Source organism: Mesorhizobium sp. 131-3-5 (assembly GCF_016756575.1).
GTDB lineage: Bacteria > Pseudomonadota > Alphaproteobacteria > Rhizobiales > Rhizobiaceae > Mesorhizobium > Mesorhizobium jarvisii.
Map to the genome: position 1 here is coordinate 1 of NZ_AP023254.1, position 114,439 is coordinate 114,439.

A 114,439-nucleotide genomic window follows, 5' to 3' on the forward strand; every position below is an offset into this window, starting at 1 on the left:
AGGTACTAGAAAGACAAGGAACTCGATCATGCAGAGCGGCATCGAAAGGGAGCTTACGGGCGACCTCCCATTTCCTGGAACTTTGATCGGAGCAAACGAGATGGCGGTCTCCAGCGACGCGGAACAGAAGTTCGACCGGGTCAAGGCCCAGTTGAAGGCGCGTCTGGGAGCTGAAGTCTATTCGAGCTGGTTCGGCCGCATGAAGGTCGCGGAAGCGTCCAAGGGCATTGTCCGCATCTCGGTCCCCACCGCGTTCCTGCGCTCGTGGATCAATGGCCATTATCTCGACCTGATCTCCGAACTGTGGAAGCAGGAGGATGCCGATCTCCTCAAGATCGAGATCGTGGTGCGCACGGCCACCCGTCAGGGGCGCAGCCATGTCGAACCGGAATTGGCGCCGGCGCGCAAGATGACACGACAGACGCAGACGGCGCTGGCCGCCGGCACCGTAAGCCCCGGCAGGGTGGAACGCCCCCCCGTGCCGCGCCCGGGTGCGGCGGTCGAGAGCGAGTTCCGCCACAATGTGCTGGGGTCGCCGCTTGATCCGCGCTACACGTTCGGCTCCTTCATCGAGGGGCCGTCGAACCGGGTGGCCTTCGCCGCCGCCAAGGCCGTGGCGGAATCGCAGTCGAGCGCCGTGCGCTTCAATCCGCTTTTCCTGCATGCGACCGTCGGGCTCGGCAAGACCCACCTGCTGCAGGCCATCGCGGCGGAATCGCTGAAGCAGAACCCGAAGTCCCGCGTCGTCTATCTCACCGCGGAATATTTCATGTGGCGCTTCGCCACGGCGATCCGCGACAACAACGCGCTGACGCTCAAGGAGCAGCTGCGCGACATCGACCTCCTGATCATCGACGACATGCAGTTCCTGCAGGGCAAGTCGATCCAGCATGAATTCTGCCATTTGATCAACATGCTGCTCGACAGCGCCAAGCAGGTCGTTGTCGCTGCCGACCGGCCGCCGTCGGAGCTGGAATCGCTAGAGCCGCGCGTCCGCTCGCGCCTCAATGGCGGCGTCGCGCTTGAAATGTCGGCGCCCGATTTCGCCATGCGCCTCGGCATGCTCAAACTGCGCCTGGCCACGGCCAGGATCGACGACGCATCGCTCGACATTTCCGAAGAGATCCTCAATCACGTCGCCCGCACCGTGACCGGCAGCGGACGCGAACTGGAGGGCGCGTTCAATCAACTGCTGTTCCGGCAGTCGTTCGAGCCGCAGATCACCATCGACCGCATCGATGAGATCCTCGGCCACATCTATCGCACCGGCGAGCCGAAGCGGGTTCGCATCGAGGATATCCAGCGCATCGTGGCGCGCCACTACAATGTGTCGAAGACCGAATTGCTGTCCAATAGGCGCACGCGCACCATCGTCAAGCCGCGGCAGGTCGCGATGTACCTGTCGAAGGTGATGACACCGCGTTCCCTGCCCGAGATCGGACGGCGCTTCGGCGGCCGCGACCACACCACGGTGCTGCACGCCGTGCGCAAGATCGAGGACCTTTCCGGCAACGACAACACGCTGGCACAGGAACTCGAGCTGCTGCGACGGCTGATCAACGACCAGGCCTGACCGTTCAGGACAGGCAAGCCGGAACTGCGCTGGAATTCAACAGCTTACCTGCCCGGCGGTGAGCCCGGAATGGGCTCGCGGCATCGGCTGGCGACGATCCGGATTCCGGATTCAGCATACCGACTGACGGTCTTCGCGGCGTTTATCCCCAGAAAGCCCGCGCAGCCGGCCCGAACCGGTGTCGCGGGCTTGCCTTTGCTGGCTTTTTCCTGTCAGTTTACGCAGATTCTGAGCCTGTTCAGACCTTTCGCGGGGCGCCGCCAGCCGGAGACCCGCTCATCCTTTCAAGCGAGCCTGTTTCGTCATGCGTGTTATCCTGGAACGGTCAAATCTCCTGAAGTCGCTCAACCACGTCCACCGTGTGGTCGAACGGCGCAACACGATACCGATCCTGTCCAATGTGCTGCTCAGCGCCGAAGGCGCCAGCCTGGAAATGAAGGCCACCGACCTCGACCTGGAGGTGACGGAAGCAACCCCAGCCAAGGTGGAGCGTGGCGGGGCGACGACGGTTCCCGCGCATCTGCTCTACGACATCGTGCGCAAGCTCTCGGACGGCGCCGAGGTGATGCTGAAGACGGACGAGGACGGCAACGCCATGACGGTGACGTCGGGCCGCTCGAGCTTCCGCCTGCAGTGTCTGCCGCAATCCGATTTCCCCGAACTTTCGGCCGGATCCTTCTCGCATATCTTCCGGCTCGACTCGGTTGCCCTGAAGGGGCTGATCGAGAAGACGCAGTTCGCCATTTCCACCGAGGAGACGCGCTATTATCTCAACGGCATCTACCTGCACACGCATGAAGTCGGCGGCAAGCTGAAGCTGCGCTCGGTGGCGACCGACGGCCACCGCCTGGCGCGCGCCGAAATCGACGCGCCGGCGGGTTCCGAAGGCATGCCGGGCATCATCATTCCGCGCAAGACGGTGAGCGAGCTGCAGAAACTGGTCGACGATCCGGATGTCGCCGTGACCACCGAACTGTCCGATACCAAGATCCGCTTCACCATCGGCAGCGTGGTCCTGACCTCGAAGCTGATCGACGGCACCTTCCCCGATTATCAGCGGGTCATTCCGACGGGCAACGACAAGAAGCTGATCCTCGACCGCCAGAGCTTTGCCGCCGCGGTCGATCGCGTCTCGACCATTTCCTCCGAACGCGGCCGCGCGGTGAAGCTTTCGATCAGCGAAGGCCAGGTGACGCTTGCGGTCAACAACCCGGATTCCGGCAGCGCCACCGAGGAACTGGCGGCCGATTACTCGTCCGACCCGATCGAGATCGGCTTCAACGCCAAATATCTGCTTGATGTCGCCGCCCAGTTGACCGGCACGGAAGCCAAATTCATGCTGGCCGATGCCGGTTCGCCGACCCTGATCCACGACATGGCCGACGAGACCGCGCTTTACGTGCTGATGCCGATGCGGGTGTAGCCTGCGGGTCATCGATCCGACTCAGCAATGGTTGCGGCACTCTACAGGCGGATAGCGGTTGCCGGCACAGACGCATATAAGTAAGCTTACACTTACTAATTTCCGCAACTATGCGGCGCTTGCGATCGATCTCGCCCCGGGCGCCGTCGTGTTTTCCGGCGACAATGGCGCCGGCAAAACCAACCTGCTCGAAGCTATTTCCCTTCTGACGCCCGGGCGTGGCCTGCGCCGTGCCCCTTACGCCGATGTCGCGCGCGAAGGCGGCGACGGCGGCTTTGCGCTGCATGCCCGGCTCGACGGGCCCGACGGCCAGGTCGAGATCGGCACGGGCATTTCGGTTGGCGAAGGCGAGGGTGGCAGGCGGGTTCGCATCAACGGCGCGACCGCCCGATCGGCCGAAGACATGCTGGAATGGCTGCGCGTGGTTTGGCTGACGCCGGCCATGGATGCGCTGTTCACCGGCCCGGCCGCGGATCGCCGGCGCTTTCTCGACCGGCTGGTGCTGGCGATCGATCCCGGCCACGGCCAGCGTGCGCTCGACTACGAAAAGGCGATGCGGAGCCGTAATCGCCTACTTACGGACGGATCTCGGGATGATCGCTGGTTCGAGGCGATCGAGACGCAGATGGCCGAAACGGGCGTCGCTATTGCGGCGGCGCGCGCCGAACTGGTGCGCTTGCTCGCCGCCATGATCGACAGGCTGCCCGACACAGGGCCTTTCCCTCAGGCCGATATCAGCCTTTCAGGCGATCTGGAAGCCAAGGTTTCGAGCGCGCCGGCGGTCGATGTCGAGGAGCGGTTCCGCCGGGCGCTCGCCGGCGGACGTGATCGCGATCGTGCCGCGGGACGAACGCTGGAAGGCCCGCACCGTTCCGATCTTCTGGTGCGGCACCGGCCCAAGGCGATGCCGGCCGAGCTCTGTTCGACCGGCGAGCAGAAGGCCTTGCTGGTCGGCATCGTGCTCTCGCACGCACGGCTAACCGGCGAGATGTCCGGTATGACGCCGATTCTGCTGCTGGATGAGATCGCAGCACACCTCGACGGCGGGCGGCGGGCGGCACTGTTCTCGATCCTCGAGGAGTTGAACTGCCAGGCCTTCATGACGGGAACCGATGCCGCGCTGTTTTCCAGCCTCAAGGGGCGCGCACAGTTCCTGACGGTCGACCATGGCACGGTTGGGCCAACCGAAGACGCCTGACAAGGTTTTTCGGCCGCTGTATTGTCCTGACATGACCACCACGCTCACCGCCGACGAGATCGAACGCTATGCCCGCCACATCGTGCTGCCGGAGGTCGGCGGTGCGGGCCAACAGAAGCTCAAGCAGGCGCGCGTACTGGTGATAGGCGCCGGCGGGCTGGGCGCGCCGGTGCTCGAATACCTTGCGGCGGCCGGCGTCGGCACGCTCGGCATTGTCGACGACGACACCGTGTCGCTCTCCAATTTGCAGCGTCAGGTCATCCACGACACCGATACGGTCGGCAAGCTGAAAACCGACAGCGCCAGGGCGGCAATCGCCCGCATCAATCCCAACACCGCGGTCGAGACGCACACGTTCAGGCTGAGCGCGGACAACGCCCCTGCCCTCGTTGCCCGATATGACATAGTGGTCGACGGTTCCGACAACTTCGAGACCCGTTATACGGTGGCCGACGCCTGTGCGAGCGCGCGTAAACCCCTGGTGCATGCCGCCGTTGGCCGCTTCGACGGCTCGGTGACGGTGCTGAAGCCTTTCGGGGTCGGCAAGGATGGCAAGCCTAACCCGGGCTATCGCGATCTCTTTCCCGAAGCGCCACCGCCCGGCCTGGTGCCCTCCTGCGCCGAGGCCGGGGTGCTTGGTGCGCTGACCGGCGTCGTCGGCACGCTGCAGGCGATGGAGGCCATCAAGCTGATCACCGGCATTGGCGAGCCGCTGGTCGGCCGGCTGCTGCTCTACGATGCGCTCGCCGCGCGCTTTGAGACGATCCGCTACGGCAGACGCTGATCTTGGAGCGGACCATGCCCCTGACAATCGACCGCATTCCGGCCGATTTCGGCCGCTGGGACGAGGTGCTTGCCTTGATCATGCATGCCTTCGCCTTCATGGACGGCGTCATCGACCCGCCGTCCTCGGCTCACCTGCTCACCGTCGATACACTGCGCGACAAGGCCTTGCGCGAGACCGGTTTCGTGGCTCTTGATGACGACAGGATCGTCGGCTGCGTCTTTGCCCAGGAAAGGGCTGACGGTCTTTATGTCGGCAAGCTCGCCGTCGCCCCGGACTGCCAGAGGCGAGGCATCGGCCGGCGGCTGATGCAGGCGGTCGAACGTCTCGCGCTCGACCGCGGCAAGGCGGCGCTGGAGTTGCAGACGCGCATCGAACTCACCGCCAATCACGCCGCCTTTGCCCGCCTCGGCTTTCACGAGACCGGGCGGACGGCGCATGAGGGCTACGCCAGGCCGACCTCTATCACCATGCGCAAGGCTCTTTCGTAAGCCTTGGCTTCCATTTGAAGAACGAACCAGGAGCGCGCCGCCGCGATACCGTCAGGTTCTGAGCGGCAGCACGCGGTCCGGCGGGCGGTGACCGTCAACGAAGGCGCGGATGTTGATGATGACCTTCTCGCCCATGTCGATGCGGCCCTCGAGCGTCGCCGAACCCATATGCGGCAAAAGCACGACCTTGTGCCGGGCGGCGAGCTTGAGCAGCTTGGCATTGAGCGCCGGCTCGTGCTCGTAGACGTCGAGGCCGGCGCCGGCGATCTTGCCGTCCTGAATCAGCTTGACCAGCGCTTCCTCGTCGATGATGTCGCCACGCGCGGTGTTGACGACATAGGCCGTGGGCTGCAGCAGGGCCAGGCGCCGTGCCGACAAAAGATGGAAGGTCGCGGGCGTCGACGGACAATTGACGGAGATGATGTCCATGCGGGCCAGCATCTGGTCGAGGCTCTCCCAATAGGTCGCCTCCAGCCCGTCCTCGACCGCCGGCAAAACGCGATGGCGGTTGTGATAGTGGATGGAAAGGCCGAAAGCCTTGGCCCGGCGCGCGACGGCCGTGCCGATGCGGCCCATGCCGACAATGCCCAGCCGCTTGCCCCAGATGCGCCGGCCAAGCATCCAGGTCGGCGACCAGCCGGCCCATTTCTTGTCGCCGGTGAGCACATTGGCGCCCTCCGCGAGCCGGCGCGGCACCGCCAGCATCAGCGCCATTGTCATGTCGGCGGTATCTTCGGTCAGCACATTGGGCGTGTTTGTGACGGTGATGCCCCTCTTGGCGGCCGCAGCCACGTCGATCTTGTCGACGCCGTTGCCGAAATTGGCGATCAGCTTGAGGTTGTCGCCGGCCTGGGCGATCAGCGCCGCGTCAATCTGGTCGGTCACCGTCGGCACCAGCACGTCGGCTTCCTTGACCGCGGCGACCAGCTCCGGCTGCGTCATCGGCCTGTCCTCGACATTCAGCCTGGCGTCGAACAGCTCGCGCATGCGGGTCTCGACCGGGTCGGGCAGCTTTCGCGTGATGACCACGAGAGGCTTCTTTTTGCCTACCATTGTTTCCCTCGTTGAGACCTCTTTAACCAAGACCGGCGAAACTGAAAGCCGGTCGCGGTAGCCGATTTACCCATGTAACAAGCGGTGCCGCCGAAGACAAAGAAAAAGGGGCGCCAAGGCCACCAGGCCGGCGCCGAAAGGAACGAAAGTGTCTGGTTTCGCGTCGCTTCGCCTGGCCCTCAGCGCAGCATTTCTCGGCGCTCTCCTCTATCCCCCGCTTGCCGCGGCGCAGAGCGCGGCCGCGCCCGCCCAGAGCGCCGTCACGCTCGGGCCGAGCGGCCTGCCGCTGCCGCGATTCGTCAGCCTGAAGTCCGGCCGCGTCAATTCGCGCGTCGGCCCCGGCGCCAACTACTCGGTCGACTGGATGTATATGAAGGCCGGCCTGCCGATGGAGGTCGTCCAGGAATTCGACACGTGGCGCCGCGTGCGCGATGCGGATGGCTCGGAGGGCTGGATCAATCAGTCGCTGCTGTCAGGCCGGCGCACGGCGATCATCGCGCCCTGGCAGCGCGGCAAGGGCGCCCAGATCAACCTTATGAAAAGCCCCGACAAGGATGCCCGTGTGGTGGCGATCGTCGAGCCGGGCGTCATGGGCACGATTAAGTCCTGCGACGGCCAGTGGTGCGAAATGACGCTCGACGGCCACACCGGCTGGCTCGCCCAGGCGGCGGTCTGGGGCGCCTATCCCGGCGAGCGGGTCAAGGACTGAGGCCGTCCCGCTTGCGCCCGATGGGGCCAAGGTGGGTGTCCTGAAAACCGGTTGACAGTTTCAGGCCGTAGCCCAGTGCACGGTCGATGGCGATGTGGGCGATCCAGATCAGTGCGACCGCGCTCGCGACCGCATGACCGGACAGGGACCCGACGAGCAGCAGCAGCACCGGTACGATGAGGATGTGCAAGGCGTTGTAGGCGGTGGCGCCGATGCGCGGCCCGCCGAGATAGCCGAACATTGACAGGTCCGGCGCCAGGATGAGCAATCCGAAGAGCCACCAGGAAACGCCTGACCAAGCGTAGAAGACGATCGCAACGGCCGCCACGACAGCCCATTCGAGCCGGATTATCAGCTCGAGGGGTTTCATCCCGGACAGATTATTCTGGCCGGACACATCATTCCCGGCCGGGCCGATCGTTCTGGCCTCACCGGTCATTCCTGGCGCTTGGGGCGCAGCCTCACCACGATGTCGACATTGGCGATTTCCATGCCCTCGGGCGGATCCGGCAGGTTGGTGACCGTCACCGGACCATTGGCGATGTCGAAAATCCGGTTTTCGCCTTCGATGTAGAAATGATGGTGGTCGGAGGTGTTGGTGTCGAAATAGGTCTTGGCGCCCTCGACGGCGAGGATGCGCAGCAGACCCGCCTGGGTGAACTGGTGGAGCGCGTTGTAGACCGTGGCCAGCGACACCGGCACGCCGGCGGCCAGCGCCTCCTCGTGCAGTTCCTCGGCCGAGAGATGGCGATCGCCCTTGGCGAAAAGCAGGTCGGCCAGCGCAATGCGCTGCCGCGTCGGCCTCAGGCCGGCTTCACGTACCCGCTTGTCCACAGCGACATTTTCCTTCCGGCAGCCCCGGTCCATCTGGTCTTCCAAGCCAACAGTCCCGCTTCAAGACACGCCCAGAATGGCAAAAAAATGAATGTCTGCCGAAACCGGACCCCTGTTGACATATATTCTGTCGTCCGAATGCGATCAATAGCGCGCATTGACCCGAGCAGACTGGCGGGTTAAGCGCAAACGCCGGTTTCCGGCCTGAAACAGATTGTGTTAGGACACCAACGACAAGGGCGCGCTACCGCCCGGACGATATGGGGACGAGATTGATGGCGGGTAAATCCAGCTACGACTACGAAGAATTGCTGGCCTGCGCCCGCGGCGAGCTGTTCGGAGAGGGCAATGCCCAGCTGCCCTACCCGCCGATGCTGATGTTCGATCGTATCACCGAGATCAGCGAGACCGGCGGTGCCTTCGACAAGGGCTTCATCCGTGCGGAGTTCGACATCAAACCGGACCTGTGGTTCTTCGCCTGCCATTTCATCGGCAATCCGATCATGCCAGGATGCCTCGGCCTGGACGCCTTGTGGCAGTTGACCGGCTTCTATCTTGGCTGGCTCGGCGAACCCGGCAAGGGAATGGCGCTGTCGACCGGTGAGGTCAAGTTCAAGGGCATGGTCACGCCATCGGTCAAGAAGGTCGAGTATGGCGTGGATTTCAAGCGTGTCATGCGCGGCCGGTTGGTGCTGGGCATCGCCGATGGCTGGATGAAGGCGGATGGCGAGCCCATATATGCGGCGACGGACCTGAAGGTCGGTCTGTCCAAGCAGTCGGCGGTCGCTTGACCGCACCCTTGGCCGACCCACTGGCCAGCATCCCTGGAAGGAGTTGCGAATGAGACGTGTCGTAGTCACAGGCCTCGGCATCGTGTCGTCGATCGGCAACAATGCCAACGAGGTGCAGACCTCGCTGCATGACGCCAGATCCGGCATCAGCTTTTCCGATTCCTTTGCCGAGCACGGCTTCCGCTGCCAGGTCTGGGGCGCACCGACACTCGACCCCTCGGCCATGATCGATCGCCGCGCGATGCGCTTCCTGAGCCAAGGTGCTGCCTGGAACCACGTCGCCATGGACCAGGCGATCGCCGATGCGGGCCTCGGCGAAAGCGACATCACCAATGAGCGCACCGGCATCGTCATGGGCTCGGGCGGCCCCTCCACCCGCACCATCGTCGAGGCGGCCGAAACCACGCTGAAGAACGGCAGCCCCAAGCGCATCGGCCCCTTCGCGGTGCCGAAGGCGATGTCGTCGACCGCGTCGGCAACGCTGGCCACCTGGTTCAAAATCCACGGCGTCAACTATTCGATCTCGTCGGCCTGCTCGACCTCGGCGCATTGCATCGGCAATGGCTACGAGCTGATCCAATGGGGCAAGCAGGACATGGTCTTTGCCGGCGGCCACGAGGATCTCGACTGGACGATGTCGGACCTGTTCGACGCCATGGGCGCCATGTCGTCCAAGTTCAATGACAGGGCCTCGGCCGCGTCCCGCGCCTATGACGTCAATCGCGACGGCTTCGTCATCGCCGGCGGCGCCGGCGTGCTGGTGCTTGAGGAGCTTGAGCATGCCAAGGCGCGCGGCGCCAAGATCTACGCCGAGATCGTCGGCTACGGCGCGACCTCGGACGGCTACGACATGGTGGCACCCTCTGGCGAAGGCGCGGTCCGCTGCATGCGCCAGGCGCTGGCGACGGTCTCCACGCCCGTCGACTACATCAACACCCACGGCACCTCGACGCCGGTGGGAGATTCCAAGGAAATGGGCGCCATCCGCGAAGTCTTCGGCGAAAAGATGCCGTTCATCACCTCGACAAAGTCGCTGACCGGCCATTCGCTGGGCGCGGCCGGCGTTCAGGAGTCCATCTATTCGATCCTGATGATGCAAGGCGGCTTCATCGGCGAAAGCGCCCATATCGAAACCCTCGACCCCGAATTCGAGGGCATGCCGATCGTGCGCAAGCGCATCGACAACGCCAAGATCGACACCGTCCTGTCAAATTCCTTCGGTTTCGGTGGCACCAACGCAACGCTCGTTTTCCAGCGCTATTCCGCATAAGGCCAGCGGTTTTCTAAGGGGATTGCCTGCCATGGACGGATTGATGAAGGGCAAGCGCGGGCTTGTCATGGGTGTTGCCAACGATCATTCGATCGCCTGGGGCATCGCCAAGAAATTGTCCGAACATGGGGCGGAGCTCGCCTTCACCTACCAGGGCGAGGCCTTCGGCCGCCGGGTCAAGCCGCTCGCCGACAAGCTCGGCGCCTCACTGGTCGTTCCCTGCGATGTCGAGGACAGCGCTTCGGTCGCCGCCACGTTCGAAACGCTCGGCAAGGAATGGGGCGGACTGGACTTCGTCGTCCACGCCATCGGCTTTTCCGACAAGAATGAGTTGAAGGGGCTCTACGCCGACACCAGCCGGGACAATTTCGTCCGCACCATGGTGATTTCCTGCTACTCCTTCACCGAAGTGGCCCGCAACGCGGCGGCACTGATGACCGAAGGCGGCTCGATGATCACGCTGACCTATGCCGGTTCGGTCCGCGTCATGCCGAACTACAATGTCATGGGCGTCGCCAAGGCCGGCCTCGAGGCCAGCGTGCGCTACCTTGCCAACGACTACGGTCCGCGTGGCATCCGGGTGAACGGCATCTCGGCGGGCCCGGTGCGCACGCTCGCCGGCGCCGGCATTTCGGACGCCCGTCACATGTTCTCCTACCAGCAGCGCAACTCGCCGTTGCGCCGCACGGTGACCATAGACGAGGTCGGCGGCTCCGCGCTTTATTTGCTGTCCGACCTCGCATCGGGCGTCACCGGCGAAATCCACTATGTCGATTCCGGCTATCACATCGTCTCGATGCCGACGCTCGACGAGTTGAAGCAGACGGATGGCTAACTGGCCGTAAAGAATCAAGGCGCCAAGCTATGGGCAACCGTTTTGGAAAAATGGCTCTTTTCCAGTAAAGAAAATAATCTTCTCCAGTAAAATTGGATACATTCGCGGAAACTCATTTTAAGTAGATTTCCGCTATAGAGTCCCGCAATCTGGGGACCTTTGAATGACTGCCGTCAGCAACCCGAAGCGAACACCGGTGTTCCGACTGCTCACGATAGCGAGTTCGGGCATTGGCAGTTTTGTCCTCGGCATCTGGGGCTTGAAGCACGGCCTCGGCGACGGGTTTGCCGGCATATCGATGGACATGATGGTCGCGATCATGGCTGCGCTCTGCGCGCTGGCGGCGTCGGTGGCGGCCATGTCGTTCTTCGCCGGCGTCGATGAATCGGCCGATTTCGTCTTCAACGAAACCCATTTCGACAAGTTGACCGGACTGCTGGCGCGCCCGGCGATGGTCGGCAAGATCGCCGAGGCGGCATGCGCGACAAGCCGGACCGGAGAACCGGTGTTCCTGATCGACATCGACATCGACCGGTTCAAGCAGATCAACGACGCGATCGGCTATATGCAGGGCGACGAGTTGATCCGCGCCTTCACCAAGCGGCTGCAGGCCTGCGTGCCCGCACGCGCCCTGGTCGGGCGTATCGGCGCCGGCGAGTTCGCGGTGCTGCTTGCGGATCATCAGATCCAGGGAACGATGGAAAGCATGGTCGAAAGGCTCATCGACGAAATGATGGAGCCCTATGAGCTGAGCACCCATCAGCAGTCGGTGAGCCTGTCGGTGGGTATCGTGGCCATGCCCAAGGATGGCGTCGATCCGGTCCTTATCCTGCGCCGCTCCAACCTGGCGCTGCAGAATGCGCGCGCCGGCGGGGTCGGCAACTGGTCAGTGTTCGACAGCGAGATGGGGCGTGTCGCCGATCATCGTCAATGGGTCGAATCCGAACTGCACACCGCTTTCGAGCGCGGAGACTTCGACCTCCACTATCAGCCGCAGCTCGACCTGCCGACCGGCCGCATCATCGGCTACGAGGCGCTGATCCGCTGGAACCATCCCGAACGTGGCATGATCCCGCCCATGGAGTTCATCCAAATCGCCGAGGAAACCGGGATGATCAACCCGATCGGCGAATGGGTTCTGCGCAAGGCCTGCAGCGACGCCCGCCATCTGCCGGACGACTGTTTCGTCGCCGTCAACATCTCGCCGGTTCAGTTCATGACCAAGGACTTCGTCGGCATCGTGCGCGACACCATGCGGGCCACCGGCATCAAGCCGTCGCGGCTTGAGCTGGAAGTCACCGAGACGGCGATGATGCAGGACCGCGACCGCGCGGCCGCCATCCTGAAAGAGCTTGCCGAAATGGGCATCTCGGTTGCCGTCGACGATTTCGGCACCGGCTATTCCAACCTCAGCTACCTCATCGACTTCTCATTCGGCAAGCTAAAGATCGACCGTTCCTTCGTCAGCCGCATCGATACCGATTCCAGCTCCGGCGCTGTCGTCTCGACCATCGTCGGGCTTTCGCGCGCGCTCGGCGTCAGCATCATCGCCGAAGGCGTCGAGACCGAGAGCCAGGCGACGCTGTTGCGGGCCGCCGGCTGCGAGGTGGTGCAGGGTTACCTGTTCGGCCGTCCGGCGCCACTCAAGTTCAGGCTTGGCGACGAGCACGCCACCGACGAGGTCCGGCGCGTCGCCAACCTGCATTAAGCAAGTCAGCGCCGGGCGGAAAACACCTTGAACATGCCATCGCGGGCAAGCTCCGCGTGACTGGCAAAGGCAGCCGACAGCACGGGCTCGTAGGGAAGCTGGCGGTTGGCGACCATGAACAGCCTGCCACCGGGCTTCAACGCCTTGGCCGCCGCGCGGATCATGCCGGCACCGATCTCCGGCTCGGCCGCACGGCTGCGGTGGAAGGGCGGGTTCATGGCGATGACGTCATACCGGCGCTCGACAGGCTCGGCGAGCAGATCGGTCCAGAAGAAGCCCTGCGCCACTGTGTTGGCGAGGTTGCCCTTGGCCGCCTCCAGCGCATCGAAATCGGCCTCATAGAGATCGAGGCCCGACAGGCCTGACGAGCGGGCAGCCATCTCAGCCGCGACATACCCCCAGCCGGCGCAGAAATCGGCCGCATTGCCGCGCAGGTCACCGGGCAAATTGTCGACCAGCAGTTTCGAACCCGCATCGACGCGATCGAAAGAGAACATACCGGGTGCGGTGTGGAACCGCTCCTCGATCAGCAAAGCGCGATTGGCGGCGCGAAGCGTGGCTGCGGCCTGCATATCCACCGGGCGGCGCAGCCAGAAGGCGATGCCGTGATATTTCGGCATATGGCCGTGGAGCGGCACGAGCTCGTCGACGCGCTTGCGCAGGCTGGCAATGCCGTCGTCCTTGCCGCCGGCGACGACGACAAGTCCGCCTGGCACCACGCGCTCGAGGGCATCGGCGACACGCAATTCGTTCTGGCCGCGGTGACGGCCCGCGAGCACCAGCGCGGCATCAAACCCGTCCCCCTCGGTTTGCGGCGTGACGGCAAAGCCGGCCGGCTGCAATGCACGGAAATACGGCCGGAAGCCCTGCACGAGATGCAGCGTGGCCTCGAAACCTGACGGCACGCGCAGGCCGGGCTCGGCGCCGAGGAAGAGGATGCGTTCGCCCTTTCGCGGCAAGGAGAGAGCCTCGGCCTCGAACGGATGGAAAAGCGTCTTCAGAGCTTCAGCGGCCATAGAAGTGCTCCCAGAGTCTTGCGCAATTCCCAAGGGAAAGCGCCTCATACTTTCCTGAAACTGCTCCAAACGAAAACGGGCGCGACATAAGCCGCGCCCGCTTCGATTTTTCTGTCAGAGCGCTCAGGCGGCGTCTTCTTCGCCTTCGGCCTTCTTGTCGCGCACGATTTCCTTGCCTGTGGCCTGGTCGACGACCTTCATGGACAGGCGGACCTTGCCGCGTTCGTCGAAGCCCATCAGCTTGACCCAGACCTTGTCGCCTTCCTTGACGACGTCCGAGGTCTTGGCGACCCGCTCATTGGCGAGCTGCGAGATGTGGACGAGGCCGTCACGCGGACCGAAGAAGTTGACGAAGGCGCCGAAGTCGGCGGTCTTGACGACCGTGCCTTCGTAGATCTCGCCGACTTCCGGCTCGGCGACGATGGTGTGGATCCACTTCTTCGCCGCCTCGATCTCCTTGGCGTTCGAGGAAGCGATCTTCACCGTGCCGTCGTCCTCGATGTTGATCTTAGCGCCGGTCTTCTCAACGATCTCGCGGATGACCTTGCCGCCCGAACCGATGACGTCGCGGATCTTGTCGGTCGGGATATGCATGACCTCGATGCGCGGCGCGAACTCGCCGAGTTCGGGGCGGGCGCCGGTCAGGGCATGCGCCATTTCGCCGAGGATATGCTGGCGGCCGTCCTTGGCCTGATCCAGCGCGATCTTCATGATCTCCTCGGTGATGCCCTCGATCTTGATGTCCATCTGCAGCGAGGTGATGCCGTTGGCGGTGCCGGCGACCTTGAAGTCCATATCGCCGAGGTGATCCTCGTCGCCCAGGATGTCGGAGAGCACGGCGAAGCGCTCACCTTCCTTGATCAGGCCCATGGCGATACCGGCAACGGGCTTGGCCAGCGGCACGCCGGCATCCATCAGCGCCAGCGAGGTGCCGCAGACGGTGGCCATCGAGGACGAGCCGTTGGACTCGGTGATCTCCGAGACGACGCGCAGCGTGTAGGGGAACTGGTCAGCGCTCGGCAGCATCGGACGGATGGCACGCCAGGCGAGCTTGCCGTGGCCAATTTCGCGGCGGCCCGGCGAACCCATGCGGCCGGTCTCACCGACGGAATAGGGAGGGAAGTTGTAGTGAAGGAGGAACTTCTCCTTGTACATGCCGGTCAGCGAATCGACATACTGCTCGTCTTCGCCGGTGCCGAGCGTGGCAACGACCAGCGCCTGGGTCTCGCCGCGCGTGAACAGGGCCGAACCATGGGTGCGCGGCAGGACGCCGACTTCCGAAACGATCTTGCGGACCGTCTTCAGGTCGCGGCCGTCGATGCGCGAGCCGGTGTCGAGGATGTTCCAGCGCACGACCTTGGCCTGGAGTTCCTTGAACACCGAGCCGATCTGCTCGGAGGTGTACTTGGCCTCTTCGCCTTCGGCCGGAGCAAAGGCTGCCTTGACCTTCGCCTTGACGGCGTCGACGGCGGCATAGCGCTGCTGCTTGTCGGTGATCTTGTAGGCATTGCTGAGCTCGTCGCCGACGATCTTCAGCATCTCGCCTTCAAGCGCGGAATAGTCCGGCGCGGTGAAGTCGCGCGGCTCCTTGGCGGCGACTTCGGCCAGCTTGATGATGGCGTCGATGACCGGCTGGAAGCCCTTGTGGCCGAACATGACAGCGCCGAGCATCAGCTCTTCGCCAAGTTCCTTAGCTTCCGACTCAACCATCAGCACGGCGTCGGCAGTGCCGGCGACGACGAGGTCGAGCTTGGATTCCTGCATTTCGTCGATGTGCGGGTTGAGGACGTATTCGCCGTTGATGTAGCCGACGCGCGCGCCGCCGACCGGGCCCATGAAGGGAACGCCCGACAAGGTCAGGGCGGCCGAGGTGGCGACGATCGACAGGATGTCCGGATCATTTTCGAGGTCGTGCTGGACGACGGTGACGACGATCTGCGTGTCGTTCTTGTAGCCGTCGGCGAAGAGCGGACGGATCGGGCGGTCGATGAGGCGCGAAACCAGCGTTTCCTTTTCGCTCGGACGGCCTTCCCGCTTGAAATAGCCGCCCGGGATCTTGCCGGCGGCATAGGTCTTTTCCTGGTAGTTGACGGTCAGCGGAAAGAAATCGAGGCCGGGCTTGGGCTCCTTCATCGAAACGACGGTGGCCAGAACCTTGGTCTCGCCGTAGGTGGCGAGCACGGCGCCGTCAGCCTGACGGGCGATCTTGCCGGTTTCGAGGATGAGCGGGCGACCGCCCCATTCGATTTCCACTTTGTGCTGATTGAACATGTCTTGTCCTTTGTATGAGGAAGGGCCGCGCCGTTTCAGCGTGCGCGGGTGCCCTTTCCCCTGGCTTCCTTTCTCGGGCAGCCACGGGCAAGACAACGGGAGGCTCGGGTCTGTCGGCACGGTGGCCATACGAGCGTCCTGCAATCCTGCCCCATGACCGTCCATGGGTGGCTCCGAGTGGCCCTCTGCGCGCTCGAAGCCGGATATGGCCAATCGATCGACCGGCCCGCGCACGACCCCGGTTTACGGAACACGTCATGCGCAATTCAGCTTTTCGGAGCGTCCGTCCGGCATCCCGATGGGGTGCGCGGCGCTCCAGTCCTGCATTCGAGATCGGATTGGCCCCGGTGCTCGAATGCGCGACCGGCGGACTCCTTGAGGGAGCCCGCCGGTCAATTCGTCAACGGCGCAGACCGAGCTTCTCGATCAGTGTCTGATAGCGCGCGTCGTCCTTGCGCTTGAGGTAATCAAGCAGGCTGCGGCGCTGGGACACGAGAGCGAGCAGACCACGGCGGGAATGGTTATCCTTCTTGTGGTCCTTGAAATGGTCGGTCAAGTTCTTGATGCGCTCGGAAAGGATGGCCACCTGGACTTCCGGAGAACCGGTATCGCCCTTGGCGGTCGCGAATTCACCCATCAATTCCTTCTTGCGCTCGGCAGTAATCGACATCGTGTTTTTCCTTATCTGTTTGAGGAAACGGGTCGCCCTCAGCCGGGATGTCGTCCAGCAGGGGCCGGTGCAGGCAAAGCGTCGTGGCGCTATGCTGCGGCGCGTATAGTGCAATTCCCGGCAAAACACCAGCCCAATTCACCAAGCCGGCTTTTCAGCCCCAAATGCCAAGTTTTATCGCCGTCAGAGCCATTTCTTCCATTTGAAGAAGGCAATCAAGCCGACCGCGACAAGCAGCATGAAGACGAGTGCCGCCGGATAACCATAGTAAGACCGCAGCTCCGGCATGTTCCATGGCGAGGTATCGGGACTGAAATTCATGCCCCAGACGCCGACCAGGAAGGTGAGCGGCATAAAGATGACCGAGACGATGGTGAGATAGCTGATGACGTCGTTGGTGCGCGCCTGGCTCAGCGACAGGTGCATCTCGATCAGCCCGGTCAGCATGTCGCGCTGGGTCTCGACCAGTTCGATCAGCCTGAGTGAGTGGTCGAGCGTGTCATTGAGGAAGACCTTGGTCTCGGCTCTGACATAGGGCACGTCGTTGCGGATCAGCGTCGCCAGCGCATCGCGCATCGGCCACAGCACGCCCTTCAGCACATTGGCGTCGCGCCGCAATTCGTGCAGCTGCCGCATCTGATGCTTGTGCGTGGAATGCAGCATCTCATCCTCGATGCCGTCGACCAGGTCGCCGGCCGCCTCGATCGGCGGGAAATAGCTGTCGACGATGGCGTCGATCAGCGCGTAGGCCAGATAGTCGGCGCCGCGTGTGCGCAAGCGGTTGGGCGCCGAACTCTCGATGCGCTTGCGCACCGGGTCGAACGGATCGCCCTCACGCTCTTGGAAAGTGACGACGAAGTTCTCGCCGACGAAGAGGGCGATCTGTTCGTAGCGATGGGCTGTGACATCGTCGATCATGCGCACGACGACGAAGGCATGGTCCTCGAAGAAGTCGACCTTGGGCCGCTGGCCGGTGTTGACGACATCCTCCAGCGCCAGCGGATGCAGGCTGAAGATGCGGCCGATCTCCTCGATCAGCGGGATGTTGGCGAGGCCGGTGCAGTCGAGCCAGATCACCGGCCATTTGTGGCAATTGGCCTCGACATCGTCGATGCTGGCATTGTCGATAGTCTTGAACTTCTGCGGCGAGATCAGGGTCAGCCGCAATTCGGAGCGTCGCGCCGCCGGATCGGCGATCAGCGTGCCCGGCGAAGCGCCGACGGGCGGCCGCCGCGTCTTCACCGGCGCCCGCTTCTTCACCGCATCGGCCTTTGCCATCTGCCCCTCGATCGTAGAATCGACGTGAAGTTAGACGAGAGCCGTCACCCGGCAAAGACCCGCTTGGGCTTGAACATGCCTTGTTCGATCGCGCCGATGGCCACCAGCTTGCCGCGAGCCGTCGCACAGGCTTCCTCGGCCTCGACAGGCGCATCGCGGCCGCGAATGATGACCGGATTGCCGAGGCGGATCTTGGTCGCCGCATCGTCGCTGATGGCGATCTGCGGCAGGCAGTCGAGAGCCGCCGACGTGTCGACCAGAAGCGCGTCGATCGCGCTGAAGTCTACCGGCACGTCAATCGCATCGGCGTCGTCGGCAGGCTCCGGCTTGTCCTCGCCTTGCGCACCGAAACGGGCCGCTTCCAGTTCGGCGATGGTGACGAAATCCTCGGATGTGAACGGCTCGACCTCGACTCGGCGCAAATCGCTGATATGGCCGAAGCAGCCAAGGTCGCGGCCCATGTCACGGGCCAGCGAGCGCACATAGGTGCCCTTGCCGCATTCGACCTCGAAAACGGTGTGGTCCGCGTGGTGTTCGATGACGTCGAGGCGGCCGATCTCGATCTCGCGCGCGGGGATGTCGACAGTCTCGCCTTCGCGGGCGAGGTCGTAGGCGCGTTCGCCTGCGATCTTGATGGCCGAGAATTGCGGCGGCGTCTGCATGATGACGCCGGTGTATTTCGGCAGCAGCGCCTTGACCTCTACTTCCGCCGGACGGAGGTCTGAACTCTTCGTCACCGGCCCTTCAAGATCATCGGTCGAGCGCTCCTGCCCCCAGGCGACGGTGAAGCGGTAAATCTTGGCGCCGTCCTGCACGTAGGGAACGGTCTTGGTGGCCTCACCGAGCGCGATCGGCAGCATGCCGGAAGCCAGCGGATCGAGCGTGCCGGCATGGCCGGCCTTTTCCGCCTGGAACAGCCATTTGATCTTCGACACGGCCTCGGTCGAGCCCATGCCTACCGGCTTGTCCAGCACCACCCAGCCGGAGACCGGCCGGCCCTTCTTCTTGCCGCGGCGCCCCATTATTCGCTGTCCCTGTCGTCTTTAGCCCTGTCGTCTTTGGCCCTGTCGTCTTTGGTCTTGTCGTCGTCCGCATCGAGATCGCGTGCCACTTCAGGCGACTTCAGCAGATCATTGATCCTGGCGAAATTGTCGAAGGAAGTGTCGAGCTTGAAGCGGAACTCCGGCATGAACTTCATCTGCCGCAGAGCGCCGGAGACACGGCCACGGACGAATTTCGCATGCTTGTTCAACGCCTCGACAACAGCGTCGGTGTCCTTGGCGCCAAGCGGCGAAACGAAGGCGGTGGCAACCCTCAGGTCAGGCGACATGCGCACTTCCGAGACCGACACAACGGTATTTTCGATCAGCGGATCGATGATCTCGCCGCGCTGCAACGTTTCGGAGAGCGCGTGGCGCACCTGTTCGGCAACGCGCAGCATACGCTGGGACGGGCTGGATGTGGTTGGACGGGGCATTTTTTCTCAATCCTGAAAGCGTGAGGCACGGGATGGGACCGTGCCGCATGTCTCACATGTCAACGCATCAGCCCGAAATCGAATTCGGTTTCGAAAAGCACGATGCGCAATTTCACAATAAACTCCGGGCGGCGGTCTTTCGACCACCGCCCGGCATGGACAAGTCACGCGAACTCAGAGCGTCCGGGTCACCATCTCGACGCGGAAGCACTCGATGACGTCGCCGACGCGCATGTCCTCGTAGTTCTGGAAGGCCATGCCGCACTCCTGGCCGCCGGGGACTTCCGAAACCTCGTCCTTGAAGCGCTTGAGCGTCTTCAGCGTGCCTTCGTGGATGACGACGTTGTCGCGGATCAGGCGCACGCCCGCGCCACGCTCGACCTTGCCTTCGGTGACACGGCAGCCGGCGATCTTGCCGACCTTGGTGATGTCGAAGATCTCGAGGATCTCGGCATTGCCGATGAAGGTCTCGCGACGCTCCGGCGACAGCAGGCCCGACAAAGCCGCTTTCACATCATCCACGAGGTTGTAGATGATCGAGTAGTAGCGGATTTCGATGCCCGCGGCGGCTGCCGCGGCACGTGCCTGTACGTTGGCACGGACGTTGAAGCCGATGATTGCCGCACCAGACGTTTCCGCCAGCGAGACGTCGCTTTCGGTGATGGCGCCGGCTCCGGCATGGACGATGCGCGCACGCACCTCGTCGGTGCCGAGCTTGTCCAACGCGGCGTTGATCGCCTCGATCGAGCCCTGCACGTCGCCCTTGATGACCAACGGGAATTCCTTCAACCCGCTCGTCTGCAACTGCGACATCATCTGTTCGAGCGAGCCGCGCTGGCCGGCATGCTTGGCCACCGCCTTCTCACGCGCCAGGCGCTGGCGATACTCGGTGATCTCGCGGGCGCGGGCCTCATTGTTGACCACGGCGAAGCGGTCGCCGGCCAACGGAGTACCCTGAAGGCCGAGCACCTCGACCGGCATCGCCGGCGGCGCTTCCTTGATCTGCTCGCCGCGATCGTTGACCAAAGCGCGTACGCGGCCCCATTCGTTGCCGGCGACGAGGATGTCGCCCGGCATCAAGGTGCCGGTCTGCACCAGCACGGTGGCGACGGGGCCACGGCCCTTGTCGAGCTGCGCTTCGATGACGACACCCTCGGCGGTACGGTCCGGATTGGCCTTCAGGTCGAGGATTTCGGCTTGCAGCAGGATCGCCTCGAGCAGCTTGTCGAGATTGGTGCCCTTGGTCGCCGACACTTCGACGTCAAGCACTTCACCGCCCATCGATTCGACGAAGACCTCATGGCGCAGCAGTTCGGAGCGCACCTTCTGCGGATCGGCGTCATGCTTATCGATCTTGTTGATGGCCACGATGATCGGAACGCCGGCCGCCTTGGCATGACTGATCGATTCGATCGTCTGCGGCATCACGCTGTCGTCGGCCGCCACCACCAGGATAGCGATGTCGGTGGCCTGGGCGCCGCGAGCACGCATCGCCGTGAAGGCGGCGTGGCCGGGCGTATCGATGAAGGTGATCTTCTGACCGTTCTTCTCGACCTGATAGGCCCCGATATGCTGGGTGATGCCGCCGGCCTCGCCGGAGACGACATTGGCGTTGCGGATGGCATCGAGCAGCGAGGTCTTGCCGTGGTCGACGTGGCCCATGATGGTCACGACCGGCGGACGCGGCACCAGATCCTCGGCGTTGTCGGCGATGTTGAACAGGCCTTCCTCGATGTCGGATTCGGCAACGCGGCGGACCGTGTGGCCGAATTCGGTGGCGACCAACTCGGCCGTGTCGGCGTCGATGACGTCGCCCGGCTTCAGGATCTGGCCCTGCTTCATGAAGAACTTGACGACATCGACCGCACGTTCGGACATGCGCTGCGCCAGTTCCTGGATGGTGATGGTCTCGGGCAGGATCACTTCGCGCATGACTTTCTCGCGCGGCTCATTGTGCATCGCGCGCTTGAACTTCTCCTGGCGGCGACGCATCGACGACAGCGAACGGGCCCGCGCATCCTCATCGGAAAGCGCGGAATTCAGAGTCAGCTTGCCACGGCGACGGTCTTCCTCGCCCTTGGTCGGCTTGGCCGGACGCGCCACTTCGGGCGTGACCAGGCGACGCACCGGGGCGCCGACGCCAGCCCGCTTCGGCTTGACCTCTTCCTCTTCGTCGGCCGTTGCCAGCTCCGCGGCCAGCGGCGCGCGGCGGCGGGCCTCTTCCTCGGCGCGGCGGCGCGATTCGGCCTCGGCCTGCAGCCGTGCCTCTTCCTCGGCCTGGCGGCGCGCGGATTCCTCGCGCTCGCGCTTGCGGCGCTCTTCGTCCTCGGCCCGGCGCTTGGCTTCCTCGGCGGCGCGCTGACGGTCTTCGACCTCGCGGACCTTGGACCCTTCCAGCGCTCTGCGGCGGGCTTCCATTTCGCTGCGCGACAGTTCGTTCAGCACCATGCCGCTGCGCTCGACCGGAGCCGGCGGGGGAGGCGGAGGCGCAGCCTTCGGCGCTTCCTGCACGACAGCGGCCGCGGCGACGGGCGGCTTCGGCGTGAAGACGGGCACAGGGGCAGCGGCAACCGGCTCCGGCTTGTCGCCGGGCAGGGAGAATTTGCGCTTCTTGGTCTCGACCACGACCGACTTGGTACGGCCATGCGAGAAGTTCTGGCGCACGGTGCCCTGTTCCATGCCGGGGCGCTTCAGCGTCAAGGTCTTCTTAGGTGTAACACTCAACGTCTTGTCGTCGCCCGATTTCGTATCGCTCATTCCATATCCTCTGCGGCCTCATCTTCGTCAGCAACGGCCGCAAGCATTGCCAGATCGTCCGGGGTACCGCCCCGATACCGGTCGAGCGCAACCATGCGCTTCTGGACCGCCTTACCCGCGTCTCCCGCGAGAACGGCAGCATGTATCACATTTGTACCCCCCAATGCCAAGCTCAACTCGGCCTCGGAGAAAAGTTTGTAGGCAAGTATGGAAGGGCCGCCAATATGGACGGTCGCCCGCCGCGCCTGGCTGATCTTGCGTACGCCATCGTCCGATGCTTCGGTCGCGTGGAGCACGAAAAGCGCCAGCCCGCCGCGCACGGCACTCTCAACCTTGGTGGCGCCAAGAGAAATCGCGCCTGCCTTGCGGGCGAGACCCAGCATGCCCAGAGCGGATCTGGAAAGCAGCCCATCGACCATGCCGCCAAGATCCGGCGGCACAACCACCTGTGCCTTGAAGGCGCGGGCAAAAAGGTTCTTGGCCGCCGCCTTCTCGATATGTAGGCGGTCGGCGCTCACCCAGCAACCGCGGCCGGGCAGATTTCTCTTGAGATCGGGAACGACGGCCGAATCCGGACCGACGACGAACCGGATCAGTTCATCCGGTTCGGCCTGCTTGCGGGTAACGATGCAGGTGCGATCGTTCATCTCGTCCAAGGGCGGGTTGTGTGCGATGCGGTTTCACCTCACGCACCAACGGCTTCGTCAGCCGATGCTTCTTCGGCCGCAAGCTCGTCTTCGGAAATCCAGCCGGCCTTGAGACGGGCATTGAGCACCATCTGTTCGGCATCGGCGCGCGAAACACCGTGATTGGCCAGCACGCCCGGATAGACCTTGGTCTCGCCGTCCTTGCGTTCCTTCCAACCGGTCAGGTCGTCGGCGGCATAGCCGGCGAAATCCTCGATCGTCTTCACGCCATCCTCGCCGAGCGTCACCATCATGGCGGTGGTGATGCCGGGAATTTCGCGCAGTTCGTCCTTGACGCCCAGCGCCTTGCGCTTCTCGTCATGCTCGGCCTCGATCTTTTCGAGGTACTCGCGGGCACGGGTCTGGATTTCGGAAGCGGTGTCGTCGTCGAAGCCGTCGATCGAGGCGATTTCGCCGGCGTCGACATAGGCGACTTCCTCGACGCTGGTGAAGCCTTCGGAGGCCAGCACCTGGCCGACCATCTCGTCGACATCGAGGGCTTCCATGAACAGCGCCGAGCGCTCGACGAATTCCTTCTGGCGGCGCTCGGATTCCTCGGCTTCCGTCAGGATGTCGATATCCCAGCCGGTGAGCTGCGAGGCGAGACGCACGTTCTGGCCGCGACGGCCGATGGCCAGCGACAGCTGATCGTCGGGAACCACCACCTCGATGCGCTCGGCGTCCTCGTCGAGCACGACCTTGGCGACTTCCGCCGGCTGCAGCGCGTTGACGATGAAGGAGGCGGCCGAGGGCGACCACGGAATGATGTCGATCTTCTCGCCCTGCAATTCGCCGACGACGGCCTGGACGCGGCTGCCGCGCATACCGACGCAGGCGCCGACCGGATCGATCGAACTGTCACGCGAGATGACGGCGATCTTGGCGCGCGAGCCCGGGTCACGGGCGACCGACTTGATCTCGATGATGCCGTCATAGATTTCCGGCACTTCCATGGTGAACAGCTTGGCCATGAACTGCGGATGCGTACGCGACAGGAAGATCTGCGGGCCGCGCTGCTCGCGGCGCACGTCGTAGACATAGGCGCGGACGCGGTCGCCATATTTGTAGTTTTCGCGCGGAATCAGCTCATCGCGGCGGATGATCGCCTCGCCACGGCCGAGATCGACGATGACATTGCCATATTCGACACGCTTGACGGTGCCGTTGACGATCTCGCCGATGCGGTCCTTGTATTCGTCATACTGGCGGTCGCGCTCGGCCTCGCGCACTTTCTGGACGATGACCTGCTTGGCCGACTGCGCGGCGATGCGGCCGAAATCCATTGGCGGCAGCTGTTCGGCGATGAAGTCGCCGAGCTGCGCGTCGGGATTGCGCTCGCGAGCCGAGGAAATGGCGATCTGGGTGGCGTAGTCGTCGACCTTTTCGACCACTTCCATCAGCCGCTGCAGCTTCATCTCGCCGGTGTTCGGGTTGATGTCGGCGCGGATGTTGGTCTCCTGGCCGTAACGCGAACGCGCCGCCTTCTGGATCGCATCGGCCATGGCGGCGATGACGATCGACTTGTCGATCGACTTTTCACGCGCGACCGCATCGGCAATCTGCAGCAGTTCAAGTCTGTTGGCGCTTACTACCATGTTTTTTCTCCCGAGCCTGTTTGCCGGACCTTTGGGGCCGGCAGCTCAATCAACTTTCCTGTTCGTGTTCTTCCGTGGCGTCCGTCTCAGCACCCTCGGGCACGTCGTCATCCGGTTCGCCGCGGCGTTTCTTGGCTTCCTTGCGCGCCCTGTTGTCCTTCGACAACGCATCGCGAATGAGGTCGTCGGTCAGGATCAGCCGGGTTTCGGCAATGGCGTCGTAAGGCACGCGCACTGTCGGTTCCTCGCCATAGGCCGCCTTGTCGCGCTCGATCAGCACGTCGTTCTCACCGGCCTCGGCGATCTTGCCCTTGAATCGCTTGCGATCCGCGACGATGACCGATGTTTCCATCTTTACCAGATGACCGGTCCAGGTCACGAAATCCGATTTGCGCACCAACGGCCGGTCGATGCCGGGCGAAGAGACTTCGAGATGATAGGCCTTTTCGATCGGATCATCGACATCGAGCGCCGGTGACACCGCGCGGCTGACCTCTTCGCAATCCTCGACGGTCATGGTGCCGTCCTCGCGTTCGGCCATGATCTGCAGCGTCAGCCCGTTCTGGCCGGACAGATGCACCCGCACGAGGCGAAAGCCGATGCCGCGCAGCACCGGCTGGACGATCAGCGCAATGCGCGCATCAATGCCGCTTTCGCGGATGATGCGGTCGTCACCTTCGCTTGCCGTTGCAGTCATCAAGTACCTGTCGTTTCGAACCTATCGGCAGGTAATAAAAAAGAGCGGGACCGGGTGGACCCACTCTTCGTCATACCGACCAAGAATTTGACGCTGATATAAACGAACATGGCCGGTGTTTCAAGCCCGCCGTGCCGAACCGGCAAAAGGGTCGACAGCGTCAGCATTGCTCCAGGCGCATGGCCACCATGCGCCAATCCCCCTGTGACATCCGGAGGGGCGCTCTTATTTATTAGCCACGACACGAACAGAAGCGGCGCGCGGTGGCGCGCGAAAGGACAAGATCATGAGCAATCGCAGACTATTTTCCGCCCTGGGCGACCTCTTCACCGCATTCGGCGGCGCGGTTGCCGCGTCGCGCGCCGTGGAAGCCGGCCGCAAGCCGCGCGCCGACGACTTGCGCAAGCTCGGCATGGATCCGGCCATCTTCAACAGAATCGGCCGTTTCTGAAAATCTGGCGAGGGGGCGCGCGCCTATTTCCTGACAAAGGTCAGATAGGCAGGCCGCCGGCCTTCGCGAACGGCCTTCGCCTCGTAACGCGTGCCAGGCCAGCCCTCATAGGGACGATGCCAGTCGGCGGCTTCGGCCGCCTGCCATGCGAAGGCGCCATGCGCCCGGCAATGCAGCAAGGTCCAGTTTACATAGGTATCGATATCGGACGCGAAGCGGAATTTTGAGCCCGGTTTCAAGACGCGCGCGAAACGCTCGAGATTGACCGGACTGACGAAACGCCGCTTCCAGTGCTTCTTCTTCGGCCATGGATCGGGATAGAGAAGATCGATGCCGTCGAGCGAGGCCGGCGGCAGCCAGTCGAGCAGCCGGGTGGCGTCATCGTCATGGACCCGCAAATTGGCCAGCGGCCTTGCCCGCACCGCCATCATCATCTTGGCCATGCCGTTGACGAAGGGCTCGACGCCGATGAAGCCCGTTGTCGGCGCCTCGATGGCGCGGTGCAGAAGATGCTCGCCGCCGCCAAAGCCGATCTCGAGCCGGACGGCCGAAACTTCAGTTTCAAACAGAGTGCGCAGATCCGACGGCGCATCAGCCATCAGATCGAGCCGATAGGCATCAAGCCCGCTTTCCAGGGCCGCCGCCTGCTGCGGACGGACGGGCTTGCCGCGTCGACGACCGAAAAAGGCTTCGGTCGTACGGCTTGGCCTGTCTTGCGGGCTCATCTGGCGGTGCTGGGTCTGTCGCAGCTTCAGGCCGCGACAGCATCCTTGAGCGCCTTGGCGAGATCGGTCTTTTCCCAGGAAAAAGATCCGTCGCGGCCGGCCTTGCGGCCGAAATGGCCGTAGGACGACGTCTTGGCATAGATCGGCTTGTTAAGGTCGAGGTGACGGCGGATGCCCGACGGCGACAGGTCCATCACGGTGCGCAGCGCGTCCTCGAGCTTTGCCTCGTCGACCTTGCCGGTGCCGTGCAGGTCGACATAGACCGACAGAGGCTGGGCGACGCCGATGGCGTAGGAAAGCTGGATGGTGCAACGGTCGGCAAGCTTCGCCGCCACGACATTCTTGGCCAGATAGCGCGCCGCATAGGCTGCCGACCGGTCGACCTTGGTGGTGTCCTTGCCCGAGAAGGCGCCGCCGCCATGTGGTGCCGCGCCGCCATAAGTGTCGACGATGATCTTGCGGCCGGTGAGGCCAGCGTCACCGTCCGGGCCGCCGATGACGAACTTGCCGGTCGGATTGATATACCACATGCAATCGTCGGCGATCTTGAGATCACCAAGCGCCTCGCGGATGTAGGGTTCGACAACCTTGCGGACCTTCTTGGAGTCCCATGTCGCGTCGAGATGCTGGGTCGACAGCACGATCTGGGTTGCCTCGGCGGCCTTGCCGTCGACGTAGCGGACGGTGACCTGACTCTTGGCGTCCGGGCCGAGCTTGCCGGCCTCGCCGTTGTTTTGGTGGCGGGCGGCGGCCAGCAGTTCGAGGATCTTGTGGCTGTAGTAGATCGGCGCCGGCATCAGGTCCGGCGTCTCGCGGCAGGCATAGCCGAACATGATGCCCTGATCGCCCGCACCTTCCTCGCCCTGGCGGTCGGCGGCGTTGTCGACGCCCTGGCCGATGTCTGGCGACTGGCCATGCAGGAGAACCTCGATCTTGGCCGTCTTCCAGTGGAAGCCGGCCTGCTCGTAGCCGATCTCGCGGATCGCCTTGCGGGCGACTGATTTGAATTTTGCCGGATTCACCACCGGGTGGCCCGCGGCGTCCTTGAGGATGTTGCCAGCCTTGTCCTTTTTCAGCAGCGTCTCGGGGACGCGCACTTCGCCGGCGATGACGACGCGGTTGGTGGTGGCGAGCGTCTCGCAGGCGACACGGACCTTCCATGGGTCCATGCCGGTCTTCTTGGCCTCACGGTAGACCAGATCGACAATCTCGTCGGAGATCCGGTCGCAGACTTTGTCGGGATGGCCCTCGGCAACGGATTCCGAGGTAAAGAAGTAGTTCTGCCGCGTCACGGGTGTCCCCTCTTGAAAAACGATCGGCAGGCTGCCGATTTTGGCGCGCCACGTGTTAGCGGGGCAAAGCGCCGCTCGTCAAGCGTTGCCGCCATTCTGGCACGACTGTCGATGTCGATATCTTGTGCCACCGGCGGCGAATGCCGCCGGTTCGAGGCGTATCGAGGGTCAGTCGAGATCGTCGGCGGCGAGTGACTTCACCAGGTCGATGATCCTGCGGCGCACCTTGACGTCGGCGATCTTGACGAAGGCCCGGTTGAGCTGAAGGCCTTCGGGACTGCCGCAGAATTCGACGGCGAAAGCCATCGACGCATCCTCGGAAAAGCCGCGGCCGGCCACCGCTTCCTGGCCCGGCGCATCCTCGAAGAAGAAGGCGACGGGCACGCCGAGTATCGAGGCTATCGCCTGTAGCCGGCTGGCGCCGACGCGGTTGGTGCCCTTTTCATATTTCTGGATCTGTTGAAATGTGATGCCGAGATTCTCGCCCAGCTTTTCCTGGCTCATTCCGAGCATGTTGCGGCGAAGCCGGATGCGGCTTCCAACGTGAATGTCTATGGGATTGGGTTTCTTCTTGTTTTCTTCTGTCATTTTTTCCTCGCCGAATTTTTTCGGCTTTGTGATTTTTTCCCGCCCAAAAAAAGCCGGGGGCGACTGCCCCAACAGACCGATCCACCGACTTCGAGAAATTTTCAGGCGATACAGTATGAGTTTCTAATGTGTCGACTGTCAATTCACCCGTAGCCTTTGCCTTACGCTCAATAGCGCTCCTCCGAGCGCAAACAGCAACATGATCAGGATTCCGTTAATGCGCCGCTGGCCCGAGGAAATGACCGTCTGTCCGGAAATCGGCACCTTCACATCGATGGCTCCGCGAGCGTCGATGGCCAGTGCATCGACGATGCGTCCGTGTGGGTCGACGACGGCCGAGATGCCGTTGTTGGCAGCACGCAGCAAGGGCAATCCGTTCTCCACCGCGCGAATCTGGGCCTGCCTGAAATGCTGATACGGTCCCGGTGTGTCCCCGAACCAGGCATCATTGGTAACGTTCACAATAAGCTGCGCTGACGTAGCGTCAACTGCCACCAGATCGGGAAAGATCACCTCGTAACAGATAAAAGGCAGGGCACGGATGCCGCCCGGCAGTGTGATGGCGTGGCGCTCGTTGCCGGCGGTGAACGTCACCGGTCCGGCGACAAGCTGCGCGATGCCGAAACGGTTGAGCAGGTCGGCAAAAGGCAGGTACTCGCCGAACGGCACCAGATGGACCTTGTCGACGGCATCGACGATCTCGCCTCTGTCGTTGATCGCCACCACGGAATTGTAATAGCGGCTGTCGGTGCTGGCCGCCGAGCCGCCTTCCTCGCGAACGACGCCGGCGATCAGCATCTGGCCATCGGCCAGCATGTCGCCCAGCGCCGTCAACGCGTCGGGGCGCTCGGTGAAGAGGAACGGAACCGAGGTTTCCGGCCAAAGAATGAGTTGCGGCTTGCCGTGACCAGGGTCCGGCGCCTTGGCGGACAGGCCGAGCAAGGTGGCGAAGATGCGGTCGCGCACCGAGGCGTCCCATTTTTCACTGAGGTCGACGGAAGGCTGAACGATGCGGACATCGAGACTGCGCTCCGCCGGTTTTTCAGGAGCGGTAAGCCTGATGTAGCCGAAACCGACATGGGCTGACGCAAGCAGGATGAACAGTGCCGCACCCAGGCGCAGATGCCGGCGCGCCGCCAGCAGCGCCGGTAATGAAAAGAGGAACACGGCAAGCACGTTCATGCCGATCATGCCGGTCACCGACACGCTCTGCATGAGGAGAGGCACCGGCATTGCCGCGTAGCCTATGGCATTCCAGGGAAAACCGGTGAACAGGAAGCCGCGCAGCCACTCCATCAGCCCGAAGCCGAAGGCAAGGGCGGCGATGCGGCCGATATCGCTGCTCCACAGAAGCCGGGCGACCATCGTCGCGAAGCCATAGAAAAAGGCGAGTGCGAAGGGAATGCCGACCACGGCGAAGGGAAGCGCCCAGGCAAACTCATCGGCCTCGACCAGCAGCGCCGAGCCGATCCACCAGAGACCGGCGAGGAAATAGCCGAAGCCGAACCACCAGCCGACGGCGAAGGCCGGCCGCAAGCGTCTGAAAAGGCTGCCTGAAGCTTCGCCGGTCGCGCCGTCGAGCAGCCAGACCAGCAGCGGAAACGAGATGAAGCAGGCGGCGAAGAAATCGTAGGGCGCCTGGCCGAGCACAGCCAGCGCCCCGGCAAGAAAGGCCACGAGCGCACGCCGCCAACCCCAAAGCAGAATTATCCGGCCGGCCAGGCGCTCCATGCATACTTCCGAGTCGCGCGAATCAGGACGCAAGATTTATCAGGCCGCGGCCCGCGCTCCAAACGCCGGCTGATCAGCCGCAATGACCCAGCCACAGCTCTACCGGTGCCAGCCGTCGATGCTGAGACCGCTCAGCCGCTCGGCCTCTTCGCGGGAAACGCAACGGATGGGCTGGGTGAAGGTCCAGACATGGCCCTCGGGATCGCGAGCCCGATACTGGCGTTCGCCGTAGAATTGGTCCATCGGCTCCTGGATTATGTCGGCGCCGGCCGCCCGCGCCTGCTCGCAATGCGCATCCAGGCCATCCTTCAGCCCGACATAGACCGACTGCGTGTTCTTGCCCGAGACCGAAGCCGGGCTCGCGACATAATCGCTCCATTCGGAATCGACGATGATAGTGCAGTCGCCGAACCGCATCTCGGCGTGGACGAGGTTTCCATCGGCATCGCTCACCACCATGCTGCGCTCGAAGCCGAAAGCCGCTTCGAGCCACGCCAGCGCGGCACGCGGATCCCTGTATAAGACACCGGAACCCAGACGTGAATGCTTGAACGGGTCGTCAACCGTCATCGGCAGCGGAAACTCAGGCCTGTTCGGTGCGGGCCGTGGCGCGGCGACGGCGCTCGCCCTTCTGGCTTTGCACGATGCGCACGCGCTTGACGCGGCGCGGATCGGCATCGAGGACATGGAACTCGAAGCCCGGAATGGCCTGCACCACCTCGCCGCGCGCCGGCACGCGGCCAAGCGTGTTGAAGATCATGCCGCCGATCGTGTCGACGTACTCGCCATGTTCGCCGGCGGCAAAATCCTCGCCGATCATCTTGGCGACCTCGTCGATCTCGGCCTTGCCGTCGACGATGAAGACGCCGTCGCCGGCCTGGGTTATCATCGGCTCGTCGTCGTCATGCTCGTCCTCGATGTCGCCGACGACCATTTCGACAATGTCCTCGAGCGAGACAAGGCCATCCGTGCCGCCATACTCGTCGATGACCAGCGCCATCTGCGTGCGCGTCGTCTGCATGCGGCCCATCAGGTCGGAAGCAAGCATCGAGGGCGGCACGAACAGGACCTGGCGGATCAGATTGAGCTCGCCGATGGTGCGCGCGAGGTCGACCTGGGCGAGATCGAGCTGCGTGGCGACGGGCGTCTTCCTGGTCGTGCGCCCCTTCTTGACGCGCGCGAGCTTGGTGATGTGGGCCAGCACGTCGCGGATATGGACCATGCCACGTGGATCGTCGAGCGTCTCGGAATAGACCGGCATGCGGGAATGGCCGGATTGTTCGAAGGTGCCCAGAAGATCGCCGAGCGTCGTGGTGATCTCGACCGCCTCGATATCGGCGCGCGGCACCATGACATCCTCGACGCGCACTTCGCGCAGCCGCAGGATGTTGTTGAGCATGGCGCGCTCGCCAGGCGAGAAGGATTCGGCATCGCTCGCCGTCTCGGCCAGAGCGTCAGCGATTTCCTCGCGCAGGCTGGTGCCGTTGCGCTGCCGAAACAGGCCCAAAACACGATCGAACAGGGAGGGTCCGGCAGGCGAAGGCTCGCTGGCTGCGCCGCCGGTGTTGGCAACACCAGTGGTAACGGTACTCGGACTTGATCCCTCTTCCGACGTATCGGAAGCCTTGGGCGCACTGCCGGCGTCGGGGCGGGCGGCAGTCTCTGGTTTGTCGTTCATCGTCGTCCGGTCAATTGTCAGATGTAGTTACGCGTAGGGATCGGGAATGGCAAGCCTTGCGAGCGCTGCGCGTTCGATGGCCTCCATCTCCTCGGCCTCGGCGTCGGTCTCGTGATCATGGCCCAGCAAATGCAGCAAGCCGTGGATCACAAGATGGGTGATATGGTTCTGCACTGGCTTGTCTTCCAGTGCCGCCTCGCGAGAAACCGTCTCGGCGGCGAGCACGATATCGCCCAGCATCGGCGGCAGTGGGCCGCCTTGCACAAACGGAAAAGCCGGGAAAGACAAGACGTTGGTGGGTTTGTCCTTACCCCGCCATTCGGCATTGAGCATGCGTATATGGGCGTCGTCGGAAAAAACGACGCTGAGTTCGGAACGGCCCGTCACACCGGTCTCGGTGAAAGCAGCACCAACCGCCCGATCGACTAGCCGTGTCAGGCTTGCCTCATCGGGCCAATCACCCGCTTCGACCGATATATCGATGTCGACGGGAGGCTCCCCGTCGCCGGATGAATTGTCCTCAGGCATGAAGCCGCATCGTCAAAAATCAATTCTCGGCGCCGAGGCCGCGCGCCAGCTTGGCGTCGCGGTCATAGGCCCTGACGATTTCCGCCACCAGCGGATGGCGAACGACGTCGACATCGTTGAAACGCACAGTGACCGCGCCGGCCACGCCATCGAGGACACGCAAGGCTTCGACCAGGCCCGATTTGGTGCTCGGGGGAAGGTCGATCTGCGTCGGATCGCCGGTGACGATCATGCGGGAATTCTCGCCGAGACGGGTCAGGAACATCTTCATCTGCATCGGCGTGGTGTTCTGCGCCTCGTCGAGGATGACCGCGGCATGCGCCAGCGTACGGCCGCGCATGAAGGCGAGCGGCGCGATTTCAATGACTTCGGCGGCAATAGCGCGCTCGACCTTGTCGGCCGGCATCATGTCGTAGAGCGCATCGTAGAGCGGCCGCAGATAGGGATCGACCTTTTCCTTCATGTCGCCGGGCAGGAAGCCCAGCCGTTCGCCGGCTTCGACGGCCGGCCGCGACAGGATGATGCGCTCGACCATGCCGCGCTCGAGCAGCATCGCCGCGTGCGCCACCGCCAGATAGGTCTTGCCGGTGCCCGCCGGACCGATGCCGAACACGAGTTCCGACCGTTCCAGCGCCCGCATATAGGCGTCCTGGTTCAGCGAACGGGCATAGATGGTCTTCTTGCGGGTGGCGATCTGGGCCGCGGAGACCTTGCCCTTGCGCTCCAGCGTCGGCAGCGTCAGCTGATCGTCGGCGGCGACCGCCATGCGCACGGCGCCGTCAACGTCGGACTGGCCGATATCGACGCCCTTCTGCAGAATGCCGTAGAGATTGTCCAAGGCACGGCGCGCCTGTTCGGCGGCCGAAGCCGACCCCTTGATGGTCAGCTGGTTGCCGCGCGAGCGGATGTCGACGCCGAGCTTCTGCTCGAGCCGGGCGAGGTTCTCGTCGAACTGACCGTAAAGGGCGCTGGCAAGCTTGTTGTTGTCGAAAGTCAGAACGATGTGCGCCATGTCAGAAGCCCCAGATGCCGGTACCGGGGGCAGGTTCTTCAGCTCTGCTGCGCTCAACCGTCTCTCCTCATCTGCCGAGACCATCAGGCCAATTCGGCGAACAGGCTATTGTAGCCCGTCTTCGTGATTCGCACCTGGATAATGTCACCGATTTCGCCGGCCTTTTCATCAACAATAACCGGCTGCAGCCAAGGTGAGCGGCCGACCTTCTGGCCGGCCTGCCGGCCGGGCTTCTCGATCAGCGTGTCGATGGTGCTGCCGACCAGGCTCGAACCGAAGTCCTGCTGCTGCTTCAACAGCAATGCCTGCAGCCGCTGCAGTCTCTCGTCCTTGACCGTTTCCGGGACATGATCGGCCATTTCGGCGCCCGGCGTGCCGGGACGCGGCGAATATTTGAACGAAAAGGCCGAGGCGTATTTCACCTGGCGCACCAGTTCCATCGTCGCCTCGAAATCGGCCTCCGTCTCGCCGGGGAAGCCGACGATGAAATCGCCGGACAAAGCGATATCGGGCCGGGCAGCGCGGATGCGGTCGAGCAGCGCCAGATAATCCCTGGCCGTATGCCTGCGGTTCATCGCCTTGAGGATGCGGTCGGAGCCCGATTGCACCGGCAGATGCAGATAGGGCATCAGCGACGGCAGGTCGCGGTGGGCTGATATCAGTTCGTCATCCATGTCGCGCGGGTGGCTGGTGGTGTAGCGCAGCCGCGCCAGGCCGGGAATTTCGGCCAGTCGGAACAGCAGGCGGCCAAGGCCCCATTCCTCGCCGTTCTCGCCCTGGCCGTGCCAGGCATTGACGTTCTGGCCAAGCAGCGTCACCTCGCGCACGCCGGCCTCGGCCAGGCGCTCGGCCTCGGCGACGATCTGCGCCACCGGCCGCGACACTTCCGAGCCCCTTGTATAAGGCACGACGCAGAAGGTGCAGAACTTGTCGCAGCCTTCCTGCACGGTGAGGAAGGCGGTTACTCCGCGCTTGATGACCTCGGCGCGCTTCGGTTGCGGCAGATGGTCGAACTTGTCTTCGATGGCGTAGTCGGTCTCGACGATCTTCTCGCCGCCGCGCACCCGCGCCAGCACGTCGGGCAGACGGTGATAGGTCTGCGGTCCGATGACCAGGTCGACGGCCGGCGAGCGCCGGATGATCTCGGCACCCTCGGCCTGCGCCACGCAGCCGGCGACGCCGATTAGCAGTTCGCGGCCGGCAAGGGCGCGCTCCGCCTTCATGTCACGGATGCGGCCGAGCTCGGAATAGACCTTTTCGGCCGCCTTCTCCCTGATATGGCAGGTGTTGAGCAGCACCAGATCGGCCTCGTCGATGGCATCGGTCGCGGTGTAGCCGTCGGCGGCCAGCGCATCGCCCATGCGCTGTGAATCATAGACGTTCATCTGGCAGCCATAGGTCTTGATGAAGACCTTTTTCGCTGCCGTGGCGCGCTTTGCCGACTGTCCGGCCACCGTGCCAATGTCGTCGCTTTCAATCGTGTTCAAGTCCATCCGGCGGCTTCTAACGCCTTTCCGTGACAAAAAACAGACGATTCTCGGTGTGCATGCGCAGGCGCAGGGTCCGGGCTAGCGGCTCGGGCGCGGATCGGCGAGTGCCGCCTGCATCATCTCGCGCACCTGGCTTTCCATCAGCCTGGCCGTTTCCTTGCGATTCGAGCCTTTGGCAAAGGCGACCGGCTGGCCGAAATGCACTTCGACGTCGAGCGCGCCCTCCGCCATCAGCACCTTGAGATGCGGCATCAGGTCCTCGTCGCCGATCCAGGCCGAGATCGGCCGGTGGCGACGGCCGAGCGGCACGCCGTGCAGGCGCGTATAGGCGATCGCCACGGGCTGGATGAACACCTGCTCGGCCGCGCCCTCCGAAAGCGCCATCGAGGCGGCGCCGAAGAGCGTGCTCTTGAACGGCAGGACGGCATTGCCGTCACCGGTCGATCCCTCCGCGAACAGCACCATGGCATCGCCCTTGGCCATGCGATTGGCGATCTCGCTTGCCTGGTCGCCGGAAGAACGCTTGCGTTCGCGCTCGATGAAGACAGTGCGCTGCAGTTTCGACAGCATGCCGATCAGCGGCCAACCTTCCATATCGGCCCTGGCGATGAACTTCACATCGGCAAAGGACCCAAGCACCATGATGTCGGTCCAGGAGATGTGGTTGGAGGCAACCAGCAAGGGGCGCTTGTCGGATAGCGTTCCCTTGACATGGACGCGCATGCCGAGCGCCCTGAGGATCAGCCTGTGCCAGATCTTGAGAATGACGGTTTCCGGCCACCAGCCGGTCTTCATCGACAGGATCTGCAAAGGCACCAGGACCAGCGAACCGGCGACGACAAGGCCCAGGGCCAGGAAAATCCTGATTTTTCCGATCATACTGTCCTGGCCCTGCCATTACAGCGCCGCGCGTCCTCTTGGACGCGCAAAGGACGCTGTAACACCCTAATTGTGGCGCATGATCCTTTCCGAAAATCGGAACCGATTGTCGGGGTCATGCGGCGTCTCGCTAGCGAAGATCGCGGCGCATGACAAGCGCGCCGGTCGGTCCGCGATCGGGCGACTTGTAGTAGTCCGGGCGCTTGCCGACTTCGCGGAAGCCCAAGCGACGGTAGAGGGCGATCGCGGCGACATTGGTCTCGTCGACCTCGAGGAACAGCGCTTCGGCGCGCTGGGCGTGCAGTTCGCGCAGCACCGCATCCATCAGCTGCCAGCCCAGTCCCTGGCGGCGGTGCGAGCGCGCCACCGCGACCGTCAGGATCTCGCCCTCGCCAGCGGCCAGACGGGCCAGCACGAAGCCGACAGGCGGCTTGCCGCCCTGTCCGGTCTCGCGTGCGGCGTAACCGAACACGGTGTCCTGTTCGAGCAGGGCGGCGAACTCGCCATCGGTCCAGGGACGGACAAAATCCTCACGATGCAGCACCGAGACCGCGGGGCTGTCGGTGATCCTGAGCGGCTCGAGCGCATAGTCCCGGCGGCGTGGTTGGAGAAAAGGTATGCGCATTAATTTTGTTGCCTCGAAAGAATAAATCCGGCTTGCGGCTTTGCATCCGCGCCGCGCAGGTAAAGTGGTTTCGGCCTTTCGCCCTCGCCCTTGGCGGCGGCCAGACGGGCGTAGGTGAGAATATCAGCGGTCGCCGTCTGTGGCCCGATATCGAAACCACGGCCGTCCAAGCCCGCGACCTGTGCCGCTGCAGTACCTGCCAGCACAGCAGAGTTGTCCATCGCCAAGGCAGTGGCTTCAGGCAGCGTGGTCACTGCTGGACCGTAAGTCAAAACTAACGCTTTGTCATACAACGCTGCGTGGATCTCCTCGCGGCCGGCATCGAGCGCCGCCAGCACCACGCGGCCGGGAAACGCAGTTGCGGCTTCGGCGGCGAGCGCTTCGAGCGTCGTCACGCCGATCGCCGGAATCTTTAATGCTAGTGCCAGGCCACGCGCGGTCGACACGCCGACGCGCAGACCGGTGAAGGAGCCGGGGCCGACGGAAACGGCAATGGCGCCAAGGCCGGGATAGTCGGTTGCGGCGGCGTTCAGCGCCTCGGCGATGACGACCATCAGGTGCTCGGCATGGCCCTTGCCGAGATCGAGCACCGCGCGGCCAAGCTCCCGCCCGGCCGCCGCGTCGTAGACGCAGGCGGCGCAGAGGCTGGCGGCACAGTCGATGGCAAGCACTTTCATGAAACGACCGGTTCCGAGAAACACTTCCCTGTGCCCGCCAGGGCGCGCCACCGCAAGCATAATTTGTTAAGCGGCTTCGGTTCCGCCGGCGCGCTGTCAGACCGGTTCGATGCGCAGCATGTGGTTGTCCCAGACATAGCCCGGCTCTGACCGTGTCGCGCCGCTGCCCTCGATAATCTCGCCGGCGCCCGTGGTGGCCATGAAGCCCGATCCGTCCGGCGCCAGGCCGCAGACCTCGACCAGCGCGCTGGACGATACGATCCGGCCGCTGGCCGCATCGATCACGACAAGCGAATTGCCTTCCGGCGACGAGACGGCAATGGTGCCGGCAGCCGAATTTGCGGCAACCGAGCCGATATAGTTGCGGAAGCCGGACAGCACGTCCCGCGGCATGTCGAGAAGCCGCAACTCCTTGCCGCGCACGGCGCGGCCGACCAGCAGCGGACGATCCGTACCCGGCCCCCGGTACTGGCAGCCAAACCAGACGGTGCCAGATGGGTCGGTGTCCATGTGGCGGATCGACAGCTGGTGCAGGGAAGCCGGCAATTCATGCTTTTCGATCAGGTCACCGGTGAGGCGGTCGATGAGCACATAGGACGGCTTCATGGTGGCGATGTTGAGCTCGGCACGGCCATAATCGGGATGGGTCTCGATGCCGCCATTGGCGACCGCGATCGTCCGGCCGTCGCCGATGAGCAGGAGTTCGTGCGGGCCTACGCCATAGGTCGGGAATTCGCCGATGCGAGTGAATTTCGCCCGCGCATCGTAGACGCCGACGACGCCGGCCGCATTGTCGAAATCGTTCTCGGTAGCATAGAGCAGCGCGCCGTCGGGCGAGAACACGCCATGGCCGAAGAAATGCCGGCCGGCGATGCTGGCGATGGTCTGCGGCGCGTCACGGCCCGAATGATCGAAAACTACGGCGAAGGTGCCGGGCTGGCGGGCGAAGACCACCGAACGCTTCGATACGGGATCAAAGGTGACGTCATGGCCGCGATCGGGCAGGTCGATCGCATGCAGCACCTTGCCGGCCTCGGACAGCACGGCGGCACCAAAACTGCCGTCGCGCTTGACGAAAGCGGTGGCGAAAACGGCGTCGGCGGCAAGCGTCTTCGCCCAGGCCGACGGCGCCATCGCGGCAACGAAGCCGACACCCCCGGCCTTGAGGAAATCCCGGCGATCGATGAGCGGCGTACGCATGCTCAGTCCCCATCCAGCGAGGAAAACCCGGCCGTCAGGCCGAATTCTGCGGTCAGCCGGGTCCCGATCAGGGTCGACAGGCTGGAGGTGATCAGCGCGAAATGCTCGAGTTTTTCGCGCAGCGCCGGATCGGCGAGCGTCTTGTCGATCGGACCCTGAATGGATTTTGCGGTGGCGACGCCGTTGACCAGCTGGATATGGACGGACTCCGCCATCCAGCGTGCATCGGGCGGCAGAGCATCGCCAAGTTTCGAGGCCTGGAACAGCGCGTCGACGCCGGCGAGATTCCCGGCCAGCGCATTGGCGGTGTTTTGCGACCGCCAGTAGATCGCCTGTTTCGGTTTGTCGGCATCCGGCTTGCCGCCAAGGAACCCCTTCAGGCGGACATCCCTCATCATTTCCAGCTCGTTGATGAAAACACCGACCAGTTCGGTGACCGCTTCGTTGCCGTCGCGGTAGAGCGCGTTCTGCGGTCCCGGATTGGCCCAAAGCGCCGCAAAGCCGTCCGGCTTGTTCCAGGCCGCGCTGACGTCACCGGCCATGGTTTCGATATTGCCGGCAACCGCCGCGCCATAGGCGCAGCGATAGGGATCGTCCTTGCCCGCCAGCGCATCGGCACCGTCGCCGAAAAGCACGAATTCCAGCGCGCCCAGCCCCTGCATGGCGACGCTCTTGCCGGCCAGTTGTTTCGGATCGGTGGCGGTCGGATCCTTGTCCGCCAGCGCCGTCTGCACCTGTTTGAGGCCAATGCTCTTGCGATCCGGCCAGTAGAGCGTGCGCTCCAGCCGGTTGTTCTCCTTGATCGGTCCGAAACCGATGATTTCGGCCGACGACCAGGCATAGACCGTGGCGGAAAATTCGGCCCGCACCGCATCGAGTCCCCCCTGCGAGGGCGCTTCGCAGAGCCTGTGCATCGCTTGCGTCAACGCTTCGGCATGCTGGTGCAAGCCGGCATAGGCCGGACGGACAAAGCCGTCGATCGCCCGCTGGATGATGTCGGAGGCTTTCACCGCCGCCGAGGCGGGGAAAACACCGAGCAGAGCCAGCGGAAGGACGAGAACCAGTGCAGAGCGCTTCAACATCACAGTGACTCCAGGAATTTGACCAGCACATCGCGCTCGGCCGCGTTGGCGGTGGCAAAGCGGTCGCGCACCTTCTGCGCCTCGCCACCATGCCACAGGATCGCCTCGGTCAGGCTGCGCGCGCGGCCATCATGCAGAAAGAAGGAATTGCCGTTGACGGTTTCGGTGAGGCCGATGCCCCACAGCGGCGGGGTGCGCCATTCGCTGCCCGTCGCATCGCCCACCGCCTGGCCGTCGGCCAGGTCAGGCCCCATGTCGTGCAGCAGGAAGTCGGAATAAGGCCAGATCAACTGGAAGGCCTGCGCCTTTTTGGGCGCGTCGCGGCGGGTGACGAATTTCGGCGTGTGGCAGGAAACGCAGCCGATCTCGTAAAAGAGCTTCTTGCCGGCGAGCACATCAGGCGCAGCGAGGTCGCGGCGTGCCGGCACGGCCAGGTTCTGCGAATAGAAGGTGACGAGATCCATCACCGGCGGCGGCGCCTCGACCGGACCGAGGCGGGCCTGCACGCCATTCGGCATGGCCAGGCATTTTGCCTCAGCGGCGGTGCAATCGCCCCAGTGCTTTGGTTCTTCCGGCGTCGAGATGCCGATGTCGCCGGCGAAGGCGTCCGCCGCCTGCTGGCGGATCGTCGCGGTCTGTGCTTTCCAGCCGAAACGGCCAAGCGTCAGGTTGCCACTCAGCCCGTCACGCACAATGTTCGGCTTGCCGGAGATGCCGTCATTATCGCGGTCTTCCGGATCGGCGTGAACAAGAATATCGGCCGGTGCGATCTGCTCGATCAGGCCAAGGCCGATCATCGGCGGCGTCAGACGCGGCGACAGCGTGGTGCGCGGATCAAGCGGCCCATAGGCGAGATCGGTGACGGAATAGCTGGGCTTGCGCAGGGAAACCGCCGTGCCGTCCGCCAGCGTCACCTGCCGTTCCTGATAATCGACGCGCATCCGGCCTTCGCCGCGCAAGCCGGGCACAGCCAGCTCCTGCAATTGCGTTCCATAGACCGGGTCGGGGAAATTGGTCAGCTCGCGGTCGGCAAGGGCTGCCTTTTCCTCGGCGTTGCTGGCATCGCGCGCCAGCCGCAGGAACATCGAGGTGGTGCCGGTATCGCCTTGCGGCGGGCGACCGCGGCCGTCCTTCAGATGGCAGTTCTGGCAGGCGCGTTCGTTGAACAGCGGACCCAGCCCGTCCGACGCCTGCGTCGAAGATGGCGACGACACCCAGTTCTTGCGGAAGAGGGCGTTGCCGAGCTTGAAAGCGCCCTCTTCCTCGAAGGTGATGTTGGCTGAGGATTGGGAGAAGGAATCGCGGCTGACGTCCTTCCGTGATGTGCCGGCGCCACCTTGCATCAGTTCGAACGGCTCGGGCTTGGAGAAATCCGTGGTCGGCCTGGTGACGGCGGCGACGCGCGCCTGATCCTTGGCATTGAGGTCGCTGCGCGTGGTGGCGAGCCCGGCCGGCTGAAGCTCGCCGGCAAGCGCGGACGATGTCAGCGCCAACACGAGAATGGCGCAGCATCGACGAGCCAATCCAGCAGGTCTGTTCAGGCGGAACGGCGAGCCGTCGGCCCGCCGCAAGCGGCGCGGGAATTCTAGCAGGCGCCGCATTCCCGCATGCCTTTACTCCGCCTCGTTGGCCGAGTCGGCGTTGAGCTGGCCATATTTCTCCTCGCCGATCGAGGCGAGCAGGTCGAGCTGCGTCTCGAGGAAGTCGATGTGACCTTCCTCGTCAGCCAGCAGATCCTCAAACAGTTTCATCGTCACGTAGTCGCCCACCTCATGGCAGATTTCGCGCGAACGCTTGTAGGCCGTGCGCGCGTCATATTCGCCGGCAAGGTCGGATTCGAGCACTTCCTTGACGTTCTGCCCGATGCGCAGCGGCGCCACGGACTGCAGGTTCGGATGGCCTTCAAGGAAGATGATCCGGGCGATGAGCCTGTCGGCGTGGTGCATCTCCTCAATCGATTCCGCCCGCTCCTTCTTGGCCAGCTTCGTGTACCCCCAATCCTCCAGCAGACGGAAATGCACCCAATATTGATTGACAGCTCCAAGCTCCAGGAAAAGAGCCTCGTTAAGCCGCTCGATGATCAGACTTTCGCCTTTCATGGGTTCTGCTCCCGTATTGGACGCGCAGGCCTCTGACGCGATCCAGGTGTGAAACGACATCGACGCCGCTCGCCTCGGAGCGGGCGTGGTAACTTTCGGTAACCCGAATGATCGTTTCGACCACATTTGGGAAACAGCCGCAACAGCGGCCACGCTTTTGCATCGCGTGATAGACCTTGGCCGGCACGATGAGTTGCCAGGGGTCCAGGTCCAGCAGCCCGATGATCGTCTGTTCGATCTCCTTCTCGGTGATGATGTTGCAATGGCAGATCAGCATTTACAGTGCTCGGATGGCTGACGGCGCCTCCCGCGCCGTGTGGCTTGTTCAGGTCCCGGAGCCCATTCCGAAGCCGATTATCAGCTTCCGGCCAGGCTCCAGGTTTCGGCGCTTACTTGAACACCTTGTCGGGTGCGTCGAGGCTGTCGGATCCTTCGAAGGCGATGGCGTTGAGGTTCAGCGAGCCGACCGCACGTTCGATCGATTTGGTCTGGTCGATCAGCGCGTCGATCGCCGCCTGCACGGTGGCGTTGCCCGCCGCGTTACCCTCGGCGATCTGTTGGTCATAGGCCTCGCCGGCCTCGGCCCGCGCCTTGATCGCCTCCATCTTGGCGACGGTGACGTCGAGCTTGTCGGACAGTTCCTTGTCGATCGCCGGATCGGCCGCCTTGACCATGTCATGCACCGAAGGTCCGGAAACGACAGTGCCGTCGAGGCGCGTGTAGCTGGCCAGGTAGGCGGCGCGGATACCGATCGCATCATAGAGGTGCGAATTGTAGGTGTTGTCGGAGAAGCAGTCTTGCTCCTCCTCCGGATCATGCAGCATCAAGCCGAGTTTCATGCGTTCACCGGCCAGTTCGCCGTAGGACAGAGAGCCCATGCCGGTGAAGATGACCGAGATCGCCGTGTTCGGCTCGCCATCGACCAGGTTCTTGCGTGCGGCCCCGTCTGCCTTCCAGTCGTTAACCATCTTCTGCAGGTCCGAAACCAGAAGGGTGGTGACGGACTTCAGATATTCGGCACGGCGGTCACAATTGCCGCCGGTGCAGTTCTTGAGGTCGTAGTCGGTGTAAGGGCGCTCGCCGGCGCCCGGGCCGGTGCCGTGCAGGTCCTGGCCCCAGAGCAGGAATTCGATGGCGTGATAGCCGGTGGCGACATTGGCCTCGACGCCGCCGGCTTGCTGCAACGTGCCGGAGAGGAATTCCGGCGAAAGCTTCGAGGCATCGACCTTCTTGCCGTTGATCTCGATTTCCTTGTTGGCGATCACATTGGCGGTATAGAGCGAATTCGTGTCCGATTCCGTGCCGTAGCTCTTGGCGACATAGTCGATCAGGCCTTCGTCCAGCGGCCAGGAATTCACCTCACCTTCCCAGTCGTCGACGATCTTGTTGCCGAAGCGGTAGACCTCGGTCTGCTGGTAGGGCACGCGCGATGCCTTCCAGGCGTCGCGGGCGGCATTGAGCGTTTCCACCGAGGGGTTGGCCAGCAGCGCATCGACGGCCTTGTCGAGAGCCTGCGCCGTGGTCAGTGAATCCTCATATTTGGCAAGCGCGATATCGGAATAAGTCTTGATGACCGCTTTCGCGTCGGTTTCCGCCTTGGCAGGCAGCACGAACACCGCCGCCGTCAGCAGCGCCGTGGCACCAATCGCCGCCAGCCTGCCGCCATACCGTGCTGTCATTATCACTCTCCAGTTTCTCGGAAATTCCGTAAGCGGCGCGCGCGGCGACCGGCGCGGGGCCACGTCGTTGCCAAAAGCGCCAGACTTGCCGCGCCATTGCGCGGTTCGGGGAAAAAAGACACCAAAATGCCTCCAATCGAACGGGTTCAAGGCCCAGACATCAAAGGGATGCGCCAATACGCAGGCTCCCATAAAGCTTCGGCGCCGATGGAAGTCAACGAAAATCTACGGGAAAAGCCAATTGAAACAATAGTTTAGAATTATTCTAAACTACAGAAGTCAACTTTACACCTCGGCTGCGCCGGCTTCGCTGTCGAACTGTACGATTGACAGCCGCCGTTCCGGGTGCGACCCGCAAACGCTCTCTTGCGGCGGCGCCAGACAATTGCCACCTGCCGAGAGATCCTAGGATCGAAACAGGATTTGGGACGCGATGAAGAACGGCGTGGTCATTGTCGGTGGCGGTCATGCGGGCGTGCAAGCGGCCGCCAGTTTGCGCGAGGACGGCTATGACGGGCCGGTGATCCTCATCAGTGACGAGAACGAACTGCCCTACCATAAGCCACCGCTGTCGAAGGCCTTCATCAAGGATGCCGACGCCAAACCGCAACCGCTTCGGGGTGAGGCCTTCTATACCGGCAACGCCATCGACTACCGGCCGGGCGTGCGGATCGAACGCATCGATGCCGGCGGCCGCAGCCTGGAGATATCAGGCGGCGTGCTTGCCTTCGACCATCTGATCCTGGCGACCGGGTCGCGCCCGCGCCTCCTGCCGCTGCCTGGCTCGGATCTGTCCGGCGTCCTGTCGCTGCGTTCGCTGGCCGATGCCCGGCGGATCCGCGACTTGAGCGCACGGAGCGAAGATGTCGTCATCCTCGGTGGCGGCTTTATCGGGCTGGAGATCGCCGCGACGCTGCGTGCGGCCGGCCGCACGGTGACGGTGGTGGAAGCGGTCGACCGGCTGCTCGGCCGCGCCGTGGCGCCGGTGGTGGCAAGCCATGTCCGCCAAAGGCTGGAAGCGGCCGGCGTGCGCATCCTCACCGGCACCTCGATTTCAAGGCTCGAAGGCGAAAACGGTCATGTCGTCGCCGCCATGACCTCGTCGGGGGAAAAATTGCCGGCGCGCATGGTTATCGTCGGCATCGGCGCCGTGGCCAATGTCGAACTGGCGCAGGACGCCGGCCTTGCCATCGCCAACGGCATCCGTGTCGATCACCAGATGCGCAGTTCGGTGCCGGAAATCCTGGCCATCGGCGACGTTGCCTCCTACCGACACTGGTTCACCGGCGGCGATGTGCGGCTGGAATCGGTACAGAACGCCACCGACCAGGCCCGCCTCGCGGCGCGCGCGATCACCGGTCACGCGGATGCCTATTCGGCGGTGCCATGGTTCTGGTCCGATATTGGCGACATGAAGCTGCAGATGGTCGGGCTGACCGCCGGCGGCGACAGCCATGTCGTGCTGGGCGACCTGCCCGACAACAAGTTCTCGATCTACCACTATGCCGGCGACCGGTTGCTCGGCATCGAGTCCGTCAACCGCCCCGGCGACCACATGCTTGGCCGCAAGATGCTAGGCGCCGGCTTCTCGCCGACGCCGGAGACGGTGGCAATGGGTCCCGAGGGGTTGAAGGCGGCTCTGGCTGCCTTTCAGCAGGATGAGCCGGCAAGAGCTGCGGGATAGCCGCCTTACCCTCCCCCTTGTGGGGAGGGTCGCTGCGAAGCAGCGGGGTGGGCGCCAAGCCCCCACACGGACCTCAGTCCGACCTCCCCACGAGGGGGAGGTAAAGCGGTTCAGGCGGCGCAGACTTCGCGGATCGAGCTTTCCAGAATGTCGAGCGCCTCGTTCATGACCTCGTCCTGGATGGTGATTGGCGCAAGGAAGCGGATGACGTTGCCGTAGACGCCGCAGGTCAGCAGGATCAGGCCCTTGTCGAGCGCTTTCAGCCGGATGGCGTTGGCGATCTCGGCCGACGGCAGGCCCTTCTTGACGTCGTTGAACTCGACCGCGTTCATGAAGCCGAGGCCCCTGATATCGACGATCTCGGGCACGTCGTCGCGGATCGACTGCAGGCGCTGCTTCAGCCGCGCGCCCAGGGTGTTGGCGCGGTCGCAAAGCTTTTCGTCCTCGATCACGTCGAGAACCGCGTGTGCCGCGGCAACCCCGATCGGGCTGCCGCCATAGGTGCCGCCGAGGCCGCCGGGGCCGGGCGCATCCATGATTTCGGCGCGGCCGGTGACGGCCGACAGCGGGAAGCCGCCGGCCAGGCTCTTGGCCATGGTGGTGATGTCGGCCGCGACTTCATGGTGATCCATCGCGAACATCTTGCCGGTGCGGGCAAAGCCGGTCTGCACCTCGTCGGCGATCAAAAGCATGCCGTGCTGGTCGCAGAGCTTGCGCAGCGCGGTCAAGAATTCGCGCGGCGCCTCGTAGAAGCCGCCCTCGCCCTGAACCGGCTCGACAATGATGGCGGCGACGCGGGCCGGATCGACATCGGCCTTGAACAACCGGTCGAGTGCGGCCAGCGAATCGGCAACCGACACACCATGCAGCGGCACCGGGAACGGCGCGTGATAGACGTCGCCCGGCATGGCGCCGAAGCCGACCTTGTAGGGCACGACCTTGCCGGTCAGCGCCATGCCCATGAAGGTGCGGCCATGGAAGCCGCCGGCGAAGGCGATGACGGCCGGGCGTCCGGTGGCATTGCGGGCGATCTTGATGGCGTTCTCGACCGCCTCGGCGCCGGTGGTGACGAAGATCGTCTTCTTCTCGAACTTGCCGGGCAGCATGGCATTCAGCCGTTCGGCCAGCCTGACGTAGCTCTCATAGGGCACGACCTGGTGGCAGGTGTGGGTGAAACGGTCGAGCTGCGCCTTGACCGCTTCGATCACCCTGGGGTGGCGGTGGCCGGTGTTGACGACGGCGATGCCCGAGGAAAAGTCGATGTAGCGACGGCCTTCGACATCCCAGATTTCCGAATTTTCGGCCCGGTCGGCATAGATTTGCGTGGTCATGCCGACGCCGCGCGAGATCGACTGGTTTTTGCGTTCGGAAATGGCTGAATTCTTCATGATATCCCTCATCGGGCCGGCGCCCGTCCTCGTTGATCAGATGTCTTCTGACCTTATTTCATGTTTTCCTCAAGTCGGCACCACCGGCGGGCGATTGGGCCTGCGACGAGAAGATCCGGGCCTTAACCAGTCGGGCGATACGCGTACGAGGCCGGTTTCCTTTTTCCGGGGATCGATTATCCTCCTGACATCCGCGAGGATCAGCAACCTGCGGCTGGGGGAGCCCATGAGCAGGAACGCGACATCGTCCGTCTCGCCGCCATCCGTCAGAACCTCCAGTCTTTTGTCATTTCCAATCGCCTCGGCAATGTGCGTCTGCGCAGCCGCATTGCTTCTGGCCGGCTGCCAGAAGCAGGAAGCGGCGGACAAGAAACTGCCGATCATGGTGCGCACCGAAACAGTGGCGATGGCCGACTATGCGCCGAGAACCTCGCTGACCGGGGTCATCGCGGCGCGCACGCTGAACAATCTGTCGTTCCGCGTCGGCGGCCGCATTGCCGAGCGGCTTGTTGATGTCGGCCAGCATGTCGACCAGGGCGCGGTGCTTGCCCGCATCGATCCGCAGGAGCAGCAATCCGATCTGCGCTCCGCACAGGCCGATCTTGACGCAGCACAAGCGCAGCTGACCCAGTCCGCCGCCGCCTTCGAGCGGCAGAAGACGCTGCTTGCCCAGGGCTTCACCACAAGGCGCGACTATGATGCCGCCGACCAGGCGCTGAAGGTGGCGCAAGGCAGCGTCGATGCCGCGCTGAGCGCATTCGCCAACGCCCAGCAGAACCTGTCCTTCACCGAGCTCAAGGCGGGTGCCGCCGGTGTGATCACCGCCCGCCAGGTCGAAACCGGCCAGGTGGTGCAGGCGGCACAAACCGTCTTCACGGTCGCCGAGGACGGTGACCGCGATGCGGTATTCAACGTGCAAGAGACGCTGGTCGCCAAGACGCCGGCCTCGCCGGCGGTGACGATCACATTGTTGTCCGACCCGCAGGTCCGGGCGACAGGCAAGGTGCGCGAGATCTCGCCGGCGGTCGACCAGGCTTCCGGTTCGATCCGGGTCAAGGTCGGCATTGCCGACACGCCCGCCGGCATGCCGCTCGGGGCGGCCGTCATCGGGTCGGTCAGCGCCAAGCCGGCGAAGGCGATCCTGCTGCCCTGGCAGGCGCTGACATCCAGCGCGGGCAAACCGGCGGTCTGGATCGTCGACCCCTCGACCAAGGCGGTGGCGCCGACGCCGGTCGAGGTGCTGGCTTTCGATTCGGGCACGGTCGTCATCGCCAGCGGACTGAACGAGGGCCAAAGCGTCGTGACCGCGGGCGGGCAGTTGCTCAGTCCCGGCCAGACGGTCGAGATATCGGGGGCGGGCCAATGAACCGGTCCATCATGCTTGGCCTGTTCGCGCTTGGCGCGCTCGCCGCCTGCTCGAAATCGGAGGAAAAGCCACCGCAGGTCATCCGGCCGGTGCTGTCGATGGTGGTCGAGCCGCGCACGACGCAGACCTTCGGCTTTGCCGGCTCGGTCGAGCCGCAGATCAGCGCCGACCTTGCCTTCCGCCTGCTTGGCCGGGTCGTCTCGCGCGACGTCAAGGTCGGCGACATCGTCAGCAAGGGCACGACGATCGCCGCGCTCGATCCGACCGCGCTGGAGCTGGCGGTGCAAGCAGCCAAGGCCGAGCTCTCCAATGCCGAGGCACAGTTCGCCAATGCTGCCGCCAGCGAGGAGCGCCAGCGCCAGCTGCTTGCCGCGGCCAACGCCTCGCAGGCCGTCTTCGATGCCGCGCAGCAGGCACGCAAGGCCGCGGAGGCCAATGTCGAGCGGGCCAAGGCTTCGCTGGCCAAATCGCAGGAGCAGCTCGGCTACGCCAGGTTGTTCTCGGATTTCGACGGCGTCGTCACCGCCGTCGGCGCCGAGGTCGGACAGACCGTCTCGGCCGGCCAGACGGTCGTCACCGTGGCGCGCTCGGATCTGCGCGAAGCCGTGGTCGATATCCCCGATCAGTTGACCGGCGATCTCACCACCGGCACGCCGTTCCAGGTGATCCTGCAATCGCTGCCGACGATCGAGACCCAGGCCAAGCTGCGCGAGATCGCGCCGCAGGCCGAAGGCTCGACCCGCACCCGGCGCGTCAAGCTGACACTCACCGATCCGCCACAGGCCTTTCGGCTCGGCTCGACGGTGACGGCGACCCGCGTGACCAAGGTGGCGCCGACGATCGAACTGCCCATCTCGGCGCTGCTGGAAAAGAACGGCGCCGACAAGGTGTGGATCGTCGACCCGCAGACATTGAGCGTGAGCACGCGCGACATCAAGGTCGCGTCGAAGAATGGCGGCGCCTTCACAGTGGCTGAAGGGCTCAACGCCGGCATGCGCGTCGTCACCGCGGGCGTCCACAGCCTGAGCGAAGGCCAGAAGGTCAAAGTGCTGGAGGGCGGCGTCTGATGAAGGGCTTCAATCTCTCCGACTGGGCGCTCAGCCACCGCTCCATGGTGTGGTCTTTCATGCTGGTCTTCGTCGTGGCCGGCATCTTCTCCTACCTCAATCTCGGTCGTGAGGAAGACCCCAACTTCACCATCAAGACGATGATCATCCAGGCCAACTGGCCGGGCGCATCGGTCAAGGAGACCGTGCAGCAGGTAACCGATCGCATCGAGAAGAAGCTCGAGGAACTCGACAGCCTCGACTATACCAAGTCCGTCACCACCGCCGGCCAGACCGTCATCTTCGTCAACCTGAAGGACACCACCAAGGCGCGCGATGTCGTGCCGAACTGGCTTCAGGTGCGCAACATGGTCAACGACATCAAGGCGCAGTTTCCGCAAGGCGTGCAGGGACCGTTCTTCAACGACCGCTTCGGCGATGTCTACGGCAACATCTACGCCTTCACTTCTGACGGGCTGACGCCGCGCCAATTGCGCGACTATGTCGAGGATGTCCGCACCAAGATCCTGACCGTGCCCAATGCCGGCAAGGTCGATCTCGTCGGCGCGCAGGACGAAGCGATCTATCTCGAATTCTCGACCCGCCAGATCGCCGCCCTCGGCCTCAACCAGCAGGCGATCGTGGCAAGCCTGCAGGCGCAGAACGCGATCACGCCGTCCGGCGTCATCCGGTCCGGACCGGAGCGCATCAGCGTACGCGTCGGCGGCCAGTTCACCTCCGAGGACAGCCTTCGCGCCATCAACCTACGCGTCAACGACCGCTTCTTCCGGCTGAGCGACGTGGCGACGATCACGCGCGGCTATGCCGATCCGCCAACGGCGCTTTTCCGCTTCAACGGCCAGGACGCGATCGGGCTCGCCATCGGCATGAAGCCCAATGCCAATCTGCTGCAGTTCGGCGAGGCGCTGCACGAGGAGATGAACAAGGTGCTGGCCGACCTGCCGGTCGGTGTGGGCGTGCACCTGGTCGCCGACCAGCCGGTTATCGTCGAGGAGGCCGTCTCGGGCTTCACCCGCGCCCTGTTCGAGGCGGTGGCCATCGTGCTTGCGGTGTCGTTCATCAGCCTCGGCATGCGCGCCGGCTTCGTCGTGGCGCTGTCGATCCCGCTGGTGCTGGCCATCACCTTCACGGTCATGGCCTATCTCGGCATTTCGCTGCAGCGCATTTCACTCGGCGCGCTGATCATCGCGCTCGGCCTTTTGGTCGACGACGCCATGATCGCCGTCGAGATGATGGTGGCGCGGCTGGAGGTCGGCGACAATCTGCGCAAGGCAGCGACCTATGTCTACACATCGACCGCCTTCCCGATGCTGACCGGCACGCTGGTGACGGTCGCCGGCTTCATCCCGATCGGGCTCAATTCGAGTGCAGCCGGCGAATACACTTTCACGCTGTTCGTCGTCATCGCCGTGTCGCTGCTGGTGTCGTGGATCGTGGCGGTGCTGTTCGCGCCGCTGCTCGGCGTCACTATCCTGCCGGCGACGATGAAGACGAAACACCACGACCAGCCGGGACGCTTCACCTCGCTGTTCCGGCGCGTGCTTGTCGGCTCGGTGCGCCACCACTGGCTGACCATCATCGCCACAGTGCTGTTGTTTGCCGCCTCGATCGCCGGCTTCGGTCTCGTCCAGCAGCAGTTCTTCCCGCCCTCCGACCGGCCCGAGCTGATCGTCGACTGGAACCTGCCGCAGAATTCCTCTATCGCCGAGACGCGCGACCAGATGGAGCGCTTCGAGCAGCGGGCGCTGGTCGGCAATCCCGACATCGACCATTTCTCGTCCTATATCGGCCAGGGCGCGGTGCGCTTCGTGCTGGCCTACGACGTGCAGCCGGCCAACCCCTATTTCGGCCAGACCGTGATCGTCACCAAGAGCATCGAGGCCCGCAACCGGGTCAAGCCGGCGCTGGAAAAGCTGCTGCGCGAGGAATTTGTCGGCACCGACGCCTTCGTCAAGCTGCTCGAGCTCGGCCCGCCTGTCGGCCGTCCGGTGCAATACCGCGTCGGCGGTCCCGACATCCAGGCGGTGCGCGAGCTGGCGCAACAATTCGCCGGTGTGATCTCGGCCAATTCGAAACTGGCGGCCCCCACCTTCGACTGGAACGAGCCGCAACGCGTGCTGAGGGTCGACGTGCTGCAGGACAAGGCGCGCCAGCTCGGCATCACCTCTTCCGATATCGCCAGCGCGCTCAACAGCACGGTCGGCGGCGCCACCATCACGCAGGTGCGCGACGCCACCTATCTCATCAATGTCGTGGCGCGCTCACGCGATGCCGAACGCGGCTCGATCGGGACGCTGCAGAACATGCAGTTGCCGACCAGCACCGGCGAGGCGATCCCGCTCGCGGCGGTGGCCAATTTCCGCTACGAGCTCGAGCAGCCAACGGTTTGGCGGCGCGACCGCATTCCGACGATCACCGTGCGCGCCGGACTGGTCGGCGACGTGCTGCCTGCCACCGTGGTCAACGAGCTGAAGCCATCGGTCGATGCCTTCATCGCCAAGCTGCCGCCGGGCTATTCGGTCGAGACCGCCGGCTCGGTCGAGGAAAGCGCCAAGAGCCAGGGGCCGATCGCGGCCGTGGTGCCGCTGATGCTTTTCGTCATGGCCACGATCCTGATGATCCAGTTGCAGAGCTTCCAGCGCCTGTTCCTGGTGGTGGCGGTGGCGCCGCTCGGGCTGATCGGCGTGGTCGCGGCCCTGGTGCCGAGCGGCGCGCCGCTCGGCTTCGTCGCCATCCTGGGCGTGCTGGCGCTGATTGGCATCCTGATCCGCAACTCGGTCATCCTGATCGTGCAGATCGAGGACCTCGTCGCCGAAGGAAAGGACCGCTGGGCGGCCGTCATCGAGGCGACGGAACACCGGATGCGGCCGATCGCGCTGACCGCGGCCGCCGCCAGCCTGGCGCTGATCCCAATCGCGCGCGAAGTGTTCTGGGGACCGATGGCCTACGCGATGATGGGCGGCATCATCGCGGGTACGGCGATCACGCTGCTGTTCCTGCCGGCGCTTTATGTGACGTGGTTCCGGATCAAGGAGCCGAAGCAATCGAGCCAAGCTGGACACAGCGGAGCCTTGCCTGAGGGCGGAGCCGCCTGACGCTCGCGTGGCGCCAAGGAAGTCGATTTAAAAAGCTTGGCTACGCCCTCACAAACCCCTCGCTGGCCCTGAGCAGATTGCGCGTATAATCCTCTGTCACGCGGTGCGCGACAAGTTGGGCCGCCGTGAGATTCTCGACCGCCTCGCCGCTTTGCATCACCATCAGCCGCTCGCACATATGGGTGATGATGGCGAGGTCGTGGCTGACCATCAGGAAGGTCAGCTTGCGCCGTCGGCGGACCTCTTCCAAAAGGTTGAGCACTTCGGCCTGCACCGAGGCATCGAGCGCCGAGGTCGGCTCGTCGAGCAGCAGGATCGAGGGTTCGAGGATGAGCGCACGTGCGATCGCCACGCGCTGGCGCTGGCCGCCCGACAACTGATGCGCGTAGCGGAAGCGAAAGCCGTTGCCGAGGCCGACCTCGTCGAGCGCGCGTTCGATGCGCTTCTCGCCATCGGCAAAGCCGTGGATGGCAAGCGGTTCCTGCAGCAGGCGGTCGACGGTCTGGCGCGGGTGCAGCGAGCCATAGGGATCCTGGAAGACCATCTGCACTTCGCGATAAAAGGCCTTGTCGCGGCGCGTGCCGAGCGTCTTGCCGTTGACGGTGATGCTGCCCGAGGCGACCGGCGCAAGGCCGGCGATCGCCCTGAGCAGCGTCGATTTGCCGGAACCGCTCTCGCCGACCAGGCCGAAGGATTCGCCTGACCTGACTTCGAGGCTGACGCCTTTCAGCGCGCGAAACCGGTCGAAGATCACTTCCAGCCCGTCGACGGTGATCGCAGCTGTCATGCCGCCCACTCCGGCTTGCGGTCGAGCACCGGCAGCGGGTGGCGCTCGAAGCCGATCCTGGGCATGCAGTTGAGCAGGCCGCGCGTGTAGGGATGCTGGGCCTGCCCGAGTTCGGAGGCCTTTAGCTGCTCGACCACCCTGCCAGCATACATGACGATGACGCGGTCGCAGAAGGACGAGACCAGGCGCAGATCATGCGAAATGAAGATCAGCCCCATGCCACGATCGCTGACCAATTTATCGAGGATGCCGAGCACGTCGAGTTGCACGGTGACGTCGAGCGCCGAGGTCGGCTCGTCGGCAATCATCATTTCCGGCCCGGCGATCAGCATCATGGCGATCATGGCGCGCTGGCCCATGCCGCCGGACACTTCGTGCGGATGCAGGTCGAAGACGCGTTTGGGATCGCGGATCTGGACCGCTTCCAGCATGGCCAGCGCGCGCTCGCGCGCTTCGGCCTTGCTGACTTTTTCGTGGGTGCGCAGCGTCTCGACGATCTGGCGGCCGATGCTCATCACCGGGTCGAGCGAGTATTTCGGATCCTGGAGGATCATGGCGATGCGGTTGCCCCGCAATGCCCGGCGCTGGCGCGGCGAGATGCCGAGCAGGTCAATGCCGTCGAAGGCCAGTTTCCTGGCCGATATCCTGGCCTGCGGCGGCGTCAGGCCCATGATGGCGCGGCCGGTCTGCGATTTTCCCGAGCCGCTTTCGCCGACAATGCCGAGCCGCTCGCGGCCGAGCGTGAAGGACACACCGCGCACGGCCTGGACCAGGCCGGTTCGGGTCGGAAAATCGACCCGAAGGTCGTCGACTTCAAGCAGTGTGCCGCTCATTGGTCACCGCTCCGGGGATCGAGGGCATCGCGCAGGCCGTCGCCGAGCAGGTTGAAGCCGAGGCTGACGATGAGAATGGCGAAGCCCGGCGCGCCGGCCACCCACCATTGATCGAGGATGAAGCGGCGGCCCGACGCGATCATCGTGCCCCACTCAGGCAGCGGCGGCTGCGCGCCGAGGCCGAGGAAGCCGAGGCCGGCGGCGGTGAGGATGATGCCGGCCATGTCGAGCGTCACCCGGACGATCAGCGAGGAGATGCAGAGCGGCATGATGTGGCGCAGCACGATGCGGAAGGGCGACGCGCCCATCAGCTGCACAGCCTTGATGTAATCGGAATTGCGCACCGTCAGCGTTTCCGCGCGAGCAATTCGAGCGTAAGGCGGCCATGAGGTGATGGCTATCGCCAGCACCGCGTTTTCGATGCCGGGACCGAGGGCAGCGACAAAGGCCAGCGCCAGAACCAGCTTGGGGAAGGCGAGGAAGATGTCGGTGATGCGCATCAGGATGGCATCGGTCCAGCCGCCGGCGTAACCGGCGACGGTGCCCACAAGCAGGCCGATGGGGGCGGCGATGATGGCGACCAGGATGACGACATAGAGCGTCCAGCGCGAACCGTAGAGGATGCGCGAAAGGATATCGCGGCCGAGGTCGTCCGTGCCGAACCAGTGCTCGGCGCTGGGCGCCAGCAGCCGGGAATTCTTGAGATCACCGAAGGTCGGCGAATAGGGCGCCAGCACGCCGGCAAGGGCTGCGATGACCAGCAAGGCGATGATGATCAGCAGGCCGACAAAAGCCAGCCGGTTGGCCGAGAAACGCCGCCACGCGACATAGGCGCGTCCGAGCCTAGCCTGCATGCGCGAGGCCGGCCGCTCGCTGAGCAGCCAGTCGCGACGGCTCTGGATGGTGTCTGCGCTCATCCTGTCTTCGTCCTCGGGTCCAGCACGCGGTAGAGAAGATCCGACAGAAGGTTGATGGCGATGAACACGGAACCGATGACGATGGTGCCGCCAAGGACGGCATTCATATCGGCGTTCTGCAGCGAGTTGGTGATGTAGAGGCCGATGCCCGGCCAGGAGAACACAGTCTCGGTCAGCACCGAGCCTTCGAGCAACCCAGCATAGGAGAGCGCGATCACCGTCACCATCGGCACCGCGGCATTACGTAGCGCGTGGCCCCAGATGATGCGGGTTTCCGACAGGCCCTTGGCGCGGGCGGCGACGATGTATTCCTGCGCAAGTTCGTTGAGCATGAACGAGCGCGTCATGCGGCTGATATAGGCGAGCGAGAAATAGCCGAGCAGCGAGGCCGGCAAGATGATGTGGCGGAAGGCATCCCAGAAGACATCCCACTGACCCTGCATCGCCGAATCGAGAAGGTAGAAACCGGTGATCGGCGTGAAGGTGTATTCGTAGACGACATCGAGACGAGCCGGAAAAGCCACCCATTGCAATTTGGCGTAGAACAGGACGAGGCCAAGCAGGCCGAGCCAGAAAATCGGCACGGAATAGCCGATCAGGCCAATGACGCGCACGATCTGGTCGATGATGCTGCCGCGCCTGACCGCGGCCAGCACGCCGAGCGGCACGCCGAACAGCGCACCGATCAGTGTCCCCAGCGTCGCCAGTTCCGTCGTTGCTGGAAGGGCGCGGCGAATGTCAGTCATGACCGGGTTGGTGGTCAGCACCGATGTGCCGAAATCACCGTTCAGGGCATTTTTCACATAGATGTAGAACTGTTCGATCAGCGGCAGGTCGAGGCCCATCTCGCGGCGCGTGCGCTCCACGACATTGAGAGGCGCCCGATCGCCGAGCACCGCCAGCACCGGATCGATCGGGATGACACGGCCGATGAAGAAGGTCACCGCGAGAAGACCAAGATAGGTCGTGACCGCGATGACCAGGAAACGGCCGATCGCCGAGGCAATGGCGACCGCGCGGGCGCTGCCGCGCCCGCTCTCGTTTTCAATCGCGCTCATGCGGCGCGTCCGTCGGCTTTATTCTTTCGAGACCGGGCCGACGAAGTTGCTGTCGAAGCTCGGACCAAGCGCGAAGCCCTTGAGGTTCTTGCGCAGCCCGGCCACTTCCAATTGCTGATGGATGATGACGAAGGGGCTGGTGTCGAGGATCTTCTGCTGCAAATCCTTGTACATATCAGCCCGCTTGCCTGCATCCTTCTCCAGCAGTGCCGCTTCGGTTTCCTTGGTCAGGTCCGGAATGTCCCAGGAATTGCGCCAGGCGAGCGTGTGCGACTTGCCGGCATCCGAATTGTCGGGGTTGGAGGCGAAGGTCTGGGCGTTGGAGTTCGGATCGAAATAATCCTGGCCCCAATTGCCGATATAGATGTCATGGTTGCGGGCGCGGTACTTGGTCAGCGTCTGCTTGCCGTCACCTGGAATGATCTCCAGCTTGATGCCGGCCTGGCCGAGCGTCTGCTGGATCGATTCGGCCATTCCGGTCGTCGGCTGGCCGGTGCGTACGTCCATGGTGACGCTGAAGCCGTCGGCCAGGCCGGCCTTGGCCAGCAATTCCTTGGCTTTGGCAACGTCGAGCTTGAAGGGATTGGTGTCGATGGCCCCGAGATCGCCCTTGGGCAGGAATGACTGGTGGATTTCGCCGATACCCTTGAGGATGGTCGAGCTCAGCGCATCGTAGTCGACCAGGTATTTGAAGGCCTGGCGAACCTCGGGCTTGGCGAGGTTCGGGTTCTTCTGGTTCAGGCTGATGTAATAGACCGTGCCCTTCGGCGCGCTGGTGGTGGTGAGATCGGCGTTCTTGGCGATGGCGTCGAGGTCGTTCGGCTCGAGGTTGCGGGCAACGTCGATGTCGCCGGCTTCGAGCGCCAGGCGCTGGGCCGAGCTTTCCTTCATGTTGCGGTAGATGACGCGGGCGAGCTTGGCCTTTTCACCGTGATAATTGTCGTTGCGCTCCATGACGACGGCTTCGTTGGCGCGCCATTCGCGCAGCTTGTAGGCGCCGGAGCCGGCATAGCCGGTCTTCAGCCAGGCATTGCCGAAGTCATTGTCCCATTTGTAGTCGGCGCTCGGCGTCACCGCGGCGACATGCTCCTTGACCAGCTTGGCGTCGACAACGGAAGCGACCGTGGCCGACAGGCAGTTCAGCACGAAGCTCGGCGCATAGGCCTTGTCGACGGTGAACTGGAAGGTGGTGTCGTCGATTGCCTTGGCCTTTTCGATGACGTTGTCGCCGCTGATGCCGAACTGGTCGATGATGAAGGCCGGGCTCTTGTCCAGCTTGACGGCGCGCTCGAACGAATAGGCGACGTCGGCCGCGGTGATCGGATTGCCCGAGGCGAATTTGAGGCCTGGCTTGAGCTTGAACGTATAGGTCAGGCCATCGTCGGAGACGGTCCAGCTCTCTGCGAGATCCGGCTTGACCTTGGAGGTGTCGCTGAGGTCGAGACGGACCAGCAGGTCATAGGTGTTGCCGGTGACTTCGGCGGTCGACAGTTCGAACGCTTCGCCCGGATCCATGGAGATGATGTCGTCGATGGCGAAGCCCTCGACCAGCGTGTCGGCGGGTGTGACGGCGAAGGCGGGTGCTGCGCCAATGAGCAGCGCGGACACCGCCGCGCCCGCTAGCAAGGCACGCGAGCGAAGAGCAAACTTTTCCATCATCATGGTGATTGTTCCCTGTTTTGTTGGTTGTTGACCTGAGTTCCCGGCTCAGGATTGTAGAATTCTTGTCGGGGCCAAAGGACGGCCTCTAACCCCTTACCGTCGTGGTTTTTGTCCAATTGGTCAACAGCATATCCGGCCACTTTGTGACGGGCAACGAGCATTTGCAGAACGGCCTATTGAAGCCGAATGGCGGATGGCGCGTCGACGCATACGCCGACCGATCGAGGCAGCCGAACGAGAAAGATCTGCCAATTTTTGAGTTATTTCAGCGCGGTGACTAGGCCCGCATCGGGAAAGCAGGTCGCGGCCTGGCCATTCTTGGCCTGCCACTTGCCGATCGAACGGCGGGTCTTGAAGCCCGGCAGGCCGTCGGCGCTGCCGACATCATAGCCCTTGGCCTCCAGCGCCCGCTGCAGGGCGGCGATGTCGGAGCGATGGAGATCGCCGACCGGACCCCAGCTGCCGGAAAAATTCTGGTCGCCATGCGCAATGCGGTCGGCGCCGTGGCCGATGAACAGCGCATAGAGGTCGCTGGTGTTGTATTCCTTCAGCACATAGAAATTGGGGGTGGCGATGAAAGCCGGCCCGCTGCGGCCGGCCGGCATGAGCAGGAAGCCCTGCGCCTTCAGCTCGCTCGCCGCAAACGGCTTGCCGCCGACGCGCTTGATGCCCATACCAGCCCACTCAGAGATCTTCTTGCCCTGATCGGGACCTTCCAGCGAGCAGGAGACGCTCTCGGGTACGGTCACCTCGAAACCCCAGCCGCGTCCCCTCACCCAGCCATAATGGACGAGATAATTGGCGATCGAGGCGAGCACGTCGGGCGTCGAATTCCAGATGTCGACACGTCCATCGCCGTCGAAATCCACGGCATGCTTGAGAAAGGAGGTCGGCATGAATTGCGGCTGGCCAAGCGCACCGGCCCAGGACGATTTCATCGCGCCGACCGGGGCCAGTCCGCGTTGGACGATTTCCAGCGCGGCCAAAAGCTCGGTGCGGAAGAAATCCTGCTTCGTCGACATGAATGCCTTGGTGCCGAGAACCTCGAAGGCGTCGTAAGGCATCTTTGCCGCGCCGAAGCCGGTCTCACGGCCCCAGATCGCCAGGAGGATCTCGCCGGGCACGCCATAGCGCTTTTCAATCGCGGCAAGCGTCCTGGCGTTGGCGGCTTCGCGCGCGCGGCCGCCTGACGTCACCGCACGAACCGTCTTCTCGGCGAAATAGGCGCCGGGCGAGCCGAACTCGGCCTGATGCTGCTTCTGCGGCGCCTTCGGCTTCTCGCCGGGCATGACAAGGTCGGGCAGCTTCAAATTGGGCTTTATGCCATCGAAGGCGGCATCGAATGTCTGCTTGGAAATGCCTTTGGCCTTGGCCTCGGGCCAGAGGTCGTTCTGCAGCCAGGCGCGGAATTGGTCGTCGATCTTGGCGGCCGAGGCGGGGGCAGAAAAGACGAGGAAGGCAAGCGCAGCCAGGAAAAATGCCAGACAGAGCTGGCGAAGTCCGCGTTCGGTATCGGTGCTTGGCACCAGCCTCGAAGGGCGCGCAACAATCATGATCCGCACCCTTCCCGCTAATTGCGTCAAAACGCCGTCCGTGAGCGCAGCGCGGCGGCGAGCGTGCCCTCGTCGAGATAGTCGAGTTCACCGCCGACCGGTACGCCATGCGCCAGCCTCGTCACCTTGATGTCGAAGCCGGACAGCTGGTCGGTGAGGTAGTGCGCGGTGGTCTGGCCCTCGACCGTTGCGTTGACGGCGAGGATGATCTCCTTGACCTCGCCGCCGGCGACGCGGTCGATCAACGAGCGGATGTTGAGCTGGTCGGGGCCGATGCCGTCGAGCGGCGACAGCGTGCCGCCGAGCACATGGTAGCGCACGTTCATGGCGGCTGCCCGCTCCAACGCCCAGAGATCCGAGACGTCCTCGACGACGATGAGGGTGGCGGCGTCGCGGCGCGGATCAGTGCAGATCATGCAAGGGTCCGATGTGTCGACATTGCCGCAAGTTGAACAGATGCGCACCTTGTCGGCCGCCTCGCCCATGGCGGCGGCGAGCGGCGACAGCAGCTGTTCCTTCTTCTTGATCAGATGCAGGGCAGCGCGCCTGGCCGAACGGGGCCCGAGCCCCGGCACCTTGGCCAGGAGCTGGATCAGGCGTTCGATCTCGGGACCGGCGATTCGCTTGGACATTGCTCTGATCTAGAGCAATTTCAGGAAAAGTGCGAAGCGGTTTTCCCGGGAAAAGCGCAAAGCGCTTTCCCATGGGAATAGCGTCAAAACAAATATTGGAGCGCTTTGGAACATCCCGCGTTCGCGCATGGTCGCCATGCTGCCACGCGAAGCCGTGGCGGTACGAATCAGTTGACCTCGAGCGGTCGAGACTGGCTGACGATCATCGCACCGATGGCGTCGGTGTTCTCAGGCGTCGACTGGAATCCCATCGCCGCCTCTTGCGGCGCACCCTGAACCGAGGAAATGACGCGGGTGTTCAAGGTTCCGCCGAAACGGGCGGCATCCGGTTCTTCCATCGGCTCCTGCATCGCGACCATTGTCGGCTTCACGGCCACGCGCGCCGACTTCGCCGCGGGCGCCGCAGCCGCGGTCACAAAGGTCTCTTGAGCCGGGGCGGTCTTGGTCTTGAGCTGACGAGCTGGTTCTGCGGCGGCGGTCATGATGACCTGCTGCGCCGGAGCGGTCCGGGACGTTTTGGCGGGGCGCGCCGGCTCGGCCGAGGCAACCATCGTCACCGGCGCGGCCGGTTTCACGATCTCGGACCCGGCCGGGGCAACCGCCACCATTGGTTCATCCGGCAGCGGCTGCCAGTTGCGGCCGCGCTTCTCGTAGAAGGCATTGCCGCCGGCAACCATGGTGTAGTGCATGTTCTTGTAGGGGAAGCGCAGACCCGCCGTGTGGAAATACATCGTGTTCTTCAGCTTGGCCTTGCGCTCGCCCTTGAGCACTGCGTCGGCCGCTTCCTCGACATCGGGCATGGCGCGCGAATTCATCGGCCGGGTCATGACGCCCGGCGCGAATTGCCCCGGCTCGCCGACCACCTGGCAGATGGTGCTGCCGTGGTTGCCGGAGCGCAACCGGTTCATGACCACGGTGCCGACAGCGATCATGCCATCGCGGCTCGAGCGGTTGGATTCGAAGAACATCGCCCTTTCCAGGCACTCCCTGTCCTTCGGCGAGTGGCTGGAGGCGCGCGACGTCAGGAAGCTCGGCGTGATGGCATCTGTCAGGCCTGCAACAGACATGCCGTGCGAAGTGGTCTGGCTGCAGGCAGCCAAAAACAGGGGAGACGTGATGACGCCGAGCAACAGCGGCGTCTTCCATCGCGTAACGATCAACAGGTTACCCTCTCACTTCGATGCCCGCCCCCAGGCTGCGGCAAGAATGAGACACTTTCGGGCAAAATGATGGCCAAAACGTTATTAACAACATACTGTTGCCGAAAAGGCACAATTTTGAGCCTTTCCAGATAGATCGAGCCGTCATTTCACGAAAGCGATGACCGCTCTCTCCTGGTTTCGCCGCAATTGCCGAGGGCAAACTGCGTCCCGTTTGTCCGGGGAATCGCTACCTCCCGGCCGCAATCGCAGCCGGCTGACCAGGCTCGAGCTCCTCGAATTTCTCTGAAAATAGGCCGCGCCTGAGAAACAGCGCCCGCGCGTCCCTGGCCGCCGGCGCGATCTTTCCCGGCCAGTCGCTGTCGATGAATTCGGCTTTGGTGAAGTCGGGATTTGTTTCGGAGGCCGCCTCGAGGAATTCGGCGATCTCCAGCACGACAGCGCGCTCGTCCTTCGAAAGCGCCGACGTGCCGGCCTCGATCGACGGCCGGTGCACGAAATCCTCGAACAGGTAGAAGTAGCCCTTGATGCCGACAATATCGACGCCGGCATCGCAATCGGCCAGAATTTCCAGAATCTCGTAGATCCTGTTGCGGATACGTTGCTCGATCAGTCTTTCGGACGGCTCTTCGGTCATGGGCGCATCGCCGCTGAGTTAAACTTTCATGCATGCCGTTGCCCCAAAACCGCTGCACGGTCTTGGGCGAGACGCATCAGAACGGCAGTTTCATTCCCGGCGGGATCGGCAGGCCAGCGGTCAGCGCCTTGGTCTTTTCCTGCATGATCTGCTCGACCTTGGCCTTGGCGTCATTATGGGCAGCCAGAATCAGATCCTCGAGGATCTCGACCTCATCCTCCTTGAACAAAGACGGGTCGATCTTCAGCGACTTCATCTCGAACTTACCACTCAAGGTGACGCTGACCAGGCCACCGCCGGCCTGGCCGACGGATTCGACCGTGGCGATCTCATCCTGCATGGCCTGGAACTTGGCCTGCATTTCCTTCGCCTTACCCATCAGGCCGAGAAGATCTTTCATGGTCCGATCCTTGTCTTGGTTTTTCAGGTCTCGTCGTCATCCGCCGGCGGCTCGACCGGCACTTCGGCTTCGGTCGCGTCTGCCTCCGGCGCGTCGGGAATGCGCACGTCGATGATCTTGGCGCCGGGAAAGCGCGCCAGGATGGCGGCGACAGTCGGATCGCTCTTGGCATCGAGGAAGGCATTTTCGCGCTTGGTCGATTCCAATTCGGCTAGTGTCTGGCCGCCCTCTTCCTTCGACAGCGACACCAGCCAGTTGCGGCCGGTCCAGGCGCGCAGTTTCGTCGTCAGGTCGTTGAGCAGCAGCTTGGGCGCATCGTCGGTCAGGCTGACGTCGATGCGGCCAGGCTCGAAGCGGACGGGACGGATGCAACGCTTGACCAGCACCTTGAAGGCTATGTCCCGCTGCGCGTCGGCAAGCGCAACGATGTCGGCCAGCGACCTGACCGGCACCTGCTGTGGCTCGGAAACCGGCGCGGGCGGTGCGACGAAGGCGGCCGGCGCCGGCGAGGCCTCGACCAGCCGCATGGTCTGCGCGCCACCGGAACCGGATGGCATGCGCGCCTGCGCCACCGCGCTGGCCGCGCCGCCATTGCCAGGACCGGCAGGGGCGCCATTCGGGCGCGGTGCGCCATTCTGAGCTGTTGCTGCCCCGTCCAGTGATCGCAACGCCTCGTCCAGAGTCGGCAGGTCGGCGGCGTGCGCCAGCCGGATCAACACCATTTCGGCGGCACTGACCGGCCGGTTGGAGGACTGCACCTCGGGAATGCCCTTGAGCAACATCTGCCAGGTCCGCGACAGCACGCGGACCGACAGCGCCCTGGCGAAATCGGCGCCGCGCTGGCGCTCGTCCTGCGACAGCGACGCATCGTCCATGGCGGTCGGCACGAAACGCAACCGGGTGACGAGATGGTTGAATTCGGCAAGATCGGTCAGCACGGCAGCCGGATCGGCGCCGGTGTCGTATTGCGTGCGGAATTCGGCGAGTGCCGCCGCCACGTCGCCCTTCATCACATGTTCGAACAAGTCGACGATGCGGGCGCGGTCGGCCAGGCCCAGCATGGCCCGCACCGCTTCGGCGCTGACGGCGCCGGCGCCGTGCGCGATCGCCTGGTCGAGGATGGAGAGCGAATCGCGAGCCGAGCCTTCGGCCGCGCGCGCGATCATCGCCAGCGCGTCGTCGTCGACCGAAATGCCTTCCTTGTCGGCGATCGAGGAGAGATGCGCGACCAGCGCGCCGGCGTCGATGCGCCTGAGGTCAAAGCGCTGGCAGCGCGACAGGACGGTGATCGGAACCTTGCGGATTTCGGTGGTGGCGAAAATGAATTTGACGTGCGGCGGCGGCTCTTCCAGCGTTTTCAGCAGGCCGTTGAAGGCCTGCGTCGACAGCATGTGCACTTCGTCGATGATGTAGACCTTGTAGCGGGCCGCGACCGGCGCATAGCGCACGCGCTCGATGATGTCCCTGATGTCGTCGATGCCGGTGTGCGAGGCGGCGTCCATCTCGATGACGTCGACATGGCGGCCTTCCATGATCGCCTGGCAATGCTCGCCGAGCACGGCGAGGTCGACGGAAGGCTGGTCGACGGTCGCGGTCTTGTAGTTCAGCGCCCGTGCCAGGATACGCGCCGTGGTGGTCTTGCCAACACCGCGCACGCCGGTCAGCATCCAGGCCTGGGCTATGCGGCCCGTGGCAAAGGCGTTGGTGAGGGTGCGAACCATCGGCTCTTGGCCGACCAGCTCGGAAAAATTCGAAGGACGGTATTTGCGCGCCAGCACGCGGTAGGCGGCGGCCTTTCCATTCTCCGGGCTTTTTGGCCCCGAATTTCCGGCTTCGCTCATTCGCCCGTTAAGCTCCAAAAGGCCGCGCCCCAAGGCGCCGTTCCTGCGCATAGTCTCGCCCGCGCTGCAATGCGTCGTCAATGTCGCGAGGAGGGCCGATGAGGTGGGAGGCTGGAACAATGACCCGTTCCGGGCTCGTTAGGGCTGCTTCCTTCCGGACCTGACCCGGTTGGCGAGTGGATCGTCCACCACCAACCTCCCGCTGTCCATATCGGCAATTGCGCGACGAAATGCAAGTGCGCAGGCAAATCGGCGCGATCACACAAGAGATTTGCTTGCAGCCCCGATGCAGCCGCTCTAGCGTTCATGGTTTGAAGAAACCAAGAAAAGCAAGGGAAACGCCGATGTTGCCGGGCCTGAAGGCCGGATTCACGCTGGATGCCCGGCTGGAGGCGGACAGCGAGCAGTTGATGTGGCTTGGGCTGTGCGAATTGCGGGTGATGAACGATCGCCGCTGGCCATGGCTGGTCTTGGTGCCGCAGCGGCCGGGCGCGGAAGAAATCCACGACATGACGCCGCTCGACCAGGCGATGCTGACCTTCGAGACCAATATGGTGGCGCAGGCGCTGAAGAAAGTCAGCGGCTGCACCAAGATCAACACCGGCGCGCTCGGCAATATAGTGCGCCAACTGCATATCCATATCGTCGCTCGGTCAGAAGGCGATCCCGGCTGGCCCGGCCCGGTGTGGGGGTATGGCCTGCGCGAGCCCTATCAGCGTTCCGACCTGCGCCGGTTTGCCGAAACCATAAGGGCGGCGCTATAAGCCTTCCCCAGTGTTTGTTCCAAGACACGTTCATTCCCAGACATGTCCATCCCAAAGCATCAGAGACCGCATGAGCTTCCGCCTGTTTGACGCGCCTTTGCGCGAGCCGAGCCAGTTCGTCGGCTTTGCCGGCAATACGATCGACCGGCAATCCGAGAATCGAGCCGACGATTCGGTCGACAAGGCGCTGGCGGATCCAACGACGCGGCTTTTGCTGATGAATGGCGGCCGGCTCCACCTGAAGCTTGGTAATAGCGGCAGTCTCGATCCCTGGTTCGACGCCGCAGGGAGCGAACCCTTCAAGCCGTCCTTCGCCGGGGCTGTGCTGCTCGGCTTTTCCGAACAGGGGCCGGTGCTGGCGATGCCTGTCGCAATCGAGGCCGAACAGCTGCCCGAGACCGTCAAGGCGATCGACTATCGGTCGGTCTACATGCAAGGGCTGATCGACGAAGCGGCGGCGGGGGCGATGGCGCAAGGGGCGGCCCTGCTCGCCTGGCATGCCAGCCATCGTTTCTGCAGCAAATGTGGCACGCAATCGCAAATGCGGGCCGGCGGCTACAAACGCCATTGCCCGAATTGCGGCACCGAGCATTTTCCGCGCACCGACCCGGTGGCGATCATGCTGACGGCGACGCGGGAAAAATGCCTGCTCGGGCGCGGCCGGCATTTCGCGCCGGGCATGTATTCGGCGCTTGCCGGCTTCATCGAACCGGGCGAGACGATCGAGGCCGCGGTGCGCCGCGAAACGCTGGAGGAAGCCGGCATCCGGCTCGGCCGCGTCGTCTACCATGCCAGCCAGCCCTGGCCGTTTCCCTATTCGCTGATGATCGGCTGCTTCGGCGAGCCGCTCAACGAGGACATCCAGGCCGACCTCAACGAGTTGGAAGACTGCCGCTGGTTCGGCCGCGACGAGGTGCGTCTGATGCTGGCCCGGGAGCATGCCGACAATCTGGTCACGCCGCCGAAAGGGGCGATCGCGCATCACCTCATCCGCGCCTGGGTCGACAGCGAATACTGAACGTCATTGCAGGAGAGACAAATGATCCGTCACACCGTCGTCTTCACGTTGAAGCACCCACCGCACTCGCTCGAGGAAAAGCGGTTCCTCGTCGACGCCAAGAAAATCCTGACGGCGATCCGGGGCGTCACGCATTTCGAGCAATTGCGGCAGATCAGCCCCAAGAACGACTATCGATTCGGCTTCTCGATGGAGTTCGCCAACCAGGCAGCCTACACCAGATACAACGACCATCCCGACCATGTCGCCTTCGTGCGCGACCGCTGGGTGCCTGAGGTCGAGAAATTTCTCGAGATCGACTATGTGCCGCTGGGCGCTGTGATTTAGATGATCTTGTAAAGTGGGAACCGGTTTTCTCGGACAAACGGTTTCCGTTTGTCCAGCGATCACGCTCAAGGCAATCAGTCAGCCACTTTCCACTGTTCACGCGACTTGCTGGCCGGGTAGACGCCCAGGATCCGCACTTCGCGGGAGAAGAAGCGAAGCTCGTCCAGCGCCAGCTTGACCAGCGGATCGTCGGGATGGCCCTCGATGTCGGCGTAGAACAGCGTCGCGGTGAAGGCGCCGAGCTGGTAGCTCTCCAGCTTGGTCATGTTGATGCCGTTGGTGGCGAAACCGCCCATGGCCTTATAGAGGGCCGCCGGCACGTTGCGGACGCGGAAGATGAAAGTCGTCATCATCTTGGTGTCGGCTGACGGCCGCTCGGCCCATTGCTTGCTCTTGGTCAGGACGACAAAACGGGTGACGTTGGAGTCCGTGTCCTCGACATTTTTCTCGATGATATCGAGCCCGTAGAGCGTCGCGGCCAGCGCCGGCGACAGCGCGGCCATGGTGCGGTCCTTGACCTCGGAGATCATCTTGGCGGCACCGGCCGTATCGCCGGCGACGACCGCCTTCCAGCCGTTCTTGCGGATGTATTTGCGGCACTGACCAAGCGCGTGGATGTGGCTGTGCACGGTCTTGATCTCGTCGCGTTTGACGCCGGGCAGCACCATCAGCTGGAAATGGATCGGCAGGAAATATTCGCCGACGATGTGCATCCGCGATTCCGGCAGCAGATGGTGGATGTCGGCGACGCGTCCGGCGATGGTGTTCTCGATCGGGATCATGGCGAGGTCGGCCTTGCCGGTCTCGACCGCGTTGAACGCATCCTCGAAGGTCGGGCACGGCAACGGCTCCATCGAGGGATAGACGTTGCGGCAGGCGGTGTCGGAATTGGCGCCCGGCTCGCCCTGGAAGGATATTCTGTTGGTCTTTTCAGGCATGGGCCAGGTCTCGATTCACGGGTGTCGAAGGGATTTCTCAGTTTGAAAGGATGGTTCGGGCGCGCTCAAGGTCTTGCGGTGTGTCGACGCCGAGCGGCAGCGACCGGACGATCTCGGCGTCGATGCGCATGCCGGCTTCCAGCGCCCGCAACTGCTCCAGCCGCTCGCGGCGCTCCAGCGGCGACGGTTTCAGCGCGACGAAGCGTTCGAGCGCGGCACGCCGATAGGCGTAGAGGCCGACATGGTGATAGAGCGGCCCCTCGCCCCAAGGTGCTGTGGCGCGGGTGAAATAGAGCGCCCTCAGCCGTGTGCCGGAGAGCGGCGAACCGACGATCTTGACGACGTTCGGGTTGGTCTTTTCCTCGTCGCGGACAATCTCGACGCCAAGCGTGGCAATATCCACCGCCGCGTTCTCGAACGGCCTGAGCGAGGCGGCGATGATGCCGGGATCGATGGTCGGCAGGTCGCCCTGCACATTGACGATCGTTTCGACCTTGCGTCCGGGATCGAGCGCGGCCAGCGCCTCGTGGATGCGGTCGGAGCCGGATTCATGGTCGATGCGCGTCATCACCGCCTCGAAACCATGCGCGCGCACCGCTTCGGCGACGCTTTGCGTGTCGGTCGCCACCACCACCCGGCCGAGGCCGGCTTCGGCCGCGCGGCGGGCGACATGGACGATCATGGGCGCGCCGGATATGTCGGCCAGCGGCTTGCCCGGCAGGCGGGTGGAGGCCATGCGGGCCGGTATCAGGATCAAGGTGGACATCGCTGTGGCAAGGCGTTCGAAAAGAGGAGGGGAAAAGTGGCAAAAGGTCTCACTGGCAGCGCCCTTATAGGTGTTGCAACGCCGGAGCAAAAGACCTAGTTTCCGCCCGATTTGACCGGCTCTGGAGGGCAGGTCTCGATACCGACGGACGGAGTGGACGGTTCGGTCCGCCGGAAAAGGGAGCAAGGGGCGTATGGATTCCAACGAAGTCAACAAACTGCTCGCCGGATTGCTCGGAACCGTTTTCGTCGTTTTCTCGGTCGGCCTGGTATCTGACGCGCTGTTTGCCTCGCCGGCTCCTGAAAAGCCCGGTTTCGCCATCGAGGCAGCCGAGCCCGCCGAAGGCGGCGCAGCAGCGCCGGCCGCCGCAGCCAAGCCGATCGCTGATCTGCTGCAGACTGCCAATGTCGAGGCGGGTGCTGCCGTCTTCAAGAAATGCCAAGCTTGCCATTCCGGTGAAAAGGGCGGACCCAACAAGGTCGGCCCCGATCTGTGGGACCTCGTCGACCGTCCTGTCGCCGAACATGAAGGCTTCGCCTATTCGGCCGGCATGAAGGAATTTTCCAAGGGCGGCACCGAGAAGTGGACCTACGACAACATCAACCACTTCATCACCTCGCCGAAGAAATTCGTGAAGGGCACGGCCATGGGCTTCGCCGGCCTGCCCAAGGACGAGGACCGCGCCAACGTCATTGCCTATCTGCGCACGCTGTCGGACAATCCCAAGCCGCTGCCGGCACCGGGTGCCGCCGCCGACGCCAGCGCGCCCGCCAAGCCGGCCGATGGCGCCGCTCCGGCGAAGCCGGCTGATGGCGCTGCACCGGCCAAACCTGCCGCTCCCGCGGCTCCGGCAGCACCGGCCAAATAACCGAATTGTCATCAAAGCGTTCATAGAAAAGCCGGGTTCTGCCCGGCTTTTTGTTAGGAAAAACGCATATGCGGCGACAAAGCCGCGCATGGCGGTTTTCACGAGCGCCAAATCATCTAGATTGCCCTTTCTGGATGGTCCGGAGAAACGCATCGCGAAGAGGATAGTGCATGACGGTTGGCCGAACGCTTCTCAGGTCGTTGCTGGCAGCGGCCCTTCTGGCGGCGGGACTGCAGGCGACCCTGGCCGACGAGTGGCGGACCACCTCATCGCTGATCGGCGATTCCAAGTACGGTGACAATTTTCAGCACTACGACTACGTGAACCCGAACGCGCCCAAGGGCGGCACGTTGAATTCGGTGCTGCTCGGCACTTATGACAGCTTCAACCCCTACATTGTTCAGGGATCGCCGGCGGCGGGGCTCGTCGGCTTCGGCGGCGGCCTGCTCTACGACACGCTGATGGAGCAAGCGACCGACGAGGGCAGCACCAGCCACCCGCTGATCGCCGACGCTTACAAATATCCGGCTGACTATTCCTCGGCGACCTACCGGCTCGACCCGCGCGCGAAATGGCATGACGGCCAGCCGATCACCGTCGACGACGTGATCTGGTCGTTCCAGGTGTTGAAAGCGAACAGCCCACAATACAGCCGCTATTTCGAGAACGTCACCGACGCGGTGGCGATCTCCGACCGCGAGGTCGAGTTCCATTTCAACCAGAAGGGTAACCGAGAACTGCCGAAGATCATCGGCGACCTCGCCGTGCTGCCGAAGCACTGGTGGGAAGGCACCGACGCCAATGGCAAGAAGCGCGACGTCACCAAGCCAACGCTGGAGATTCCGCTGGGATCGGCGGCCTACAAGATCGCCAGCTTCAAGCCGGGCTCGGAAATCGTCTGGCAGCGCGTGCCGGACTATTGGGCCGCCAAGCTGCCGGTGAAGATCGGCCGCGAGAATTTCGACACGCGCCGATATACCTACATCCTCGACGACAATGCCGCCTGGCTGGCTTTCACCAAGGGCGGATTGGAAGACATCAATCGCGAGTACAGCTCCCGCAAATGGGCGACCGCCTATAATTTCCCAGCCATCCAGGCCGGTGACGTCATCAAGAAGGACTTCCAAACCCAATCGCCGCAGCCGATGCAGGGCTTTGTCCTCAACCAGCGACGGCCGCTGTTCCAGGACCGGCTTGTCCGCGAGGCACTGACCATCCCGTTCGATTTCGAGAGCATGAATCGCACACTGTTCTTCGGCTTCAACACCCGCATGTCGAGCTATTTCCAGGGTACCGAATTGGCGTCGAGCGGGCTGCCACAAGGCAAGGAATTGGATATCCTCGAGAAATATCGTGACAAGCTGCCACCCGAACTCTTCACGCAGCAATTCAAGCTGCCGGTCTACGATTCGCCGCAGGCAGAACGGAAGTACCTGAAGCAGGCGGTCGATCTCTTCGCCAAGGCAGGCTGGGTGATCAAGGGCGGCAAGATGGTCAACGCCAAGACAGGCGCTCCGTTCAAGTTCGAGATCCTCGGCTGGAACGACACCGACCAGGTGATCGCCAGTCCCTATATCGCCAACCTGCGCAAGATCGGCGTAGACGCTTCCCTGCGCATCATCGATCAGACGCAGTACATCAACCGGGTCAACCATTTCGATTTCGACGTCGTCACGGGTCTGTTCGGCCAATCGGATTCACCAGGGAATGAACAGCGGGACTTCTGGAGCTCGAAGGCCGCCGACACGCCAGGCTCGCGCAATCTGATGGGAATCAAGGATCCGACCGTCGACGCCCTGGTCGACCGCATCATCTTCGCCACGGACCGCGAGGATCTTGTCGCCGCCACACATGCGCTCGACAGGGTGCTGCTGTGGAACTTCTACGTCGTGCCGCAATATTATCGATCGGCGGTCTGGCTGGCCTATTGGAACAAGTTCAAATTCCCCGACAAGCAGCCTGCCTATGTCGGTGCCGATATCGACTCCTGGTGGATCGACCTCGACAAGGAGAAGGCGCTGGCCGCCAAATACAAGGGCGGCAATTGATGACGATGCTGCCGCGCCGCGATTTCCTGGCATTGAGCGGGGCCGCCGCTGCCGGGGCCCTGTTGCCGGGCAGAGCCTTCGCCGATATCGCGACCGGCGTGAAATTGCATGGGCTCTCCGCCTTCGGCGACCTCAAATACAGACCGGATTTTGCGCATTTCGACTATGTCAATCCGGACGCGCCGGCTGGGGGGATCTTCAATTTCTCGCCGCCGAACTGGGGCTACAACCAGGATACTCAGACCTTCAACACGCTGAACTCCTTCACCGACAAGGGCGATGCGCCGCCGCGCATGGAGATGTGTTTCGACGGGCTGATGGTGCGCGCGCTCGACGAGCCCGACGCCGTATACGGCCAGATCGCCGACGGCGTAACGCTGTCGGACGACCGGAACTCCTTCACCTTCTCGCTTCGTCCCGAAGCGCGCTTCCATGACGGGTCACCGCTGACGGCACAGGATGCCGCCTTCACCTTCTCGCTCTACAAGGACAAGGGCCACCCAGACCTGTCGCTGTCGCTGACACACATGGTCGAGGCAGTTGCCGTTGACGACCACACATTGCGGCTTACCTTTTCCGGCAAGCAATCGGCTCGCACCGTGCTCAACGTCGTGGAATTCCCCATCCTGTCGAAGGCTTTCTACACGGCCAATCCGTTCGACTCCTCGCAGTTGAACCCGCCGCTCGGCTCCGGCGCTTACAAGGTCGGCCGCTTCTCGGCCGGCGCCTGGATCGAATACGATCGGGTCGCGGATTATTGGGGCCGCCAACTCCCGGTCAATCGGGGACAAAACAATTTCGATCGTATCCGCATCGAATTCTACCAGAACCGCACCGCCGCCTTCGAGGCATTCAAGAAGGGCGAGATCACCTACCGCGAGGAATTCACCTCACGCGTCTGGGCGACCGCCTACGACTTTCCCGCACTGACCGCAGGCAAGGTGGTCAAGCACGAATTCCCGGCCGAGAAGCGACCGACGATGCAGGGAACGGCGGTCAATCAGCGGCGCGAACAGTTTCGCGATGCGCGGGTGCGCCAGGCAATTGCGCTTTGCTTCGATTTCGAGTGGACACGACGGAACTTCTTCTATGGCTCTTACGAGCGCTCGCAGTCCTGCTTCGAGAAATCGGATTTTCGCGCCGAGGGTGTACCATCCCTGCAAGAGCTGGCGCTGCTGGAGCCGCTGCGCGGCCAGCTCCCGGCAGAAGCGTTCGGCACGGCGGTAAGCCAGCCCGCATCGGACGGCACCGGCCGTGATCGCAAGCTGCTTGGCCAGGCGGCAAAACTTCTGGCCGCGGCGGGTTGGAAACGGTCCGGCGATTTCGTCGTCAACGACAAGGGCGGCCGGCTTTCGGCCGAGTTCATGGTCGACGACGATACCTTCGTTCAGGTCTATTCGCCCTGGGTCGCCAATATGAAGGCGATCGGTATCGACGCCACGATCCGGCTGGTGGACTCGGCCCAATACCAGGCCAGACAGGCCACATTCGATTTCGATCTGCTGTCTGCCGCCTTCTCCTTCAGCGCGACACCGACGCGCGACGATCTCGAAGGTTTCTTCCATTCCAGATCTGCAAATCTCTCCGGCTCGCGCAACCTGCCGGGTGTCGCAAACTCGGCTATCGACACGCTGATCGACGCGGTGGGGGCCGCAAAGGACCGCGAAAGCCTGACCGTGGCAATGCGGGCGCTCGACCGGGTCTTGCGCGCGCGGTGCGATTGGATTCCTAGTTGGTTCCTGGCGAATCACCGAAGCGCCTATTGGGACATGTTCGGCTTTCCCGAGCAAAAACCCGATTTCGGCTTTCCGGTCGAGGCGCTGTGGTGGGGCGATAAGGGCAAGGCGGCAAAAATTGGCAAAGGCTGAGATCTCAGTCCAAAAAGGGCAGGAAGCCTGATGGGCGCCTATATACTGCGCCGCATCCTTTTGATGATCCCGACCCTGTTCGGCATCATGGCGATCTCCTTCGCCGTCATCCAGTTCGCGCCGGGCGGCCCGGTCGAGCAGGTCATCGCCAAGCTGACCAATCAGGGCGGCAGCGACCGCCTCGGCGGTGGCGGCGGCGATGCGGGCGGTTCCAATTTCGACGTCGCCGGCGACGTCAGCTCGAAATATCGCGGCGCGCAGGGGCTCGATCCGGAATTCATCAAGAAGCTGGAGAAGCAGTTCGGCTTCGACAAGCCGCCGCTTGAGCGCTTCGGCATGATGCTGTGGAACTACATCCGGTTCGATTTCGGCAACAGCTATTTCCGCGATATCTCGGTGCTTGACCTGATCCTCGAGAAGATGCCGGTTTCGATCTCGATCGGCCTTTGGATCACGCTCTTGTCCTATCTGATCTCCATTCCGCTCGGCATCCGCAAGGCGGTCAAGGACGGCACGCCCTTCGACGTCTGGACCAGCGGCGTCGTCATCGTCGGCTATGCCATTCCCGGCTTCCTGTTCGGCATCATGCTGATGGTGCTGTTCGCCGGCGGCTCGTTCTGGGACTGGTTCCCGTTGCGCGGCATCGTCTCGGACAATTGGGACCAGTTGTCCTGGCCGGCCAAGATCGCCGACTATGCCTGGCACATGACCCTGCCGCTGACGGCGCTGGTGCTCTCGGCCTTCGCAACGACGACGCTTTTGACCAAGAACTCGTTCCTGGAGGAAATCCGCAAGCAATATGTGGTGACGGCGCGGGCCAAGGGCCTGTCGGAGCGGCAGGTGCTCTATGGCCATGTCTTCCGCAATGCCATGCTGATCGTCATTGCCGGCTTTCCCGGCGCCTTCATCTCGGCCTTCTTCACCGGTTCGCTGCTGATCGAGAACATCTTCTCGCTCGATGGCCTCGGTCTGCTCGGCTTCCGATCGGTGGTCGAGCGCGACTATCCCGTGGTGTTCGCAAACCTCTACATCTTCTCGCTTCTCGGCCTGTTCGTCGGATTGCTGTCCGACCTGATGTACACCTGGGTCGATCCGCGCATCGATTTCGAGCGGAGAGACGTCTGATGTCGGAGGCGAGCGTCACCGCCGGCGTGGTGCCGGAGCGGATGCCACGGCCGTTCCTGTCGCCGCTCAACAAGCGCCGCCTGCAGAATTTCAAGGCGAACAGGCGCGGCTACTGGTCGTTGTGGATTTTCCTTGTCCTGTTCGTGCTGTCGCTGTTTGCCGAATTCATCGCCAACGACAAGCCGATCATCGCTTCCTACAAGGGCGAGATCCTGTTTCCGGTGCTGGTCGCCTACCCGGAGGAAAAGTTCGGCGGCTTCTATGCCGTCACCGACTATCGCGATCCGGTGATCCAGGACGAGATCAACGCCAATGGCTGGATGATCTGGCCGCCGATCCGCTATTCCTACCAGACCGTCAACAATGCCATTCCGGAAGCCGCACCGGCCAAGCCGTCCTGGCAGTATGACGCCGCCAAGCGCTGCAACCAGTATCCGCAAGGGGCTGCCGACCCCGCCTGCATCGTCGGCAACTGGAACTGGCTCGGCACCGACGACCAGGCACGCGACGTCTTGGCGCGCGTCATCTACGGTTTCCGTATCTCGGTGCTGTTCGGGCTGATCCTGACCGCCGGCTCTGCCCTGATCGGCGTCGGCGCCGGCGCCCTGCAGGGCTATTTCGGCGGCTGGACGGACCTGCTGTTCCAGCGCTTCATCGAAATCTGGTCGGCAATTCCGGTGCTCTATCTCTTGCTCATCGTCGCCGCCATCCTGCCGCCGGGCTTCTTCATCCTGCTCGGGCTGATGCTGTTGTTCTCCTGGGTGGCGCTGGTCGGCGTCGTGCGGGCCGAGTTCCTGCGCGCCCGCAACTTCGAGTACGTCAACGCCGCCCGCGCGCTCGGCGTGCCCAACCGCACCATCATGTTCCGGCATCTGTTGCCCAACGCCATGGTGGCGACATTGACCTTCATGCCCTTCCTGCTCTCGGGCTCGATCTCGACACTGACCTCGCTCGACTATCTCGGCTTCGGCCTGCCGCCGGGGTCCGCCTCGCTCGGTGAGTTGCTGAAGCAGGCGCAGCGCAACCTCAATGCGCCGTGGCTCGGCATTTCCGGCTTCGTCGTCATCTCGCTGATGCTGTCGCTGCTGGTCTTTGTCGGCGAGGCGACTCGCGACGCCTTCGATCCGCGCAAGACGTTCAAATGAGCGAAGCGCCTCTGCTCAGCGTACAGGACCTCAGCGTCGCCTTCAGCCAGGGCGGCGGCCAGTCTGTCGCCGTCGACCATATCTCCTTCGACATCGCCAAGGGCGAGACGATCGCGCTGGTGGGCGAGTCCGGCTCCGGCAAGTCGGTCTCTGCGCTGTCGGTGCTGAAACTGCTGCCCTACCCCAGCGCCAGCCATCCCTCGGGGAAAATCCTGTTCGAGGGCGCCGACCTTTTGGCGATGAGCGAGAAGCAATTGCGGCAAGTGCGCGGCAACAAGATCACCATGATCTTCCAGGAGCCGATGACCTCGCTCAATCCGCTGCACACGATCGAGCATCAGATCGTCGAGATCCTGAAACTGCATCAGGGCATGGCCGACCGCCCAGCCAAGGCGCGCACGCTGGAACTGCTCAACGAGGTCGGCATCCGCGATCCGCAGAAGCGGCTCGACGCCTATCCGCATCAGCTGTCCGGCGGCCAGCGCCAGCGCGTCATGATCGCCATGGCACTGGCCAACGAACCGGAACTGCTGATCGCCGACGAGCCGACAACGGCGCTCGACGTCACGGTGCAGGCGCAGATCCTCGAACTGCTCGCGGGCCTCAAAAGCCGCAAAGGCATGTCGATGCTGTTCATCACCCACGATCTCGGCATCGTGCGCAAGATCGCCGACCGGGTCTGCGTGATGACCAAGGGCAAGATCGTCGAGACCGGACCGACCAAGGAGATCTTCGCCAACCCGCAGCACCCCTATACGCGCCACCTGCTGGCAGCCGAGCCGAAGGGCAAGCCACCGGCCGCCAACGCCGACGCCAAGCCGGTGATGGCCGGCAAGGACATAAAAGTCTGGTTTCCGATCAAGCAGGGCTTCTTCCGCCGCACGGTCGACCATGTGAAGGCTGTCGACGGCATCGATGTCACCGTGCGCGCCGGCCAGACGCTGGGCGTGGTCGGCGAGTCCGGCTCCGGCAAGACGACGCTCGGCCTGGCCCTGGCACGCATGATCTCGTCGACGGGAACCATCCGGTTCAACGGCCGCGACATCAACCAGCTCACCTTCAACGCCATGCGGCCGCTCAGGCGCGAATTGCAGATCGTGTTCCAGGATCCGTTCGGCTCGCTCAGCCCGCGCATGTCGATCGCCGAGATCATCGAGGAGGGCCTGAAGATCCACGAGCCGAAACTGTCGCCCGATGAACGCGACGACAAGGTTGCGGACGTGCTGAAGGAGGTCGGGCTCGATCCGGCGACCCGCAACCGCTATCCGCACGAGTTTTCCGGCGGCCAGCGCCAGCGTGTCGCGATCGCGCGCGCCATGGTGCTCAACCCGCGCTTCGTCATGCTGGACGAGCCCACATCGGCGCTCGACATGAGCGTGCAGGCGCAGGTCGTCGACCTCCTGCGCAATCTGCAGGCCAAGCACGACCTCGCCTATCTCTTCATCAGCCACGATCTCAAAGTCATCCGGGCGCTTGCCAACGACGTCATCGTCATGCGCAATGGCCAGATCGTCGAAGCCGGCCCTTCCCAGCAGATTTTTGAAAATCCGCAAACCGACTATACTCGGGCACTGATCTCGGCCGCCTTCAAGATAGAGACGGCGCCGGTCGGCATCGTCAGCGAGTAATTTGCGTAAAGAGGACTAGACGAATCGCGATGGAAAAAGGCCGCATTCTGCTTGCCGTCACCGGCTTTCACCCGCAGCGCTGGCGCGAGCTTCTGTCGGCCGAGCGCGAGGTGGTGCTGGAGCCGGACGGCGCCAAGGATCCGTCGATCACCTATGCGGTGGTGTGGAAGCAGAAGCCCAATTTGTTGTCTTCGCTGCCCAATCTGCGCGCCATCTTCTCCATCGGCGCCGGCGTCGACCACATCTTCGCCGATCCCGGCCTGCCCGACGTGCCGATCGTCAAGGTCGTCGCCGACAACCTCACGCAATACATGACCGAATATGTCGTCTGGCGGGTGCTCGATCATCATCGCCAGGGCCTGCTCTACCGGCAGCAGCAGCAAAAGAAGATCTGGCACGAGCCGCCGCAGCGGCCGGCCGGCGACATATCCGTCGGCATTATGGGGCTCGGCAATCTCGGCCGCGCCGCGGCCTCGGTGCTGCTGTCGCTCGGCTTCGCGGTCAATGGCTGGTCGCGCACCGAGCGGCCGATGCAAGGGGTGGCGACCTATTCCGGCGAGGCCGGGTTGATCCCCTTCCTCAACGCGACCGATATCCTTGTCGTGCTTTTGCCGCTGACGCCGGACACGCAAGGCATCATCAATTACGGCGTGCTCAAGGAATTGCGCAAACGCAACGGCCTCGGCGGTTCGGTCCTGATCAATGCCGGACGCGGCCGCCTGCAAAAGGATGCCGACATCGGGCGGGCACTGGATGACGGCACGCTGAAGGAGGCAAGCCTGGACGTGTTCGAGGTCGAACCGCTGCCGAAGACCAGCCCGTTGTGGAACCATCCGAAAGTGTTCGTGACGCCGCACGCCGCGGCGACCTCCGATCCGATGCACCTGGCGCCGACCATGCTGCGCCAGATGGACGCCTTCGAGCGCGGCGAAAAGCTCGAGAATCTGGTGGATCGCAAGGCGGGATATTAGCCAGGGTCTTACATCGCCAGATCCCAGTCCCTGAAGCACTGCTTGATTGCTCTCACGGAGGACAGCTGCAGCTTCGGCAGGTCGAGATCCTCGAACATCGCCTGGTATCTCTGGCGGTTTTTCGGCGTGGTCACGGCAATATGGTGGATCATGTCCCATTTGACGCTGTCGCGTCCGCCTTCCAGGGCACCGCGCCTGTTCTTCTCAAACCAGCTTCGCCTGAAATAACGCAGCAGGCTTGCCGGCGTGGAGATATCCAGCAGGATCACTCCCGTCGCCCGCCGGAAACGTTGCGGCATGCAGATCGAGTAATTTCCGTCCATCACCCAACGCTCGCTGGCGATCGCGCCGTCATGCAAGGCAATGAATTCGGCCTTTGGACGCGGCTCCCAGTCGGTGTTGGGCAGATGATGAAGCAGATCGAGGTGAACGGGCTCCGGGCCACGCTTGCGGGCAATCGCATCGGCCAGGGTCGACTTGCCGCTGTTGGACGGCCCCAGAATGCAGATGCGGTCGCCAAGGTCCGAGAGTTTCATCGATCGTCCCCTACGCGGACGCGAGCATGCTGCCGGCGATCACTCTCGTCGGACAGCTGCTGCTATTTTCAGCTCGGCAGGGCGAACTTCTTCTTCTGATTGTCCGGCTTGCCGCAGTCGCGGCGCTCGATCGACCGGTTCATGGCATCGATCTCGCCTGACGCCTTGTCGCTGTCGCGCTTGGCCTTGGAGCGCATGTCGGGCGTGAACGGACCGAAACCCATCGCGGGATTGGAGAAGGTCGGCTTCGCGGTCACAGGCAGGTTGTATTGCTGCGCCAGGCCATTGCGTTGCGCCAGCAATTGATCGCACGGCACGGTGTCGTACTGCAGGGAGGATTCTACGTCGGCGTCCTGCCGCTCGGACATCGAATTGCCGACGCAGCCGGCCGTTGCCAGGCAAGATGCCAAGATCATCATGTTCCAGCGCATCCGATATGCTCCTCCTGATATCCCGCCCTGACGCGACCAGATCGCAAATATCAGTCGCGCACGCAAATCGGACTTTTTCGCAGCAGCGGGATGGTGTTCATGCACGCTTCAAACGGCGTGAGGCTTCCACGCCACAACGCCCAGCCCTTTGACGGGCTCGCGGCGATCCTGCCGGATGGTGGTTGGCTCCAGCGCCAGGATCGCAAGCCCGTTGGCCTCCAGTGTCCGCCTGACATAGGGCTGCGAATGGGCGTAGCGCCGCGAGGGCTGCAGCGCGAAATCGCCGTCGTCCGCCAGTGTCTCGACGGAGAAGGCAAACAGGCCGCCTTCGGCGAGCAGGCCGGCAACGGTGCCCACCAGACCATCGAGCGCGCCGATGTAGATCAGGACATCGGCCGATGTCACCAGATCGGGCCTTTCGCCTGAATGGGAAAATCCCTGCAGATCCGCTTTTGTCAGCGTGTGGTAGATGCCTTTCGCCCGCGCCTTCTTCAGCATCCTGGCCGATATATCGACCCCTTCCAGCCGGTCGACGATCGGCCTCAGCCTCTCGCCCATCAGTCCCGTTCCGCAACCAAGGTCGAGCGCCACGCGGAAGCGACCCGGCCTTGCCTTGCGAATCATCTGCTCGAGAAATTCGGGCAAGCGGTAGTCGAGCTTGCCGACCAGCATCTCCTCGAATGTCTCGGCATAGTGGTCGAACAGCGCCTCGACAAAAGCACTGGGCGGCGCGGCGGCGAGCGGAGCCTTGCCGATCAGCTGCAGTTTGAGGGCCGCGCCCTGGCGGTCGGCCGGGTCCAGTTTCAGCGACATCGTCCAGCCCTGCGCCGCCAGGTCGAGCCTGCCCGATGTCTCCTGCATCTCGCCGAGGCGGAACCAGCCCATTGCCCATTGCGGCGCCAGCTCCAATGCGCCGAGCAGCAGCTCGGCCGCCGCCGTGCGATCGCCGGAGGCAAATAGCATCTCGGCATAGTCGGCACGGCGATCGGCGTTCAAATCGCCGGAGGATGTCTGAAGCGGTTTCATGATGATGGTTCCGCCGGCGGAGGCCGGCCGCCACCTCTTTAGAGCAAAGGATGCCGAAGCTGAACCGAATTGAGCGCCCTTTGCCCAGGAGAGTCAGCAGTCTCCGACATCAGGCTTCCCGCAGCGGAATTATATCCTATCTTGGGGACCATGCGCGCCAGCGACCTGCTTCATCCCCGGCCCGAAGGCCTTTATTGCCCCCCGGGCGATTTTTTCATCGACCCGGTGCGGCCGGTGGACCGGGCGCTGATCACGCACGGCCATTCCGACCACGCACGCTCCGGCCACCGCTCGGTGCTGGCGACGCAGCAGACGCTCGACATTATGGCCCTGCGCTACGGCGAGGACTTTGCTGGAACGACCCAAGCCGCACGGCTCGGCGAGACGATCGCTCTGAACGATGTCAGCGTCAGCTTCCATCCGGCCGGCCATGTGCTGGGTTCGGCACAGATATCGGTCGAGCATCAGGGCACGCGCATCGTCGCCTCTGGCGACTACAAGCGGCAAAAGGATGCAACCTGCGCGCCGTTCGAGCCGATCCGTTGCGACATCTTCATCACCGAGGCGACTTTCGGCCTGCCGGTCTTTCGCCATCCACCGGACACGGAAGAGATCGCCCGCCTGCTGAAATCGGCGGCGCAGTTTCCCGAACGCTCGCATCTGGTCGGCGCCTATGCGCTGGGCAAGGCGCAGCGGGTGATGCGGCTGTTGCGCGACGCCGGCTATGACAGGCCGCTCTACATCCATGGCGCGCTTGCCAGGCTCAGCGAATACTATCAGAGCCAGGGTATCGACCTGGGGACACTCGAACCGGCAACGGTCGAGGGCGGCAAGGATGACTTTGCCGGCGCCATCGTCGTCGGCCCGCCATCGGCCTTCGCCGATCGTTGGGCGCGGCGCTTTCCCGATCCGATCTCGTGCTTTGCGTCGGGCTGGATGCGCATCCGCCAGCGCGCCAAGCAAGGCGGCGTCGAACTGCCGCTAATCATCTCGGACCATGCCGATTGGGACGAACTCACCGCCACCATCAAGGAGACCGGCGCCGAGGAGATCTGGGTGACGCATGGCCGCGAGGAAGCGCTGGTTCGCTGGTGCGAGCTCGAAGGCATCGCCGCCCGGCCGCTGCATCTGGTGGGCTATGAGGACGAAGGCGATTGAAGCCATGAACCGCTTCGCCGAACTTCTCGACCGCCTTGTGCTGACGCCGTCGCGCAACGGCAAGCTGACGCTGCTGGTCGACTATTTCCGAACCGTCGAGGATCCGGATCGCGGGCTGGCGCTGGCGGCCATCACCGGTGACCTCACAATAGCCGCGGTCAAGCCGGCCATGCTGCGCATGCTGGTCACAGAACGGATGGATCCCGTGCTGTTCGGCTACTCCTACGACTATGTCGGCGATCTCGCCGAAACGGTGTCGCTGGTCTGGCCGCGGACGCCGGGCAAGATCCCCAACCGCGAGCCGACGCTCGGCGAGGTCGTGGCCAAACTGCAGGCGGCAAGCCGCTCGGACGGACCGAAAGTGCTGGCCAGCCTGCTCGACAGCGCCGGCATTTCGGCGCGCTTCGCCATCATCAAGCTGGTCACCGGCGGCCTGCGCATCGGCGTCTCGGCGCGGCTCGCCAAACAGGCGCTGGCGGATTTCGGCAAGGTCGACGTCGCCGAAATCGAGGAGCTCTGGCACGGTCTGTCGCCGCCCTATACGGCGCTGTTCGCCTGGCTGGAAGGCAAGGCCGAAAAACCCCGCAACACGGCGATGGCGCTGTTCCGCCCGGTGATGCTGTCGAACCCGGTCGGCGACGGCGATCTCGAAAAGCTCGACCCGGCGGATTACGCCGCCGAATGGAAATGGGACGGCATCCGCGTCCAGGCGGTGGCGGAAGGCGGCATCCGCCGGCTCTATTCGCGCACCGGCGACGATGTCTCCGGCGCCTTTCCCGACCTCGCAGACGCCATGCACTTTTCCGCGACGCTGGACGGCGAGTTGCTGGTCGGCGATCCGCGTGAGGCGACGGGGACCTTCTCGGATTTGCAGCAGCGGCTGAACCGCAAGACGGTCACGCCGAAGATGCAGCAGCAATATCCTGCCTTCATGCGTTGCTACGACCTGCTTCAGCTCGGCGACGAAGACCTTCGCGCATTGCCGTTCCGGGAACGGCGCGGCCGCCTCGAAACCTTCGTGAAAACGCTCGACCCCGGCCGTTTCGACCTGTCGCCCTTCGTCGCCTTCACGGACTGGCAGGCGCTGGAGAACCTGCGCCGCGCGCCGCCGCACCCGATCATCGAAGGCGTGATGCTGAAGCGCTGGGATTCGCCCTATGTCGCCGGCCGGCCGAAAGGCCCGTGGTTCAAGTGGAAGCGCGATCCGCACACGGTGGACGCGGTGCTGATGTATGCCCAGCGCGGCCATGGCAAGCGCTCGAGTTTCTACTCCGACTACACGTTCGGCGTCTGGTCCGGACCCGAGGGCGAGGAGGAACTGGTGCCGGTCGGCAAAGCCTATTTCGGCTTCACCGACGAAGAACTGAAGCAGATCGACAAATATGTTCGGGACAACACGGTCGAGCGCTTCGGACCGGTGCGTTCGGTGCGGGCGGACCGTGACAACGGCCTGGTGCTGGAAGTCGCCTTCGAGGGGCTCAACCGCTCCACTCGGCACAAATCCGGGGTCGCCATGCGCTTTCCCCGCATTTCACGGCTGCGCTGGGACAAGCCGGCCAACGAGGCCGACCGCATCGAGACGCTGCAGGCGCTGCTCGACCGCTGAGCCCTACGGCTCGATCGAGACGCGGATCTCGTAGATGTCGACCGCCTTGCCCTGCTTGTCGAAATCGGAATTGACGGCGATGGTTCCGGCCGAGCCTGGATGCTTGTTGGGGAACTGCACGTCGAACAGATATTCGTTGCGCTGCTGGCCGACCGCGTAGCGCTTGCGGCCGCAATCGCCGAGCTCGCCGAAATTGCAGTCGACGGAGATCTGCGTGTCCTTGCCGTCCTCGGCACGCGCGATGATGTCGAATACGGCGTGCTTGCCGGCGAGCTTCTCCAGCACACCCTGCCCGACATCGAAGGCGATCGCCGAACCTGAGGGGCCGGACTGGATGCGCAGGAACGGACCGGTGTCGTCCTTCATCACCGAGGCCTTGGCGTCCGACGGGGCGGCGACATGCGTCGGATCGGTCGGCGAGAACACATTGATCCAGTTGCGCGACTGGTCCGCGGCGCCAGGCTTGGCCGGCGCGTTGGCGCCGTCGGCCGGGGTGAAATCGTCGTCCTCGACGGTTGGTGGCGCCTCGGGCGGCGCCGTATCGAGCTGCGCCGCCGTCTTGAACACGCCGGTCTGCATGGCAAAGAACACGCCGATGCCGATCGCCGCAAGCAGGGTCACGCTGAAGAAGATGGCGGTCAGCGGCAGGCGGCGTCCGCGAATGCGCCGTTCATCGCGATCGGGCGCCACTTCCGTCGCGGTACCCGAAGCGCTAGGAGCGGACATGTCGATGGCAGGCACGCCGGGAAGCGTCGCGTCCGGCATGATGTCGGGAACGACCGGCAGCACGCGCGAAAGCGGCGCATCGGATGCCGGCTGCGCGGGGCTGTCGACGGTGACCGCGGGCGATGGCGCCTTGTCTCCGATCTCGATGGCGGGCGCCGCGGCGGCCGCGGGCTCGGCCGCCGGGGCGTCGACCTCCAGGCCCACATCCGGCACCGCCGGCAGGAACTCGGATTCGATTTCGGTGATCGTCGCCTGGATCGCCTTGCGGCGCTTGATGGCAACCTCCACGGTCACGCCGGGATTGGCCTGGAGCGCACGGTCAAGCGCGGCAAAGGCCGACCGATAGACCTTCTCGCGGAACGCGCGGTCCTCGGCATTGCCCTTCTCCAAGGCGTTCCGGATCGCTTTTTCGATCGCGTCCAAGCGGGATCCCTCTGCAAATTGCCCCAATCTTCCCTGATGGTTAGCCGTAGGCGACCAATCAATCAACGGGCGGGCGGCCGCATTCTGCCTCGACGAGCCGTCCAAAGTCCATCTTGGCGCTATTCCGGCAAACAAAATCGGAACATGGCGGCGATTCTCGCGTCTAGGGGACACGCGAACCCTGGTTTCGGCCGTGGCGGGCGCTCTTGCATCATTTGCCAAGTCGCATCTTGAATTCGCCGCCGGTTGAGTCTATCACCCCCGCATCTTGGAGGCTCCGGCCTCCCGGGCCGCTTTAGCTCAGTTGGTAGAGCACATCATTCGTAATGATGGGGTCAGGTGTTCGAGTCACCTAAGCGGCACCAAAAATTCAATAACTTGGCTGGTTATCTCGCGCGATTTGTAGAGAAACGAGGAGGCTGGTGGAACCGCACATGAGAGTTCTGGTTCTGTCGATAGCTGTCCTATTGGCAGGTGCAAACCTTGCCACCGCGCTGACTTACTGTGCGCCGGACGATGAACGTTGCCGGCAATCTGTGGATGTTCCGACCTCTCACGTGCTCATCGTGCTTGCAGCTCTTGGTGTGTTCGTACTGGCCGTCAGAGCATTTGCGTGGGCCAGGCAATGGCTGAATAGAAAATAAGGAATCGCGATCTTTAAACCTCGGCCGCCTCGCGCTGCCGGCGCTTCGACGACATCGGCTGGCGTTGGCGTCGGGTTTCGATACTCGGTGCGGCATAGTTGAAACGGATCATTTGGCGTAGGCCTGGATTCGGGGAAATACAAAGCCGCTTCGGTTTCCGACCGGGCGGCTTTTGCGTTACCTGGGTGAGTATCGGCCTGGCTTAGGCACCTGGTACAAGAAGAGGATGTCCTTCGCGAAACCTCGTTCGTCTGGCATGGGAACGGCCGTGATCTTTTTGCTGTTGAACGCTGCGGAATAGATTTGCTCTTCGGTCATCGCAAGGTTGGACATGAGATGAAGCGCGGTTCGCATGCCTTGGTCACCGCCGTTCACACGCTGCTCTTCCAAATATTCCTCAAGGCGCCACTGCCGGAGCTTGGCCTGAAGGACGAAACGACCCCACACCCAAACTGCCACTACGGCCGTAACAATGGCCGCAAAGTCGGCGAGAAATGATGCCGCTTCCATCGCACTTGTTGGCATCGCGCCCTCCTCAACCCCTCTGCCTTTTTAACGGGCCGCTTGCGTAGAGGGAAAATTAGCGCCTACCGCACAGAAACCGCCTGATGTTTTCACTCCGTTCCCGCTATTTCAGCCAAGAAGATCTAGCAAATGAGGAAATGTACATCAGTCGTAGTGATGAGGTCAGGTGTTCAAGTCACCTAAGCGGCACCTGCGCCATTGCCTGTGCAGTGGATCGAACAGTGGCGACCCATATCCGCCATTGTCGCGACTCGGGTTTGGTGGGAAACTCACGGACCTCAGCATGGGAGGTCCAAAATGCCCAACACTTTCAAGACCGGAGACGTCGTCAAGCTGAAGTCGGGAGGGCCGAAGATGACGGTCAGCGACGGTGCCGCTTCCGGCATGTATCTGTGCCACTGGTTCAACCGCGAGGGCGATGTTTGGATCCCGCAACATGCGGGTTTCAAACCGGACCAGCTGGTGGCCGCTGACCCATCGGCGTAGCCCGTTCGCCACGGGCGGTGGCTAACCCGGCGTGAATTTCGATGACGCCGGATGCGGTGTCGCGTCGTTCTTGATACCAATACCCGAGTCGGCATCCACGACAATCGAAGGTATCGGCACAGGCGACCGACGGATTTCCGTCATCGCGGCGTTTAACGGTTGAAGCGTGACCACGGCATGGGCCGTGGCCGACGCGCCAACCGGAGACGCCGAAGCATGATACGCCGTTCGATCCTTGCCGCTGCCTTGAGCCTGCTGACCGTTGCAGCCCTCGCCCAGACGGTGACGCAGCCCCCTGCTGCCACGTCTCCTGGCGCTACGCCGCCGGCTGCCGCACCAGCCGCGCCAAAAGCCAAGTCGGACATCACGCTGGCCAAATTCCAGAAGCGGCGGGAAAAGGCGATCATGGCCGCCGACACGGATGGCGACGGCAAGATCAGCCTGCTGGAGTGGGAGGCCTTCCAGGCCAAGCGCAACATCAAGGGCGATGCCGCCAAATCCTTCGCGCGCATCGATTCCAACCATGACGGCTTCATCGACCGCGCCGAGCTCGATGCGTTCTTTGCCAAGCGCTTTGCCAAGCTGGACAAGAATGGCGACGGCGTTCTGACGGCCGACGAGATGCCAGGCCACAAATCCGCTCCCAAGCCGGAGCAATGACCAAGAGGCCATGACGCGTGATGGATATCGGGAGTGCGCCAGCCGATGAGCGCCGATCCGGACGAGGAGTTGGTTCGCCGGGTCGGCGCCGGCGACCCGGCGGCCGTGCAGACGCTCGTCGCGCGCAAATTGCCGCGCATCCTTTCGCTCGCCGTGCGCATTCTGGGCGATGCGGCGGAGGCCGAGGATGTCGCACAGGAGACCTTCGTGCGCATCTGGCGCCACGCCTCGAGCTGGCGGCGCGGCAATGCACGCTTCGACAGCTGGATCCACCGGGTGACGCTCAACCTCTGCTACGACCGGCTGCGCCGGCGCCGCGAACTGGTGACCGACGATTTGCCGGACATGGCCGACCCTGCCCCGCTTCCCGACGCCCGCGAAGAGCCGCATCGGGTCGAGCAGGCCTTGCAGGCCATCGCGCCACGCCAGCGCGAGGCGATCATCCTGGTCTACTATCAGGAGATGTCCAACATAGAGGCAGCCGCGACCCTGGAGATCACCGTCGATGCGCTGGAGAGCCTGCTCTCGCGGGGCCGGCGGGCCTTGCAGATGATCCTGGCCAGGGATGGCGTCCATGACTGAGAAGAGCGCGACCATGAATGGCAGACAGTCGTCGCGCCTTGCGGGCGTCCGGTGGGGCTACCTCGTTTCCAATCCGCGCGGGCACGCGGCACCAAGGGGCAAGGGGAAGACAGATGGCTGAAGACATCGAGGACGGCCCGGCAATGGACGCCAGGCGTTTCGCGGCGCTCGCCGAAGCCTATGGCGGCGATCTGCGGCGCTGGCCGCAAGCGGAGCGCGACGCGGCAGCAGCCTTTGCTTCAAGCGAGACAGGCCAGGCCATTTCGCGACGGGCCCACACGCTTGACGCCCTGCTTGACAGTTATCGCGTCCGGCACCCCGGCAAGGCGTTGCACGACACGATCCTGCGGACCGCCGACCGGTACATCGTCCGGCGCCGGCGCCAGCGCTTCTGGTGGCTGGGGCTGGGGCTTGCCGGAATAGGGCTGGCCGGCGCCATTGCCGGACTGGCCCTGGTGACCGTCGTCACGCCCGAAGTTCAGCCTGACCATTATGTGCTCGACGCCAATGCGACGGCGTTCGGCGATGCCGGACCCGACATGATCGAGGAAGACCTATGAGCACAGGCCGCAACCTCCTCATCGCATCGGTGGTGCTGAATGTCTTCCTGGCCGGCGCGCTTGCCGGCGGGGCCGTCTGGATAAAACGCGGCAAGCCGGCCCAGGGCTATTCGCTGGAGGCGGCAGGCGGCCGGCTTCCCGATCAGCAGCGCACGCTGTTTCGCAAGGCGCTGCGCGAAGTCCGCCAAGAGTCTCGCGAAATCATTCGCGACGGCCAGCAGGCCAGGCGCGAGGCGGCAGATCTGCTGCGGCAGCCCGTCCTCGACACGGCGGCCCTGGCGGCCGCCCTGGAGCGGGCTCGCAATGCCGACGTCACCGTGCGCACGCGGCTGGAGCAGCGCATCATCGCGTTCGCGGCGGCAGGTTCCGCCGAGGATCGCAGCCTGCTGGCAGAAGGACTCTCAAGGCGCGCCGGGCCGCAGCCGTCGACACCGCCAAAAAAATCGCCGTGACGACCGACGGAAAATGCCGATGGCGCCCGTTTAACGAAATGAAGGGCAGGACCTGCCGGGCCATCTGGCGCCGACAGGTTTTCAACCTCGGACAACTTCGGAGTATGGTCATGAACTATCTGACAAAATACGCGGCCACCGCCGCTCTCGCGGTGACCGGAACGGTGGCTACTGTCGCGGCATCCTCGGCGATGCCGCTGGCGCCGCTTGCCGCCCCGGCGCTGGTCGAGCACGTCGCCTGGGGTTGCGGACCTGGCTGGCATCCCAATCCCTGGGGGCGCTGCGTCCCCAATCGCGTGGTCGTCTACCCCGGTTACTATTGGCATCGCCCGGCCTTCTATGGGTGGCATCCGCACCGTCACTGGCACCGCTGGCATCGCTGGTAGGGGGCTCGGGGGCCGACGACTTCGCCGGCCCCACGACCTCAATTGAACAGGCACGAAACGGCTCGAACGGGCTTCCGGCGCCGTGCGCGGGGAGCCCAAGCAATGGAGAGCTGACTTGGCTATCCCCGCCGCAAATTCTCCGCCAGATCCAGTGCTCGTTGCTTTCAACCGCTTCGGGCTCGGGGCAAGGCCCGGCGACCGCGACAGGGCGGCCCACGACCCGCGCGGCTATCTGAAGGCGGAACTGCGGCAGCCCGACATCGCCCTGATCTCGCTCGACGATCCGACCTATGCGAGCCTGCCGGGCAGCACACCGGCCATCCAGGCCAGCATGGCGGCAAACTTCCAACGCAAGCTTGAGCGCATGGCCGCAGCCACGGCGCAGCCCGCAATGGCGAGCGCCCAGGCCACGCCGGAACGGGTCGCGCCTGCCCAACCTGTTCCGCCGCCCACGGCCCCGGCCAAACCCGCGCCGCCAATCGAGGCCACGCTGTTTCGCGCCGAAGCCCAGGCGCGCCTCGACAAGGCTTTTCGCGCCGAGGCAGGCTTTGTCGAACGCCTGGTGTATTTCTGGTCGAACCATTTCTGCGTCTCCGTGGCGAAGGACAACATCGTGCGGGCGAGCGCCGGCGCCTTCGAGCGGGAAGCCATCCGCCCCTTCGTGCTCGGCCGTTTCGCCGACATGCTGATGGCGGTGGAGCGGCATCCGGCGATGCTGTTCTATCTCGACAACCAGCAGTCGATCGGCCCTGAGTCCCGCGCCGGCAAGAACCGCCGGCGCGGCCTCAACGAGAACCTCGCCCGCGAGATCATGGAACTGCACACGCTGGGCGTCGGCAGCGGCTATACCCAGGCCGATGTCACCAGCTTCGCGCGCATCCTGACCGGCTGGACGATGGCGGGGCGCGAAGGTCGGCTTGGCGAACCGGGCAGTTCCGTCTTCAACGCCAATGCGCATGAGCCGGGCGATGCGGTGCTGCTGGGCAAGACCTATCCGGCCGGCGGCATGGGCCAGGCCGAGGCGGCACTCAACGACATCGCCAGCCATCCGGCGACGGCGCAGCACATCGCCACGGAACTTGCCCGTCATTTCATAGCCGACGACCCGCCGCCGGCGGCAGTCGCGCGCCTGGCCAAGGTTTTTGCCAAGAGCGACGGCAATCTCAGGGCTCTGGCGGCGACCCTCATCGACATGCCGGAGGCATGGTCGACGCCGCTTGCCAAGATGCGCTCGCCCTTCGACTACATCGCCGCCATCCGCCGGGCGGCCGGTCCGGGTCCGGCGAACGATCCCGGCCAGTCGCTCAACTGGCTCAATGCGCTGGGCGAGCCGCTCTGGCAGCCGCCAGGGCCGAACGGCTTTTCCGACCAGGCGGACAGCTGGGCCTCGGCCGAAGGCATGAAGATCCGCCTCGACATCGCCTGGCAGGCGGCCCGCCAGGTCAAGGACGTCGGCAATCCCAACGATATGCTCGACGCCGTCATCGGTCCTTCCGCCTCGCCGGAAACACGGCAAGCGGTCGCCCGCGCCGAGTCCAAGCAGCAGGGCCTGGCGCTGCTGCTGATGGCGCCCGAATTCCAGAGACGATAGCGCGAGCGACAGGTCCGGCGCCGACATGGAGACCAAGTCATGAGCCTGCTGTGTGAAACCCCTCACCCTTCCCGCCGCGCCGTGCTGATGACCGGCGGCGCGCTGTTTGCCTGGGCCTATCTGCCGCGCTTCGCCCGCGCCGCCGACAATCGCGATCCGCGGCTGATCGTCATCGTGCTGCGCGGCGCGCTCGACGGCCTGTCGGCGGTCGGTCCGATCGGCGACCCCGACTATGCCGGCCTGCATGGCGACATCGCTTTGTCGCTCGCCGGCCCGCACGCGGCGCTGCCGCTCGATGGCTTCTTCGCGGTCAATCCGGCGATGCCGGTCTTCGCGCGGCTGTTCAAAGACAAGCAGGCCGCGGTGGTGCACGCGGCCGCGACCGGCTATCGCGAGCGCTCGCATTTCGACGGCCAGGACGTGCTGGAAAGCGGTTTCGCCGGGCCGGGCCACGTCGCCACCGGATGGCTCAACCGGGCGCTGGAGAGCCTGCCGGCGGGCGATCGCGTGGCGACGCTCGGCGGCTTGGCCGTCGGACCGTCGACGCCGCTGGTGATCCGAGGTGCCGCCCCCGTGCTCGGCTGGGCGCCGCAATCGCTGCCGGCGCCGGCCGGCGACCTCGCGGCGCGGGTTCTCGACCTCTACCAGCATCGCGACCCAGTGCTGGCGGCGGCCCTGCAGAAGGGCCTCGATGCCGAGCGCATGGCGCTCGACGACCAGATCGGCGGCAATGTGATGAAGCCGAACGTCGGGGCGATGAAGCCGAAGGGCGGCCTCGGCAGCGCCGCCGGCATGCGGCAGGCCGCGCAAGGTGCGGCCAGGCTTGTCGCGGCCGATGACGGGCCGCGTGTTGCCGCGCTTGCCTTCGACGGCTGGGACACGCATGTCAACGAAGGCGGCGCCACGGGCCGGCTCGCCACCTTGCTCGGCGGCCTCGACGGCGCCTTCGAGGAATTCGAGAAGGGTCTCGGCGAGCGCTGGAAGGACACGGCGATCGTCGCCATCACCGAATTCGGGCGCACGGCGCAGATCAATGGCTCGGTCGGCACCGATCACGGCACCGGCACGGTGGTGTTGCTCGCCGGCGGCGCGATCAAGGGCGGTCGTGTCATCGCCGACTGGCCGGGCTTGAAGCCGGCCCAACTCTACGAGCAACGCGACCTGGCGCCGACCAGCGATGTCAGGGCGGTGCTGAAGGGCCTGCTCGCCGACCAGTTCGGCCTGTCCGCCGCCGTGCTCGCCGACAAGGTGTTTCCGGAGTCGGCGGCGGTGAAGCCGATGCCGAATCTCATCGCTTGAAGAAGCCCGGTGGCGTCACGGGGCGCCATCTTTGGGGGAGCGCCCACGTTACTTCGCAGCCGCCGCCATGTCGATCCGCCCCGTGATCACCAGCGATGGTGCCAGCGGTGGTGCCAATGATGTATCGGCCGGATTATCACGCGACGATGATTGGGCACGCAATTTCCCCATCGGTTCAGGTGCCAGCCAGGGCCGCATCTCCAGCCGACGCTTTCTATCGGCAGCGGAGCGGCATTGGGCTTGGCCATGGGCAGGGCCTGCGAGCCGACACTCGACAGCATCAATGCGCCTGCAGCGGCGGCAATCGGCAGAATGTATCTGGTGAGCATGATGGTGTCCTCCATGGTTGACATTCCCGAGGACAACATACCACTCACCCGGCCGAATGCCGGGTGAGTGGTCCGATCACATATCCGTTAGCGGGCAGAGTGCTTGCCAAGCGACGCCGCGACTTTCAGCGCGGCGTCGTCGAGCATGTCGCCTCGATCAGGCGGCCTCGACCTTGGCGGCCGGCGCATCCTGCACCAGTTTGGTCACGCCGGCGAAGTCGAGCTTGCCGGAGCCGAGCACCGGTACTTTCGGGACGACGCGCACTTCGGCGGGCACCATCAGGTCCATGGCGCCATTGGCCTTGGCGAAGGCCAGGAACTCGGCACGTGTGGCGCCGGGAGCCTCGGTGATGAGAATGAGCTTCTCGCCCTTGCGTGCATCCGGCACGGACGCGACGGCCGACAACGAGCCTTTCCACACTTCACCCGCCAGCGCCTCGACGGCGGCAAGCGAAATCATCTCGCCACCGATCTTGGCGAAACGCTTGGCGCGGCCGCGAATGGTGATGAAGCCGCCCTCGTCGACCGAGACGACATCGCCGGTGTCATGCCAGCCGTCCACCAGCGGTTCCAGCACACCCGGCTTCTCGGTGCGCAGATAGCCCGACATGACATTTGGGCCGCGCACGTAGAGACGCCCGCCTTCATCGACGCCGGGTACCGGATCCAGGCGGTATTCCATGCCGGGCATGATTTTACCGACGCTGCCGGACTTGTTGTACATCGGCGTGTTGATGGCGATCACCGGCGCCGCTTCGGTCACGCCGTAGCCCTCGAGGATACGCACCCCGAACTTCTCCATGTAGGTCATGCGCGTGGCTGCCTTGACCGGTTCGGCGCCGGCAAAGCAATAGCGTATCGAACGGAAGTCGTAGGGATGCGCGGTGCGGGCATAGCCGCTGAGGAACGTATCGGTGCCGAAGATGATCGTCGCGTTGGATGCGTAGATCAGTTCCGGCACGATGCGGTAGTGCAGCGGCGACGGGTAGAAATAGACCGGCACGCCCGAGATCAGCGGCAGCACCGTGCCAGCCGTCATGCCGAAGGAATGGAAGATCGGCAAAACGTTGAACACCTTGTCGCCCGAGTGGAAGTCGATGCGCGAGGCCGCCTGCGCGGCATTGGCCAGGATGTTGCGATGGGTGAGCACGACGCCCTTCGGCGTGCCTTCCGAGCCGGAGGTGAACAGGATCACCGCCGGGTCGTCAGCCTTGCGCGGCGCGCGCGGCGTCGACTTGCGCAACAGGCCAAGCAGCTTGTCCTTGAGACCGATGGTTGCACGCAGATCGTCGAGCCAGACGATGTCGACCGACCGGCCGATCTCCTCGACCACCGCGCCAAGCTTGGCCTGTTCGACAAACGCGCGGGACGTGAGCACGGTCTTCACTTCAGCGGCCTTGCAGGCGGAAAGGATGTTGGCGGCACCTGCAGTGAAGTTGATCATCGCCGGCACCTTGCCGGACGACATCACGCCAAGCAGCGTGGCACATGAGCCGTTGGCGTTGGGCAGCATGATACCGAGCGTCTGCTGATCGGCATAAAGGTTCTGGAATTTCTCGCCCAGCACGGCGGCCGCCGTCAGCAGCTTGCCATAGCTCAGCGAGCCGGTGACCGGATCCTGCACGGCGAGCCGTTTCATGCCGCGTTCATTCGCCGTCAGGATGATCTTCTCAAGCACCGTCCTGTCGATGTCCTGGGTGCGGAAGACGAGATCCGACATGACCTGATAGAGGGCCGAACCCGCCGCGGCGCGGCGCTTGCGGCCCTTCAGTTCCGGCGGCACTTGCAGCTTGACCGGCTCCAGAATGGTCACCTTGACCTTCGGGAACAGGCGGCGGCGCACATGCTGCGACGTCAGCCGGGAAAACGGGCTCTTCTCCAGCCCGTCGATGCGGATCGGCACGACCATCGAGCGGGTCTTGTCGGCCACCATGGCGGCGCCGTCATAGACCTTCATCAGCCCGCCGGTGACGGTGATGCGGCCTTCGGGGAAGATGACCAGCGGATCGCCGGCCTGCACGATCTTGATCAGCGTGCGGGTCGACATCGGCTTGGCCGGATTGAGCGGCAAAGCACGGGCGAGCTTCATGAACGGCTTCATCCACCAGGCCTGCGCGATGGCGTAGTCGATGGCGAAGACAGGCTCCTCGTCGGTCAGCGTCAGCGCCAGCGGGCCGTCGAGGAAGCTGACATGGTTGAGCGCCAGGATCGGCGCCTTGCCGGCCGCCTTGAGGTTCTCCATGCCCTCGACTTCCAGGCGCAGGAAGGCGCGGAACAGGATGGACACGAAATCGCGGAAGGCGTTGGTCGGCAGGAATTTCAGCATCAGCCAGGCGGCGACGGCATTGGCCGCGGCCAGGCCGAACAGGATGCCGCCGGTGGAGACTTTCGTCTGGATCGCGGCGACAAGGATGCCGCCGACCGTCATGAAGCCGGCATTGACGATGCTGACCGCGGCGACGACGCGGGCGCGGCGCGCTTCGGGCGACCAGGCCTGCACGGCGGCGAAGGTCGGCACCACGAGGAAGGCGCTGGCGATGGCCATGCCGGCGAGGTCGATCGCGACACGGATCGTGTTTTGGCCGGCGAAGAACAGGGCGAGGCTTTCCGCCTTCGGCGAAGGCTGCATGCTCCAGATGGTCCAGGCCAAATGCAGGCCGAACAGCGCCAGCAGCGCCGTGCCGACCGGTGCGGGCAGAAGCACGATGCGCCCCTGCGACATCCATGCGGCAATCGCCGAGCCGATGGCGATCGAGACGGCGAACACGGCGAGATAGACGGTGACGGCGATCTCGTCGCCGCCGAGCGAATCCTTGATCAAGGTCGGCAGGATCGAAAGCACGATGGCGCCGATCAGCCAGAACCACGACGTCATCAGGCCGGCGCGCCAGATCCGCGTGTCGGTCCGCAACTCGCTGACCTGGCGCCAGGTCGAGCGGAAGATGTTCCTGTCGATGACGAGGTCAGGTGCCGCCGAACCCGTTGGCGGGATGTAGCGGCTGACGAACCAGCAACCGACGGCCAAGGCCATCATGATCGGCCCGAAGACCGTGACGCCTATGCCGTCGGCCGAGACGACGCCGCCGGCGATGGTGCCGCCGAGGATGGCGGCGAAGGTGGCCGACTCGATCCAGGCGTTGGCCTTGGGCAGTTCCTTGCGCTCGAGGTGATCGGGCAGGATGCCGTATTTGATCGGCCCGAACAGCGCCGAGATGATGCCGAACATCAGCAGCGCCGTCATCAGCACCGGGATCGACGACAGCGCTATGCCGGCGACAGACACACCCGCGGCGGCAATCTCGGCAAATTTCAGCCGCCGGGCGATGAGGGCCTTGTCGAAGCGGTCGGCGATCTCACCGCCAAGCGCGGACAAGAGCAGAAAGGGGGCCATGAAGACGGCCCCGGCGAGCGTGACCAGCGAAGCCGCCTGACCGGCGGCCAGCGTAAAGAGGATCAGGAACACCAGCGTGTTCTTGAGGAAATTGTCGTTGAAGGCGGACAGGAACTGCGTCCAGAACAGAGGCGCAAAGCGCCGGGACAACATCAGATGCGTGTTCATGGCGGTTTCCATTTGGCGGAACCCTGCGGCTATTCGCCGGAGGCCCTGCGGGCTGCAGGCGCTGTTTCAAGCTCAGTGATAGTCATGAGCTGGTTAAACTTCCTTACAGTGCCCGATGTCCATATCGTGGCTTCCGGTCTGCCAGAAATGAACATCGTTCATAAGCGCACTCTATCACGTCTTGAACATTGTTCAAGCGAAAAATGAACGACGTTCATCGTATCTGGAAACGGAGCCCGGGACCGGTGACGTCTCTGGTATGTCGAAGTTAGGGCGCCAAGGTTGCCGGACCTGGCCCGAGCGTCGCCACTGTCTTCAGCGCGCCGTCGAGCATGTCGCCCTTTTCGTCCTTCAAGGCCGCCTCGCGCAGGCGGCGGATCCAGTCGGCGGCATCGCCGCGGCCCTTGAGCATGGCAAGCGCGGAGAGCACGCGATCGAATTTCGACTGCGCCCGGACATGGGTGTCGCTGTAGCCCTTGATCAGCCGGCGGCAGTTGAGGATTTCGACGGCGAGCGCATAGTCCTCCGGCACATGGGCGAGCGCCAGCGCGTACCAGCGATCGAGATGGGTCATCTCGACCTTGTGGCGCAGCAGGCTGCGGCGCCAGCGGCGCAGGCCGCCGATGAACCAGAGCGCGGCGAAGCCGGCGAAGCTGTCCGTGCGGATGCGGCGGCCATGGTTGATGCGGCGGTCGAGGAAGGCGGCGAGCTTCGGCCGGGTCTCGATATAGCTGCCCAGCCCCGCCGGCATCGTGCCGCAGAACTCCTCGATGCGGGGATGGAAATATTCGGTGACCTGCAGGATCGAACCGTCCTTGACGCCGACTTCCTTGCGCACGCGCCGGTCGCGCGTCGAACGTGTTTTCAGATCGGCGACGCGGATCATGTCGTCATAGCAAAGGGCGTTGGCGATATGCTTGGCGGCGGCGATGGACAGCGCATAGGAATGGTCGGCGCCATCCAGCGCGAGAGCCCGGTCGAGCCGGTCAAGATACTCGCCGCCATAGGCGATGTCCTGATAGTCGACGACCTTTCTCAGGCCCCGCAGCGCCATATCGCGGATGGCGACGGGCATCAGGTCGACGCGGGTGGCGAGCGCCTGCCAGCCCTGCAGGAGGCCTTGCGGGCCGCTGACGCGCGCCAGGGCGGATTCGACAATCGCCGGCTCTGCCAGCTTTGACGCAGGTGCGGCCGTGCCGCGCGCGCGGTCATACGCGGCGCCAAAGGCGGCGAGGCTGGCCTTGACGCCCCGGCCACCGGCACCGATCGCCTGCTCATAGCTCTCGCGGGTGAATGGCAGTGCGTCCGAGCCCGCCAGCGCGCCAAGCAGGCTGGCCGAGATCATCGAACCATTGTCGGCGGCGATCTTTTCCATGTCGAAAGCGATGAAGCGCTTCGACGCGGCTTCGGCCGTCGCATGCACCTTGGAAGACGAGGCCCGGCCGTCGCCTGGCTCGATCTTTTCCGACACGGCGGCGATGCGGTGCGACGAAGCGATCAGCGTGGTGCGTTCGGGCGTGACGAAACCGCGGATGATGGCGCGGCCGGCCTCCATCAGCTCCGCGGCGATCAGTATGTCGACATCGCCTTGCGAGGGCGACAGCGCGAAGACCGGCAGCCGGCCGGTGTCGCGGGCCATTTCGACATAGTAGATGGTGGCGCCGGTTCGTTGCGCCACGCCGGCGACCGAGGTCGATTGCGCGACATAGCCATTGCGCTCGGCGACATCGGTGATCCAGTCGGCCAGCACGCCGCCGCCCTGGCCGCCGACCGCCAGCACGGCGAGCTTGATGACGCGCTCGTCGTCCTGGGCGCCGGCCTTGGCGCGGAATGGCGGGACAGCGTCAAGCATCGGCGAAGGTCAGGCGCCGGCTTTCGCGGCGGCGCTGCAGCAGGCTGATAACCGCGCGACGCGCGCTTTGCAGGAAGCGGTCCCAGCGGCTCGGATTGTGCACGACATCGGCGCGGTAGAAGGACGGGCAGAGCACGGCGGCATCCGCGACCTCACCGCAATTGCCGCAGCCGACGCAGTTCTGGTCGATCGATGCCACCGGATCGTCGCGCAACGGATCGTCGAGCGACTTCACCGACAGTGACGGGCAGCCCGACAACCGCATGCAGGCGTGGTCGCCGGTGCAGATGTCCTCGTCGACACCGAATTTCGGTTTGACGACACGCGCCCCCCCCTTGATCGCCTTGTCGACCAGCGGCTTTTCGCGGCGCTGCCGGTTGAGCATGCATTCGGACGAGGCGACGATGACCTTCGGCCCCTTCTCCTCCGTCGTCAGCGCCTCGCGCAACGTGTCCTGCATTTTGCCGACATCGTAGGTACGGTCGACATGGCGCAGCCATTTGACGCCCATGCCTTTCACCGCTTCGGTGATCGGATGTTTTGTCGACTTGGTCTTGTTGCCCGCGCGCGACGACAGGATGTCCTGCCCGCCGGTGGCGGCCGAATAGAAATTGTCGACGATGACGATGACGCCGTCATTTTTGTTGAACACGGCATTGCCGATCGAGGAGGTCAGGCCGTTGTGCCAGAAGCCGCCATCGCCGACGAAGGAGATCGAGCGGCGCTTGGCGTCGGGCGAATTGAACGCCGAGGCAGAGGCCGGCCCCAGCCCATAGCCCATGGTTGTCGCGCCGAGCTCGAAGGGCGGCATGATCGAGAACAGGTGGCAGCCAATGTCGGACGCGATGTGGTGCTTGCCGAGTTCCTGCTCGACCAGCTTTGTCGCGGCGAAGATCGGCCGCTCCGGACAGCCGATGCAGAAGCCCGGCGGCCTGCCCGGCACGACATTGATCAGGTCCGCGGTGTCGACGCCGTCGCCGACCTTGTTGGGCGCGCGCACTTCACCCGGAAGCAGATGCGGCGCCTCGGCGCGCAGGAAGGCACCGATGCCGTCGAGCATGACCTGGCCGGTATATTCTCCGGCCATCGGCAGATATTCCTTGCCGACCAGCCTGGAGCCACGCCCGGCCTTGTGCAGCATCGCCGCGAAGGCCTGCTCGATGTAATTGGGCTGGCCCTCCTCGACGACCAGCACCGCCTGCTTGCCCTCGCAGAAGGACAGGAACTCGTCGTCGATCAAGGGATAGACGGCGTTGAGCACGTAGAGCGGCACGTCCGTCTCGCCATAGGTGTCGGCAAGGCCGAGACGCTGCAAGGCGCGGATGACGGAATTGTACATGCCGCCCTGCATGACGATACCGACCGAGCCGTGATCCGAACCGAAGAATTCGTTGATCTTGTTCTTGGCGATGAAATCGACGGCGGCCGGCCAGCGCTTCGCCACCTTCTCCTTCTCATGCAGGAAGGAGGCCGGCGGCAGCACGATGCGGCCGGTGTCGCGGCGCGGCGCTTCCAGCGCATCGGCGACCGTCATGGGCGGGCGCTTGTTGTCCTTGGCAATGAAATGGCCGTGGACGTGGCAGCAGCGGATGCGCACCTGCAGCATGACCGGCGTGTTGGAGATTTCGGACAGTTCGAAGCCGTCCTCCACCGCCTTGACGATCGACGGCAGATTCGGGCGCGGGTCGAGCAGCCAGACCTGGCTCTTCATGGCGAAGGCATGGCTACGCTCCTGCATGATCGAGGAGCCTTCGCCGTAATCCTCGCCGACGATGATCAGCGCGCCGCCGGTGACGCCGCCGGAGGCAAGATTGGCGAGCGCGTCGGAAGCGACATTGGTACCGACGGTCGATTTGAAGGTCGCGGCACCACGGATCGGGTAATGCACCGAGGCGGCCAGCATGGCGGTGGCGGTGGCTTCCGAGGCGCTCGCCTCGAAATGCACGCCCAGTTCGCCCAGAATGTCCTGCGCGTCGGCCAGCACATCCATCAGATGGCTGATCGGCGCGCCCTGATAGCCGCCGACATAGCCGACGCCGCATTGCAGCAACGCCTTGGTGATGGCGAGGATGCCCTCGCCGGCAAATTCCTCGCCGGCGCCAAGCCTGAGTTTTTCAACTTCCTTGGCAAAAGACCGTTCGGCCATCTCCGCCTCCTTCCCTTGCCGCAGCGAGCCGGCGGCGCGTACGTCTAGATGTCGTGCTTGCGAATGTTCTTGAGCATCTTCAAAAGCGTTGCGATGAGTGCCGCATATTCAGCATCGTCGATATCGTCGAACATCGCCTCGAACGCGTCATGCATGGCCGGCCAAGCGCGCGCGAACTCGGCGCGGCCCTCGTCGGTAAGGAAGACATGGCGGATGCGGCTGTCGGTGATGCCCTGCTCGCGCCGCACGAAGCCTTGCCCCTCCAGCGTGTCCAGCGTGCGGCTCAAGGTTGACTGCTCGATCACCGTATAGACCGAGAGGTCGTTGACGGTGACGCCATCGGTGACCGACAGCACGGCCAGCGTGCGCACCTGCGGAATGGTCAGGCCCTGCTTGCGGAAATCGTCGCGCAAGGTGGCGTTGTAGCGGCCCATGATGCGGTTCATCAGATAGGGCGCGAATTGCTGCAGGCCGATCTGGCCGAGCGTCGAAATGCGCTGGCGCTTTTCCGCTACCTTCTGCTCCATCACAGCCTCCCCGCCAGGAGAAAGCCGGAACCGCCGCCGAGACCCGCGCCCGGGTGGGTCGAGGCGCCGATATGATAAAGCCCCTTTATGCCGGTCTGGTGGTTGCGGCTGGTCTTGAACGGCCGCCACAGGAAGGACTGGTCTATGGTCGAGGAACCGCCATAGGGATCGCCGCCGACCAGATTGATGTTCATCGCTTCGAGGTCGGCAGGCGAATAGGCACGGCGGGCAATGACATTGTCCTTGAAGCCATCGATATGGCTGGCGAGGATCGCTTCAGCGCGGTCGGCATAGGCCTCGCGCAGCGCGTCGGTCCATTGCCCGTCAGCCGGGGCCTGCAGCTTACCGGCGGCATCGCCTTTGATGTGGCGAGGCGCCTCTGGCAGTTGCAGCCACAGGATTGCCTTGCCCTCCGGACAGCGCGACGGGTCGAGCGCATGCGGCTGGCCGACGCAGATGGTCGGCACTTCCGGCAGCAAGCCGCGCACCGCCTCGTTGCAGGCTTTCGACACGCCATCCAGGCCCGGCGTCAGATGCAGCAGCGCCACCTTGTCCAGTCCTTCGCCGCGCCATGCCGGCGGCTTGTCCAGGGCGTAGTGGATCTGGAAGTTGCCTTTGCCATAGCGGTATTTCCGCGTTGCCTCGACGTCGGCTTTGGGAGCCTCATTGCCGAGCAGCCGGCCATAAAGCTGCGTCGGCGTCACCGAGCAGATGACGCTCTTCTTCGCATGGACCGTTTCGCCCGAGGCCAGCCGCACACCGGTGGCGCGACCACCAGCCAGGATGATGGAGGCGACGTCGGCTTCGGTGGAGATGACACCGCCGCGCTCGATGATCAATGCCTCGAAGGCCGACAGCAGGTTCTTTGCCCCGCCCTTGACGATCGGGGCGCCCGCGGCTTCGAGCGCGAAAGCGATCACCTTGGCGATCTGGCCGGAGAAGGCATCTTCCGGTCCCAGCCCGGCATGCAGCACCCAGGGCGCCCACAGCGCCTTTACGGTCTCGGACTGGTAGGTGCTTTCCAGCCAGCCGCGCGCCGGCGCCAGCGCCTCGCCGAGAAAGCCGGCAAGGCCGCGCGGGCCGCGCCGCCAGGCATCGCCGGCCAAAAGCTTGGCCGTCGGATAGGACCACAGGCTGCCGCCGAGCAGGCCGAACAGCAGGCCGGCATTGCGTTCGATGCCGCCGACATCGTCGGCGTGCCGGTCGCCATCACCCGCCGCGATCGCATTGAGGACGGCGACATTGGCGGCGCGGTCGGTGCTGAGCACGGCATGGCTGCCGTCCGGCCGCAGCACGCCGGTCGGCCTGCCGGTGTGGCAGAACTCCAACCCATGCCGGGCGAGGTCGCCGCCCAATGCCGCAAAGGCCGGCGAGGTGATGAACAGCACGAAGGTCGTCGCCATCACATCGTGGATGAAGCCGGGCGCGGTGATCTCCTCGGTGCGCATGCAGCCGCCGATGCGGTCGTTGCGTTCGAGGACGAGCACCTTGGCACCCTTGCCGCCAAGCATCGCCGCGCAGACCAGCGCGTTGATGCCGCTGCCGACGACGATGTGATCGGGCGCTTTCATTGACAGTTGCTCTCGACCGTCGGGCGCATGATCTTCTCCCGAAGACCCACCTCGCTCTATTTTCCCGACACCAGCGCCAGCGCGCGGATCGGGCTGCCGGTGCCGTGCTCGATCTTGAGCGGTGCGGCGATCAGGATGGCGCCCTTCGGCGGCAGTTGGTCGAGGTTGCACAGGCTGGCCAGGCCGTAGCGGTTGGCCTTGTGCATCAGCGTGTGTGCAGGGAATGGCGGCTCCATGCCGCCCGCCTTGCCGGCATCGGTGCCGATCGTCTCCGAGCCCCAGCCCTTGATGTCCTTGGCTATCAGATACTGGATGGCCTCGGCCGTCGGGCCGGGCGTGTGCGGGCCGGTCTCGTTGGCGTTGAGGAACTCGGCTTCCGAGCCGTTGCGCTTGTACCAATCGGTGCGCATCACCACCCACTCACCGGCGTTGATGGCGCCGTGCTTGGCTTCCCACGCCTTGATGTGGTCGACGGTGAGCAGGAAATCGTGATCGGCTGCGGCTTCCTTGGAGCAGTCTATGACATTGACCGGGCCGACGAAGTTCTGCGCCGGAATGGTGTCGGTGGCGCCGTCAGGATAGTCCTTGCCGGTGATCCAGTGCTGCGGCGCATCGAAATGCGTGCCCGAATGTTCGCCGAGCTTCAGCCAGTTCCACGCCCACCACGGACCGTTCTTGTCATAGCGGGAGATCGAATGGATCTCGACCTTCGGCGTGTCGACGGCGAGTTCCGGCGGCAGCTTGATCAGCGGCGTGTCAGGCCCGAGCTGCGCCGAGAGGTCTACCACCTTGATGGCGCCTGACAGCAACTGGCCGGCGACTTCGCCGAGGAGTTTTTGGGTGTCCATGGTCTTCTGTTCCCTCTTTTCGATGATGATCAAGGCTCGTCTCGGCCCTTAATATCCTACTAGACGAAAACATATGCATCTGCAATTATCTTTAAGCATAAAGGAAATGGGAACGGGGCGTGAGCGAGTTCGACGCCATCTTTGTCGGGGCGGGCCACAACAGTCTGGCATGCGCCGCGCATCTGGCGCTCAAAGGCTGGAAAATCGGGATTTTCGAGCGCAGCGCAACAATCGGCGGCGCCGTCCAGACCCGCGAATTCACCCTTCCCGGCTTCCGCCATGATTTCGGCGCGATGAATCTGAGCCTCTTTGCCGGCTCCGCCTTTCACCGGAAATATGCAAATGAATTGAAAGCGCAGGGCCTGGAATTCGCCCCGGTCGCCGACTGTTTCGCCAGCGCCTTTCCAGACGGACGCTGGTTCGGCGTCAGCAACGACCTGGAAAAGACAGCCACGCGCATGGCTGCTTTCTCCGCCGCCGATGCCGCGACATGGCGCGGACTGGTTGCCGCCTTCCCGGCCGAGGCCGAACATCTGTTCCGGCTGCTGGGCTCACCGATGAGCGCCCGCGCGCTGGCCGGCTCGGCGTGGAACCTGTGGCGCAAGAAAGGCATGTCCGGCGCGCTCGACACCGGCCGACTGCTGCTGTCGTCGCCACGAGCCTGGCTGGAGGAGACGTTCGAGTCGCCGCATGTACGGGCAACGCTCGCCACTTGGGGCATGCATCTCGACTTCGCCCCCGATATCGCCGGGGGCGCGGTGTTCCCCTATCTGGAATCGATGGCCAACCAGAGTTTCGGCATGGTGCTGGGCAAGGGCGGCGCCGACACCATCATCCGGGCGCTGGCCGGCATGGTGACGTCCGCCGGCGGCCAGATCGTCACCGGCGCCGAAGTGGCGGAGATCACGGTTTCCAACGGCAAGGCGACCGGGGTGCGGCTGGCTTCAGGAGAAACGCATACCGCGACCAAAGCGGTTATCGCAGGCGTCGCGCCCAAGGCGCTGACCGGCAAGCTGCTGCCCGGCGGTTCCGGTAATGCCGGGTTCGACACGGCGATGAAGAAATTTCGGTACGCGCCGGGTACGATGATGATCCACCTGGCGCTGGACGAGCTGCCGGACTGGCGTGCCGGCGCCGAGTTGCGGCGGTTCGCCTATGTGCATCTGTCGCCCTCGCTCGACGCAATGTCGCGCACCTATCAGCAGGCAATGGCCGGCATGCTGCCGGACGAACCGGTGCTGGTCGTCGGCCAGCCGACCGCGATCGATCCGTCACGCGCGCCACAAGGCAAACATGTGTTGTGGGTACAGGTGCGCATGCTGCCTCCCGAGATAACAGGCGACGCGGGAGGGCAGATCGCGCCCGCGCATTGGGATCAGGTTAAGGACGCCTACGCCGAGCGCGTGCTCGACATCATCGAGACTTATGCGCCCGGCCTGCGGAGCAAAATCCTTGGCCGTTCGGTCTTTTCGCCCATCGATCTCGAGCGCGAGAACCCGAACCTGGTCGGTGGCGACCAGGTCTGCGGCAGCCACCATCTGGCGCAGAACTTTTTGTTTCGCCCGGCGCGTGGCTATGCCGGCTGGAACACGCCGGTCGGCAATCTGCATCTGACGGGAGCCGCGACATGGCCGGGCGCCGGCACCGGTGCGGCCTCGGGCTTCATGCTCGCGCAACAGCTTGGCGGGAGGTAGGCTCCGACGATTTTATCGAGGTGACGAGAGGCAAGGCGCTGCTGCCGACGAAGCCTGAACCCATGAACGGATAGTGCCGCGCAAAGACAATAACCAACAAGGGGAACGACCATGAAAATCAACAGACGCGAATTGCTGGGATACAGTGCCGCGGCACTCGGCGTGGCCGCGGTTGGCCTGCCGAAAATAGCCAAGGCGGCGGCCGGCGAACTGACCATCGCATACAATGTCAACCTGCCATCCTGGGATCCGACAACCGGACCTTCGGCTGTCAATCCGACGATCCAGGGCCTCTACCAGTCGGTGTTCGACCAGATCATCCCGCAAAAGCCCGACCTGTCCTTCGCGCCCGGCCTGCTCACCGAGTGGGGCTGGAACGACGACCGCACCAAGGTGATGATGACAGTGCGCGAAGGCGTGAAATGGCATGACGGCTCGCCCTTCACGCCCGAGGACGTCGTCTGGTCGCTGCAGCGCGCGGGCGACGAAAAGACCGGCAACCCGATCCAGTTCGTCTGGAAGAACGTCAACAATTTCAAGATCGACGGCAACAAGATCACCGGCGACGTGGTGCAGTTCGACCCGGTCTATTTCAAATGGATGTCGTTCCTGACCGGCTACATCCTGCCGAAGGCCTATTACGAGAAGGTCGGCGCCGAAGGTTTCGAGAAGGCGCCGATCGGCACCGGCCCGTACATGGTGGAAAAATTCGAGCGCAACGCCTTCCTGCGGCTGAAGGCCAATCCGAACTATTGGGGCGGTAAGCCGGCTTTCGAGAATGTGACGATCAAGTTCGTCACCGATGCGGCGAGCCGCGTCGCCGAGATCGAATCCGGCTCCTCGCAGGTGACGCTCGAAATCCCTTACGAAGAATACGACCGGCTGATCGCCAAGGACGGACTCGCCGGCTCGATCAAGAATGTCTCCGACATCGGCATGATCTTCTTCAACAACAAGGACGCCATGCTCGACAAGAATGTCCGCCAGGCAGCCGTCATGGCGGTGGACAAGGAGCTTCTGGTCAAGCGGCTGCTGCGCGGCTACGGCCAGCCGATCGACACGCTGGAGACGCCGGAATACGCCGCCTATGATCCGTCGATCAAGGTCGAGCACAATCCGGAAAAGGCCAAGGAATTGCTCGCCGCCTCCGGCTATTCGACCAAGAAGCCGGCGAAGTTCACTATACAGACCACCAAGGGCTTCAAGCCCAAGGACTACGAAATGGTGCAGGCGATCGTCGGCATGTGGCGCAAGGTGGGCATCGAGGCCGAGATCGAGGTCTACGAGATCGCCAAGCACTATGAACTGCGCGCCGCGCACAAGCTGGCGCCGGCGGCCTTCTACAACTGGGGCAATTCCATCGGCGATCCGACCACCTCGACCGGTTTCGCCATGTTCGGACCCTCGCCGCACTCGTCCTGGAAGACCGACGACCTCGACGCCAAGATCGGCCCGCTCTGGGGCGAGAAGGACGAGGCCAAGCGCATCGCCGGCTGGAAAGCGGTCGACAAGTACATTGCCGAAGAGGCCTATGTGCTGCCGCTCATCCAGTACGCGCAGCCGATCGTGCACTCGAAGAAGGTCAATGTCGTGCAGCACATTTCCGGTGCGCTGCTGCCGGCCCTGATGACCCCGGCCTGATATCGGCCTGGAATTGCCGCGCGCCGTCCATAGCGACGGCGCGCATTTTTCTATCAGGCATACGAGCCATCGGGCTCCTGCAAAGATTTACATGCTCCTGCAACGATTCCTGATTCGTCTTCTGACGATGCTTATCACGCTGTTCGGCGTGGCCGTCGTCGTCTTCGTCGTGATCCGCGTCGCGCCCGGCGATCCGATCGCCATGATGCTGCCGCCCGGCGCGACGGATGACGACATCGCCCGGCTGCGGGCACTCTACGGGCTCGACAAGACCATCGTGCAGCAATTCTTCATCTGGCTGTCCGGCGTTATCCGCGGCGATTTCGGCACCTCGATTTCGCTGCGGCAGGATGTGCTCGGCCTCGTCTTCAACCGGCTGCCGGCCACGCTGGAGCTGGCCATCGTCGCGCTGATCATGGCAGTGGCGCTCGGCGGTACGACGGCCGTTCTCGGCGCGCGCGAACGCGGCACGGCGGTGGAAGTCGGTATCGACATCGCCAGCGGGGCGGCACTCTCCATTCCCGATTTCCTCTGGGGCCTGGTGCTGATCCTGTTGTTCGGCGTGCTGGTGCCGATCTTCGACATTTCCGGCCGGGTGTCGCCGCAGCTCGACCTGCCCTTCGCCACCCAGTTCTATTTCTTCGAAAGCCTGCTGCGGCTGCGCTTCGACCTGACCTGGGACCTTTTGAAACACATGCTGATGCCGGCGGTGGCGCTGGCGCTGCCGCTGGCGGCTATCATCTCGCAACTGCTGAAACAGTCGCTGAAGGAAGTGCTCGACCTCGACTATGTCGTGCTTGCGCGGGTGAAGGGGTTTTCGGAAACGCAGGTCATCCTGCGCGAGGCCCTGAAGAACGCGGCTTTGCCGACGCTGACCCTTGTCGGCGTACAGTTCACCTTCCTCATCGGCGGCACCGTCATCGTCGAGCGGCTGTTTTCCTACGAAGGCCTAGGCAACATGGCGATCGATGCCGTCATCAACCGCGACCTGCCGCTGATCCAGGGCATCGTGCTGGTCTTCGCGCTGCTGTTCGTGCTGATCAATCTCGTGGTCGACATGATGTATGCGCTGCTCAATCCGAGGCTGCGTCATGGATAGGGCCTCAAGACGCGGACTGAGCCCCAGGCTGTGGCTCGCCGGCGGCTGGCTGCTGCTGGCGCTGCTGGCGGCGATCTTCGCGCCGCTGGTCGCGCCGCAAGACCCGCTGGCGCAGGATCTGATGCTGGAGCGGCTGCCGCCCTTCTGGCTCGATGGCGCCGAGCCCGGCTATTGGCTGGGCACCGACAGCCTCGGCCGCGATCTGTTGTCCAGGTTGATCTTCGGCGGCCGTATCGCCTTCATCGTCGCTTTTGCCGCGGCCATCGCCGCCTGCCTCGTCGGCTCGACGCTCGGGCTGATCGCAGGCTATTTCGGCGGCTGGGCGGACCGCATCATCTCGCGCATCGTCGATATCTGGATGGCGTTTCCGCCGGTGCTGTTCGCCATCCTGCTGGTGGCGGTGCTGGGCACGGGCCTCAGCTCTGTCATCCTGGCGATTGCGATCATCGACTGGACGCGCTTCTGCCGGGTGATCCGCGCCGAGGCGATGGGCCAGTCGCGCATGGATTATGTCGAGAATGCCCGCATCGCCGGCTATGGCCGCATCGGCATCATGCTGCGCGAAGTGCTGCCCAATGTGGTGCCGTCGATCGTGGCGCTGCTGTCCTTGGAGATGGGCATCGCCGTCATCGTCGAGGCGATCCTGTCCTTCGTCAATCTGTCGATCTCGACCGACGATCCGACCTGGGGCGGCATCATTGCGGAAGGCCGTCTATCGATCCACCAGGCCTGGTGGGTGCTGGTGTTTCCTTTGATCACGCTGATCCTCACCGTGCTGTCGTTCAGCCAGTTCGGCGAAGCGCTGAAGGCGCGTTTCGACCCGGTGCTGCGATGAGCGCCTGTCTCGACATCGCCAATCTCAGCGCCGTGCTGCCGAACGGCCGGCGCGTGCTGCGCTCGGTGTCGCTCGCCGTGCAGCCCGGCGAGGTCCGCGCGCTGGTCGGCGAGAGCGGCGCCGGCAAAACGATGATCGGCAAGGCGGTGCTCGGGGTGTTGCCGTCGAGCGTGCGCATCGTCGAGGGCGACATGCTGCTCGAAGGCGAAGACCTCGGCAAGCTTCAGCCCAAGGCAAGGCGCACGCTGGTTGGCGCCCGCACGGCGCTGATCCCGCAGGATCCACTAACCGCGCTCAACCCGTCGCGCCGCATCGGCCCGCAGATGACCGACCGGCTGGTGCGCATCCTTGGCTGGAGCGGCGAGAAGGCCGACACGCGCATCCGGCAGTTGCTGGACGAGGTGCAGATCCGCGACCCCGAGCGCGTGCTGAAAAGCTACCCGCATGAGCTCTCCGGCGGCATGCGCCAACGCGTGCTGATCGCGGCCGCCTTCGCCGCCGAACCCCGGCTGATCGTCGCCGATGAGCCGACCACGGCGCTCGACGTCACCGTGCAGAAGCAGATCCTGCGCCTGATCGCCGCCTTGCAGCGCGAGCACGGCACCGCGATCCTGTTCGTCACCCATGATCTCGGCGTCGTCGCCAAGATCAGCCAGAAGGTCTCGGTGCTTTATGCAGGCAAGGTGGTTGAAGAAGCCGACACGGCAGCGCTCTTCGCCGCCCCGCAGCACCCCTATACGCGGGCGCTGATGGCGGCGACGCCGCGCTACACCGACCCTTTCGCCTCGCTGAGACCCGTGGACGAAGCGGTGCTGGCCGGGCTTGCCGCGGAGATCGCGGCAGCGGACCTGGCGTGGAGGCGGCCGCATGGTTGAGCCGCTGTTTTCCGTGCGCGGGCTGAAGGTCGCCTTGCCCGACATGACGCGCAAGCCGCTGATCGGCCGTGCGCCGTTGGCCGAAATCCTGAAAGGGCTCGACTTCGACCTGCCGAGGGGCTCGGTGACCGGCATCGTCGGCGAGTCCGGGTCCGGCAAGTCGACGCTTGGCCGCGCTTTGGTTCGTCTCCTGGAGCCGAGCGCGGGCAGCGTCAGCTTCGAGGGCCGCGACATCACCCATCTGCCGGAGGCGGAGCTGCGGCGTTTACGCCGCGACCTGCAGATGATCTTCCAGGATCCGATGTCGTCGCTCAACCCGCGCCGCACCATCGCCAGCATCATCGCCGCGCCGCTCAAGCAGAACGGGCTTGGCGACAGGCTCAAGGAACGCGTCGCCGAGGCGCTGCAGCGGGTCGGCCTGCCGCAGAGCTTTGCCAGCCGCTACCGCCACGAGCTGTCGGGCGGCCAGCGCCAGCGGGTCGGCATTGCCCGTGCGCTGGCGCTGTCGCCGAAATTCGTGCTGGCCGACGAGATCGTCTCCGGTCTCGACGTCTCGACGCAGGCGCAGATCTTGACCCTGCTGGAGAAGCTGGCAGCGGAGATGGGCCTGACCGTCGCCTTCATCAGCCACGACCTGTCGGTCATCCGGCGGCTGTGCCGGCAAGTCATCGTCATGCGCGAAGGCGTGATCGTCGAGGCCAGCGCCACCGACGCATTGTTCGACAACCCCAGCCAAGTCTACACGCGCGACCTCATCGCGGCCATTCCGCTGCCCGAGATCGACGCCGGCTGGCTGGACATTCCGGCCGCCGCCAAAGCCCCGACATGAATGCATTCGCATGCCGAAAAGCGGGTTTCGGACATGCGACCGCAAAGACCCAGGTCCCGCCAATGGAGAGGACTGACATGAAGACGATACTTCGAAATGCAACGCTTGCCGCCGCTGTCCTTGGCGGCGCCGGCATGGCCTCGGCGGATTCGATCCCCGGCATGCGCGGCCACGATCACACCGGCATCACCGTCCCCGACATGAAGCAGGCGGTCGACTTCTTCACCGAGGTGGTCGGCTGCAAGAAGGCGATGTCGTTCGGCCCGTTCGCCGACGACAAGGGCACCTTCATGCAGGACCTTCTGGGCGTCGATCCCAAGGCCGTCATCGAGCAGGTCACCATGGTGCGTTGCGGCTATGGCTCGAACATCGAGCTGTTCAAATACACCGCGCCCGACCAGAAGGATCTGACGCCGAAGAACAGCGACATTGGCGGCTTCCACATCGCCCTCTATGTCGACGACGTCGCCGCCGCCAAGGCCTATCTCGACGGCAAGGGCGTCAAGACGCGCATGGGACCTCTGCCGGTCAAGGAAGGCCCCGCCGCCGGCCAGACCATTCTCTATTTCCAGGCGCCCTGGGGATTGCAGCTGGAAGCGATCAGCTACCCCGACGGCATGGCCTATGAGAAAGGTGCCGAGACGGTGCTGTGGAGCCCGAAGAACCCGGAAAAGTGATCCTTCGGCGCGCGCTTGCGGGACGACACGCAAGCGCGCCGCCCGGTATCAGGACAATGATTTCGACATAAAACTTTAAGCTTGAAATATTTTGCCGCTGGCGCGATACTCACAAGGCAGCAAGCGAAGAGGAGATCGCACAGATGAAGGTTGCGGTTCTCGGCGGCGGTCCAGCCGGCCTCTACTTTGCCATATCGATGAAGCTCAGGGATGCCGCGCACGATGTGACGGTGTTCGAGCGCAACCGCGCCGACGACACGTTCGGCTGGGGCGTGGTGCTGTCGGCCGAAACGCTTGATAACCTCGCCAAAAACGATCCGGTCAGCGCCGTCTGGATCAAGAAGCATTTTGCCTATTGGGACGACATTGCCGTCATCCATGACGGCGTGCGCACGGTCTCGTCAGGCCATGGTTTTTGCGGCATCGGCCGCAAGCGGCTGCTGATCCTATTGCAGCGCCGCGCCCGCGAGCTCGGCGTCAAGCTGATGTTCGAGACCGATATCGCCGATCCCAAGCCTTACATGGAGACTCATGACCTGGTCGTCGCCGCCGACGGGCTGAATTCCAGGGCGCGCAACACTTTCGTCGACATCTTCAAGCCCGACATCGACACCCGCAAATGCAAATTCGTCTGGCTCGGCACCCACCAGAAATTCGACGACGCCTTCACCTTCATCTTCGAGAAGACCGAGCATGGCTGGGTGTGGGCGCACGCCTACCAGTTCGACAGCGAGACGGCGACCTTCATCGTCGAATGCAGCGAACAGACCTGGGCTGCCTTCGGCTTCGGCGCGATGACGCAGCAGGAATCGATCGCGGTGTGCGAGCGCATCTTCGCCAAGCATCTCGGCGACCATGCGCTGATGACCAATGCCAACCACATCAGGGGCTCGGCCTGGATCAATTTCCCGCGCGTGCTGTGCGAACGCTGGTCGTATAAGAACCTGGCGCTGATGGGCGACGCGGCGGCCTCGGCGCATTTCTCGATCGGCTCCGGCACCAAACTCGCCTTGGAAAGCGCGGTGGCGCTGGCCGAGTATGTGGAAACCGAGCCGGACCTCGATGCCGCCTTCCGCAAATATGAGGATGCGCGCCGCACCGAAGTGCTGAAGCTGCAATCGGCGGCGCGTAATTCGCTCGAATGGTTCGAGGAGGTCGAACGCTATCTCGGCCTCGATCCGGTGCAGTTCAACTATTCGCTGCTGACCCGCTCGCAGCGCATAAGCCACGAGAATTTGCGGCTGCGCGATGCCGAATGGCTGGGCGGCGCGGAAGAATGGTTCCAGCGCCAGGCGGGTGCCGGCCGCAACAGGCTGCGCCGCGCGCCGATGTTTGCGCCGTTCAAGCTGCGCGACATGAAGCTGCAGAACCGCGTCGTCGTCTCGCCGATGGCGCAGTACAAGGCCGTCGACGGCTGCCCGACCGACTGGCATTTCACCCACTATGCCGAGCGTGCCAAGGGCGGCGCCGGGCTCGTCTATATCGAGATGACCTGTGTCAGCCCGGAAGGCCGCATCACGCCCGGCTGTCCCGGCTTCTACGCGCCCGAACACGAAGTGGCGTGGAAGCGGCTGGTCGATTTCGTCCATTCCGAGACCGAGGCCAAGATTTGCGCCCAGATCGGCCATTCCGGCGCCAAGGGTTCGACCCGACTCGGCTGGGAAGGCACCGACGTGCCGTTGGCGTCGGGCAACTGGCCTGTCATGGCGGCATCGGCTGTCGCATGGTCGCCTGAGAACCAGGTGCCGAAGGCGATGGACAGCGCCGACATGGACCTGGTGCGCAACCAATTCGTGGCTTCGGCCGAGATGGCTGACCGTTGCGGCTTCGACATGCTGGAGATCCATGCCGCGCATGGTTATCTCCTGTCGTCCTTCATCACGCCTGTCACCAACCGGCGCACGGATGAATATGGCGGCTCACTGGAAAACCGCATGCGCTATCCCCTCGAAATCTTCCACGCGGTGCGCGCCGCCTGGCCGACGGAGAAGCCGATCTCGATGCGCATTTCGGCCAATGACTGGGTCGGCATCGAAGGCGTGACGCCGGCCGACGCGGTCGAGATCGCGCGGCTGCTGCACGAAGCCGGCGTCGACATATGCGACGTCTCGGCCGGGCAGACATCGGCACTGGCCAAGCCGGTCTACGGCCGCATGTTCCAGACGCCGTTTTCCGACCGAATCCGCAACGAGGTCGGCATGGCGACGATGGCGGTCGGCAACATCTACGAGCCGGACCATGTCAATTCGATTCTGATGGCCGGCCGCGCCGATCTGGTCGCGCTGGCAAGGCCGCATCTGGCAGATCCCTACTGGACGCTGCATGCGGCGGTGACGCTCGGCGACCGCGGCGTCAAATGGCCGGATCCCTACCTGCCCGGCCGCGACCAGATCTACCGGCTGGCCGAGCGCGATGCGGCCGCGGGGCTGAAAGTATGACGGCGGCACCAGCGATCTCCGCCAAGCATGCGCTGGTCACTGGTGGTGGCTCCGGTGTCGGCCGGGCCATAGCGCTGGCGCTGGCGGAAGCGGGCATCAATGTGACCATCTGTGGCCGCCGCGAAGCGGAGCTTGCCAAGGTGGCCGGCGAAAGCGGCCGTATCTTCGGTATTGCCGCCGATGTCACCAATGAGGCGTCGATGGCCTCGCTCTACCACGCGGCGGAAGCCGCGCGCGGGCCGTTCGACATCGTCATTGCCAATGCCGGCATGGCCGGCAGCACACCAGCGAACAAGACCACGCTGGCCGATTGGCAGAAGACGCTCGACGTCAATTTGACTGGCGCCTTCCTGACGGTGAAACCTGCGCTGGCCGGGATGGCTGCGCGCAAGACAGGACGGATCATCTTCATTGCCTCAACGGCAGGGTTGAAGGGCTACGCTTACGTGGCACCTTACGTGGCGGCCAAGCATGGCGTCGTTGGGCTGATGCGGGCACTGGCGGCGGAAACCGCGAAATCCGGCGTCACCGTCAATGCGGTTTGCCCGGGTTTTGTCGAGACCGCCATGCTGGAAGAGTCCATCCAGCGCATCATCGAAAAGACCGGCCGCTCTGCCGGCGAGGCGCGGGCGAGCCTTGTCTCGACCAATCCGCAAGGCCGCTTCATCCAGCCGCAGGAAGTCGCCGCCGCCGTGCTGTGGCTGTGTGGCGATGCGGCGTCATCGATCACCGGACAGGCAATTTCCATCTCAGGAGGCGAAACATGGTAGCCGGCCCCCTGCCCGCACCGTCGGGACCCGGCAAGGACCGTCTGCGTCTGTGGATCAGGCTGCTGCGCGCCTCGCGCACGATCGAGGCCGAGTTGCGCGAGCGCCTGAAGAAGGAATTCGACACGACGCTGCCGCGCTTCGACGTGATGGCGGCGCTGTACCGCGTGCCGGAAGGCATGCTGATGAGCGACCTGTCGCGCTTCCTGCTGGTCTCCAACGGCAATGTCACCGGCATTGTCGACCGGCTGGTTTCGGAAGGGCTGGTAGCTCGCGCCCGCCGCAATGGCGACCGCCGCACCTCCATGGTGCGGCTGACCGAGGAAGGCACCAAATCCTTTGCCACGATCGCTGCCGCCCATGAGGGCTGGATCGGCGAATTGCTGGGCAAGGTCAGCGAGGAGGACGCCCGCCGGCTGACCGGCATGCTGACCTCGTTCCGCAGCAACTGGGAGGGACGCGAATGACCGGGATGGCCGGGCTGAAGCCGAAGCATTTCCTCTGGGAGGTCGAGGGCAGGATCGCCAAGGTCCGGCTCGACCGGCCGGAGCGCAAGAACCCGCTGACCTTCGACAGCTATGCCGAGTTGCGCGATGCGTTCCGCGACCTCGTTTATGCCGACGACGTCGACGCCGTGGTGTTCCTCTCCAATGGCGGCAATTTCTGCTCCGGCGGCGATGTCCACGACATTATCGGCCCACTGGTCAAGATGGACATGAAGCAGCTTCTCGCCTTCACCCGCATGACCGGTGATTTCGTCAAGGCGATGCTGAATTGCGGCAAGCCGATCATCGCCGCCGTCGACGGCGTGGCGGTCGGCGCCGGCGCCATCATCGCCATGAGCTCCGACATCCGCATCGCCACGCCGGAGGCCAAGACCGCGTTCCTGTTCACTCGCGTCGGCCTTGCCGGCTGCGACATGGGCGCCTGCGCGATCCTGCCGCGCATCATCGGCCAGGGCCGTGCCGCGGAACTGCTCTATACGGGCCGCACCATGACGGCCGCCGAGGGTGAGCGTTGGGGGTTTTATAACAGGCTGGTCGATGCGGCCTCCCTCGAGGCGGATGCACTCGACATGGCAGCGCGCATCGTCTCAGGCCCGACCTTCGCCCACGGCATCACCAAGACGCAGCTCAACCAGGAATGGTCGATGGGTCTCGACCAGGCGATCGAGGCCGAAGCGCAGGCACAAGCGATCTGCATGCAGACGCGCGATTTCGAGCGCGCCTACAAGGCGTTCGTGGCCAAGGAAAAGCCAGTGTTCGAGGGGAATTGAGGATGATCGGTTTTCGCCCAGGCACCCCCCTCTGGCCTGCCGGCCATCTCCCCCGCAAGGGGGGAGATCAGCTGTACGTTCTGTTTTCGCCAATCTCCAACGTCGCCAGGTCGAAGCCGTCGGCAAAGCTGCCAATCTCCCCCCTTGCGGGGGAGATGTCCGGCAGGACAGAGAGGGGTGCCTCGCAACGACACGCGGAAGGTTACCTCCATGCCTGACCGATCCTTTCTCAACTGGCCGTTCTTCGAGAACCGCCATCGCGAACTTGCCGAAAGCCTGGAAGCATGGTGCGCGAAAAACCTTCCCGTCGATCATCACGACGTCGATGCCGCCTGTCGAGCGTTGGTGGCGAAGCTTGGCCGTGACGGCTGGCTGAAGCCGACAGCTGTCGACACCGACAATTCCGGCCCGCTCGACGTGCGGACACTATGCATCACGCGCGAGACGCTCGCGCGCCATGACGGGCTCGCCGATTTCGCCTTTGCCATGCAAGGGCTGGGCACCGGCGCGCTCAGCCTGTTCGGCACGGCGGACCAACAGCAATGGCTGGCGAAGACGCGGGCCGGCAAGGCAATCTCGGCCTTCGCCCTGTCGGAGCCGCGCTCGGGATCGGATGTCGCCAACACCGAGATGACGGCGACCCGCGACGGCGACAGCTATGTTCTGTCAGGCGAAAAGACCTGGATCTCCAATGGCGGCATTGCCGATCTCTACATCGTCTTTGCCCGCACCGGCGAGGCGCCGGGTGCCAAGGGGCTTTCGGCCTTTATCGTACCGGGTGACGCCAAGGGCCTTGGCATCGCTGAGCGCCTCGAAGTGATCGCGCCACATCCGCTGGCGCGGCTGTCCTTCGACAAAGTCCGCCTGCCGGCCTCGGCGCTGATCGGCAAGTCCGGCGATGGCTTCCGCATCGCCATGTCGGTGCTCGACGTGTTCCGCTCGACCGTCGGCGCTGCGGCGCTCGGCTTTGCCCGCCGGGCGCTGGACGAAAGCATCAGCAGAGTGGCCGAACGCAACCTGTTCGGCGCCCCGATGGCCGAATTGCAGATGGTGCAAGGCCACATCGCCGACATGGCGCTCGACGTCGACGCGGCGGCACTTCTCGTCTATCGCGCCGCCTGGACCAAGGACATGGGCGCCGCGCGGGTAACTCGCGAGGCGGCGATGGCAAAACTGTTCGCCACCGACAAGGCGCAAGAGGTAATCGACAGAGCGGTACAGTTGCATGGCGGCGATGGCGTGCGCAAAGGCCACATCGTCGAAAACCTGTATCGCGAGATCCGCGCGCTTCGCATCTATGAGGGTGCCTCCGACGTGCAGAAAGTGGTCATCGCGCGGCAAGTGATGGGCGCGGCCTGACGGCATGAAATTGACGGGCATTCGATTTCGAGACTTGGTTTTCAGGAATACCGGGAGGCTTCAAATGCATGAGATTCTGCAGCCGGAAGGCTGGGCCAAACCGGTCGGCTACGCCAACGGCGTCGCGGCGCGTGGACGGCTCATCTTCGTCGGCGGACAGGTCGGCTGGAACGGGCAGTGCCAGTTCGAAACCGACGACTTCGTCGGCCAGGTGCGGCAGACGCTGCAAAACATCGTCGCTGTGCTGGCCGAGGCCGGCGCTGAACCACAGCACATCACCTCGATGACCTGGTATTTCACCGACAAGGCCGAGTATCTCGCCAATCTCAGGGGGCTCGGCGAAGCCTATCGCGAGGTCATCGGCCGGCATTTCCCGGCGATGGCCGCCATGCAGGTGATGGCGCTGGTCGAGGATCGCGCCAAGGTGGAGATCCAGGCCACCGCTGTGATACCGGACGAACTCGTTCGTCTGGACTAAGTTACCCGCAGGCCTGCCTTCCTCAAAATCGGCAACACGTGGTCGCAGAAATAGGGCAGTTCCTGCGTGTAATTGACGAATGACAGCGCGATGCCCTGGTAACCCTGCCCGGCAATGGCGGCCATGTCGGCGGCGATCGTTTCGGGCGTG

At 64.0% G+C, this 114,439-nt stretch carries 106 protein-coding genes, 1 tRNA gene and 1 other RNA gene (1 of these 108 cut by a window edge); 49 read left to right on the top strand and 59 right to left on the bottom strand.

Translation table 11 applies throughout. From position 1 onward, the window contains the following. Positions 1-28: 28 nt before the first annotated feature. The 5 genes from dnaA (at position 29) to JG747_RS00025 (ending at position 5,469) form a co-directional block, all read left to right on the top strand. On the top strand, positions 29-1,573 hold the full coding sequence (dnaA, locus tag JG747_RS00005; RefSeq protein ID WP_019863089.1) for a chromosomal replication initiator protein DnaA: 1,545 nt from the start codon (positions 29-31) through the stop codon (positions 1,571-1,573). A 304-nt stretch (positions 1,574-1,877) separates the two neighbouring features. Continuing rightward, positions 1,878-2,996, top strand: coding sequence for a DNA polymerase III subunit beta (dnaN, locus tag JG747_RS00010; RefSeq protein WP_010913340.1), 1,119 nt, complete (start codon positions 1,878-1,880; stop codon positions 2,994-2,996). Positions 2,997-3,054: 58 nt separating this feature from the next. After that, positions 3,055-4,194 (top strand): DNA replication/repair protein RecF, encoded by a 1,140-nt coding sequence (gene recF / locus JG747_RS00015; RefSeq protein WP_202360911.1) that lies wholly within the window; start codon positions 3,055-3,057, stop codon positions 4,192-4,194. Between the two features lie 31 nt (positions 4,195-4,225). Next, entirely contained in the window at positions 4,226-4,978 is a 753-nt protein-coding gene (locus tag JG747_RS00020) for a molybdopterin-synthase adenylyltransferase MoeB (protein ID WP_019863087.1), read from the top strand. 14 nt (positions 4,979-4,992) lie between these two features. After that, a complete protein-coding gene (locus JG747_RS00025; protein ID WP_202360912.1) occupies positions 4,993-5,469 on the top strand; it encodes a GNAT family N-acetyltransferase in 477 nt (158 codons plus the stop codon). Positions 5,470-5,520: 51 nt separating this feature from the next. Here the strand turns inward: JG747_RS00025 and JG747_RS00030 are convergent, their stop codons facing one another. Continuing rightward, positions 5,521-6,522: a 2-hydroxyacid dehydrogenase gene (locus JG747_RS00030; RefSeq protein WP_019863085.1), complete on the bottom strand. Its 1,002-nt coding sequence runs from the start codon at positions 6,520-6,522 to the stop codon at positions 5,521-5,523. Between the two features lie 148 nt (positions 6,523-6,670). Here JG747_RS00030 and JG747_RS00035 point away from each other — a divergent pair, with 148 nt between their 5' ends. Then, positions 6,671-7,231, top strand: coding sequence for an SH3 domain-containing protein (locus JG747_RS00035; protein WP_064984631.1), 561 nt, complete (start codon positions 6,671-6,673; stop codon positions 7,229-7,231). Here JG747_RS00035 and JG747_RS00040 read toward each other — a convergent pair. Together JG747_RS00040 and irrA are read right to left on the bottom strand one after the other, a co-directional pair. Further along, positions 7,221-7,670, bottom strand: a complete 450-nt coding sequence (locus JG747_RS00040; protein ID WP_202360913.1) for a DUF4260 domain-containing protein — start codon at positions 7,668-7,670, stop codon at positions 7,221-7,223. The genes JG747_RS00035 and JG747_RS00040 overlap by 11 nt on opposite strands. Then, positions 7,667-8,098: an iron response transcriptional regulator IrrA gene (irrA, locus tag JG747_RS00045; RefSeq protein ID WP_010913333.1), complete on the bottom strand. Its 432-nt coding sequence runs from the start codon at positions 8,096-8,098 to the stop codon at positions 7,667-7,669. Before irrA ends, JG747_RS00040 begins: the two co-directional genes overlap by 4 nt. Positions 8,099-8,340: 242 nt before the next feature. Between irrA and fabA the strand changes: the two genes are divergently transcribed. From fabA to JG747_RS00065, 4 genes are all read left to right on the top strand, one after another. Continuing rightward, positions 8,341-8,856, top strand: coding sequence for a 3-hydroxyacyl-[acyl-carrier-protein] dehydratase FabA (fabA, locus tag JG747_RS00050; protein ID WP_010913332.1), 516 nt, complete (start codon positions 8,341-8,343; stop codon positions 8,854-8,856). Positions 8,857-8,905: 49 nt separating this feature from the next. Beyond that, on the top strand, positions 8,906-10,126 hold the full coding sequence (gene fabB / locus JG747_RS00055; RefSeq protein ID WP_010913331.1) for a beta-ketoacyl-ACP synthase I: 1,221 nt from the start codon (positions 8,906-8,908) through the stop codon (positions 10,124-10,126). Positions 10,127-10,157: 31 nt separating this feature from the next. Then, positions 10,158-10,961 (top strand): enoyl-ACP reductase FabI, encoded by an 804-nt coding sequence (gene fabI, locus JG747_RS00060; protein WP_019863081.1) that lies wholly within the window; start codon positions 10,158-10,160, stop codon positions 10,959-10,961. A 163-nt stretch (positions 10,962-11,124) separates the two neighbouring features. After that, a complete protein-coding gene (locus JG747_RS00065; RefSeq protein ID WP_202360914.1) occupies positions 11,125-12,669 on the top strand; it encodes a putative bifunctional diguanylate cyclase/phosphodiesterase in 1,545 nt (514 codons plus the stop codon). 5 nt (positions 12,670-12,674) lie between these two features. Here JG747_RS00065 and JG747_RS00070 read toward each other — a convergent pair whose 3' ends face one another. The 10 genes from JG747_RS00070 to rimP all read right to left on the bottom strand — a co-directional run bounded on the left by JG747_RS00070 (position 12,675) and on the right by rimP (position 25,116). Beyond that, positions 12,675-13,685, bottom strand: coding sequence for a class I SAM-dependent methyltransferase (locus JG747_RS00070; RefSeq protein WP_202360915.1), 1,011 nt, complete (start codon positions 13,683-13,685; stop codon positions 12,675-12,677). 123 nt (positions 13,686-13,808) lie between these two features. After that, positions 13,809-15,956, bottom strand: a complete 2,148-nt coding sequence (gene pnp, locus JG747_RS00075) for a polyribonucleotide nucleotidyltransferase (RefSeq protein WP_038652046.1) — start codon at positions 15,954-15,956, stop codon at positions 13,809-13,811. Positions 15,957-16,356: 400 nt separating this feature from the next. Next, entirely contained in the window at positions 16,357-16,719 is a 363-nt protein-coding gene (gene rpsO / locus JG747_RS00080) for a 30S ribosomal protein S15 (protein WP_372951934.1), read from the bottom strand. A 90-nt stretch (positions 16,720-16,809) separates the two neighbouring features. Continuing rightward, positions 16,810-17,904 carry a magnesium/cobalt transporter CorA gene (gene corA, locus JG747_RS00085; protein ID WP_064984625.1) on the bottom strand — a complete coding sequence of 365 codons (1,095 nt, stop codon included), beginning with the start codon at positions 17,902-17,904 and terminating at the stop codon, positions 16,810-16,812. Between the two features lie 44 nt (positions 17,905-17,948). After that, on the bottom strand, positions 17,949-18,926 hold the full coding sequence (truB, locus tag JG747_RS00090) for a tRNA pseudouridine(55) synthase TruB (protein ID WP_038652041.1): 978 nt from the start codon (positions 18,924-18,926) through the stop codon (positions 17,949-17,951). Further along, positions 18,926-19,381 (bottom strand): 30S ribosome-binding factor RbfA, encoded by a 456-nt coding sequence (rbfA, locus tag JG747_RS00095; protein ID WP_069090938.1) that lies wholly within the window; start codon positions 19,379-19,381, stop codon positions 18,926-18,928. Before rbfA ends, truB begins: the two co-directional genes overlap by 1 nt. 174 nt (positions 19,382-19,555) lie before the next feature. Beyond that, the gene (infB, locus tag JG747_RS00100; protein ID WP_069090937.1) at positions 19,556-22,138 is read right to left on the bottom strand and encodes a translation initiation factor IF-2; all 2,583 of its coding nucleotides are present in this window, start codon (positions 22,136-22,138) and stop codon (positions 19,556-19,558) included. Next, on the bottom strand, positions 22,135-22,785 hold the full coding sequence (locus tag JG747_RS00105) for an RNA-binding protein (protein ID WP_019863073.1): 651 nt from the start codon (positions 22,783-22,785) through the stop codon (positions 22,135-22,137). Before JG747_RS00105 ends, infB begins: the two co-directional genes overlap by 4 nt. 38 nt (positions 22,786-22,823) lie before the next feature. Continuing rightward, positions 22,824-24,419, bottom strand: coding sequence for a transcription termination factor NusA (gene nusA / locus JG747_RS00110; RefSeq protein WP_010913320.1), 1,596 nt, complete (start codon positions 24,417-24,419; stop codon positions 22,824-22,826). 49 nt (positions 24,420-24,468) lie between these two features. Then, positions 24,469-25,116 carry a ribosome maturation factor RimP gene (rimP, locus tag JG747_RS00115; protein ID WP_064984619.1) on the bottom strand — a complete coding sequence of 216 codons (648 nt, stop codon included), beginning with the start codon at positions 25,114-25,116 and terminating at the stop codon, positions 24,469-24,471. Between the two features lie 286 nt (positions 25,117-25,402). Here rimP and JG747_RS00120 point away from each other — a divergent pair, with 286 nt between their 5' ends. Next, on the top strand, positions 25,403-25,567 hold the full coding sequence (locus tag JG747_RS00120) for a hypothetical protein (protein ID WP_019863068.1): 165 nt from the start codon (positions 25,403-25,405) through the stop codon (positions 25,565-25,567). A gap of 23 nt (positions 25,568-25,590) precedes the next feature. Here the strand turns inward: JG747_RS00120 and trmB are convergent, their stop codons facing one another. From trmB to JG747_RS00210, 18 genes are all read right to left on the bottom strand, one after another. Then, a complete protein-coding gene (gene trmB / locus JG747_RS00125; RefSeq protein WP_202360916.1) occupies positions 25,591-26,292 on the bottom strand; it encodes a tRNA (guanine(46)-N(7))-methyltransferase TrmB in 702 nt (233 codons plus the stop codon). Positions 26,293-26,318: 26 nt separating this feature from the next. Next, positions 26,319-27,584, bottom strand: coding sequence for a methionine adenosyltransferase (gene metK / locus JG747_RS00130; protein WP_010913316.1), 1,266 nt, complete (start codon positions 27,582-27,584; stop codon positions 26,319-26,321). A gap of 168 nt (positions 27,585-27,752) precedes the next feature. Then, a complete protein-coding gene (locus JG747_RS00135) occupies positions 27,753-28,172 on the bottom strand; it encodes a helix-turn-helix domain-containing protein (protein ID WP_027047724.1) in 420 nt (139 codons plus the stop codon). A gap of 138 nt (positions 28,173-28,310) precedes the next feature. Next, entirely contained in the window at positions 28,311-29,903 is a 1,593-nt protein-coding gene (gene lnt, locus JG747_RS00140; protein ID WP_202360917.1) for an apolipoprotein N-acyltransferase, read from the bottom strand. Between the two features lie 99 nt (positions 29,904-30,002). Next, positions 30,003-30,473: a VOC family protein gene (locus tag JG747_RS00145; protein ID WP_202360918.1), complete on the bottom strand. Its 471-nt coding sequence runs from the start codon at positions 30,471-30,473 to the stop codon at positions 30,003-30,005. Between the two features lie 13 nt (positions 30,474-30,486). Beyond that, a complete protein-coding gene (locus JG747_RS00150) occupies positions 30,487-31,581 on the bottom strand; it encodes a hemolysin family protein (protein WP_019863065.1) in 1,095 nt (364 codons plus the stop codon). A 27-nt stretch (positions 31,582-31,608) separates the two neighbouring features. After that, positions 31,609-32,109 (bottom strand): rRNA maturation RNase YbeY, encoded by a 501-nt coding sequence (ybeY, locus tag JG747_RS00155; protein WP_038652028.1) that lies wholly within the window; start codon positions 32,107-32,109, stop codon positions 31,609-31,611. Positions 32,110-32,128: 19 nt separating this feature from the next. Beyond that, a complete protein-coding gene (locus tag JG747_RS00160) occupies positions 32,129-33,121 on the bottom strand; it encodes a PhoH family protein (protein WP_019863063.1) in 993 nt (330 codons plus the stop codon). A gap of 83 nt (positions 33,122-33,204) precedes the next feature. Continuing rightward, on the bottom strand, positions 33,205-34,506 hold the full coding sequence (gene miaB / locus JG747_RS00165; RefSeq protein WP_446720623.1) for a tRNA (N6-isopentenyl adenosine(37)-C2)-methylthiotransferase MiaB: 1,302 nt from the start codon (positions 34,504-34,506) through the stop codon (positions 33,205-33,207). Between the two features lie 183 nt (positions 34,507-34,689). Continuing rightward, the gene (locus tag JG747_RS00170) at positions 34,690-35,490 is read right to left on the bottom strand and encodes a lysophospholipid acyltransferase family protein (RefSeq protein WP_038652022.1); all 801 of its coding nucleotides are present in this window, start codon (positions 35,488-35,490) and stop codon (positions 34,690-34,692) included. A 130-nt stretch (positions 35,491-35,620) separates the two neighbouring features. Beyond that, a complete protein-coding gene (rimI, locus tag JG747_RS00175) occupies positions 35,621-36,115 on the bottom strand; it encodes a ribosomal protein S18-alanine N-acetyltransferase (protein WP_019863060.1) in 495 nt (164 codons plus the stop codon). Beyond that, the gene (gene tsaB, locus JG747_RS00180) at positions 36,115-36,792 is read right to left on the bottom strand and encodes a tRNA (adenosine(37)-N6)-threonylcarbamoyltransferase complex dimerization subunit type 1 TsaB (RefSeq protein ID WP_202360919.1); all 678 of its coding nucleotides are present in this window, start codon (positions 36,790-36,792) and stop codon (positions 36,115-36,117) included. Before tsaB ends, rimI begins: the two co-directional genes overlap by 1 nt. A 96-nt stretch (positions 36,793-36,888) precedes the next feature. Continuing rightward, a complete protein-coding gene (locus tag JG747_RS00185) occupies positions 36,889-37,992 on the bottom strand; it encodes a DUF1513 domain-containing protein (RefSeq protein ID WP_202360920.1) in 1,104 nt (367 codons plus the stop codon). Between the two features lie 2 nt (positions 37,993-37,994). Continuing rightward, positions 37,995-39,074 carry an imelysin family protein gene (locus tag JG747_RS00190; RefSeq protein ID WP_202360921.1) on the bottom strand — a complete coding sequence of 360 codons (1,080 nt, stop codon included), beginning with the start codon at positions 39,072-39,074 and terminating at the stop codon, positions 37,995-37,997. After that, positions 39,074-40,675, bottom strand: coding sequence for a di-heme oxidoreductase family protein (locus tag JG747_RS00195; protein ID WP_202360922.1), 1,602 nt, complete (start codon positions 40,673-40,675; stop codon positions 39,074-39,076). The genes JG747_RS00190 and JG747_RS00195 overlap by 1 nt, the downstream gene beginning before the upstream one ends. 12 nt (positions 40,676-40,687) lie before the next feature. Further along, positions 40,688-41,173 (bottom strand): bacterioferritin, encoded by a 486-nt coding sequence (gene bfr / locus JG747_RS00200; RefSeq protein ID WP_019863056.1) that lies wholly within the window; start codon positions 41,171-41,173, stop codon positions 40,688-40,690. Then, positions 41,139-41,450: a (2Fe-2S)-binding protein gene (locus JG747_RS00205; protein WP_038652007.1), complete on the bottom strand. Its 312-nt coding sequence runs from the start codon at positions 41,448-41,450 to the stop codon at positions 41,139-41,141. The genes bfr and JG747_RS00205 overlap by 35 nt, the downstream gene beginning before the upstream one ends. A gap of 112 nt (positions 41,451-41,562) precedes the next feature. Continuing rightward, the gene (locus JG747_RS00210; RefSeq protein ID WP_202360923.1) at positions 41,563-42,852 is read right to left on the bottom strand and encodes an imelysin family protein; all 1,290 of its coding nucleotides are present in this window, start codon (positions 42,850-42,852) and stop codon (positions 41,563-41,565) included. A gap of 433 nt (positions 42,853-43,285) precedes the next feature. On the opposite strand from JG747_RS00210, the gene JG747_RS00215 reads away from it, so the two are divergent. Further along, positions 43,286-44,536: an NAD(P)/FAD-dependent oxidoreductase gene (locus JG747_RS00215; RefSeq protein WP_202360924.1), complete on the top strand. Its 1,251-nt coding sequence runs from the start codon at positions 43,286-43,288 to the stop codon at positions 44,534-44,536. A 110-nt stretch (positions 44,537-44,646) separates the two neighbouring features. Here JG747_RS00215 and JG747_RS00220 read toward each other — a convergent pair whose 3' ends face one another. Then, positions 44,647-45,924: a 4-aminobutyrate--2-oxoglutarate transaminase gene (locus JG747_RS00220; protein WP_027047720.1), complete on the bottom strand. Its 1,278-nt coding sequence runs from the start codon at positions 45,922-45,924 to the stop codon at positions 44,647-44,649. Between the two features lie 226 nt (positions 45,925-46,150). On the opposite strand from JG747_RS00220, the gene JG747_RS00225 reads away from it, so the two are divergent. The 3 genes from JG747_RS00225 to JG747_RS00235 are packed head-to-tail and all read left to right on the top strand — an operon-like array spanning position 46,151 to position 51,452. Then, the gene (locus JG747_RS00225; protein WP_038652001.1) at positions 46,151-47,290 is read left to right on the top strand and encodes an efflux RND transporter periplasmic adaptor subunit; all 1,140 of its coding nucleotides are present in this window, start codon (positions 46,151-46,153) and stop codon (positions 47,288-47,290) included. Further along, the gene (locus JG747_RS00230) at positions 47,287-48,357 is read left to right on the top strand and encodes an efflux RND transporter periplasmic adaptor subunit (protein WP_202360925.1); all 1,071 of its coding nucleotides are present in this window, start codon (positions 47,287-47,289) and stop codon (positions 48,355-48,357) included. The genes JG747_RS00225 and JG747_RS00230 overlap by 4 nt, the downstream gene beginning before the upstream one ends. After that, positions 48,357-51,452: an efflux RND transporter permease subunit gene (locus JG747_RS00235; RefSeq protein WP_274609682.1), complete on the top strand. Its 3,096-nt coding sequence runs from the start codon at positions 48,357-48,359 to the stop codon at positions 51,450-51,452. Before JG747_RS00230 ends, JG747_RS00235 begins: the two co-directional genes overlap by 1 nt. 40 nt (positions 51,453-51,492) lie before the next feature. Here the strand turns inward: JG747_RS00235 and JG747_RS00240 are convergent, their stop codons facing one another. From JG747_RS00240 to ffs, 12 genes are all read right to left on the bottom strand, one after another. Further along, on the bottom strand, positions 51,493-52,239 hold the full coding sequence (locus JG747_RS00240; RefSeq protein ID WP_027047718.1) for an ABC transporter ATP-binding protein: 747 nt from the start codon (positions 52,237-52,239) through the stop codon (positions 51,493-51,495). After that, on the bottom strand, positions 52,236-53,072 hold the full coding sequence (locus tag JG747_RS00245; protein WP_019863047.1) for an ABC transporter ATP-binding protein: 837 nt from the start codon (positions 53,070-53,072) through the stop codon (positions 52,236-52,238). Before JG747_RS00245 ends, JG747_RS00240 begins: the two co-directional genes overlap by 4 nt. Beyond that, a complete protein-coding gene (gene nikC / locus JG747_RS00250; protein WP_019863045.1) occupies positions 53,069-53,989 on the bottom strand; it encodes a nickel transporter permease in 921 nt (306 codons plus the stop codon). Before nikC ends, JG747_RS00245 begins: the two co-directional genes overlap by 4 nt. After that, the gene (locus JG747_RS00255; RefSeq protein ID WP_019863044.1) at positions 53,986-55,047 is read right to left on the bottom strand and encodes an ABC transporter permease; all 1,062 of its coding nucleotides are present in this window, start codon (positions 55,045-55,047) and stop codon (positions 53,986-53,988) included. The genes nikC and JG747_RS00255 overlap by 4 nt, the downstream gene beginning before the upstream one ends. A gap of 18 nt (positions 55,048-55,065) precedes the next feature. Continuing rightward, complete coding sequence (locus JG747_RS00260) at positions 55,066-56,709, bottom strand: ABC transporter substrate-binding protein (protein WP_202360926.1); 1,644 nt, start codon at positions 56,707-56,709, stop codon at positions 55,066-55,068. A 260-nt stretch (positions 56,710-56,969) separates the two neighbouring features. After that, positions 56,970-58,262 carry a lytic murein transglycosylase gene (locus JG747_RS00265; RefSeq protein ID WP_202360927.1) on the bottom strand — a complete coding sequence of 431 codons (1,293 nt, stop codon included), beginning with the start codon at positions 58,260-58,262 and terminating at the stop codon, positions 56,970-56,972. 26 nt (positions 58,263-58,288) lie between these two features. Further along, the gene (gene recR, locus JG747_RS00270; protein ID WP_019863042.1) at positions 58,289-58,894 is read right to left on the bottom strand and encodes a recombination mediator RecR; all 606 of its coding nucleotides are present in this window, start codon (positions 58,892-58,894) and stop codon (positions 58,289-58,291) included. A gap of 167 nt (positions 58,895-59,061) precedes the next feature. Further along, complete coding sequence (locus JG747_RS00275) at positions 59,062-60,054, bottom strand: cell wall hydrolase (protein WP_202360928.1); 993 nt, start codon at positions 60,052-60,054, stop codon at positions 59,062-59,064. A gap of 229 nt (positions 60,055-60,283) precedes the next feature. Next, entirely contained in the window at positions 60,284-60,691 is a 408-nt protein-coding gene (locus JG747_RS00280) for a hypothetical protein (RefSeq protein ID WP_027047715.1), read from the bottom strand. Positions 60,692-60,767: 76 nt separating this feature from the next. Then, positions 60,768-61,091 (bottom strand): YbaB/EbfC family nucleoid-associated protein, encoded by a 324-nt coding sequence (locus tag JG747_RS00285; protein ID WP_019863040.1) that lies wholly within the window; start codon positions 61,089-61,091, stop codon positions 60,768-60,770. Positions 61,092-61,114: 23 nt separating this feature from the next. Then, entirely contained in the window at positions 61,115-62,932 is a 1,818-nt protein-coding gene (locus JG747_RS00290; RefSeq protein ID WP_019863039.1) for a DNA polymerase III subunit gamma/tau, read from the bottom strand. A 103-nt stretch (positions 62,933-63,035) separates the two neighbouring features. Next, positions 63,036-63,132, bottom strand: an RNA gene (gene ffs, locus JG747_RS00295) — signal recognition particle sRNA small type. 144 nt (positions 63,133-63,276) lie between these two features. On the opposite strand from ffs, the gene JG747_RS00300 reads away from it, so the two are divergent. From JG747_RS00300 to JG747_RS00310, 3 genes are all read left to right on the top strand, one after another. Then, on the top strand, positions 63,277-63,696 hold the full coding sequence (locus JG747_RS00300; protein ID WP_019863038.1) for an HIT domain-containing protein: 420 nt from the start codon (positions 63,277-63,279) through the stop codon (positions 63,694-63,696). A gap of 70 nt (positions 63,697-63,766) precedes the next feature. After that, complete coding sequence (gene nudC / locus JG747_RS00305) at positions 63,767-64,714, top strand: NAD(+) diphosphatase (RefSeq protein ID WP_019863037.1); 948 nt, start codon at positions 63,767-63,769, stop codon at positions 64,712-64,714. Positions 64,715-64,735: 21 nt separating this feature from the next. Beyond that, complete coding sequence (locus JG747_RS00310) at positions 64,736-65,041, top strand: Dabb family protein (RefSeq protein ID WP_069090925.1); 306 nt, start codon at positions 64,736-64,738, stop codon at positions 65,039-65,041. 74 nt (positions 65,042-65,115) lie between these two features. Here the strand turns inward: JG747_RS00310 and JG747_RS00315 are convergent, their stop codons facing one another. Both JG747_RS00315 and JG747_RS00320 read right to left on the bottom strand, forming a co-directional pair. Then, a complete protein-coding gene (locus JG747_RS00315; RefSeq protein WP_019863035.1) occupies positions 65,116-65,979 on the bottom strand; it encodes a prephenate dehydratase in 864 nt (287 codons plus the stop codon). A gap of 37 nt (positions 65,980-66,016) precedes the next feature. Further along, positions 66,017-66,745, bottom strand: a complete 729-nt coding sequence (locus JG747_RS00320) for a 3-deoxy-manno-octulosonate cytidylyltransferase (RefSeq protein ID WP_038651988.1) — start codon at positions 66,743-66,745, stop codon at positions 66,017-66,019. Between the two features lie 193 nt (positions 66,746-66,938). Between JG747_RS00320 and JG747_RS00325 the strand changes: the two genes are divergently transcribed. The 7 genes from JG747_RS00325 (at position 66,939) to JG747_RS00355 (ending at position 76,398) form a co-directional block, all read left to right on the top strand. Continuing rightward, the gene (locus JG747_RS00325; protein ID WP_019863032.1) at positions 66,939-67,613 is read left to right on the top strand and encodes a c-type cytochrome; all 675 of its coding nucleotides are present in this window, start codon (positions 66,939-66,941) and stop codon (positions 67,611-67,613) included. Positions 67,614-67,783: 170 nt separating this feature from the next. Further along, on the top strand, positions 67,784-69,661 hold the full coding sequence (locus tag JG747_RS00330) for an extracellular solute-binding protein (protein ID WP_069090924.1): 1,878 nt from the start codon (positions 67,784-67,786) through the stop codon (positions 69,659-69,661). Further along, on the top strand, positions 69,661-71,529 hold the full coding sequence (locus JG747_RS00335; RefSeq protein ID WP_202360929.1) for an extracellular solute-binding protein: 1,869 nt from the start codon (positions 69,661-69,663) through the stop codon (positions 71,527-71,529). Before JG747_RS00330 ends, JG747_RS00335 begins: the two co-directional genes overlap by 1 nt. A gap of 30 nt (positions 71,530-71,559) precedes the next feature. Then, a complete protein-coding gene (locus JG747_RS00340; protein WP_064984589.1) occupies positions 71,560-72,654 on the top strand; it encodes a microcin C ABC transporter permease YejB in 1,095 nt (364 codons plus the stop codon). Further along, positions 72,654-73,799 (top strand): ABC transporter permease, encoded by a 1,146-nt coding sequence (locus tag JG747_RS00345; protein ID WP_064984588.1) that lies wholly within the window; start codon positions 72,654-72,656, stop codon positions 73,797-73,799. Before JG747_RS00340 ends, JG747_RS00345 begins: the two co-directional genes overlap by 1 nt. Continuing rightward, positions 73,796-75,427 carry an ABC transporter ATP-binding protein gene (locus tag JG747_RS00350; protein WP_019863026.1) on the top strand — a complete coding sequence of 544 codons (1,632 nt, stop codon included), beginning with the start codon at positions 73,796-73,798 and terminating at the stop codon, positions 75,425-75,427. Before JG747_RS00345 ends, JG747_RS00350 begins: the two co-directional genes overlap by 4 nt. A 29-nt stretch (positions 75,428-75,456) precedes the next feature. Then, a complete protein-coding gene (locus tag JG747_RS00355; protein WP_202360930.1) occupies positions 75,457-76,398 on the top strand; it encodes a 2-hydroxyacid dehydrogenase in 942 nt (313 codons plus the stop codon). An 8-nt stretch (positions 76,399-76,406) separates the two neighbouring features. On the opposite strand, the gene JG747_RS00360 is transcribed toward JG747_RS00355, so the two are convergent. From JG747_RS00360 to JG747_RS00370, 3 genes are all read right to left on the bottom strand, one after another. Next, complete coding sequence (locus JG747_RS00360; protein ID WP_069090922.1) at positions 76,407-76,934, bottom strand: AAA family ATPase; 528 nt, start codon at positions 76,932-76,934, stop codon at positions 76,407-76,409. A 68-nt stretch (positions 76,935-77,002) separates the two neighbouring features. Then, the gene (locus tag JG747_RS00365) at positions 77,003-77,365 is read right to left on the bottom strand and encodes a hypothetical protein (RefSeq protein ID WP_064984586.1); all 363 of its coding nucleotides are present in this window, start codon (positions 77,363-77,365) and stop codon (positions 77,003-77,005) included. Positions 77,366-77,473: 108 nt separating this feature from the next. Next, positions 77,474-78,391 (bottom strand): class I SAM-dependent DNA methyltransferase, encoded by a 918-nt coding sequence (locus tag JG747_RS00370; RefSeq protein WP_202360931.1) that lies wholly within the window; start codon positions 78,389-78,391, stop codon positions 77,474-77,476. Positions 78,392-78,541: 150 nt separating this feature from the next. Between JG747_RS00370 and JG747_RS00375 the strand changes: the two genes are divergently transcribed. Next, positions 78,542-79,549: a ligase-associated DNA damage response exonuclease gene (locus JG747_RS00375; protein ID WP_202360932.1), complete on the top strand. Its 1,008-nt coding sequence runs from the start codon at positions 78,542-78,544 to the stop codon at positions 79,547-79,549. Positions 79,550-79,553: 4 nt separating this feature from the next. Beyond that, on the top strand, positions 79,554-81,155 hold the full coding sequence (locus JG747_RS00380) for a cisplatin damage response ATP-dependent DNA ligase (RefSeq protein WP_202360933.1): 1,602 nt from the start codon (positions 79,554-79,556) through the stop codon (positions 81,153-81,155). 3 nt (positions 81,156-81,158) lie between these two features. Here the strand turns inward: JG747_RS00380 and JG747_RS00385 are convergent, their stop codons facing one another. After that, positions 81,159-82,304: a hypothetical protein gene (locus JG747_RS00385; protein ID WP_064984580.1), complete on the bottom strand. Its 1,146-nt coding sequence runs from the start codon at positions 82,302-82,304 to the stop codon at positions 81,159-81,161. Positions 82,305-82,593: 289 nt separating this feature from the next. Here JG747_RS00385 and JG747_RS00390 point away from each other — a divergent pair. Beyond that, positions 82,594-82,669, top strand: a tRNA-Thr gene (locus JG747_RS00390). Positions 82,670-83,125: 456 nt separating this feature from the next. Here the strand turns inward: JG747_RS00390 and JG747_RS00395 are convergent. Next, positions 83,126-83,473 carry a hypothetical protein gene (locus JG747_RS00395; protein WP_202360934.1) on the bottom strand — a complete coding sequence of 116 codons (348 nt, stop codon included), beginning with the start codon at positions 83,471-83,473 and terminating at the stop codon, positions 83,126-83,128. A 297-nt stretch (positions 83,474-83,770) separates the two neighbouring features. On the opposite strand from JG747_RS00395, the gene JG747_RS00400 reads away from it, so the two are divergent. The 8 genes from JG747_RS00400 (at position 83,771) to JG747_RS00435 (ending at position 89,489) form a co-directional block, all read left to right on the top strand. After that, complete coding sequence (locus JG747_RS00400; protein ID WP_019863018.1) at positions 83,771-83,959, top strand: YodC family protein; 189 nt, start codon at positions 83,771-83,773, stop codon at positions 83,957-83,959. A gap of 216 nt (positions 83,960-84,175) precedes the next feature. Beyond that, entirely contained in the window at positions 84,176-84,619 is a 444-nt protein-coding gene (locus JG747_RS00405) for an EF-hand domain-containing protein (RefSeq protein WP_032921489.1), read from the top strand. A 45-nt stretch (positions 84,620-84,664) separates the two neighbouring features. Further along, entirely contained in the window at positions 84,665-85,201 is a 537-nt protein-coding gene (locus JG747_RS00410; RefSeq protein WP_202360935.1) for an RNA polymerase sigma factor, read from the top strand. A gap of 113 nt (positions 85,202-85,314) precedes the next feature. Then, positions 85,315-85,761, top strand: a complete 447-nt coding sequence (locus JG747_RS00415; protein WP_223217815.1) for a hypothetical protein — start codon at positions 85,315-85,317, stop codon at positions 85,759-85,761. After that, positions 85,758-86,213, top strand: a complete 456-nt coding sequence (locus tag JG747_RS00420) for a periplasmic heavy metal sensor (protein WP_010913241.1) — start codon at positions 85,758-85,760, stop codon at positions 86,211-86,213. The genes JG747_RS00415 and JG747_RS00420 overlap by 4 nt, the downstream gene beginning before the upstream one ends. A gap of 110 nt (positions 86,214-86,323) precedes the next feature. Then, positions 86,324-86,599, top strand: a complete 276-nt coding sequence (locus tag JG747_RS00425) for a GCG_CRPN prefix-to-repeats domain-containing protein (RefSeq protein WP_032921488.1) — start codon at positions 86,324-86,326, stop codon at positions 86,597-86,599. A gap of 115 nt (positions 86,600-86,714) precedes the next feature. Then, positions 86,715-88,190 (top strand): DUF1800 domain-containing protein, encoded by a 1,476-nt coding sequence (locus tag JG747_RS00430; RefSeq protein ID WP_202360937.1) that lies wholly within the window; start codon positions 86,715-86,717, stop codon positions 88,188-88,190. Positions 88,191-88,229: 39 nt separating this feature from the next. Next, complete coding sequence (locus JG747_RS00435; protein WP_202360938.1) at positions 88,230-89,489, top strand: DUF1501 domain-containing protein; 1,260 nt, start codon at positions 88,230-88,232, stop codon at positions 89,487-89,489. An 86-nt stretch (positions 89,490-89,575) separates the two neighbouring features. On the opposite strand, the gene JG747_RS00440 is transcribed toward JG747_RS00435, so the two are convergent. From JG747_RS00440 to JG747_RS00470, 7 genes are all read right to left on the bottom strand, one after another. Beyond that, positions 89,576-89,818 (bottom strand): GCG_CRPN prefix-to-repeats domain-containing protein, encoded by a 243-nt coding sequence (locus JG747_RS00440; protein ID WP_084791738.1) that lies wholly within the window; start codon positions 89,816-89,818, stop codon positions 89,576-89,578. A gap of 157 nt (positions 89,819-89,975) precedes the next feature. After that, positions 89,976-93,377, bottom strand: coding sequence for an acyl-[ACP]--phospholipid O-acyltransferase (locus JG747_RS00445; protein WP_202360940.1), 3,402 nt, complete (start codon positions 93,375-93,377; stop codon positions 89,976-89,978). A gap of 268 nt (positions 93,378-93,645) precedes the next feature. After that, positions 93,646-95,229 carry an indolepyruvate oxidoreductase subunit beta family protein gene (locus tag JG747_RS00450; RefSeq protein WP_202360941.1) on the bottom strand — a complete coding sequence of 528 codons (1,584 nt, stop codon included), beginning with the start codon at positions 95,227-95,229 and terminating at the stop codon, positions 93,646-93,648. Continuing rightward, positions 95,222-97,375 (bottom strand): thiamine pyrophosphate-dependent enzyme, encoded by a 2,154-nt coding sequence (locus JG747_RS00455; protein WP_019863007.1) that lies wholly within the window; start codon positions 97,373-97,375, stop codon positions 95,222-95,224. Before JG747_RS00455 ends, JG747_RS00450 begins: the two co-directional genes overlap by 8 nt. A gap of 44 nt (positions 97,376-97,419) precedes the next feature. Next, on the bottom strand, positions 97,420-97,902 hold the full coding sequence (locus JG747_RS00460) for a MarR family winged helix-turn-helix transcriptional regulator (protein WP_019863006.1): 483 nt from the start codon (positions 97,900-97,902) through the stop codon (positions 97,420-97,422). Continuing rightward, entirely contained in the window at positions 97,902-99,473 is a 1,572-nt protein-coding gene (locus tag JG747_RS00465) for a phytoene desaturase family protein (protein ID WP_202360942.1), read from the bottom strand. Before JG747_RS00465 ends, JG747_RS00460 begins: the two co-directional genes overlap by 1 nt. 56 nt (positions 99,474-99,529) lie before the next feature. Continuing rightward, a complete protein-coding gene (locus JG747_RS00470; protein ID WP_010913233.1) occupies positions 99,530-100,321 on the bottom strand; it encodes a cyclase family protein in 792 nt (263 codons plus the stop codon). Between the two features lie 119 nt (positions 100,322-100,440). On the opposite strand from JG747_RS00470, the gene JG747_RS00475 reads away from it, so the two are divergent. From JG747_RS00475 to JG747_RS00535, 13 genes are all read left to right on the top strand, one after another. Next, entirely contained in the window at positions 100,441-102,015 is a 1,575-nt protein-coding gene (locus tag JG747_RS00475; protein ID WP_202360943.1) for a phytoene desaturase family protein, read from the top strand. A 111-nt stretch (positions 102,016-102,126) separates the two neighbouring features. Beyond that, on the top strand, positions 102,127-103,656 hold the full coding sequence (locus tag JG747_RS00480) for an ABC transporter substrate-binding protein (RefSeq protein ID WP_019863002.1): 1,530 nt from the start codon (positions 102,127-102,129) through the stop codon (positions 103,654-103,656). A 91-nt stretch (positions 103,657-103,747) separates the two neighbouring features. Continuing rightward, complete coding sequence (locus JG747_RS00485) at positions 103,748-104,755, top strand: ABC transporter permease (RefSeq protein ID WP_202360944.1); 1,008 nt, start codon at positions 103,748-103,750, stop codon at positions 104,753-104,755. Continuing rightward, the gene (locus JG747_RS00490; RefSeq protein ID WP_171903239.1) at positions 104,721-105,590 is read left to right on the top strand and encodes an ABC transporter permease; all 870 of its coding nucleotides are present in this window, start codon (positions 104,721-104,723) and stop codon (positions 105,588-105,590) included. The genes JG747_RS00485 and JG747_RS00490 overlap by 35 nt, the downstream gene beginning before the upstream one ends. Further along, on the top strand, positions 105,587-106,465 hold the full coding sequence (locus JG747_RS00495) for an ABC transporter ATP-binding protein (RefSeq protein WP_202360945.1): 879 nt from the start codon (positions 105,587-105,589) through the stop codon (positions 106,463-106,465). Before JG747_RS00490 ends, JG747_RS00495 begins: the two co-directional genes overlap by 4 nt. Further along, positions 106,458-107,294 carry an ATP-binding cassette domain-containing protein gene (locus JG747_RS00500; RefSeq protein ID WP_202360946.1) on the top strand — a complete coding sequence of 279 codons (837 nt, stop codon included), beginning with the start codon at positions 106,458-106,460 and terminating at the stop codon, positions 107,292-107,294. Before JG747_RS00495 ends, JG747_RS00500 begins: the two co-directional genes overlap by 8 nt. Positions 107,295-107,371: 77 nt before the next feature. Beyond that, complete coding sequence (locus JG747_RS00505) at positions 107,372-107,971, top strand: VOC family protein (RefSeq protein WP_027047708.1); 600 nt, start codon at positions 107,372-107,374, stop codon at positions 107,969-107,971. Positions 107,972-108,114: 143 nt separating this feature from the next. Beyond that, positions 108,115-110,409 (top strand): bifunctional salicylyl-CoA 5-hydroxylase/oxidoreductase, encoded by a 2,295-nt coding sequence (locus tag JG747_RS00510; protein ID WP_202360947.1) that lies wholly within the window; start codon positions 108,115-108,117, stop codon positions 110,407-110,409. Continuing rightward, positions 110,406-111,179, top strand: a complete 774-nt coding sequence (locus JG747_RS00515; protein WP_019862995.1) for an SDR family NAD(P)-dependent oxidoreductase — start codon at positions 110,406-110,408, stop codon at positions 111,177-111,179. The genes JG747_RS00510 and JG747_RS00515 overlap by 4 nt, the downstream gene beginning before the upstream one ends. Beyond that, positions 111,173-111,643, top strand: a complete 471-nt coding sequence (locus tag JG747_RS00520) for a MarR family winged helix-turn-helix transcriptional regulator (RefSeq protein WP_010913223.1) — start codon at positions 111,173-111,175, stop codon at positions 111,641-111,643. The genes JG747_RS00515 and JG747_RS00520 overlap by 7 nt, the downstream gene beginning before the upstream one ends. Then, the gene (locus JG747_RS00525) at positions 111,640-112,452 is read left to right on the top strand and encodes an enoyl-CoA hydratase family protein (RefSeq protein WP_064984552.1); all 813 of its coding nucleotides are present in this window, start codon (positions 111,640-111,642) and stop codon (positions 112,450-112,452) included. The genes JG747_RS00520 and JG747_RS00525 overlap by 4 nt, the downstream gene beginning before the upstream one ends. 210 nt (positions 112,453-112,662) lie before the next feature. After that, positions 112,663-113,811: an acyl-CoA dehydrogenase family protein gene (locus tag JG747_RS00530; RefSeq protein WP_038651948.1), complete on the top strand. Its 1,149-nt coding sequence runs from the start codon at positions 112,663-112,665 to the stop codon at positions 113,809-113,811. Positions 113,812-113,875: 64 nt separating this feature from the next. Then, positions 113,876-114,289: a RidA family protein gene (locus JG747_RS00535; RefSeq protein WP_019862992.1), complete on the top strand. Its 414-nt coding sequence runs from the start codon at positions 113,876-113,878 to the stop codon at positions 114,287-114,289. On the opposite strand, the gene JG747_RS00540 is transcribed toward JG747_RS00535, so the two are convergent. Further along, positions 114,286-114,439 carry the final stretch of an LLM class flavin-dependent oxidoreductase gene (locus tag JG747_RS00540; RefSeq protein ID WP_064984550.1) on the bottom strand. 941 nt of this gene lie beyond the right edge of the window, so the window shows 154 of its 1,095 coding nt (coding positions 942-1,095); its start codon lies beyond the right edge, outside the window — the gene reads right to left on this strand; the stop codon is at positions 114,286-114,288. The genes JG747_RS00535 and JG747_RS00540 overlap by 4 nt on opposite strands.

Coding starts and splice junctions, on each gene's coding strand:
- rbfA (WP_069090938.1), bottom strand. CDS start 19,381: ATGCCCCGTCCAACCACATCCAGCCCGTCCCAGCGTATGCTGCGCGTT.
- JG747_RS00040 (WP_202360913.1), bottom strand. CDS start 7,670: ATGACCGGTGAGGCCAGAACGATCGGCCCGGCCGGGAATGATGTGTCC.
- JG747_RS00445 (WP_202360940.1), bottom strand. CDS start 93,377: ATGAACACGCATCTGATGTTGTCCCGGCGCTTTGCGCCTCTGTTCTGG.
- JG747_RS00170 (WP_038652022.1), bottom strand. CDS start 35,490: ATGATCGGAAAAATCAGGATTTTCCTGGCCCTGGGCCTTGTCGTCGCC.
- JG747_RS00135 (WP_027047724.1), bottom strand. CDS start 28,172: ATGACAGAAGAAAACAAGAAGAAACCCAATCCCATAGACATTCACGTT.
- JG747_RS00310 (WP_069090925.1), top strand. CDS start 64,736: ATGATCCGTCACACCGTCGTCTTCACGTTGAAGCACCCACCGCACTCG.
- nudC (WP_019863037.1), top strand. CDS start 63,767: ATGAGCTTCCGCCTGTTTGACGCGCCTTTGCGCGAGCCGAGCCAGTTC.
- trmB (WP_202360916.1), bottom strand. CDS start 26,292: ATGAGCCCGCAAGACAGGCCAAGCCGTACGACCGAAGCCTTTTTCGGT.
- JG747_RS00280 (WP_027047715.1), bottom strand. CDS start 60,691: ATGACCGAAGAGCCGTCCGAAAGACTGATCGAGCAACGTATCCGCAAC.
- tsaB (WP_202360919.1), bottom strand. CDS start 36,792: ATGAAAGTGCTTGCCATCGACTGTGCCGCCAGCCTCTGCGCCGCCTGC.
- JG747_RS00365 (WP_064984586.1), bottom strand. CDS start 77,365: ATGCGCTGGAACATGATGATCTTGGCATCTTGCCTGGCAACGGCCGGC.
- JG747_RS00355 (WP_202360930.1), top strand. CDS start 75,457: ATGGAAAAAGGCCGCATTCTGCTTGCCGTCACCGGCTTTCACCCGCAG.
- dnaA (WP_019863089.1), top strand. CDS start 29: ATGCAGAGCGGCATCGAAAGGGAGCTTACGGGCGACCTCCCATTTCCT.
- JG747_RS00285 (WP_019863040.1), bottom strand. CDS start 61,091: ATGAAAGATCTTCTCGGCCTGATGGGTAAGGCGAAGGAAATGCAGGCC.
- JG747_RS00520 (WP_010913223.1), top strand. CDS start 111,173: ATGGTAGCCGGCCCCCTGCCCGCACCGTCGGGACCCGGCAAGGACCGT.
- JG747_RS00340 (WP_064984589.1), top strand. CDS start 71,560: ATGGGCGCCTATATACTGCGCCGCATCCTTTTGATGATCCCGACCCTG.
- JG747_RS00205 (WP_038652007.1), bottom strand. CDS start 41,450: ATGCTGATCTGCCATTGCAACATCATCACCGAGAAGGAGATCGAACAG.
- ybeY (WP_038652028.1), bottom strand. CDS start 32,109: ATGCCTGAGGACAATTCATCCGGCGACGGGGAGCCTCCCGTCGACATC.
- JG747_RS00230 (WP_202360925.1), top strand. CDS start 47,287: ATGAACCGGTCCATCATGCTTGGCCTGTTCGCGCTTGGCGCGCTCGCC.
- JG747_RS00255 (WP_019863044.1), bottom strand. CDS start 55,047: ATGAGCGCGATTGAAAACGAGAGCGGGCGCGGCAGCGCCCGCGCGGTC.
- JG747_RS00405 (WP_032921489.1), top strand. CDS start 84,176: ATGATACGCCGTTCGATCCTTGCCGCTGCCTTGAGCCTGCTGACCGTT.
- JG747_RS00320 (WP_038651988.1), bottom strand. CDS start 66,745: ATGTCCACCTTGATCCTGATACCGGCCCGCATGGCCTCCACCCGCCTG.
- fabB (WP_010913331.1), top strand. CDS start 8,906: ATGAGACGTGTCGTAGTCACAGGCCTCGGCATCGTGTCGTCGATCGGC.
- JG747_RS00030 (WP_019863085.1), bottom strand. CDS start 6,522: ATGGTAGGCAAAAAGAAGCCTCTCGTGGTCATCACGCGAAAGCTGCCC.
- JG747_RS00415 (WP_223217815.1), top strand. CDS start 85,315: ATGGCTGAAGACATCGAGGACGGCCCGGCAATGGACGCCAGGCGTTTC.
- JG747_RS00380 (WP_202360933.1), top strand. CDS start 79,554: ATGAACCGCTTCGCCGAACTTCTCGACCGCCTTGTGCTGACGCCGTCG.
- JG747_RS00215 (WP_202360924.1), top strand. CDS start 43,286: ATGAAGAACGGCGTGGTCATTGTCGGTGGCGGTCATGCGGGCGTGCAA.
- JG747_RS00370 (WP_202360931.1), bottom strand. CDS start 78,391: ATGAAACCGCTTCAGACATCCTCCGGCGATTTGAACGCCGATCGCCGT.
- JG747_RS00190 (WP_202360921.1), bottom strand. CDS start 39,074: ATGTTGAAGCGCTCTGCACTGGTTCTCGTCCTTCCGCTGGCTCTGCTC.
- miaB (WP_446720623.1), bottom strand. CDS start 34,506: ATGAACGTCTATGATTCACAGCGCATGGGCGATGCGCTGGCCGCCGAC.
- JG747_RS00240 (WP_027047718.1), bottom strand. CDS start 52,239: ATGACAGCTGCGATCACCGTCGACGGGCTGGAAGTGATCTTCGACCGG.
- JG747_RS00210 (WP_202360923.1), bottom strand. CDS start 42,852: ATGACAGCACGGTATGGCGGCAGGCTGGCGGCGATTGGTGCCACGGCG.
- JG747_RS00065 (WP_202360914.1), top strand. CDS start 11,125: ATGACTGCCGTCAGCAACCCGAAGCGAACACCGGTGTTCCGACTGCTC.
- JG747_RS00465 (WP_202360942.1), bottom strand. CDS start 99,473: ATGAAAGCGCCCGATCACATCGTCGTCGGCAGCGGCATCAACGCGCTG.
- JG747_RS00470 (WP_010913233.1), bottom strand. CDS start 100,321: ATGGACACCCAAAAACTCCTCGGCGAAGTCGCCGGCCAGTTGCTGTCA.
- bfr (WP_019863056.1), bottom strand. CDS start 41,173: ATGAAAGGCGAAAGTCTGATCATCGAGCGGCTTAACGAGGCTCTTTTC.
- JG747_RS00525 (WP_064984552.1), top strand. CDS start 111,640: ATGACCGGGATGGCCGGGCTGAAGCCGAAGCATTTCCTCTGGGAGGTC.
- fabA (WP_010913332.1), top strand. CDS start 8,341: ATGGCGGGTAAATCCAGCTACGACTACGAAGAATTGCTGGCCTGCGCC.
- dnaN (WP_010913340.1), top strand. CDS start 1,878: ATGCGTGTTATCCTGGAACGGTCAAATCTCCTGAAGTCGCTCAACCAC.
- rimP (WP_064984619.1), bottom strand. CDS start 25,116: ATGACTGCAACGGCAAGCGAAGGTGACGACCGCATCATCCGCGAAAGC.
- JG747_RS00350 (WP_019863026.1), top strand. CDS start 73,796: ATGAGCGAAGCGCCTCTGCTCAGCGTACAGGACCTCAGCGTCGCCTTC.
- JG747_RS00145 (WP_202360918.1), bottom strand. CDS start 30,473: ATGACGGTTGACGACCCGTTCAAGCATTCACGTCTGGGTTCCGGTGTC.
- JG747_RS00375 (WP_202360932.1), top strand. CDS start 78,542: ATGCGCGCCAGCGACCTGCTTCATCCCCGGCCCGAAGGCCTTTATTGC.
- JG747_RS00260 (WP_202360926.1), bottom strand. CDS start 56,709: ATGATGATGGAAAAGTTTGCTCTTCGCTCGCGTGCCTTGCTAGCGGGC.
- JG747_RS00325 (WP_019863032.1), top strand. CDS start 66,939: ATGGATTCCAACGAAGTCAACAAACTGCTCGCCGGATTGCTCGGAACC.
- JG747_RS00025 (WP_202360912.1), top strand. CDS start 4,993: ATGCCCCTGACAATCGACCGCATTCCGGCCGATTTCGGCCGCTGGGAC.
- JG747_RS00345 (WP_064984588.1), top strand. CDS start 72,654: ATGTCGGAGGCGAGCGTCACCGCCGGCGTGGTGCCGGAGCGGATGCCA.
- lnt (WP_202360917.1), bottom strand. CDS start 29,903: ATGGAGCGCCTGGCCGGCCGGATAATTCTGCTTTGGGGTTGGCGGCGT.
- JG747_RS00150 (WP_019863065.1), bottom strand. CDS start 31,581: ATGAACGACAAACCAGAGACTGCCGCCCGCCCCGACGCCGGCAGTGCG.
- JG747_RS00225 (WP_038652001.1), top strand. CDS start 46,151: ATGAGCAGGAACGCGACATCGTCCGTCTCGCCGCCATCCGTCAGAACC.
- JG747_RS00105 (WP_019863073.1), bottom strand. CDS start 22,785: ATGAACGATCGCACCTGCATCGTTACCCGCAAGCAGGCCGAACCGGAT.
- JG747_RS00195 (WP_202360922.1), bottom strand. CDS start 40,675: ATGCGGCGCCTGCTAGAATTCCCGCGCCGCTTGCGGCGGGCCGACGGC.
- fabI (WP_019863081.1), top strand. CDS start 10,158: ATGGACGGATTGATGAAGGGCAAGCGCGGGCTTGTCATGGGTGTTGCC.
- nusA (WP_010913320.1), bottom strand. CDS start 24,419: ATGGTAGTAAGCGCCAACAGACTTGAACTGCTGCAGATTGCCGATGCG.
- JG747_RS00505 (WP_027047708.1), top strand. CDS start 107,372: ATGAAGACGATACTTCGAAATGCAACGCTTGCCGCCGCTGTCCTTGGC.
- JG747_RS00460 (WP_019863006.1), bottom strand. CDS start 97,902: ATGGAGCAGAAGGTAGCGGAAAAGCGCCAGCGCATTTCGACGCTCGGC.
- JG747_RS00335 (WP_202360929.1), top strand. CDS start 69,661: ATGACGATGCTGCCGCGCCGCGATTTCCTGGCATTGAGCGGGGCCGCC.
- JG747_RS00120 (WP_019863068.1), top strand. CDS start 25,403: ATGAGCAATCGCAGACTATTTTCCGCCCTGGGCGACCTCTTCACCGCA.
- JG747_RS00070 (WP_202360915.1), bottom strand. CDS start 13,685: ATGGCCGCTGAAGCTCTGAAGACGCTTTTCCATCCGTTCGAGGCCGAG.
- JG747_RS00490 (WP_171903239.1), top strand. CDS start 104,721: ATGCGCTGCTCAATCCGAGGCTGCGTCATGGATAGGGCCTCAAGACGC.
- JG747_RS00220 (WP_027047720.1), bottom strand. CDS start 45,924: ATGAAGAATTCAGCCATTTCCGAACGCAAAAACCAGTCGATCTCGCGC.
- corA (WP_064984625.1), bottom strand. CDS start 17,904: ATGGCAAAGGCCGATGCGGTGAAGAAGCGGGCGCCGGTGAAGACGCGG.
- JG747_RS00480 (WP_019863002.1), top strand. CDS start 102,127: ATGAAAATCAACAGACGCGAATTGCTGGGATACAGTGCCGCGGCACTC.
- rimI (WP_019863060.1), bottom strand. CDS start 36,115: ATGCGCATACCTTTTCTCCAACCACGCCGCCGGGACTATGCGCTCGAG.
- irrA (WP_010913333.1), bottom strand. CDS start 8,098: ATGGACCGGGGCTGCCGGAAGGAAAATGTCGCTGTGGACAAGCGGGTA.
- recR (WP_019863042.1), bottom strand. CDS start 58,894: ATGTCCAAGCGAATCGCCGGTCCCGAGATCGAACGCCTGATCCAGCTC.
- JG747_RS00450 (WP_202360941.1), bottom strand. CDS start 95,229: ATGCTTGACGCTGTCCCGCCATTCCGCGCCAAGGCCGGCGCCCAGGAC.
- JG747_RS00400 (WP_019863018.1), top strand. CDS start 83,771: ATGCCCAACACTTTCAAGACCGGAGACGTCGTCAAGCTGAAGTCGGGA.
- JG747_RS00515 (WP_019862995.1), top strand. CDS start 110,406: ATGACGGCGGCACCAGCGATCTCCGCCAAGCATGCGCTGGTCACTGGT.
- JG747_RS00535 (WP_019862992.1), top strand. CDS start 113,876: ATGCATGAGATTCTGCAGCCGGAAGGCTGGGCCAAACCGGTCGGCTAC.
- JG747_RS00485 (WP_202360944.1), top strand. CDS start 103,748: ATGCTCCTGCAACGATTCCTGATTCGTCTTCTGACGATGCTTATCACG.
- JG747_RS00435 (WP_202360938.1), top strand. CDS start 88,230: ATGAGCCTGCTGTGTGAAACCCCTCACCCTTCCCGCCGCGCCGTGCTG.
- JG747_RS00530 (WP_038651948.1), top strand. CDS start 112,663: ATGCCTGACCGATCCTTTCTCAACTGGCCGTTCTTCGAGAACCGCCAT.
- JG747_RS00185 (WP_202360920.1), bottom strand. CDS start 37,992: ATGCGTACGCCGCTCATCGATCGCCGGGATTTCCTCAAGGCCGGGGGT.
- JG747_RS00440 (WP_084791738.1), bottom strand. CDS start 89,818: ATGCTCACCAGATACATTCTGCCGATTGCCGCCGCTGCAGGCGCATTG.
- infB (WP_069090937.1), bottom strand. CDS start 22,138: ATGAGCGATACGAAATCGGGCGACGACAAGACGTTGAGTGTTACACCT.
- JG747_RS00235 (WP_274609682.1), top strand. CDS start 48,357: ATGAAGGGCTTCAATCTCTCCGACTGGGCGCTCAGCCACCGCTCCATG.
- nikC (WP_019863045.1), bottom strand. CDS start 53,989: ATGAGCGCAGACACCATCCAGAGCCGTCGCGACTGGCTGCTCAGCGAG.
- truB (WP_038652041.1), bottom strand. CDS start 18,926: ATGGGGCGCCGCGGCAAGAAGAAGGGCCGGCCGGTCTCCGGCTGGGTG.
- JG747_RS00495 (WP_202360945.1), top strand. CDS start 105,587: ATGAGCGCCTGTCTCGACATCGCCAATCTCAGCGCCGTGCTGCCGAAC.
- JG747_RS00395 (WP_202360934.1), bottom strand. CDS start 83,473: ATGCCAACAAGTGCGATGGAAGCGGCATCATTTCTCGCCGACTTTGCG.
- JG747_RS00510 (WP_202360947.1), top strand. CDS start 108,115: ATGAAGGTTGCGGTTCTCGGCGGCGGTCCAGCCGGCCTCTACTTTGCC.
- JG747_RS00020 (WP_019863087.1), top strand. CDS start 4,226: ATGACCACCACGCTCACCGCCGACGAGATCGAACGCTATGCCCGCCAC.
- JG747_RS00360 (WP_069090922.1), bottom strand. CDS start 76,934: ATGAAACTCTCGGACCTTGGCGACCGCATCTGCATTCTGGGGCCGTCC.
- JG747_RS00300 (WP_019863038.1), top strand. CDS start 63,277: ATGTTGCCGGGCCTGAAGGCCGGATTCACGCTGGATGCCCGGCTGGAG.
- JG747_RS00315 (WP_019863035.1), bottom strand. CDS start 65,979: ATGCCTGAAAAGACCAACAGAATATCCTTCCAGGGCGAGCCGGGCGCC.
- JG747_RS00500 (WP_202360946.1), top strand. CDS start 106,458: ATGGTTGAGCCGCTGTTTTCCGTGCGCGGGCTGAAGGTCGCCTTGCCC.
- JG747_RS00420 (WP_010913241.1), top strand. CDS start 85,758: ATGAGCACAGGCCGCAACCTCCTCATCGCATCGGTGGTGCTGAATGTC.
- JG747_RS00245 (WP_019863047.1), bottom strand. CDS start 53,072: ATGAGCGGCACACTGCTTGAAGTCGACGACCTTCGGGTCGATTTTCCG.
- JG747_RS00425 (WP_032921488.1), top strand. CDS start 86,324: ATGAACTATCTGACAAAATACGCGGCCACCGCCGCTCTCGCGGTGACC.
- JG747_RS00265 (WP_202360927.1), bottom strand. CDS start 58,262: ATGATTGTTGCGCGCCCTTCGAGGCTGGTGCCAAGCACCGATACCGAA.
- JG747_RS00330 (WP_069090924.1), top strand. CDS start 67,784: ATGACGGTTGGCCGAACGCTTCTCAGGTCGTTGCTGGCAGCGGCCCTT.
- JG747_RS00160 (WP_019863063.1), bottom strand. CDS start 33,121: ATGGCGCACATCGTTCTGACTTTCGACAACAACAAGCTTGCCAGCGCC.
- JG747_RS00455 (WP_019863007.1), bottom strand. CDS start 97,375: ATGGCCGAACGGTCTTTTGCCAAGGAAGTTGAAAAACTCAGGCTTGGC.
- JG747_RS00410 (WP_202360935.1), top strand. CDS start 84,665: ATGAGCGCCGATCCGGACGAGGAGTTGGTTCGCCGGGTCGGCGCCGGC.
- JG747_RS00290 (WP_019863039.1), bottom strand. CDS start 62,932: ATGAGCGAAGCCGGAAATTCGGGGCCAAAAAGCCCGGAGAATGGAAAG.
- pnp (WP_038652046.1), bottom strand. CDS start 15,956: ATGTTCAATCAGCACAAAGTGGAAATCGAATGGGGCGGTCGCCCGCTC.